The sequence below is a fragment of the Streptomyces sp. NPDC001858 genome (genome assembly GCF_053594615.1).
In genome coordinates, this window is the sequence record NZ_JBSFEV010000031.1 from 1 (window position 1) to 114,379 (window position 114,379).

At 71.6% G+C, this 114,379-nt stretch carries 93 protein-coding genes, 11 tRNA genes, 1 other RNA gene, 1 pseudogene and 1 riboswitch (1 of these 107 cut by a window edge); of the genes and pseudogenes, 54 read left to right on the plus strand and 52 right to left on the minus strand.

Annotated elements, in window-relative coordinates; translation table 11 throughout:
- A partial coding sequence (locus tag ACWCPF_RS32920; RefSeq protein ID WP_451048764.1) for a catalase occupies positions 1-353 on the minus strand: 353 nt, incomplete at its 3' end.
- A 228-nt stretch (positions 354-581) separates the two neighbouring features.
- On the opposite strand from ACWCPF_RS32920, the gene ACWCPF_RS32925 reads away from it, so the two are divergent.
- Positions 582-1,100, plus strand: a complete 519-nt coding sequence (locus ACWCPF_RS32925; protein ID WP_451048844.1) for a hypothetical protein — start codon at positions 582-584, stop codon at positions 1,098-1,100.
- A gap of 199 nt (positions 1,101-1,299) precedes the next feature.
- Here the strand turns inward: ACWCPF_RS32925 and ACWCPF_RS32930 are convergent, their stop codons facing one another.
- Genes ACWCPF_RS32930 through ACWCPF_RS32940 form a run of 3 tightly spaced genes read right to left on the minus strand, consistent with a single transcriptional unit; the run spans position 1,300 to position 2,983 of the window.
- The gene (locus ACWCPF_RS32930) at positions 1,300-1,722 is read right to left on the minus strand and encodes an arsenate reductase ArsC (protein WP_451048765.1); all 423 of its coding nucleotides are present in this window, start codon (positions 1,720-1,722) and stop codon (positions 1,300-1,302) included.
- The gene (locus ACWCPF_RS32935; protein WP_451048766.1) at positions 1,719-2,585 is read right to left on the minus strand and encodes an aquaporin; all 867 of its coding nucleotides are present in this window, start codon (positions 2,583-2,585) and stop codon (positions 1,719-1,721) included. Before ACWCPF_RS32935 ends, ACWCPF_RS32930 begins: the two co-directional genes overlap by 4 nt.
- Positions 2,582-2,983, minus strand: a complete 402-nt coding sequence (locus ACWCPF_RS32940) for an ArsR/SmtB family transcription factor (protein WP_451048767.1) — start codon at positions 2,981-2,983, stop codon at positions 2,582-2,584. The genes ACWCPF_RS32935 and ACWCPF_RS32940 overlap by 4 nt, the downstream gene beginning before the upstream one ends.
- A gap of 107 nt (positions 2,984-3,090) precedes the next feature.
- Here ACWCPF_RS32940 and arsM point away from each other — a divergent pair, with 107 nt between their 5' ends.
- The 4 genes from arsM to ACWCPF_RS32960 all read left to right on the plus strand — a co-directional run bounded on the left by arsM (position 3,091) and on the right by ACWCPF_RS32960 (position 8,785).
- On the plus strand, positions 3,091-3,903 hold the full coding sequence (gene arsM / locus ACWCPF_RS32945; protein WP_451048768.1) for an arsenite methyltransferase: 813 nt from the start codon (positions 3,091-3,093) through the stop codon (positions 3,901-3,903).
- 330 nt (positions 3,904-4,233) lie between these two features.
- Positions 4,234-6,042 (plus strand): serine/threonine-protein kinase, encoded by a 1,809-nt coding sequence (locus ACWCPF_RS32950; RefSeq protein ID WP_451048769.1) that lies wholly within the window; start codon positions 4,234-4,236, stop codon positions 6,040-6,042.
- 106 nt (positions 6,043-6,148) lie between these two features.
- Positions 6,149-8,125: an FHA domain-containing protein gene (locus tag ACWCPF_RS32955; protein WP_451048770.1), complete on the plus strand. Its 1,977-nt coding sequence runs from the start codon at positions 6,149-6,151 to the stop codon at positions 8,123-8,125.
- 54 nt (positions 8,126-8,179) lie between these two features.
- Positions 8,180-8,785, plus strand: a complete 606-nt coding sequence (locus ACWCPF_RS32960; RefSeq protein ID WP_451048771.1) for a YciI family protein — start codon at positions 8,180-8,182, stop codon at positions 8,783-8,785.
- Between the two features lie 44 nt (positions 8,786-8,829).
- Here the strand turns inward: ACWCPF_RS32960 and ACWCPF_RS32965 are convergent, their stop codons facing one another.
- Positions 8,830-9,342 (minus strand): MarR family transcriptional regulator, encoded by a 513-nt coding sequence (locus tag ACWCPF_RS32965; protein WP_451048772.1) that lies wholly within the window; start codon positions 9,340-9,342, stop codon positions 8,830-8,832.
- 114 nt (positions 9,343-9,456) lie between these two features.
- On the opposite strand from ACWCPF_RS32965, the gene ACWCPF_RS32970 reads away from it, so the two are divergent.
- From ACWCPF_RS32970 to ACWCPF_RS33005, 8 genes are all read left to right on the plus strand, one after another.
- A complete protein-coding gene (locus ACWCPF_RS32970; protein ID WP_451048773.1) occupies positions 9,457-9,882 on the plus strand; it encodes an HGxxPAAW family protein in 426 nt (141 codons plus the stop codon).
- Entirely contained in the window at positions 9,803-10,771 is a 969-nt protein-coding gene (locus tag ACWCPF_RS32975) for a DUF2797 domain-containing protein (RefSeq protein WP_451048774.1), read from the plus strand. Before ACWCPF_RS32970 ends, ACWCPF_RS32975 begins: the two co-directional genes overlap by 80 nt.
- A 255-nt stretch (positions 10,772-11,026) precedes the next feature.
- Positions 11,027-11,767, plus strand: a complete 741-nt coding sequence (locus ACWCPF_RS32980) for a response regulator transcription factor (RefSeq protein ID WP_351907830.1) — start codon at positions 11,027-11,029, stop codon at positions 11,765-11,767.
- The gene (locus tag ACWCPF_RS32985) at positions 11,764-13,392 is read left to right on the plus strand and encodes a HAMP domain-containing sensor histidine kinase (protein WP_451048775.1); all 1,629 of its coding nucleotides are present in this window, start codon (positions 11,764-11,766) and stop codon (positions 13,390-13,392) included. Before ACWCPF_RS32980 ends, ACWCPF_RS32985 begins: the two co-directional genes overlap by 4 nt.
- Before the next feature lie 14 nt (positions 13,393-13,406).
- A complete protein-coding gene (locus ACWCPF_RS32990; protein WP_451048776.1) occupies positions 13,407-15,017 on the plus strand; it encodes a glycosyltransferase in 1,611 nt (536 codons plus the stop codon).
- Positions 15,014-17,248, plus strand: coding sequence for a glycosyltransferase family 39 protein (locus ACWCPF_RS32995; RefSeq protein ID WP_451048777.1), 2,235 nt, complete (start codon positions 15,014-15,016; stop codon positions 17,246-17,248). The genes ACWCPF_RS32990 and ACWCPF_RS32995 overlap by 4 nt, the downstream gene beginning before the upstream one ends.
- Before the next feature lie 137 nt (positions 17,249-17,385).
- Positions 17,386-18,795: an MFS transporter gene (locus ACWCPF_RS33000; protein WP_451048778.1), complete on the plus strand. Its 1,410-nt coding sequence runs from the start codon at positions 17,386-17,388 to the stop codon at positions 18,793-18,795.
- Between the two features lie 201 nt (positions 18,796-18,996).
- Positions 18,997-19,755 carry a TetR/AcrR family transcriptional regulator gene (locus ACWCPF_RS33005; protein WP_451048779.1) on the plus strand — a complete coding sequence of 253 codons (759 nt, stop codon included), beginning with the start codon at positions 18,997-18,999 and terminating at the stop codon, positions 19,753-19,755.
- 431 nt (positions 19,756-20,186) lie between these two features.
- Here ACWCPF_RS33005 and ACWCPF_RS33010 read toward each other — a convergent pair whose 3' ends face one another.
- From ACWCPF_RS33010 to ACWCPF_RS33025, 4 genes are all read right to left on the minus strand, one after another.
- Complete coding sequence (locus ACWCPF_RS33010; protein ID WP_451048780.1) at positions 20,187-20,657, minus strand: PPOX class F420-dependent oxidoreductase; 471 nt, start codon at positions 20,655-20,657, stop codon at positions 20,187-20,189.
- A 230-nt stretch (positions 20,658-20,887) separates the two neighbouring features.
- A complete protein-coding gene (locus ACWCPF_RS33015) occupies positions 20,888-21,709 on the minus strand; it encodes a YceI family protein (RefSeq protein ID WP_451048781.1) in 822 nt (273 codons plus the stop codon).
- Positions 21,710-21,813: 104 nt separating this feature from the next.
- Positions 21,814-24,333, minus strand: a complete 2,520-nt coding sequence (locus ACWCPF_RS33020; RefSeq protein ID WP_451048782.1) for an MFS transporter — start codon at positions 24,331-24,333, stop codon at positions 21,814-21,816.
- A 13-nt stretch (positions 24,334-24,346) separates the two neighbouring features.
- Positions 24,347-24,898 (minus strand): MarR family winged helix-turn-helix transcriptional regulator, encoded by a 552-nt coding sequence (locus tag ACWCPF_RS33025; RefSeq protein ID WP_451048783.1) that lies wholly within the window; start codon positions 24,896-24,898, stop codon positions 24,347-24,349.
- A gap of 230 nt (positions 24,899-25,128) precedes the next feature.
- Between ACWCPF_RS33025 and ACWCPF_RS33030 the strand changes: the two genes are divergently transcribed.
- Positions 25,129-25,326: a hypothetical protein gene (locus tag ACWCPF_RS33030; RefSeq protein WP_451048784.1), complete on the plus strand. Its 198-nt coding sequence runs from the start codon at positions 25,129-25,131 to the stop codon at positions 25,324-25,326.
- Positions 25,327-25,376: 50 nt separating this feature from the next.
- Here the strand turns inward: ACWCPF_RS33030 and ACWCPF_RS33035 are convergent, their stop codons facing one another.
- The 5 genes from ACWCPF_RS33035 to ACWCPF_RS33055 all read right to left on the minus strand — a co-directional run bounded on the left by ACWCPF_RS33035 (position 25,377) and on the right by ACWCPF_RS33055 (position 28,976).
- On the minus strand, positions 25,377-26,147 hold the full coding sequence (locus tag ACWCPF_RS33035; RefSeq protein ID WP_451048785.1) for a hypothetical protein: 771 nt from the start codon (positions 26,145-26,147) through the stop codon (positions 25,377-25,379).
- Between the two features lie 61 nt (positions 26,148-26,208).
- Positions 26,209-27,111 carry an RNA polymerase sigma factor SigF gene (locus ACWCPF_RS33040; protein WP_351907853.1) on the minus strand — a complete coding sequence of 301 codons (903 nt, stop codon included), beginning with the start codon at positions 27,109-27,111 and terminating at the stop codon, positions 26,209-26,211.
- Between the two features lie 301 nt (positions 27,112-27,412).
- Entirely contained in the window at positions 27,413-28,297 is an 885-nt protein-coding gene (locus ACWCPF_RS33045) for an RNA polymerase sigma factor SigF (RefSeq protein WP_451048786.1), read from the minus strand.
- Positions 28,298-28,494: 197 nt separating this feature from the next.
- Complete coding sequence (locus ACWCPF_RS33050) at positions 28,495-28,788, minus strand: Dabb family protein (protein ID WP_451048787.1); 294 nt, start codon at positions 28,786-28,788, stop codon at positions 28,495-28,497.
- A gap of 17 nt (positions 28,789-28,805) precedes the next feature.
- On the minus strand, positions 28,806-28,976 hold the full coding sequence (locus ACWCPF_RS33055) for a hypothetical protein (RefSeq protein WP_351907891.1): 171 nt from the start codon (positions 28,974-28,976) through the stop codon (positions 28,806-28,808).
- Between the two features lie 238 nt (positions 28,977-29,214).
- On the opposite strand from ACWCPF_RS33055, the gene ACWCPF_RS33060 reads away from it, so the two are divergent.
- Positions 29,215-29,469, plus strand: a complete 255-nt coding sequence (locus ACWCPF_RS33060) for a PLDc N-terminal domain-containing protein (protein WP_451048788.1) — start codon at positions 29,215-29,217, stop codon at positions 29,467-29,469.
- Here ACWCPF_RS33060 and ACWCPF_RS33065 read toward each other — a convergent pair.
- From ACWCPF_RS33065 to ACWCPF_RS33080, 4 genes are all read right to left on the minus strand, one after another.
- Positions 29,464-29,548: transfer RNA gene (locus ACWCPF_RS33065), tRNA-Ser, on the minus strand. The two genes, ACWCPF_RS33060 and ACWCPF_RS33065, sit on opposite strands and share 6 nt — an antisense overlap.
- A 67-nt stretch (positions 29,549-29,615) precedes the next feature.
- Entirely contained in the window at positions 29,616-30,047 is a 432-nt protein-coding gene (gene tadA / locus ACWCPF_RS33070) for a tRNA adenosine(34) deaminase TadA (RefSeq protein WP_451048789.1), read from the minus strand.
- A 56-nt stretch (positions 30,048-30,103) separates the two neighbouring features.
- Positions 30,104-30,649, minus strand: a complete 546-nt coding sequence (locus tag ACWCPF_RS33075; RefSeq protein WP_351907889.1) for a tRNA adenosine deaminase-associated protein — start codon at positions 30,647-30,649, stop codon at positions 30,104-30,106.
- A 325-nt stretch (positions 30,650-30,974) separates the two neighbouring features.
- Positions 30,975-31,169, minus strand: a complete 195-nt coding sequence (locus tag ACWCPF_RS33080; protein ID WP_451048790.1) for a hypothetical protein — start codon at positions 31,167-31,169, stop codon at positions 30,975-30,977.
- A gap of 136 nt (positions 31,170-31,305) precedes the next feature.
- Between ACWCPF_RS33080 and upp the strand changes: the two genes are divergently transcribed.
- The gene (gene upp, locus ACWCPF_RS33085) at positions 31,306-31,941 is read left to right on the plus strand and encodes a uracil phosphoribosyltransferase (protein ID WP_451048791.1); all 636 of its coding nucleotides are present in this window, start codon (positions 31,306-31,308) and stop codon (positions 31,939-31,941) included.
- 107 nt (positions 31,942-32,048) lie between these two features.
- Here the strand turns inward: upp and ACWCPF_RS33090 are convergent, their stop codons facing one another.
- Together ACWCPF_RS33090 and ACWCPF_RS33095 are read right to left on the minus strand one after the other, a co-directional pair.
- Entirely contained in the window at positions 32,049-32,699 is a 651-nt protein-coding gene (locus ACWCPF_RS33090; protein ID WP_451048845.1) for a LytR C-terminal domain-containing protein, read from the minus strand.
- A 226-nt stretch (positions 32,700-32,925) separates the two neighbouring features.
- On the minus strand, positions 32,926-33,222 hold the full coding sequence (locus tag ACWCPF_RS33095) for a type II toxin-antitoxin system VapB family antitoxin (protein ID WP_004943146.1): 297 nt from the start codon (positions 33,220-33,222) through the stop codon (positions 32,926-32,928).
- 105 nt (positions 33,223-33,327) lie between these two features.
- On the opposite strand from ACWCPF_RS33095, the gene ACWCPF_RS33100 reads away from it, so the two are divergent.
- On the plus strand, positions 33,328-34,890 hold the full coding sequence (locus tag ACWCPF_RS33100; RefSeq protein ID WP_451048792.1) for a helicase HerA-like domain-containing protein: 1,563 nt from the start codon (positions 33,328-33,330) through the stop codon (positions 34,888-34,890).
- A gap of 18 nt (positions 34,891-34,908) precedes the next feature.
- On the opposite strand, the gene ACWCPF_RS33105 is transcribed toward ACWCPF_RS33100, so the two are convergent.
- From ACWCPF_RS33105 to ACWCPF_RS33120, 4 genes and pseudogenes are all read right to left on the minus strand, one after another.
- Complete coding sequence (locus tag ACWCPF_RS33105) at positions 34,909-35,031, minus strand: hypothetical protein (RefSeq protein WP_451048793.1); 123 nt, start codon at positions 35,029-35,031, stop codon at positions 34,909-34,911.
- A gap of 68 nt (positions 35,032-35,099) precedes the next feature.
- Positions 35,100-35,417: a hypothetical protein gene (locus ACWCPF_RS33110; protein ID WP_451048794.1), complete on the minus strand. Its 318-nt coding sequence runs from the start codon at positions 35,415-35,417 to the stop codon at positions 35,100-35,102.
- A 99-nt stretch (positions 35,418-35,516) separates the two neighbouring features.
- Complete coding sequence (locus tag ACWCPF_RS33115) at positions 35,517-36,110, minus strand: HhH-GPD-type base excision DNA repair protein (protein WP_451048795.1); 594 nt, start codon at positions 36,108-36,110, stop codon at positions 35,517-35,519.
- A 118-nt stretch (positions 36,111-36,228) separates the two neighbouring features.
- Positions 36,229-36,739 (minus strand): annotated as a pseudogene (locus ACWCPF_RS33120) (SIP domain-containing protein).
- Between the two features lie 77 nt (positions 36,740-36,816).
- On the opposite strand from ACWCPF_RS33120, the gene ACWCPF_RS33125 reads away from it, so the two are divergent.
- The 5 genes from ACWCPF_RS33125 (at position 36,817) to ACWCPF_RS33145 (ending at position 42,925) form a co-directional block, all read left to right on the plus strand.
- Positions 36,817-38,892, plus strand: coding sequence for a penicillin acylase family protein (locus ACWCPF_RS33125; RefSeq protein WP_451048796.1), 2,076 nt, complete (start codon positions 36,817-36,819; stop codon positions 38,890-38,892).
- Positions 38,885-39,487, plus strand: a complete 603-nt coding sequence (locus ACWCPF_RS33130) for a GNAT family N-acetyltransferase (RefSeq protein ID WP_451048797.1) — start codon at positions 38,885-38,887, stop codon at positions 39,485-39,487. The genes ACWCPF_RS33125 and ACWCPF_RS33130 overlap by 8 nt, the downstream gene beginning before the upstream one ends.
- A complete protein-coding gene (locus tag ACWCPF_RS33135; RefSeq protein WP_451048798.1) occupies positions 39,484-39,969 on the plus strand; it encodes a cupin domain-containing protein in 486 nt (161 codons plus the stop codon). Before ACWCPF_RS33130 ends, ACWCPF_RS33135 begins: the two co-directional genes overlap by 4 nt.
- Positions 39,966-40,718 (plus strand): SDR family NAD(P)-dependent oxidoreductase, encoded by a 753-nt coding sequence (locus ACWCPF_RS33140; RefSeq protein ID WP_451048799.1) that lies wholly within the window; start codon positions 39,966-39,968, stop codon positions 40,716-40,718. The genes ACWCPF_RS33135 and ACWCPF_RS33140 overlap by 4 nt, the downstream gene beginning before the upstream one ends.
- A gap of 203 nt (positions 40,719-40,921) precedes the next feature.
- The gene (locus tag ACWCPF_RS33145; RefSeq protein ID WP_451048846.1) at positions 40,922-42,925 is read left to right on the plus strand and encodes a copper resistance CopC/CopD family protein; all 2,004 of its coding nucleotides are present in this window, start codon (positions 40,922-40,924) and stop codon (positions 42,923-42,925) included.
- Positions 42,926-42,932: 7 nt separating this feature from the next.
- Here ACWCPF_RS33145 and ACWCPF_RS33150 read toward each other — a convergent pair whose 3' ends face one another.
- Both ACWCPF_RS33150 and ACWCPF_RS33155 read right to left on the minus strand, forming a co-directional pair.
- The gene (locus ACWCPF_RS33150; RefSeq protein ID WP_451048800.1) at positions 42,933-43,421 is read right to left on the minus strand and encodes an acyl-CoA thioesterase; all 489 of its coding nucleotides are present in this window, start codon (positions 43,419-43,421) and stop codon (positions 42,933-42,935) included.
- Between the two features lie 87 nt (positions 43,422-43,508).
- Complete coding sequence (locus ACWCPF_RS33155) at positions 43,509-44,732, minus strand: macrolide family glycosyltransferase (protein ID WP_451048801.1); 1,224 nt, start codon at positions 44,730-44,732, stop codon at positions 43,509-43,511.
- 258 nt (positions 44,733-44,990) lie between these two features.
- On the opposite strand from ACWCPF_RS33155, the gene ACWCPF_RS33160 reads away from it, so the two are divergent.
- Positions 44,991-46,256 (plus strand): wax ester/triacylglycerol synthase domain-containing protein, encoded by a 1,266-nt coding sequence (locus ACWCPF_RS33160; RefSeq protein WP_451048802.1) that lies wholly within the window; start codon positions 44,991-44,993, stop codon positions 46,254-46,256.
- Between the two features lie 247 nt (positions 46,257-46,503).
- Complete coding sequence (locus ACWCPF_RS33165) at positions 46,504-47,217, plus strand: hypothetical protein (RefSeq protein ID WP_451048803.1); 714 nt, start codon at positions 46,504-46,506, stop codon at positions 47,215-47,217.
- Between the two features lie 1,080 nt (positions 47,218-48,297).
- On the opposite strand, the gene ACWCPF_RS33170 is transcribed toward ACWCPF_RS33165, so the two are convergent.
- Positions 48,298-48,385, minus strand: a tRNA-Ser gene (locus ACWCPF_RS33170).
- A 71-nt stretch (positions 48,386-48,456) separates the two neighbouring features.
- On the opposite strand from ACWCPF_RS33170, the gene ffs reads away from it, so the two are divergent.
- The 6 genes from ffs to ACWCPF_RS33200 all read left to right on the plus strand — a co-directional run bounded on the left by ffs (position 48,457) and on the right by ACWCPF_RS33200 (position 57,620).
- Positions 48,457-48,555: signal recognition particle sRNA small type (gene ffs, locus ACWCPF_RS33175), an RNA gene on the plus strand.
- A 57-nt stretch (positions 48,556-48,612) separates the two neighbouring features.
- Positions 48,613-50,973: a DNA polymerase III subunit gamma and tau gene (locus tag ACWCPF_RS33180; protein WP_451048804.1), complete on the plus strand. Its 2,361-nt coding sequence runs from the start codon at positions 48,613-48,615 to the stop codon at positions 50,971-50,973.
- 169 nt (positions 50,974-51,142) lie between these two features.
- Positions 51,143-52,405, plus strand: a complete 1,263-nt coding sequence (purD, locus tag ACWCPF_RS33185; RefSeq protein ID WP_451048805.1) for a phosphoribosylamine--glycine ligase — start codon at positions 51,143-51,145, stop codon at positions 52,403-52,405.
- 336 nt (positions 52,406-52,741) lie between these two features.
- A complete protein-coding gene (locus ACWCPF_RS33190) occupies positions 52,742-54,778 on the plus strand; it encodes a hypothetical protein (protein ID WP_451048847.1) in 2,037 nt (678 codons plus the stop codon).
- 326 nt (positions 54,779-55,104) lie between these two features.
- Positions 55,105-56,652, plus strand: coding sequence for a N,N-dimethylformamidase beta subunit family domain-containing protein (locus ACWCPF_RS33195; protein ID WP_451048806.1), 1,548 nt, complete (start codon positions 55,105-55,107; stop codon positions 56,650-56,652).
- Positions 56,653-56,720: 68 nt separating this feature from the next.
- Positions 56,721-57,620: a phosphoribosylaminoimidazolesuccinocarboxamide synthase gene (locus ACWCPF_RS33200; RefSeq protein ID WP_451048807.1), complete on the plus strand. Its 900-nt coding sequence runs from the start codon at positions 56,721-56,723 to the stop codon at positions 57,618-57,620.
- A gap of 56 nt (positions 57,621-57,676) precedes the next feature.
- Here ACWCPF_RS33200 and ACWCPF_RS33205 read toward each other — a convergent pair.
- From ACWCPF_RS33205 to ACWCPF_RS33240, 8 genes are all read right to left on the minus strand, one after another.
- Positions 57,677-57,749 (minus strand) — tRNA-Gly (locus ACWCPF_RS33205).
- A 40-nt stretch (positions 57,750-57,789) separates the two neighbouring features.
- On the minus strand, positions 57,790-58,404 hold the full coding sequence (locus tag ACWCPF_RS33210) for a response regulator (RefSeq protein ID WP_451048808.1): 615 nt from the start codon (positions 58,402-58,404) through the stop codon (positions 57,790-57,792).
- Positions 58,401-59,699, minus strand: coding sequence for a sensor histidine kinase (locus ACWCPF_RS33215; RefSeq protein WP_451048809.1), 1,299 nt, complete (start codon positions 59,697-59,699; stop codon positions 58,401-58,403). Before ACWCPF_RS33215 ends, ACWCPF_RS33210 begins: the two co-directional genes overlap by 4 nt.
- Positions 59,700-59,718: 19 nt before the next feature.
- Entirely contained in the window at positions 59,719-60,534 is an 816-nt protein-coding gene (locus ACWCPF_RS33220; RefSeq protein ID WP_451048810.1) for an ABC transporter permease, read from the minus strand.
- A complete protein-coding gene (locus ACWCPF_RS33225; RefSeq protein WP_451048811.1) occupies positions 60,531-61,538 on the minus strand; it encodes an ABC transporter ATP-binding protein in 1,008 nt (335 codons plus the stop codon). The genes ACWCPF_RS33220 and ACWCPF_RS33225 overlap by 4 nt, the downstream gene beginning before the upstream one ends.
- Before the next feature lie 161 nt (positions 61,539-61,699).
- A tRNA-Gly gene (locus ACWCPF_RS33230) sits at positions 61,700-61,772 on the minus strand.
- 80 nt (positions 61,773-61,852) lie between these two features.
- Positions 61,853-61,924 (minus strand) — tRNA-Gly (locus ACWCPF_RS33235).
- A gap of 176 nt (positions 61,925-62,100) precedes the next feature.
- On the minus strand, positions 62,101-62,418 hold the full coding sequence (locus tag ACWCPF_RS33240; RefSeq protein ID WP_451048812.1) for a histone-like nucleoid-structuring protein Lsr2: 318 nt from the start codon (positions 62,416-62,418) through the stop codon (positions 62,101-62,103).
- 389 nt (positions 62,419-62,807) lie between these two features.
- On the opposite strand from ACWCPF_RS33240, the gene purS reads away from it, so the two are divergent.
- The 7 genes from purS (at position 62,808) to purM (ending at position 70,488) form a co-directional block, all read left to right on the plus strand.
- Positions 62,808-63,080, plus strand: a complete 273-nt coding sequence (purS, locus tag ACWCPF_RS33245; RefSeq protein ID WP_020131278.1) for a phosphoribosylformylglycinamidine synthase subunit PurS — start codon at positions 62,808-62,810, stop codon at positions 63,078-63,080.
- A complete protein-coding gene (gene purQ / locus ACWCPF_RS33250) occupies positions 63,077-63,757 on the plus strand; it encodes a phosphoribosylformylglycinamidine synthase subunit PurQ (protein ID WP_451048813.1) in 681 nt (226 codons plus the stop codon). The genes purS and purQ overlap by 4 nt, the downstream gene beginning before the upstream one ends.
- Entirely contained in the window at positions 63,754-66,012 is a 2,259-nt protein-coding gene (gene purL, locus ACWCPF_RS33255) for a phosphoribosylformylglycinamidine synthase subunit PurL (protein ID WP_451048814.1), read from the plus strand. The genes purQ and purL overlap by 4 nt, the downstream gene beginning before the upstream one ends.
- A gap of 164 nt (positions 66,013-66,176) precedes the next feature.
- A complete protein-coding gene (locus tag ACWCPF_RS33260) occupies positions 66,177-66,974 on the plus strand; it encodes a sterol carrier family protein (protein ID WP_451048815.1) in 798 nt (265 codons plus the stop codon).
- A gap of 171 nt (positions 66,975-67,145) precedes the next feature.
- Positions 67,146-67,592 carry an META domain-containing protein gene (locus ACWCPF_RS33265; protein ID WP_451048816.1) on the plus strand — a complete coding sequence of 149 codons (447 nt, stop codon included), beginning with the start codon at positions 67,146-67,148 and terminating at the stop codon, positions 67,590-67,592.
- Between the two features lie 240 nt (positions 67,593-67,832).
- A complete protein-coding gene (gene purF, locus ACWCPF_RS33270) occupies positions 67,833-69,359 on the plus strand; it encodes an amidophosphoribosyltransferase (protein ID WP_451048817.1) in 1,527 nt (508 codons plus the stop codon).
- 61 nt (positions 69,360-69,420) lie between these two features.
- Entirely contained in the window at positions 69,421-70,488 is a 1,068-nt protein-coding gene (gene purM / locus ACWCPF_RS33275; RefSeq protein ID WP_451048818.1) for a phosphoribosylformylglycinamidine cyclo-ligase, read from the plus strand.
- Positions 70,489-70,617: 129 nt separating this feature from the next.
- Here the strand turns inward: purM and ACWCPF_RS33280 are convergent, their stop codons facing one another.
- Both ACWCPF_RS33280 and ACWCPF_RS33285 read right to left on the minus strand, forming a co-directional pair.
- Positions 70,618-70,878: a DUF3073 domain-containing protein gene (locus tag ACWCPF_RS33280; RefSeq protein WP_307164157.1), complete on the minus strand. Its 261-nt coding sequence runs from the start codon at positions 70,876-70,878 to the stop codon at positions 70,618-70,620.
- A gap of 309 nt (positions 70,879-71,187) precedes the next feature.
- Positions 71,188-72,291 carry a Leu/Phe/Val dehydrogenase gene (locus ACWCPF_RS33285; RefSeq protein WP_451048819.1) on the minus strand — a complete coding sequence of 368 codons (1,104 nt, stop codon included), beginning with the start codon at positions 72,289-72,291 and terminating at the stop codon, positions 71,188-71,190.
- Between the two features lie 187 nt (positions 72,292-72,478).
- On the opposite strand from ACWCPF_RS33285, the gene ACWCPF_RS33290 reads away from it, so the two are divergent.
- Both ACWCPF_RS33290 and bldC read left to right on the plus strand, forming a co-directional pair.
- Positions 72,479-73,321: a hypothetical protein gene (locus tag ACWCPF_RS33290; RefSeq protein WP_451048820.1), complete on the plus strand. Its 843-nt coding sequence runs from the start codon at positions 72,479-72,481 to the stop codon at positions 73,319-73,321.
- 689 nt (positions 73,322-74,010) lie between these two features.
- Positions 74,011-74,217, plus strand: coding sequence for a developmental transcriptional regulator BldC (gene bldC, locus ACWCPF_RS33295; RefSeq protein WP_003949541.1), 207 nt, complete (start codon positions 74,011-74,013; stop codon positions 74,215-74,217).
- Between the two features lie 435 nt (positions 74,218-74,652).
- Here the strand turns inward: bldC and ACWCPF_RS33300 are convergent, their stop codons facing one another.
- The 7 genes from ACWCPF_RS33300 to ACWCPF_RS33330 all read right to left on the minus strand — a co-directional run bounded on the left by ACWCPF_RS33300 (position 74,653) and on the right by ACWCPF_RS33330 (position 81,402).
- Positions 74,653-74,844, minus strand: coding sequence for a DUF6274 family protein (locus tag ACWCPF_RS33300; protein ID WP_451048821.1), 192 nt, complete (start codon positions 74,842-74,844; stop codon positions 74,653-74,655).
- A gap of 303 nt (positions 74,845-75,147) precedes the next feature.
- A tRNA-Asp gene (locus ACWCPF_RS33305) sits at positions 75,148-75,222 on the minus strand.
- A 94-nt stretch (positions 75,223-75,316) separates the two neighbouring features.
- Entirely contained in the window at positions 75,317-79,285 is a 3,969-nt protein-coding gene (gene hrpA / locus ACWCPF_RS33310) for an ATP-dependent RNA helicase HrpA (RefSeq protein WP_451048822.1), read from the minus strand.
- A 103-nt stretch (positions 79,286-79,388) separates the two neighbouring features.
- Positions 79,389-79,465: transfer RNA gene (locus ACWCPF_RS33315), tRNA-Phe, on the minus strand.
- Between the two features lie 24 nt (positions 79,466-79,489).
- A tRNA-Asp gene (locus tag ACWCPF_RS33320) sits at positions 79,490-79,564 on the minus strand.
- Between the two features lie 38 nt (positions 79,565-79,602).
- Positions 79,603-79,675 (minus strand) — tRNA-Glu (locus tag ACWCPF_RS33325).
- Positions 79,676-79,755: 80 nt separating this feature from the next.
- Entirely contained in the window at positions 79,756-81,402 is a 1,647-nt protein-coding gene (locus tag ACWCPF_RS33330) for a metallophosphoesterase family protein (protein ID WP_451048823.1), read from the minus strand.
- A gap of 83 nt (positions 81,403-81,485) precedes the next feature.
- Between ACWCPF_RS33330 and ACWCPF_RS33335 the strand changes: the two genes are divergently transcribed.
- From ACWCPF_RS33335 to ACWCPF_RS33365, 7 genes are all read left to right on the plus strand, one after another.
- Positions 81,486-81,836 carry a metallopeptidase family protein gene (locus ACWCPF_RS33335; protein ID WP_109004752.1) on the plus strand — a complete coding sequence of 117 codons (351 nt, stop codon included), beginning with the start codon at positions 81,486-81,488 and terminating at the stop codon, positions 81,834-81,836.
- Between the two features lie 118 nt (positions 81,837-81,954).
- Positions 81,955-82,509 carry a hypothetical protein gene (locus tag ACWCPF_RS33340; RefSeq protein ID WP_451048824.1) on the plus strand — a complete coding sequence of 185 codons (555 nt, stop codon included), beginning with the start codon at positions 81,955-81,957 and terminating at the stop codon, positions 82,507-82,509.
- A gap of 234 nt (positions 82,510-82,743) precedes the next feature.
- Positions 82,744-84,999 (plus strand): DEAD/DEAH box helicase, encoded by a 2,256-nt coding sequence (locus tag ACWCPF_RS33345; protein ID WP_451048825.1) that lies wholly within the window; start codon positions 82,744-82,746, stop codon positions 84,997-84,999.
- Between the two features lie 282 nt (positions 85,000-85,281).
- Positions 85,282-87,396, plus strand: coding sequence for an FG-GAP-like repeat-containing protein (locus tag ACWCPF_RS33350; RefSeq protein WP_451048826.1), 2,115 nt, complete (start codon positions 85,282-85,284; stop codon positions 87,394-87,396).
- A gap of 48 nt (positions 87,397-87,444) precedes the next feature.
- A complete protein-coding gene (locus ACWCPF_RS33355) occupies positions 87,445-89,037 on the plus strand; it encodes an amino acid permease (RefSeq protein ID WP_451048827.1) in 1,593 nt (530 codons plus the stop codon).
- Positions 89,038-89,129: 92 nt separating this feature from the next.
- Positions 89,130-89,202 (plus strand) — tRNA-Lys (locus ACWCPF_RS33360).
- Between the two features lie 65 nt (positions 89,203-89,267).
- Positions 89,268-89,945, plus strand: a complete 678-nt coding sequence (locus tag ACWCPF_RS33365; protein WP_451048828.1) for an NUDIX domain-containing protein — start codon at positions 89,268-89,270, stop codon at positions 89,943-89,945.
- Here the strand turns inward: ACWCPF_RS33365 and ACWCPF_RS33370 are convergent.
- Positions 89,932-90,594, minus strand: a complete 663-nt coding sequence (locus tag ACWCPF_RS33370; RefSeq protein WP_451048829.1) for a GTP cyclohydrolase II — start codon at positions 90,592-90,594, stop codon at positions 89,932-89,934. The two genes, ACWCPF_RS33365 and ACWCPF_RS33370, sit on opposite strands and share 14 nt — an antisense overlap.
- A gap of 188 nt (positions 90,595-90,782) precedes the next feature.
- The gene (locus ACWCPF_RS33375; RefSeq protein ID WP_451048830.1) at positions 90,783-91,298 is read right to left on the minus strand and encodes a MarR family winged helix-turn-helix transcriptional regulator; all 516 of its coding nucleotides are present in this window, start codon (positions 91,296-91,298) and stop codon (positions 90,783-90,785) included.
- Between the two features lie 96 nt (positions 91,299-91,394).
- On the opposite strand from ACWCPF_RS33375, the gene ACWCPF_RS33380 reads away from it, so the two are divergent.
- From ACWCPF_RS33380 to ACWCPF_RS33395, 4 genes are all read left to right on the plus strand, one after another.
- Complete coding sequence (locus tag ACWCPF_RS33380) at positions 91,395-92,522, plus strand: dihydrofolate reductase family protein (RefSeq protein ID WP_451048831.1); 1,128 nt, start codon at positions 91,395-91,397, stop codon at positions 92,520-92,522.
- A gap of 72 nt (positions 92,523-92,594) precedes the next feature.
- A tRNA-Met gene (locus ACWCPF_RS33385) sits at positions 92,595-92,668 on the plus strand.
- Between the two features lie 305 nt (positions 92,669-92,973).
- Positions 92,974-93,140: riboswitch (cyclic di-AMP (ydaO/yuaA leader) on the plus strand.
- Positions 93,141-93,149: 9 nt separating this feature from the next.
- The gene (locus ACWCPF_RS33390) at positions 93,150-94,184 is read left to right on the plus strand and encodes a M23 family metallopeptidase (RefSeq protein ID WP_451048832.1); all 1,035 of its coding nucleotides are present in this window, start codon (positions 93,150-93,152) and stop codon (positions 94,182-94,184) included.
- Between the two features lie 200 nt (positions 94,185-94,384).
- Positions 94,385-95,329 carry an aldo/keto reductase gene (locus ACWCPF_RS33395; RefSeq protein WP_451048833.1) on the plus strand — a complete coding sequence of 315 codons (945 nt, stop codon included), beginning with the start codon at positions 94,385-94,387 and terminating at the stop codon, positions 95,327-95,329.
- 34 nt (positions 95,330-95,363) lie between these two features.
- Here ACWCPF_RS33395 and ACWCPF_RS33400 read toward each other — a convergent pair whose 3' ends face one another.
- From ACWCPF_RS33400 to ACWCPF_RS33415, 4 genes are all read right to left on the minus strand, one after another.
- Positions 95,364-96,704 (minus strand): PrsW family intramembrane metalloprotease, encoded by a 1,341-nt coding sequence (locus tag ACWCPF_RS33400; protein ID WP_451048848.1) that lies wholly within the window; start codon positions 96,702-96,704, stop codon positions 95,364-95,366.
- A 160-nt stretch (positions 96,705-96,864) separates the two neighbouring features.
- Positions 96,865-97,767, minus strand: a complete 903-nt coding sequence (gene trmB / locus ACWCPF_RS33405; protein WP_451048834.1) for a tRNA (guanosine(46)-N7)-methyltransferase TrmB — start codon at positions 97,765-97,767, stop codon at positions 96,865-96,867.
- A gap of 190 nt (positions 97,768-97,957) precedes the next feature.
- Complete coding sequence (gene lhgO / locus ACWCPF_RS33410) at positions 97,958-99,166, minus strand: L-2-hydroxyglutarate oxidase (protein WP_451048849.1); 1,209 nt, start codon at positions 99,164-99,166, stop codon at positions 97,958-97,960.
- Between the two features lie 93 nt (positions 99,167-99,259).
- A complete protein-coding gene (locus ACWCPF_RS33415) occupies positions 99,260-100,684 on the minus strand; it encodes an MFS transporter (RefSeq protein WP_451048835.1) in 1,425 nt (474 codons plus the stop codon).
- Between the two features lie 704 nt (positions 100,685-101,388).
- Here ACWCPF_RS33415 and ACWCPF_RS33420 point away from each other — a divergent pair.
- The gene (locus ACWCPF_RS33420) at positions 101,389-103,536 is read left to right on the plus strand and encodes an asparagine synthase-related protein (RefSeq protein WP_451048836.1); all 2,148 of its coding nucleotides are present in this window, start codon (positions 101,389-101,391) and stop codon (positions 103,534-103,536) included.
- 1,003 nt (positions 103,537-104,539) lie between these two features.
- Positions 104,540-108,022, plus strand: coding sequence for an ATP-binding protein (locus ACWCPF_RS33425; protein ID WP_451048837.1), 3,483 nt, complete (start codon positions 104,540-104,542; stop codon positions 108,020-108,022).
- On the opposite strand, the gene ACWCPF_RS33430 is transcribed toward ACWCPF_RS33425, so the two are convergent.
- Both ACWCPF_RS33430 and ACWCPF_RS33435 read right to left on the minus strand, forming a co-directional pair.
- Entirely contained in the window at positions 108,009-109,991 is a 1,983-nt protein-coding gene (locus ACWCPF_RS33430) for a sigma-70 family RNA polymerase sigma factor (RefSeq protein WP_451048838.1), read from the minus strand. The two genes, ACWCPF_RS33425 and ACWCPF_RS33430, sit on opposite strands and share 14 nt — an antisense overlap.
- 319 nt (positions 109,992-110,310) lie before the next feature.
- A complete protein-coding gene (locus ACWCPF_RS33435) occupies positions 110,311-111,087 on the minus strand; it encodes a TetR/AcrR family transcriptional regulator (RefSeq protein WP_451048839.1) in 777 nt (258 codons plus the stop codon).
- A gap of 386 nt (positions 111,088-111,473) precedes the next feature.
- On the opposite strand from ACWCPF_RS33435, the gene ACWCPF_RS33440 reads away from it, so the two are divergent.
- Both ACWCPF_RS33440 and ACWCPF_RS33445 read left to right on the plus strand, forming a co-directional pair.
- The gene (locus ACWCPF_RS33440) at positions 111,474-112,850 is read left to right on the plus strand and encodes an NAD(P)/FAD-dependent oxidoreductase (protein ID WP_451048840.1); all 1,377 of its coding nucleotides are present in this window, start codon (positions 111,474-111,476) and stop codon (positions 112,848-112,850) included.
- Positions 112,851-113,148: 298 nt separating this feature from the next.
- Positions 113,149-114,379: the 5' portion of an ATP-binding SpoIIE family protein phosphatase gene (locus ACWCPF_RS33445; protein ID WP_451048841.1), read on the plus strand. Its footprint extends 446 nt past the window's final position; 1,231 of the gene's 1,677 nt are visible here — the first part of the coding sequence; the start codon lies at positions 113,149-113,151; its stop codon lies beyond the right edge, outside the window.

Genomic DNA, 114,379 nt, shown 5'->3' on the forward strand with positions numbered 1-114,379 from the left:
AAACCGCGCGGGTCCCGCCAGGTGTCCGGGCTGCCACGCTCCCCCGCCACCGTCGAGAACCGGATGACCAGGTCGGTGCGCGCGCCCGGCCGAAACACCGCCGCCTTGGTGTACGCGCTCACGTCGTGGGTCACCTCGAAGCGACCGAAAGCACCGCTCCCCTTCGCATGCGGCTGACGCTCGGGAATTCGCTCCCGGTTGAACTGCGCCATCTGCTCGATCAGATAGGCGTCCTGCAGAAGAACCGGACCCCCAGGCCCAACGGTCAGCGAGTGTTCGTCGCTCTCCACCGGAGCGCCCGAATCAGTCGTGGTGGCGGTTTGGGTTTGGGGTTGGGTGTGGATCTCTGTCATGACACTCCTCCGGTTCTCGCCGCTTCTCTCCGGTCCTGTTCTCCCTCGGTTCTCTCCGGTATCTCCGGTTCTTTCAAAGCGCGTGACCCCGAGCGGCCGTGTCAAACGTCGTCCGGGCGGCGGATCCTCAGGAGTCGTGGGAGCCACGGGCGCCGATCTAACGCCCACCGGACCCCGGACATCAGGGCCCCTCGCGGCCCCCGCTGCCTTTAGCCTGGGCCTGTGGCGATGGATCGAGGGTCAGCCGGTGCCCTGCAGCTGAAGTGGGAACTCGTGGGCCATGGTTGGGCGGAATGCCACCTGGCCGATGGCTCTCGGACGGCGTCGGTGACCGCCAGTTACTGCACGGATGCGTTGGCGGACCTGGTGGCGGGCACAGGCGAGCTGTACGGGCAGCGGCGCTCGGCCAGGTTCTTCTTCGACGCCGAGCCGCAGGAGCTTCGGTGGGTGCTCCGCACGACGGATGACGTGATCAAGGTGACTGTCTACACGTTTCCCGACATCGCCGTCAGCCCTGACCGTCCGGACTCCGACGGCACGGTGGTCTGGCAGTCGGCCTGTTCGCGTCCGGTGTTCGCGCACGCTGTTCTGGAAGCGGCCCGCACGGTGCTCTCGGAGCATGGCGAGGCCGGCTATCGCGCCAAGTGGGCGGAACATCCCTATCCCGTCGGACTGGTCCAGGATCTCCGCAGGCTGCACCTGCGGGACGACGTCTGCGCCCTGCCCCACGACCTGCGCTGCCCGTAGAGCGCTGCCTGTAGTGCGCGCTGCCCGTGGACGGCGGCGCGTTCGGCACGGTGACCGGTCCTGCTCGGTATGCGCGCCCTGTGCGGTGTACGTGCCCGGCTTTCAGCTGTCCGGGCCTGGGGGGGGGTGACTCCGGCGAGCTGTCCTATTCGTGATCATCAAGGCGGCCCGCATGGCGGTGAGGAGGCGTGGCGTTGCGTCATGCCGCCGTTCGGATGCCGAGCTCGGTGAGCAGGCCGCGTACGCGGTGCTCGATCTCGTCCCGGATGGGGCGGACGGCTTCGACGCCTTGGCCCGCCGGGTCGTCCAGCTGCCAGTCCAAGTACCGCTTGCCGGGGAAGACGGGGCAGGCGTCCCCGCAGCCCATCGTGATCACCACGTCCGAGGACCGCATCGCCTCGGTGGTGAGGACCTTCGGGACCTCGGCGGAGAGGTCGACGCCCACCTCGGCCATGGCTTCGACGACGGCTGGATTGACCGCGTCGGCGGGCGCGGAGCCGGCCGAACGCACCTCGACCCGGCCGCCGGCGAGGCGGGTGAGGAAGGCGGCGGCCATCTGGGAGCGGCCGGCGTTGTGAACGCACACGAACAGGACGGACGGCTGCGGAGCGGGAGCGTTCATGGGCGGTGTCCTTCGGAGGAGCGGCGGAGTGGGACGGCGGCAACGTCGGGTGCGGCGGGTGCGTCGCATGTGGCGGGTGTGGCGGGTGCGGCGGGTGCGTCGCATGTGGCGGGTGTGGCGGGTGCGTCGCATGTGGCGGGTGTGGCGGGTGTGGCGGGTGTGGCGGGTGTGGCGGGTGTGTCGCGTGTGGGGCGGCCGTACACCGCGGCGACGGCGCCCAGCCCGACCGCCGCGCCGGCCAGCTGGGCGGCGATGAAGGGGGCGACGGAGGCGGGCGCGATTCCGGCGAAGGTGTCGGTGAAGGCCCGGCCGATGGTCACGGCGGGGTTCGCGAAGGAGGTGGAGGAGGTGAACCAGTAGGCGGCCCCGATGTAGGAGGCCACGGCAACGGGAGCCAGAGCGGCGCGGCCGACGCGGTCGAGGCCGAGGACCAGCAGGATCAGCCCGGCGGTGGCGACCAGCTCGCCGAGCCACAGGTGAGCGGCGGACCGGTCGTGCGTGGACCACTCCACCAGGGGCTCGGCGAACATCGCGTCCGCCAGGACCGTCCCGCCGACCGCCCCGGCGATCTGGGCGGGGACGTACGCGGCGACGTCCCGCAGGGTGAGGCCGTCGGCGGTGCGGCTGCCGGTGAACCAGGCGGCGAGGGTGACGGCAGGATTGAGATGCGCGCCGGAGACCGGCCCGAGGAGCGCGATGAGCACGCCGAGGCCGAAGACGGTGGCGAGCGAGTTCGCGAGCAGCTGCACGCCGACGTCGTGCGACAGCTCGGCGGCCTGGATGCCGGAGCCGACGACGACCGCGACCAGCAGCCCGGTTCCGAGGGCCTCCGCGGCGACGCGGCGACCGAGCGAGGCGGTCACGCGGTGACTTTCGCAGTGGCTTTCGCAGTGGCTTTCGCGGTCTGCGGCGTGGCCAGGAACGAGGCGACCCGGTCCAGCGCGTCGGGCAGGACCCAGTAGTACACCCACGTCCCGCGCCGTTCGCAGTCGATGAGACCGGCCTGCCGCAGCAGCTTGAGGTGGTGGGAGATCGTCGGCTGGGACAGCTCGAAGGCGGGCGTCATCTCGCACACGCAGACCTCACCGCCCTCCCGCGAGGCGATCATCGACAGCAGCCGCAGTCGGACCGGGTCCCCGAGGGCTTTGAACACCTTCGCCAGCTCCGCCGCGCGCTCTTCGGCCAGCGGCGCGGACGCCAGTTCGGCGCAGCACCCGCCGCTGACGTCCTGGCCGAGCACCTTGAGCTCTTGTTTCGACATGCTTCTATGTTGACGTTTTTCGATTCAAGGCGCAAGCTTGCATCAAAGAATATCGATACAAGCAGTCCCGTGCCCGTTTCCCTACCGCTTCACCCAGGAGTGCAGTCATGAGTCAGCAGTCCGATGACCTGCGCGAAACCGTCCGCCGGCGCTATGCCGCAGCAGCCGTGAGCGTCACCGAGGGCGGCAGCGCCGCCTGTTGCGAGCCCACGCCCCAGCTTCAGGCCCAGCCCCAGCCCGTCGAGCTCGACGAGAACTTCGGCTCCACCCTCTACCCCGCCGACGAGCGCGACGTCCTGCCCGCCGAGGCTGTCGCCGCCTCCCTCGGCTGCGGCAATCCGACCGCCGTCGCCGAACTGCGTGAGGGCGAGCGCGTCCTCGACCTGGGCTCCGGCGGCGGCATCGACGTCCTTCTCTCCGCTCGCCGCGTCGGTCCCACCGGCAAGGCGTACGGGCTGGACATGACCGAAGAGATGCTGGCCCTGGCCCTGGCCAACGCCGAGAAGGCGGGCGCGACGAACGTCGAGTTCCTCAAGGGCGACATGGAGTCCATCCCGCTGCCCGCGAACACCGTCGACGTGGTGATCTCGAACTGCGTGATCAACCTGTCCGTCGACAAGCCCGCCGTGTTCGCCGAGACGTTCCGTGTGCTGAAGCCCGGCGGCAGGATCGGCGTCTCCGACGTCGTCGCCGACGACGCCCTTGCCCCCGAGCAGCGAGCCGAGCGCGGGGACTACGTCGGCTGCATCGCCGGTGCCCTGTCCTTCGCCGAGTACCGCCGGGGGCTGGAGGCGGCCGGCTTCACGGACGTCGAGATCACTCCCACCCACCCGGTCGCCGACGGCATGCACTCCGCGATCGTCCGAGCCGTCAAGCCCGTCGAGCCCGTCGAGCCCGTCGAGCCCGTCCAGCCCGTCTAGCCCGTCGAGGTCAGGGTCGCGCGCCCTCGGGCAGCCGCAGGAGATGCCCTCTGGCCAACTGGCCGACAGTTGGGGCAAGTTATCTGTCTGGGGGTGAACCAATAGTGTTGGCTTCTGCGTGTATCTGATAGCGACTCTTGCACCATCTGGAAGCGGCGGGCCGCACGTCAGCGCGTCGTCTCCGCACGAGGAACTCCCAGAGGGACGGCGTCGGCGCGCGGGCTCGCCGTCGAGCGCTGTGTGCGTGGGTATGGGGATACGGGACTGCTGCTCGGGGGCACCATCGGTGATGGCCCCTGCCGCCGCACGAAGAGAGGGAGAGCCGCGCGGATGCGTGACAAGGAGGCCGTACAGGTGCCAGTGCCACCGGACCAGGAGCGGAGGGTCGCGGGCCGCTATCGGCTGCTGGCGCGTCTCGGCGAGGGCGGCATGGGAACGGTGTGGAGCGCACGCGACGAGACGCTGCACCGCGATGTCGCCGTCAAGGAGGTGCGTGCCCCGGCCGGGCTGCCCGCCGCGCACATCGAGCGGATGTACACGCGGCTCGAACGCGAGGCCTGGGCCGCCGCCCGCATCCCCAGCCGCAACGTCGTGACCGTCTACGACGTGGCCTGGGACGACGACCGCCCCTGGATCGTCATGGAACTCGTGCGCGGACGTTCACTGGCGGACCTGCTGAGCGCCGAGGGGCCGCTGGCCCCGGAGCGGGCGGCGCGGATCGGCGCCGAGGTCCTGTCCGCGCTGCGCGCCGCGCACGCCGAGGGGGTGCTGCACCGCGATGTGAAGCCCGCCAACGTGCTGCTCGGCGCGGACGGCAGCGTCGTGCTCACCGACTTCGGCATCGCCATGGTCGAGGGCGACTCCTCACTGACGATGACCGGCGAGGTCGTGGGCTCCCCCGAGTACCTCCCGCCGGAGCGGGCCCTCGGCCGCACTCCGGGTCCCGAGTCCGACCTCTGGTCGCTCGGCGTGCTGCTGTACGCGGCCGTGGAGGGCCTCTCCCCCTTCCGCCAGAACACACCGCTCAGCACCCTGCGCGCGATCGTCGACAATGAACTCCCGGCGCCGCGCCGGTGCGGCCCGCTCGCCCAGGTCATCGAGGGGCTCCTGCGCAAGGAGCCCAGCGAGCGCATGAGCGCGGAGCAGGCCGAGCGGCACCTGCGATCGATCGCGGCGGGCGAGACGGCCGGTGCTGCCGGTACCGCCGGTGCTGCCCGTACTGTCGTTGCTGCCGACACGGCTGACACGGCTGACACGGCTGAGACGGCTGAGACGGCCCCGGCTGCCACGGTCGTCTCGAGGGCCAGGGCCGCCGCCGAGGACGCGCCCACGAGCGCCGCCCTGGATGCGCCCACGGCCGTCGACGCCTTGGACGCCCCGACGATCGGTGACGCTCCCACGGCCGGTGACGCACCGACCGCCGCCGTAGCCGTGGCACCGACCGTCGCCGTCACGCCGCCCGCCGTCGGCGACGCACCGACCGCGACCGCGACGGCGCACGCCCCCGCCGTGCCGCCCCCACCCGCGCCGTCCGTCGCCGGGGCCGCCGTCGCCGCGCCGCTCGGGGTGTTCGGGCCACCCGCCGGCTTCGAACCGCCGGTTGCGGACGTCCCGCGCCGAGGCCGGCGCACCGCCGCCGTCATGGCGGGCGCGGTCGTCTGCGCTCTGCTCATCGCCGGGCTGAGCTATGTGCTGGTCAGTCGCGGCCAGGACGACAAGGGGGACAAGGCGGACGACAAGGCCGCGAGCACGGGGAGTCCGGCGCCGAGCCAGTCCGCGCAGGACACCGCGCAGGACACCACGCAGAAGGTCAGGGTGACGGTCACAGGTGTGAACACGGCCTATGTCGGCACCTGTTCGCCGCCCGTCGACCGGGCCCCCACCTTCACGGCGACGTTCGCCGTGGACGAGGCACCGGCCAAGATCACCTATCGTTGGTTCTCCACGGACGGTTCGGTGGTCGACCACGAGTGGCGCTCCGTCACCTTCCCGAGTGGCGGGGACCGTACGGGCCAGGACAGCGTACGGCTGACGGCGTACTCCAAGGCCGGGACCTTCACCAGCGAGATCGGCGTCGAGGTCAAGGGCGCCCTGGGGACGACCTCGAACACCGTGCCCTTCTCGGTGACGTGCGAGTAGCCCGGACGACACCACGGGCGCGGCGGCCGGATGCCCGCCGCGCCGCTCCCGCTCCCGCTCGCTGAACCAAGCCTGATTTCAATTGCCATTGCAAAGGAGTGCGAAGGTGTCGTCGGTCATCGTAGGACGTACGGGTCCCTTCACCGGGCAGAGCGTGGTGCTGGACGGCACACCGCTGACGTTCGGCCGCAAGGGCGACAACGGCATCGTGCTCGTGAGCGCCAACGCGTCCCGCCTGCACGCCGAGATCGTCACGGAGGACGCCGGCTTCGTCCTGTACGACCGGGACAGCCGCAACGGCACCTACGTCAACGAGGAACGCGTCACGCGGCACGTGCTGCGCCCCAACGACTGCATCCGCATAGGCGACGAGACCTTCCTCTACGAGGCGCAGGAAGCGATGGAGACGGTCATGGACCTCTCCCTGCTCAATTCGCCGCGCGCCGACGCGAACGCCGACAGCGGCACCCTGCGCGTCACGGTCACCGGCGGCGGGCCGGTCGGCCTCGCCTTCGCCCTGGCGCTGGAGGAGCAGCTCCCGGGACGGGTGCAGATCACCGTGTACGAGTCCCGGTGGCGCAAGGAAGGCTCCGCCGTCGTCTGGAAGGACGAGCGGCACGGCAACGTGCGGCGTCAGCAGGTCGTGACCGTGCAGAGCCGGCAGTACCTGGCGCTGTCCGAGGAGGTCCGCTCGGCGCTGTTCGACGACGCGGCCGGCTACTCGGAGATGTGGCCCGTCGGGCCGGACTCCGTGGACGGCCGTCCGCCGCGCAACATCCGCATCGCCCGCGTCGAGGACCAGTTGCTGGAACTGGCCAACAAGCGCGCGGCCATCAGGCTGGTCCCGAAGCGTTTCGACGTCGAGGAGCAGCAGAGCCGGATGGCTCAGGACCATGTCCTCGTCATCGCGGAGGGCGGACGCTCCCGAACCCGCGAGCACTACGCCGACCGCTTCGGCGCGGCCGACGCCTCGATCTACTCCCTCGACGGCGAGCATCTGCGGGACGTCGTCCTGGGGCTGCGGGTGAAGTCGACGCTGTCGGACCCGATGAGCGTCCTGCTCACCGTGTCCCAGAACCGTTTCCTGCTCAACTCGCTGCGCGGCGAGGGCTTTTTGAACATGCGGCTGACCCGCGAGGAGGCCGAGGACGTCGTCGGCATCGATCCGGTCCGCAAGGTCTTCGAGGAGTGCATCGCGGCCCGCCCGTGTGTCATGAGCCGGGGTGAGCACAACGAGTTCACCTGCCCCACGCACGGCACGCTGTTCCTGCCCGCCCTGTTGCAGGGCTCGCCGCTGTGGAGGCGGATCCAGGAGGGGCTGAAGCTGTTCGGGGTGCCCGAGGAGGACCTGTCGGCGGTCACCTCGTTCCGGCTGGACATGGTGCAGCGCCCGCGCTTCTCGGCCCAGCTCAGCCGGCCCACCGCGAAGACCCCGGGGACCTTCGGGTTCCTGCTGGGCGACGCGGCCAACGCCATCCACTTCTGGCCCGGCCGGGGCCTCAACAGCGGGCTGGCGTCGGCCACTTCGCTCGCCCGCTCGCTCAGCCGCGTCTGGCAGGGCCGACCGCTGCGCGACGCCGACTTCATCCGGCACGAGGCGGCGATGTCGATGCTTCAGTACCGGCACAAGTCCCGGGCCTGGAACGCGATGGTGGCCACCGACGAGGACGGGATCACCCGCGCCATCAGGGACATCGTCGCCCGCAGCATGCAGCCGGACGGCGATGGCTCCGCGGCCCGCCGCTCCGATCTCGACCTGCTGCTCGACCGGATGATCGCCATCCGCGAGCGCCTGTCGTCCCGCCTCCCGGGCATGCCGACCGACGACGAACTGCGCGCCCAACTCGCCACCCTCGCACCGGAGACGCTGCGCACGCTTCAGGAGAGCGGGGCGTGGGACACCCTGATCGTCAGCGGTGAGGAGGCCGACATCGACATCTTCTACCAGTCGGAAGTCCCCGTCTTCGTGCCCCGCCCTCCCGACCCCCGTCCCGACCCGCGCACCGACCTTCCGCCGCACGTGCCCGCGGAGGCCAGGTTCCTCAACCCCCACAACGCGGGCCCGGCCGTCCCGTCGCCATGAGTCCCGCTCGCCAATCCCCGGGTCTGCGCGGCGGCCTTGCTGAAGACTGCCGACATGGAGTTCTTCTGCTTTCACCGTGACCGGGCCGGCGCCCTGGCGCTGCGGCACGAGTTGTCGGAGGCGCACTGGGCCTATATGGACCGGTACGCGACGGAGTTGATCGCCCGGGGGCCGACGTTCGGCGCGGACACCGAGGCGGACGCGGACCCCGACGCGGACGCCGACGTGCCCTCCGGCAGTGTGCACATCGTCGAGCTGCCGGACGCCGCCGCGGCCCGGGCGTTCGCCTTCGACGAGCCCAACTACCAGGCCGGCGTGTACCGGGACGTGCTGCTGCGCCGGTGGCGCAATCTGCTGGGGCGCACCATGTGGGAGTTTCCCGGCGGGCGTGGCGAGGGGAGCCGGGACCGGTATCTCGTGCTCGGGCTGGGCGGCGGCCCGGGCGAGGCCTCCGGCGAAGTCGACCTTGCCGTGCCCGCGAGGTGGGACGACGACCGGCTCATCGCGTACGGGCCCCTGCTGTCCGACGACGGGACCGTCTGGGTGGGGACGGCCGCCCTGGTGCGGGCCGACGGCCCGGATGCGGCTCGGGAGGTGCTGACCCCCGGCCGGTATGCCGACATCGAGGTCCACGCGTGGGAGTTCGGCGGACGACGCTGAGCTCCCCGCCCGCCCCCGCCTGGCCCCGCCTGCCCCTCCCCGGCTCACTCGGCTGACTCGGCTGCATCGTCCCGCGACCGGAGTTCCTCGCGGTAGGCGTTCGCGAGTGTCGTCGCCCGGGTGAACCAGTCCGTGAGCACGGCGATCTCGTCCGGGGAGTAGTCGGCGAAGAGGGCGTCGAGGCGGGCGTAGTGCGGCTGGTAGAGGGCGTAGACCCTGGCCACCGCGGAGGGGACCGCCGCCACGCGGACCCGGCGGCGGTCCTGGGGGTCGGGGCGGCGAGTGACGTAGTCGGCGCGCTCCAGACGGTTGAGGATGCCGGTCACCGCGCCGGTCGTGACATGGACGCGGGACGCGAGGTCGCCGGCGGTGAGGAGGTTCTCGCCGGCCTGGATCACGTAGCCGAAGCAGGTCAGGTCGGTGACGTTCAGGCCCAGGCGCTGGGCCATCTCCTGCTGGCCGACCATGCTCGCCGCGATGAGGTCGTCCATCGCCGAGAGCGCTTGGGCCGGGGTGGCGGCGGGGCGGGGCGGGAAGGGGGGTGGGGCGGGGGTCATCGCGGGGCCGGGTCCTCTCCGGTGCGTCGGTGCTGGGTCCTTGTTATCTGCTTTCTGTTTGTCTTACCTTGTAAGAGGTTTCCATCTCCAACTTCTTAGGTGGTGAGATATTCGGTGGCTGGGCATCTGTACGACGAAGGGCACACGATCGCCGGATGGAGCGGGGTGGCCGTCGCGACCGTCGGCGTCTCGGTGATGGGCGTGGGGGTGTGCGCCGTCTCCGTGGCCGCGCTGGTCGGCGGGGGCGTCGTCGCCGCGCTGGGCGCGCTGCTCACCTGGTGGCTGCATCTCGCCGGGTGGGGCAAACCGCCGGGGGCGCGGCCTCGCGCGCAGTGGGGCATGCGGGTCCGGGATCCCGGGGCCCGCGCGGGGCATCCCGGGTGCGTGGGGTGCCGGCTCGCCGGGCGCGGGCGGACGGTCGGGACCGCGTTGTCAGTGCCGGGGCCTACCGTTGCGGGTGATGGCACAGGCATGGAAGTGCACGGGGCTGCGCTGGTCGGCGGAGAGCCCCGTGCTGATGTGGGACGGGGGGCGTCGTAGTCCGCTGTCCTGGGGGAAGCAGGTCTCCTTCCAGGTGGCGGTGGGGGGTGTGCGGCGGTGCATCGGGGCTCGCGGGCATGCCTGTCCCCGGGGGACGGGGGTCTCCGGGAGGAGCACCGGGGCCCGGTGCGAGGAGTGCGCGCGGCTGGACCGGGCGCACTCGGTCGCGGCGGACCGGATCGCCGACGATCCGCGGCCGTACCACGTGTATCTCGCCTGGTTCGGCCCCGGCCTCGTCAAGGTCGGGATCACGGCGGTCGAGCGGGGGCCGGTGCGGCTGCTGGAGCAGGGCGCGGTCTGTTTCAGCTGGCTCGGCGCGGGGCCGCTGATGGCCGCCCGCCGCACCGAGGAACTGCTGCGGGCCGCGCTGCGGGTCCCGGACCGGATTCCGTACGCCGAGAAGCGGGCGGTGCGGGCCGCGTTGCCGGGAACGGAGGAGGAACGGGCCGGTGAGATACGGGAGGTGTACGGGCGGGCCGTGGAACTGGGCGGCTGGCCCGAGTCGTTGGCACGGGCTCCCTTTCAACCCGTCGATCATGTACGGGCGTTCGGGCTCACGGCAGCCCCGGCCGCGCTCGGGGAGGTGCGCGAGCTGGTCCCCGGCGGTTCGTTGAGCGGGCGGTTGGTCGCGGCCGCCGGCCCGGATCTCCATCTGGCCACCCCGGAAGGGGTGATCGTGCTGGACACGCGGCTGATGCGGGGGTGGGAGCTGGGCCCGGCGGCGGACACCACCGAAGTGACCGAAGCGACCGAAGCCGCAGATCTCGCAGGTGCGGCAGGTGCCGCAGCGCCCGCCGGTCGACCCGCGAGCCGTCGCGCGTCCCCTCACCCGCCGTTCCCCGTCCGCCGTTTCAAAGCCGACGACCATCGGCAGGACGGCCTGTTCTGAACGGTCGGGCGGGCCCTGCTTCCTGTGGATCGCCCAGGTGGATCACAGGCGCCGTTCGAGCGGTCGGCCCATGTGGTTTTCAGACAGGGCCGTCCGCGAGGGCGCAGAAGGGGAGATCTTCGGGCATGTCGCCCGGAGCTGTCGGAGCGGCGCAAGGAGTACCCAGGCGTTGCCTGAGAGGCGCCTGTGCGTTTCTTAGGGAAATCACAGATTAGGGAAAGGGTGTTCTCAGGGGACCCCGACAAGGTGTCCACCATGACCACGACCTCGCCCCAGGGGCGCACCGAACTGCTGAGGCCGGACGGGAGCCCCGTCCGAGTGCTTGTGGTGGACGACGAGCTGTCGATCACCGAACTGCTGTCCATGGCCCTGCGTTATGAGGGATGGCAGATCCGCAGTGCCGGAGACGGCACCGGCGCCATCCAGACAGCGCGGGAGTTCCGTCCCGACGCCGTCGTGCTCGACATGATGCTGCCGGACATGGACGGGCTGACCGTCCTGGGGCGGATGCGCCGTGAACTGCCGGACGTGCCGGTGCTGTTCCTGACGGCCAAGGACGCGGTCGAGGACCGTATCGCCGGACTCACCGCCGGCGGCGACGACTACGTCACCAAGCCGTTCAGCCTCGAAGAGGTCGTGGCCCGGCTGCGTGGGCTCATCCGGCGCTCCGGCGCCGCCGACCGACGCTCCGACTCCGTGCTCGTCGTCGGGGACCTCACCCTCGACGAGGACAGCCACGAGGTCTCGCGGGCCGGGGACAACATCCACCTGACCGCCACCGAGTTCGAGCTGCTGCGCTTCCTGATGCGCAATCCGCGGCGCGTGCTGAGCAAGGCGCAGATACTCGACCGCGTGTGGTCGTACGACTTCGGCGGCCAGGCCAACGTCGTCGAGCTCTACATCTCCTATCTGCGCCGGAAGATCGACGCCGGTCGTGAGCCGATGATCCACACCCGGCGTGGCGCCGGGTACCTGATCAAGCCCGCCGCGTCATGAGCGGACGACGACGGCCGCGTCCGCAGAAGCGACGAGCGGGACAGCCGCGCACCCTGCGGACGCGACTCGTCGTCGTGTCCGTGACCCTGATCGCCGTGGTCTGCGCGGTGATCGGCACGGTGACGACCCTGGTACTGCGGGATCACCTGTACGGGCAGCTGAACGGTTCCCTGAAGGAGGTCGCCGCGCGTGCCTCGGGTGGGCCCGTCGGAGGCCCCGGTGGCAAGAACGACAGCAACCCCAAGAACGACGGACTCGATCAGCAGACGACCGAGATCGACAAGTTCGTCACCCAGGGGCCGCAGCCCGGCGGCAGCACCCTCGCGGCGAAGGTCGAGAACGGCTCCATCACCAGCGCCGTGGTCGGCGAGAAGAAGAACGACGACAACAACATCCCGCAGATGAACGCGGACCCCCTCTCCGAGTCCGCGATCAGGGCGCTCGGCTCGGTTGCGCAGGACGGGAAGCAGCACACCGTCAACATCCCGGGTCTCGGCACGTACCGAGTCCAGTACGTCGACGGCAACAAGGGCACCTACTACGTAGGGCTCCCCACCTCCGACGTCGACGGCACCATCAGCACCTTGATCCTGGTCGAGGTCAGCCTTACCGTCTCCGGCCTGATCGCCGCCTCTCTCGCTGGCACCGTCATGGTCGGCGTAGCCACCCGCCCCCTGCGCAGGGTTGCCACCACCGCGACGCGGGTCTCCGAGCTTCCGCTGCACACCGGTGAGGTCAACCTCAGCGAGCGGGTGCCGGAGTCGGAGACCGATCCGCACACCGAGGTCGGACAGGTCGGCGCCGCGCTCAACCGGATGCTGAACCACGTCCACGGCGCCCTGCACGCCCGCCAGGAGAGCGAGATGCGGGTCCGCCAGTTCGTCGCGGACGCCAGTCACGAGCTCCGCACCCCCCTCGCCTCCATCCGCGGCTACGCCGAGCTGACCCGGCGCGGACGCGAGGAGGTCGGGCCCGACACCAAGCACGCGCTGGGCCGGATCGAGTCCGAGGCCAGCCGGATGACCCTCCTCGTCGAGGATCTCCTGCTGCTCGCCCGCCTCGACGCCGGACGTCCGCTGCAGTTCGAGCAGACCGACCTCGTCCCGCTCGTCATCGACACCATCAGCGACGCCCGCGCCGCCGGACGTGAACACGTCTGGCGCCTCGAACTTCCCGACGAGCCGGCCCTGGTGTCGGCGGACGCGGCCCGGCTGCAGCAGGTGCTGGTCAACCTCCTGGCCAACGCCCGTACGCACACCCCGCCCGGCACGACCGTCACCGCGCGCGTGCAGCGCCGCGGGCCGTGGCTGTGCGTGGACGTCCAGGACAACGGTCAGGGCATTCCGTCCGATCTGCTCCCGCATGTCTTCGAACGGTTCGCGCGAGGCGACTCCGCGCGCTCCCGCGCCACCGGATCCACCGGGCTCGGCCTCGCCATCGTGCAGGCCGTCGCGACCGCGCACGGCGGCGCCGTGACCGTCGACAGCGTGCCCGGACACACCGTGTTCACCGTGCATCTGCCCGCACTCGGCCCCGTCGTGCCCCAGCCGGCTCCCGAAACGAACTGGCAACTGGACTCACAGGTCGAGCACAGTGCCACCACATGGGTGCAACAGGGCGCCTGAGGAAAGTAGGTGGCATGCGAACCGACTCTTCTCCCGGCACCCTGCCGGCGCGGGAGCACCTCCCGGCCGACACCGCCGGTACGCCTGTCCTGGACGTAGTGATCCCCGTCTACAACGAGGAGAAGGACCTCCAGCCCTGTGTCCAGAGACTGCACGACCATCTGACCCGGACGTTCCCGTACTCGTTCCGCATCACCATCGCGGACAACGCGTCGACGGACTCCACCCCGCAGGTGGCGCAGCGGCTGGAGGCGCGGATCCCGGAGGTGAAGAACTTCCGGCTCGAGCAGAAGGGCCGCGGCCGTGCGCTGCGGACCGTCTGGTCCGCCTCGGACGCCCCGATCCTCGCGTACATGGACGTGGACCTGTCCACGGATCTCAACGCGCTGCTGCCGCTGGTGGCGCCGCTGATCTCCGGTCACTCCGACCTGGCGATCGGCTCCCGGCTGGCCCGCAGCTCCCGGGTGGTGCGCGGGCCGAAGCGCGAGTTCATCAGCCGCGCCTACAACCTGATCCTGCGCGGCTCGCTCCAGGCGCGTTTCTCGGACGCGCAGTGCGGGTTCAAGGCGATCCGGCGTGACGTCGCACAAGTTCTGCTCCCCCTGGTGGAAGACACCGGCTGGTTCTTCGACACTGAGATGCTGGTGCTCGCCGAACGTGCCGGGCTCCGTATCCACGAGGTGCCGGTCGACTGGGTCGACGACCCGAACTCCACGGTGCACATCGTGAAGACGGCGACCGACGACCTGAAGGGGGTGTGGCGTGTGGGCAAGGCCCTGGCCACCGGTTCGCTGTCGTTGGACCGGCTCACCCGACCGTTCGGGGACGACCCGCGCGACCGGGACATCCAGGACGTGCCCAAGGGCCTGGCCCGTCAGCTCGTCGGCTTCTGCGTCGTGGGCGGCCTCTCCACCCTCTTCTACCTCCTTCTCTACAGCGGTTTCCGCCAGTTCAGCGGCTCGCAGGTGGCCAACGCGCTCGCCCTGCTGGTGTCCGCCGTCGCCAACACCGCGGCCAACCGGCGCCTGACCTTCGGGGTGCGGGGCCGCGGCGGGGCCATCAAGCACCAGGCCCAGGGCCTGGTCGTCTTCGGCATCGGCCTCACGCTGACCAGCGGCTCGCTCGTCGCGCTGAACGCCGCGTCCGCCGACCCCGCGCACTCCACCGAGCTGGCGGTGCTGATAGCCGCCAACCTCGCGGCGACGGTCCTGCGCTTCCTCCTCTTCCGCGTCTGGGTGTTCGCCGACCGACGGGACGACGACGGCGAGGACCCGGCGACGACGCCGGCCGCGCTCGCCGCTCACGCCCCGGGCCACCTCCCGGTCCACGCCCCGGTTCACCCCGCGGGCCCGTCCCCGGCGCCGTACCCGACCGCGTCCTCGCAGGCCGGCGGCCCCTTCGTGCCGCTGCCGCAGCGCCAGGTCTCCCACCACCCACAACACGCGCATCACCCGAACCATCCGCATCACCCCAACCACCCGCACAGCGCCACCCACGCACACGGCGCCACCGACACGACGACTCAGTTCCGCGCCGGCGAAGCCGCGGACGGCACCTGGAGGGACGCCACCATGCAGCTGCAGCCGGTGCGCCCCCACGACACCGACCCGGGGGACGCCCGATGACCACGCACATCGACCAGCCGACGGCCGATCAGCCGACGGCCCACTGGGAGCCGTCGTCCGCCGCGCCCCCGCAGGAACCGCTCGTCCCGGCCCCCGACTCGGGCGAGCCGAAGCAGCCGCTGCACCGCAGACTGTGGCGCGGCCGCCCCGAGGACCCCCGCTGGGCGCGCCCGGCCTTCCTCGGCCTGCTGGCCGCCACCCTTCTCCTCTACCTCTACAACCTCAGCGCCTCCGGCTACGCCAACTCCTTCTACTCCGCGGCCGTCCAGGCCGGCAGCCAGTCCTGGAAGGCCTTCTTCTTCGGCTCGCTGGACGCGGGCAACGCCATCACCGTCGACAAGCCCCCGGCCTCGCTGTGGCCGATGGCGCTGTCGGTGCGGATCTTCGGCCTGAACTCCTGGGCGATCCTCGCCCCCGAGGTGCTGATGGGCGTCGGCACGGTCGCCGTCGTCTACGCCTCCGTGCGCCGCCGGTTCAGCGCCCCCGCCGGTCTGATCGCCGGCGCGGTGCTGGCGCTGACCCCGGTCGCCGCGCTGATGTTCCGGTTCAACAACCCGGACGCGATGCTGGCCCTGCTGATGGCCGTGGCCTGCTACTTCGTGGCCCGCGCGGTGGAGGACGGCCGGACGAAGTGGCTGGTGTGGGCCGGGGTCGCGATCGGCTTCGCGTTCCTCGCCAAGACCCTCCAGGCCTTCCTGATCCTGCCGCCGCTCGCGATCGTCTACGCGGTCTGCGCGCCGGTGAGCGTCAAGAAGCGGTTCGGCCAGCTGGCCGTCGCCACCGGCGCGCTCATCGTGTCCGGCGGCTGGTGGGTCGCGATCGTCGAGCTGTGGCCCGCCTCCTCCCGCCCGTACATCGGCGGCTCGCAGAACAACTCCTTCCTGGAGCTGACCTTCGGCTACAACGGTCTCGGCCGCCTCAACGGCGAGGAGACCGGCAGCGTCGGCGGCGGCGGTGGGGGCGGCGGCACCGGCCAGTGGGGCGAGACCGGCTGGGACCGGATGTTCAACTCCGAGATCGGCGGCCAGATCTCCTGGCTGCTGCCGGCCGCGCTCATCCTGCTCGTCGGCGGCCTGGTCGCGACGCGCAAGCTCAAGCGGACGTCTACCACCCGCGCGCTGTTCCTAGTCTGGGGCGGCTCGCTGCTGATCACCATGGTCGTCTTCAGCTACATGGCGGGCATCTTCCACCAGTACTACACGATCGCCCTCGCCCCCTACATGGCGGCCGTGATCGGCATGGGCGCCGGGCTCCTGTGGGAGAAGCGGTCCGAGATGTGGGCCTCGCTCACCCTCGCGGCCTCGGTCGTCGCGGCGGCGGGCTGGTCGTACGTCCTGCTCAACCGCACCTCCGACTATCTGCCCTGGCTGAAGTGGCTGGTCCTCGTCGGCGGCCTGGCCGCCGCGCTCGGCCTGGTCTTCGCGGGCCGGATCAACCGTCAGCTCGCCCTCGCGGCGGCTTCCGTGGGCCTGGTGGCCGCGCTGGCCGGTCCGACGGCGTACACCATCAGCACGCTGCAGGAGGGCCACACCGGCTCCATCGTGACCGCCGGCCCGTCCGGCGCGAGCATGATGGGCGGCGGCGGCCCGGGCGGCGGCGGTGGCGGTGGCGGTGGCCGAGGCGGCTTCGGCGGCGGCCAGAACCAGCAGAACGGCAACGGCAACACGCAGAACCAGCAGGGCGGCGGCATGGGCGGCTTCCCCGGCGGCGGCATGCCCGGCCAGAACCAGGGGCAGGGCCAAGGTCAGGGCCAGGGCCAGGGTCAGGGTCAGAACCAGCAGGGCGGCATGCCCGGCGGTCAGACCGGTCAGACCGGTGAGGGCGGCGGCATGGGCGGCGGTGGCGGCGGTGGCGTCGGCGGTCTGCTGAACGGCGCCTCGGTCACCGACGAGGCCAAGAAGCTGCTGGAGGCCGACTCCGGCAAGTACACCTGGGCCGCGGCCGCGATCGGCGCCCAGAACGCCGCGAGCTACCAGCTCGCCACGGGTGACGCGGTGATGGCGATCGGCGGCTTCAACGGCACCGACCCGTCGCCGACGCTGGCGCAGTTCAAGCAGTACGTGACCGACGGCAAGATCCACTACTTCATCAGCAGTGGCTCCGGCGGCGGCATGGGCGGCAGCAGCAGCGGTACGTCCTCCCAGATCAGCACTTGGGTCGAGGCCAACTTCAAGAAGGTGACGGTCGGTTCGGCCACCTTCTACGACCTGACACAGAAGACGAGCAGCTGACGGCAGCGCTCTGAGCGAAGTGCTCTGAGCGAAGTGCTCTGAGTAAGGGGCGGTGGCCATGGGCCACCGCCCCTTACTTCTGTCTCCACCTTTATCTCCGTTGTACGGCGTATAGGAACTCTTCTACGGTGTACAACATGTCTACGCCCTCCTCCTCCCAAGGCCACCCCCGACGCTGGCTGGTCCTCGCCGTGATCTGCCTCGCGCAGCTCACCGTGCTGCTCGACAACACGATCCTGAACGTCGCGATCCCCTCGCTCACCCGTGAGTTGGGGGCGACCACCGCCGACATCCAGTGGATGATCAACGCGTACTCGCTCGTCCAGTCCGGCCTGCTGCTCACCGCGGGCAGCGCCGCCGACCGGTACGGCCGGAAGAAGATGCTGGTCACCGGCCTGGCGCTGTTCGGCATCGGATCGGTGGCGGCCGGACTGGCCACCACCTCCACCGAACTGATCGTGGCGCGCGCGGGCATGGGAGTCGGCGGTGCGCTGCTGCTCACCACCACCCTCGCCGTGCTGATGCAGATCTTCACGCCCGAGGAGCAGCCGAGCGCGATCGGCGTCTGGGCCGCGGTGAGCGCGCTCGGCTTCGCCACCGGCCCGCTGATCGGCGGGTTCATGCTGAACCACTTCTGGTGGGGCGCGATCTTCCTGATCAACGTGCCGGTCGCGGCCCTCGCCCTGGCGGCGGTGGTGGCCCTGGTCCCCGAGTCCAAAAACCCGCAGGGCGACCGCCCGGACCTGCTCGGCGCGGTCCTGTCCACCGTCGGCATGGCCGCGCTCGTCTTCGCGATCATCTCCGGCCCGGCGCACGGCTGGACGTCGTCGCGGGTGCTGGTGAGCGCGGCGGTGGCGGTCGTCGTCCTGGCGCTGTTCGCCCACTGGGAGAGCAGGATCCCGTACCCCATGCTCGACCTGGACTTCTTCCGCGACCGCGGGTTCACCGGCGCGGTCGCCGGGGCGGTCCTGATCACCTTCGGGATGAGCGGCGCGCTCTTCCTGCTCACCCAGCAGCTCCAGTTCGTCCTCGGCTACGGCCCCCTGGAGGCGGGCCTGCGGACCGCGCCGCTGGCGCTGACCGTCGTCCTGCTCAACTTCAGCGGAGTGGCGGCGCGGCTGACAGTGAAGCTGGGGGCGCCGAGGGCGGTCCTGGCGAGCATGGTCGTGATGGCGGGCGGGCTGGTGTCCATCGCGACGACCGGCGAGGCGTACGCCGGGACCGCGGCCGGACTGGTCCTCATCGGCGTCGGCTGTGCGGTCGCCAACCCGGCGATGGCCCACGCGATCATGAGGGCGATACCGCCGGCGAAGGCGGGCGTGGGCGCGGGCATCAACGGAACGCTCGCGGAGTTCGGCAACGGGTTGGGAGTGGCCGTTCTGGGAGCGGTGCTCAGCTCGTCCGTCGCGTCCGGCAAGTCGCTGTCGACCGGACTCGGGCTCGGACAGGCGGTGGGCGCGGTGGCCGTCCTGCTGGGCGGCGCGGTCGCGGCCCGGCTGCTACGGCGAGCGGCCGAGACAGAGCAGAAGCCGGTGCCGGCGGCGTAAGCGGGCCGGTCGAAGCCGGCAGCGCCCCGGAAAGGGCGCGGGGAACTGCGCGACCAGCCACGACGGCGCCGCAGCGGGACGACGGCACATCGCGGCACTTCCAGCCGGAAACCGCAGATCGGAGCGGTCCCGCGCGCTGCGCCGGCGGGGCGCCGCATAGCATCTTCCTCAGTGACCAGTAGTTCAGGAAGGTGCCCCGCCATGGCCGAGACCGCCCGGGAAACCGCGCACCACAGCGTGTGGGTGGAGGGCAGCACCCGTCGGCGGGGGCGGGGCGGGGGGCAGGTGTCCGGTCTCGACCGGGACCGCATCACCGAGGTCACCGTGCGGCTGCTGGACGCCGAGGGGCTGGCCAGGTTCTCCATGCGGCGGCTGGCGGCCGAGCTGAACGTGACGGCGATGTCCGTGTACTGGTACGTCGACACCAAGGACGACCTCCTCGAACTCGCCCTGGACGCGGTCTTCGGCGAGCTGAGTCTGCCCGACCCGGACTCCGGTGAGGACTGGCGCGGCCAACTGCGCACGCTGGCCCGGGAGTACCGCGGCCTGCTGGTCCGTCACCCCTGGGTGTCGCCGCTGGCGGGCACCTTCCTCAACCTGGGGCCGAACAACCTGGCCTTCTCCCGGGTCGTCCAGAGCCTCATGCGCCGCACCGGGCTGCCCGTCCACGGACTGGCGGCGGCCACGTCCTCCGTCTTCCAGTTCGTGTACGGCTTCGGCACGATCGAGGGCCACTTCATCGCCCGCGCCAGGGCCGGGGGCATGACCCCGGACGAGTACTTCCGGCACGCCATGAGCACGGTGACGCAGGCCCCGCAGGCCGCCGACATCGTCAAGGAGTCGGCGGACATCATGGCGGCCCGCGGCGGCGCCTCGGTCGAGGAGATGTGGGAGCGGGACTTCGACTTCTCCCTGGACCTGGTGATCGCAGGCATCGAGGCAATGGTCGAACGCGGCTAACCGCCGAACCGCCGGAACCGGCCGAACGGGCCGGACCACTGAACCGGCCGGACCGCCGGACCGCCGGACCGCCGGACCGCCGGACCGCTGAACCGGCTGAACCGCCGGACCGGCCGAACGGGCCGGACCACTGAACCGGCTGAACCGGCGAACTGCCGGACCGCCGCACCGGCGGACAGGCGGGCGGGGCGGACCGGCGGGCCGGGCGCACCGGCCGGATTGCCGCACCGGCCCAACTGCCGATCGGGCCCAGCCGGCGCACCGGCCCAACTGCCGAAGCGGCCGGATTGCCGAACCGGCCGAACCGGCGAGCGGGCCAACCGCCCGCACCGGCCCAACTGCCGCACCGGCCGAACCGCCGAACCGGCCGAACCGCCGAACCGCCGAACCAGCGGAACCGGCGAACGGGCCCAACCGCCGCACCGGCCGGACTACTCGTCCGCGACGAGACGTGCTGGGAAGCCGCCCGTTGCGACCGGGCCCCAGCGCTGTGGGGTGATCCGGATGATCGACTTGCCCTGCTTGAGCATGGCCTGCCGATACTCGTCCCAGTCCGGGTGCTCGCCCGCGATGTTGCGGTAGTACTCCACCAGCGGCTCGACGGAGTCGGGCGCGTCGACGACCTCGGCCGTGCCGTCGATCTGGACCCACGGCCCGTTCCAGTCGTCGCTCAGCACGACGACGCCGACCCGGTCGTCCCGCTTGGCGTTGCGCGTCTTGGCCCGCTCGGGGTAGGTGGAGACGACGATCCGCCCGGAGTCGTCGACCCCGCAGGTCAGCGGCGAGGCCTGGGAGCTGCCGTCGGTGCGCCGGGTCAGCAGGATCGCGCGGTGCCGGGGGCGGACGAAGTCCAGCAGCTCGTCCAGGGAGACCTTGGTGTTCGTCGCGATGTTCGGTGCCATGGGGCCAGCCTAAGCAGGACGGGCAAAGTCGGCTGCGCTTCGGCAGCACCCCGAAGGGGCGCGGGGAACTGCGCGACCGGCCACGACGGCGCCGCAGCGCCACGACGGCGCCGCAGCGCCACGACGGCGCCGCAGCGCCACGACGGCGCCGCAGCGCCACGACGGCGCCGCAGCGCCACGACGGCGCCGCAGCGCCACGACGGCACATCGCGGCACCCCCAGCGGAGCGCTTACGCCTGCGGCAGCGCGTCCCCCTGCACCGCCTGCACGTCGAGCTCCACCTTCAGGGTCGTGCCGATGGCCGCGATGCCCGCCTGGACGACCTGGTTGTAGTTCATGGCGAAGTCCTCGCGCAGCAGCTCCGTCGTGGCCCGGAAGGCCGCACGGGTACCGCCCCAGGGGTCGGCGCCGGTGCCGAGATAGGCGAGGTCGAGGTCGACGGGCCGGACGACACCGCGCAGGGCGAGCTCGCCGTGGACGGTCCAGCGGTCCTGGCCGGCCACCGTCAGACCGGTCGAGCGGTAGACGATCTCCGGGTGGCGCTCGACGTCCAGGAAGTCCGCCGAGCGCAGGTGGGTGTCGCGCAGCGCGTTCCCGGTGTCGATGGACGCTGCCCGGATCACCGCCTCCACCCGCGACTTGCCGACGTCGTCCGGGGCGACCTCGATCGCCGCGGAGAACTCCGTGAACCGGCCGCGCACGCTGGAGATGCCCAGGTGCTGGGCGACCGCGCCGACGGTCGAGTGCGCCGGGTCCACGGTCCAGGGACCGGGCGGGGGCAGTTCCGTGCCGCCCTGCCGGGCCAGCGTGACCGTCCCGATCTCGGCCCCTCCGCTCGCCGTCACGATCGCGCTGGACGCCGTCGGCGCGTACCCGACCGCCGTGACGATCACCGTGTACGCCCCCGGGGCGAGCTCGGTCGCGTCCCGCACGGCGCCTTCCGCGTCGGCCTCGGCGCGCAGCACCTGGCCGCCCGTCATATCGGTCACCGTGACGACCGCGTGCGACACGGCCCACCCGTCCCGGGTGCGGATCCTCGCGGTCAGTCCCATCCCATGTACTCCTCTACTCCTCTACTCCTAGACTCAACTGGACGGGCCCGGCGCGGGGGGCGAACCCCGCACCGGGCCGGAGCCACAACTGGTGGACCTATGAACTACTCGCCGGGGTGGCCGAGTTCGATGTCGTGCCCGTCGACGTCGACGCCGGCGCCCGCGACGGTCAGCGCGGTGGCCACCGGCGGGTAGCCGGTCGCGATGACCGTGTACTCGCCGCCGTCCAGGTCGGCGAAGGCGTACGCCCCGTCCGTGCCGGTGGTCGCCGTGCCGATCACGTTGCCCGCCGCGTCCACGAGCGTCACCCGCGCGTCGGCCAGCGGACCGTACGGCGCCCGGACGACACCCCGGAGCTGTGCACCCGCGTCGAGGACGACCTCCACCCGGGTCACGCCCGTGGCGCCGACCTCGACGGGCAGGGCGCGCGGCCGGAACCCGACGGCGTTCACCGCGACGGTCACGGCGCCCGGCACCAGCTCGGTCAGGGCGAACTCGCCCTGCGCCCCGGTCGCCGCGGTGGCCAGCAGATCGCCGCGCACATCGGTGACGATCACCATCGCGTCCTTGACGCCGTCGCCCGACTCGGCGGCCCGCACGACACCGCTGAGCCCACTGGTCCCGCTGAGCAGGATGTCGTACGCGACCGGCTCGCCGTTCACGACGACCGTGGAGGCCTGCGGCTGGAACCCGTCCGCGGCGGCGATCAGCACATACGAACCCGTACCCGGCGCGTCCAGCCCGTAGGAACCGTCGGCCTGCGCGACCGACCGGCCGAGCTGCCGTCCGGCGAGCGAGATCAGAGTGACTGCGGCCTGCGGGACGGGCGCACTCTCCGCGCCGCGCACGAAGCCGTGCACCGGGATGCCGCCCGAGTCCGCGGCGACCTGCGGCGCTTCGACGGTGGCGACGGCGGCGACGGCGGCCCAGCTGGGCACCTTCTCCTCGGCGGCAGCGGCAGCGGCAGTGGCAGTGGCAGCGACCTCGGCCGAGGTCGTCGAAGCCGGGGTCTCCGAAGCCGGGGTCTCCGTCTCGGCCGGTGCGCCCTTCGACCGCAGCGGGACCTCCTTGATGAACAGGGTGATCAGGAAGGCGAGCAGCGCCAGACCGGCCGCGATCAGGAAGACGTCCGCGATGCCGTGGCCGTACGCGCTCTCCATGACCGTGCGCAGCGGCGCGGGCAGCTTGTCCATGTCCGGGATCGCGCCGGAGGAGCTCGAACCGGAGGCGAGGGAGGCGTACTTGGGGCCGAGGTCGGCGAAGCCGTCCTTGGCGTAGTCGGCGATGCGGTTGGCCATGACGGCGCCCAGCGCCGAGACGCCCATCGCACCGCCGAGCGACCGGAAGAAGGTGACGGTGGAGCTGGCCGCGCCGAGGTCCCTGGCGTCGACCTGGTTCTGCGTGGACAGGACCAGGTTCTGCATCATCATGCCGACGCCGAGACCCAGCAGCGCCATGAAGACCGCGGTCTTCCAGTAGTCCGTGTCATAGCGGATCGTGCCGAGCAGTCCGAGGCCGGCCGTGATGAGCACACCACCGCTGACCAGCCAGGCCTTCCACTTGCCGGTGCGGGTGATGAACTGCCCGGAGACGGTGGAGGAGACGAACAGGCCGCCGATCATCGGGATCGTCATGACGCCCGACATCGTCGGCGACTCGTTGCGGGCCAGCTGGAAGTACTGGGCGAAGAACACCGTGCCGGAGAACATCGCCACGCCGACGAACAGCGAGGCGAGGGAGGAGAGGGCGATGGTCCGGTTGCGGAACAGCCGCAGCGGGATGATCGGCTCGGCCGCCCGCGACTCCACGAACACGAAGACGAGCCCGAGCAGGATCGAACCGGCGATCAACGCGCCCGTCTGCCACGACAGCCAGTCGTACTTGTCACCGGCGAAGGTGACCCAGACCAGCAGCAGCGACACGGCCGCCGAGATGAAGAACGCGCCGGCCCAGTCGACCTTGACGTCCCGCTTCACGACCGGCAGGTGCAGGGTCTTCTGCAGCACGATCAGCGCGAGGACGGCGAACGGCACGCCGACGTAGAAGCACCAGCGCCAGCCGAGCCAGCTGGTGTCCGTGATGACACCGCCGAGCAGCGGACCGCCGACGGTGGCGACGGCGAACGTCGCGCCGAGGTAGCCGGAGTAACGGCCGCGCTCACGCGGCGAGATCATCGCCGCCATGACGATCTGGGCGAGCGCGGACAGACCGCCGACGCCGACGCCCTGCACGACCCGGCAGGCGATCAGCATCCCGGAGTTCTGCGCCAGCCCGGCCGCCGCCGAACCGAGCACATAGATGACGAGCGCTATCTGGACGAGCGCCTTCTTGTCGTAGAGGTCGGCGAGCTTGCCCCAGAGCGGGGTGGTCGCCGTCATCGCCAGCAGGGTGGCGGTCACGACCCAGGTGTAGGCGGACTGTCCGCCGCCGAGGTCGCCGATGATCTCCGGAAGGGCGTTCGAGACGATCGTGGACGACAGGATCGCCACGAACATCCCGAGCAGCAGCCCGGAGAGCGCCTCCATGATCTGCCGGTGGGTCATCGGAGCGGCCTCGGCGGAGCCGTGGGACCCTCCGCCGTGCTTCGCGTGTGCCCGCACACCGGCTGGTGTGGTCGTTGCCATGAGCTTCCTTCTCTTACGTTGCTTCCGCGGGTGTACGGGTGGTCGCTGTTCGTTCGCTTACGGGAACAGGGGGCGGAGGCTCGGGCGGCGGCACCGGCTCGGGTGCGGGCTCGCGCGGCGGTCGGTGCGCGATCGTCCGGCACTCGCCGAAGCTGGTGCGCAGCCGGGTCAGCAGCCCGATGAGCAGGCCGACCTCGGCGTCCGTCCAGTCGTCCAGCCGCTCCGCCAGCAGCTCGACGCTGCGCCGGGACAGCTCGGCGAGCATCACGTGGCCCGCCGGGGTGATGCGCAGGATGCGGGAGCGTTTGTCCGCCGGGTCCGGGGAGCGCTCCAGCCAGCCCCGCTCGGCGAGATGCGCGACATGCCTGCTGGTCACCGACATGTCGACGGCGAGCAGCTCGGAGAGGTTGCTCATGCGCATGTCCCCGTGGCGGCCGAGCAGCGCCAGTACGGCGGCCGAGCCCGCGGAGCAGTCCTGCGGCAGGTTCCGCCCGAGGTCCCGCTTGACGGCGCCGACGGCGCTGAGCTGTCGTGCCAGTTCCTCGTACTGGGCCTGCGCGGCCATCACGCCTCCCGGCATCTCCCTGTTTCGTTGCTTAGGGCAACCATAGAAGCAGTTGGTTGCTGCAGGCAAATAAAAATGGTGCAAGCGCCGCAAAAAGTTGGCAAAGGCAAGTATTGCGAGGGTAAATGTGCAGGTCGGCTCGGCCGGACGGGCCGACCGCGCGGAGGCTGCGGAGGCTGTGGCGACCCCCACTTGGGCCGCACCCACCGTTTTCGCTAGTGTCTCGGCCCATGGCTAACACGCAGGGCCCCCAGGGCAATCACGACCCCGCCGGCAGCACCCAGATGTTCCGCGCGTTCGTCGACGAGGGCGCCCCTCGGGCCGCCCAGCCGGCTCCCGCGCCGGCCGGCCCCCGCATCGGCCTGATCGTCGGCGTCGTCGCCGCGGTCCTGATCGTCGCGGCGGTCGCTTGGCTGGCGCTGAAGTAGGCAGTCCTCGAAGTACGCGGTTCTACGCAGCCCTCCTAGGTAAGTCCTCCTCACTCCCACCGCACGGAGACGTCCCGCGTCTCGACATGCATGCCCAGCGGGACGCGCCATACGTCGACGCACACCCGCCAAGTCCGCTCGCCGCGCGCACCGGCGGCGATCGGCGTCGGAAGCGGGGCCGTCGACTCACGGGTGGCCCAGTCGATGCCGAGCGCGTCGACGACGTGCGTCCCGAAGGTGACCGTGCCGGAACCCACCGCCGTGCCGCCGGAGTTGTGGAAGGCGAGGGTCACGTCCTCGCACCACCGCTGATCCGTGCCCGCACGCACCGGCTCGCTCACGGAGAGGGCGGCCGGCCCGGCGGGCACGCCGCCCGAGGGGGCCGGGGACGGGGCCGTGGGCGTCGGCGCGGGGGAGTTCGGTGGCGCAGGTCCGCCCCCGCCTCCGTGGTCGCCCTGGCCGCTTCCGCTGCCCTGGCCGCTCTCGCTGGTCGAGGCCTGCGGCAAACCGGAACGGGGATCGGTGCGGCGCGAGGCGTCGTCCCCCGCCTCTTTTTCCGCGGTCGCCCCTGGGTCGGGTTTCCCGTCCGTGGAGCCGCCGTCCAGCGGAACGAGCCGCACGCCGCCCGTCGGGCCCGCAGAGCCGCCCGTATGAGTGCCCGGCGGCGCCGGGTCGCCCGCCGCGCCGATGGCGACGTAGTCGCCGCCCTGGCCGCCGCCACCGCAGCCGGCCAGCAGTCCCGCCGCTCCCACCACGACGGCGGCCGCCGACGCGCCCCATAAGGCGCCCCGGCCGCCACGTGCCCGTGTCGGACTTCGCATCGCGACAGTCTGGCTGACACTCCGTCAGGAAGGAAGTCCCCGTCCCCTGCCCTGAGGCAGGTCAGTCGGAGATCAGGCCCTCGCGCAGCTGGGCCAGGGTCCGCGTGAGGAGGCGGGAGACGTGCATCTGGGAGATGCCGACCTCCTCGCCGATCTGGGACTGGGTCATGTTGGCGAAGAAGCGCAGCATGATGATCCGGCGCTCCCGAGGCGGCAGCTTGGCCAGCAGCGGCTTCAGCGACTCGCGGTACTCCACGCCCTCCAGGGCCGTGTCCTCGTAGCCGAGGCGGTCGGCCAGGGAGCCCTCGCCGCCGTCGTCCTCCGGGGCCGGGGAGTCCAGCGAGGAGGCCGTGTAGGCGTTGCCGACCGCGAGGCCGTCGACGACGTCCTCCTCGGACACGCCCAGCACCGCGGCGAGTTCGGCGACCGTCGGGGAGCGGTCCAGCTTCTGGGAGAGCTCGTCGCTGGCCTTGGTGAGGGCCAGGCGCAGCTCCTGGAGGCGGCGCGGGACGCGCACCGACCACGACGTGTCGCGGAAGAAGCGCTTGATCTCGCCCACGACCGTCGGCATCGCGAACGTGGGGAACTCCACGCCCCGTTCGCAGTCGAAGCGGTCGATCGCCTTGATCAGGCCGATGGTGCCGACCTGGACGATGTCCTCCATCGGCTCGTTGCGCGAGCGGAAGCGGGCCGCCGCGTACCGCACCAGCGGGAGGTTGAGCTCGATGAGGGTGTCCCGGACGTACACGCGCTCGGGGCTGTCCTCGGCGAGCGTGGCCAGTCGCAGGAACAGGGAGCGGGACAGGGTGCGGGTGTCGATGGCCCCCGTGGCCGTGAGGGCCGGGGCTTCGGGGGCCTCGGGGGCCATGACGTCGTCGAGCACGTCGGGCTCGACAGGCACGACGGGCGCGGATTCGCTCTTCGTGAGCGTGAGCACCTTCGAGCTGCCCTGGTCTGCGGACATGCCACCCCCTTTGGGTCGCGGGACGGTCGCGGCGAACGCTCTTGCTTGAGGAACGTCAGCCTTCACCTGAATACCGGAGCCGAGGCCTCGGCAAACGCGCTTCCGGCAGAATGTCACATGTCGGCAACACGCTGTAGTGACATGTCGACATGTGAGTGACGAAACAGCCCTGGAAACAGGGGGTGTGACGGTTTTTCAGCCCAGATCGGCCGGGAATTGCCGTGTTGACGGATTCGCTCCCAGCGGTGATGACTCGCTCGTGCTTGCGATCCCCGATCGAGCTACGTGTCCGGGCCCCGGATCAGGCTTCGATGCGGTTGGCCGAGCGCAGTCGCTGGAAGCTGCGCGCGAGCAGCCGGGAGACGTGCATCTGGGACACCCCGAGCTCCGCGCTGATCTGGGACTGCGTCAGATTGCTGTAGTAGCGCAGGAGGAGGATGCGCTGCTCGCGCTCCGGGAGCTGGACCAGGAGGTGGCGGACGAGGTCGCGGTGCTCCACGCCGTCCAGGGCCGGGTCCTCGTAGCCGAGGCGGTCCAGCAGGCCCGGCAGGCCGTCGCCCTCCTGGGCCGCCTCCAGCGAGGTGGCGTGGTACGAGCGGCCCGCCTCGATGCAGGAGAGCACCTCGTCTTCGGCGATGCGCAGCCGCTCGGCGATCTCGGCCGTCGTCGGCGTGCGGCCGAAGGCGGTGGTGAGGTCCTCGGTCGCGCCGTTGACCTGCACCCACAACTCGTGCAGCCGGCGCGGCACGTGGACCGTGCGGACGTTGTCCCGGAAGTACCGCTTGATCTCGCCGACGACCGTGGGCATGGCGAACGTCGGGAACTGCACGCCCCGGTCCGGGTCGAAGCGGTCGATGGCGTTGATGAGGCCGATGGTGCCGACCTGGACGACGTCCTCCATCGGCTCGTTGCGGGAGCGGAAGCGGGCGGCCGCGTAGCGCACGAGCGGGAGGTTGGCCTCGATGAGCGCCCCGCGCACCCGGTTGTGCTCCGGCGTGCCCGGCTGCAGCTCCTTGAGTTCGGCGAACAGCACCTGGGTCAGCGCCCGGGTGTCGGCGCCGCGCCGCCGCTCGGGCGTCAGGACGGCTTCGGGGGCGGGCGTCGGCACGGTGTCCGGGGCGGGTGCTGGCGCGGGTGCCGGGGGTGCCTCTTCCTGGGGCGGCGCAGTACTGGCCGACACGGTCAACGCCACCTCTTCGTCAGGTCAACATCGGTCAACTCATCCGTCAAAAGCGGTCATAGCATCACAAGACATGTGCACTGTGTGCAAGCACCCCATAACCCCGTGTTGAGGGAGAAGTTGGGCAATTACTCGCCGTTCGGACGCGCAAAAGCCCCCCGCCGTTCCGGCGGAGGGCTCTGTACCGGCGAAGTGCCGACGGCTCAGAACTCGTAGTCGGCGACCACCCAGGTGGCGAACTCCCGCCACAGCGCGACGCCCGCCTGATGGGCCGGGTGCTCGAGGTACCGCTTCAGCGCGTCCGCGTCCTCGACGGCCGAGTTGATGGCGAAGTCGTAGGCGATGGGGCGGTCGCTGAGGTTCCAGCCCAGCTCCCAGAACCGCAGTTCGCCGATCTGCCCGTCCAGGGCCCGGAAGGCCGCTTCGCCCCGCACGACCCGGGGATCGTCGCGCTCGACACCGTCGTTGAGCTTGAAAAGGACCAGGTGGCGGATCATGGGCACTCCCGTACGTGCTACTTCGCCCCGTCGGCGAGCCAGGTGAAGAAGTCCCCGATGGCCTTGGCGGCGTCCGATATGCCCTCGAAGCCTATCTGGACGTAGTCCGCCGCCTTGGACGGGTCCGTGATGATCACGTAGAGCACGAAGACCACGAGTACGTAGACGGCGATCTTTTTGGCGTTCACCGCCACCTGGCCTCCCCTGTAAGCGCCCACTCGGGCCCCTGTTGACGGCGGCGAGTGTAACCGTAAGTGCGCTTTTCACACCGCTTTTTGAGCGCGTGCGGCGAGTTCCTGAGCGACACGCGAGCCGAAGCGTGAACCGAGGCGTGAACCGATCGGGGCCCCTCGTCCGATGAGGGGGGAGAGCGCACCCGACGCGAAGGACGCGGGGCGCGAAGGGACCGAACGAGAGGGAAGAAGAATGCTGGGACTGATGGACCTGCCGCTCGCCGCTCTGATGCTGCTCGCCGCTTTGCTGGTCCTGTCGGCGCTCGTCGACTGCGCCCGCACCCCCGCCGAGCGCGTCCGGTACCTGCCGAAGCTGCTGTGGCTGCTCTTCCTGCTGCACGCCCCGGTCGTCGGCGGCCTCGTCTGGCTGTACCTGGGCAAGAAGCCGATACCGAACACGGCGAAGGGCCCGACCCCTGGGGTCGAGCCCTTCGCTCAAGCGCGGTAGCGGAGGGATTTGAACCCTCGGTGACTTGCGCCACACTCGCTTTCGAGGCGAGCTCCTTCGGCCGCTCGGACACGCTACCGAGAGAGACCTTACAGCACGGTGAGCCCCGGTTTGAAATCGGTATTCGGAGGAGGTCGGGCGAGGGCTCAGCGGTCGCGGAAGAACTCCGTGAGGAGCTCCGCGCAGCTCTCCGCGAGGACGCCCTCGACGACCTCCGGGCGGTGGTTGAGCCGCCGGTCGCGGACGACGTCCCACAGGGAGCCGACCGCGCCCGCCTTGTCGTCACGGGCGCCGTAGACGACCCGGTCCACCCGGGACTGCACGAGGGCGCCCGCGCACATCGTGCAGGGTTCGAGGGTCACCACCAGCGTGCAGCCGGACAGCCGCCACTTGCCGAGCGCGGCGGCCGCCCGCCGGACGGCGAGCACCTCCGCGTGGGCGGTCGGATCGCCGCCGGCCTCACGTTCGTTGTGGCCGGCCGCGAGGACCGTCGTGCCGTCCGGACCCAGCACGACGGCGCCGACCGGGACGTCTCCGCCGTCACCGGCCAGCCTGGCCTCTTCCAGGGCGAGCCGCATCGCGGCCCGCCAGCGGTCACGGACGGGGTCGGGCGTCCGACCCCGGTCGGGTGCGGTCAGCGGACGGTCTCCAGGACCTCCGAGGCGCCCAGGGCCTCGGCGATCTCGGTGACGGCGTCCTCGGACAGCGACCTCAGTTCCTTCTCGCCGACGCCGAGGTCGTCGAGGATGCGGGCGTCGCCGACCGGACCGTGCGGCACGGCTTCGGCGGAGCCGGCGGCCTCGGCGCCACCGGAGTCCTCATCGTCGTTGTCGTTGTCGTTCTCACCGTCCTCGGTGCCGTCGAGGTCGAGGGCGTCCAGGTCGTCGTCGTCACCCGGATCCCTTCCGAGCAGTTCGTCGGTGAGCAGGATCTCGCCGTACGAGCTGCGGGCGGCGGCTGCGGCGTCGGAGACGAAGATGCGAGGGTCCTCCTCGCCGTCGATACGGACGACTCCGAACCAGGAGTCCTCCTGCTCGATCAGCACGAGCACCGTGTCGTCGTCGGGAGAGGCTTCCCGGGCCAGGTCGGCCAGATCCGACAGGGTCTCCACATCGTCGAGCTCTGTGTCGCTCGCTTCCCACCCGTCTTCGGTGCGCGCGAGCAGTGCGGCGAAGTACACCGTGACTCTCCCACTGGTCATAGGCGTGCCGGTTGGGGGTCCCCCCGGCGGAGGTTACGGGCGGAGAGAGAGCTCAGGCTCCGAGCCCCACCCACTCGGAATCGTGGCAGAAACAAGGCGTTCAGGGGACGTCTTCGGCTCCCTGTGTCCGGTGGTTTTGATCGCACGTCCTTGGTGACGTCCGTGCGCGACTCACCAGCACACTCGTTGCGGCCACGAGCGGATCGTACGCGGCTTTCCCGTGCGCCCACGCACGCCCACCCCCTGCGACACCCGGGATGGTGGCGATCTTCCCCGTATGCCCCAAAGTCCCGTACGGCCGCGGTCACCAGCGGAAGGCGCGCATGCGCATCGCGTGGCGCAGGCGAGCGGTCTTCGCGCGGCGCGGCGAGACCCGGTCGCGCAGTGCGCGGGCCTCGGCCGGCTCGCGCAGGAACCGGGCGCGGCGCCGACGGCGCTCGGCGTCGGTCCCGGCGGGCTCCGCCCCTCGCGGCCCTTCGTCGTCGGACAGGTCGGACATCAGCACATCACCCCGGGCACCCCGGTCCCTCTGCACACCTTTCCCCCACTTTCCCTCCGACGGGCGGTTTGATGCGAGCGAACGGAGCAGGCCCGGGGGACGGCGGGGCGGGTGCGGCCCGGTTACTGTTGTGGCCATGCGTCTCCACGTCGTCGACCACCCCCTGGTCGCCCACAAGCTCACCACGCTGCGCGACCAGCGCACGGACTCCGCGACCTTCCGCCGGCTGGCCGACGAGCTGGTCACCCTGCTCGCCTACGAGGCCACGCGTGACGTGCGCACCGAGCAGGTCGACATCAAGACGCCGGTCGCCTCGACCACCGGCGTGAAGCTGTCCTACCCGCGCCCGCTGGTCGTGCCGATCCTGCGCGCGGGCCTCGGCATGCTGGACGGCATGATGCGGCTGCTGCCGACCGCCGAGGTGGGCTTCCTGGGCATGATCCGCAACGAGGAGACGCTGGAGGCGTCCACGTACGCCACGCGCATGCCGGAGGACCTCTCCGGCCGCCAGGTGTACGTCCTGGACCCGATGCTGGCCACCGGCGGCACGCTGGTCGCCGCGATCCGCGAGCTGATCCGGCGCGGCGCCGACGACGTCACGGCCGTGGTGCTGCTCGCCGCCCCCGAGGGCGTACAGATCATGGAGCGCGAGCTCGCGGGCACCCCGGTCACGGTCGTCACGGCGGCCGTCGACGACCATCTGAACGAGCACGGCTACATCGTCCCGGGCCTCGGAGACGCGGGCGACCGCCTGTACGGCGCAGCCGAGTAACCGTCGCGCAGGCGGCGCGCCCCTTTAGGGGCGCGGGGAACTGCGCGACCAGCCACGACGGCGCCGCAGCCAAACGACGGCACATCGCGGCACTGACAGTGGAGCGCTCAGCAGCTTCGCTTCGTGGACGCCGTCGGCTGAGGTTCGGACAGGGCCGTCAGGGCCTTGGCCGCGGCCACCTGCGGGGTCAGGCTCTTGAAGCCGTTGCCGATGATCAGGTCGACGGCCGTGCCCGTGCGGGCGGCGTCGGTGCGGCGCTCGGCGGTGCCGAGCTGCGTGGCGAGGACCGGCAGCGAGCTGTTCAGCGAGGCCGCGGGGCCGAGCAGTATCCCGGTGCCGGTGACCTTCTTGTCGTACTGCTTGCTCGCGTTGCCCACCTCGCCGATCTTGAAGCCGCGTTTCTTCAGCTCGTCCGCGGTGGTCTTGGCGAGACCGCTGCGGGTCGTGGCGTTGAAGACGTTCACGGTGATCTGGGCGGGCTTGGGCACCGCGCCCGTGGCCGAGGCGGCGCCCGCGGCAGCGGAGGCGGAAGCGGAGGGTGCGGCGCCTGCCTTCGTCGAGTTCTTCACGCAGGAGGCGCCGGCCGCCGAGGCCGTCCCGCCGCCGCCCGTGAAGACGTCGATGAGCTGCAGAGTGCCCGAGCCGGCCACGCCGAGCACAGCACCGCAGCCGACGACCACGACGGCCAGCCTGCCGCGTCGTCGGTGGGGGCGCATGCGGGGGTATTTGTCCCCCGTGATCCGGTATTTGCCGCCCATGCCGGGGGGAGTCAGCATGCTCATGGGCGCAGCGTAGTGCGCCCGGGCGGCCGTGACTAATAAAGGATCATCCGACACCGCATGCGGGCACGAGAAAGAACCCGAACGGGTCAACCCCGGGGTTCATCAGGGGCCTTCGACGGGCTTGCGACCGGCTCGCGGCAGGCCTCGCTACGGGCTTGCGACCGGCTCGCGCGACCGGCTTGCGACAGGCTCGCTACCGAGCTCAGTCCAGCTCGAGCACACGCGCGTGCAGCACCTGTCGCTGCTGGAGCGCCGCCCGCACCGCGCGGTGCAGCCCGTCCTCCAGATACAGGTCGCCCTGCCACTTCACGACGTGCGCGAAGAGGTCGCCGTAGAACGTGGAGTCCTCCGCGAGCAGGGTTTCCAGGTCGAGCTGCTGCTTGGTGGTCACCAGCTGATCGAGGCGGACCGGGCGCGGCGCGACGTCCGCCCACTGCCGGGTGCTTTCCCGGCCGTGGTCGGGGTACGGCCGGCCGTTTCCGATGCGCTTGAAGATCACACGGAAAGCCTACCGGTCCTGACGTTCCGGGCGCAGCCATGGAGACGGAGTGCGACGCTGGAAAAGACGTGATGAACGGGGGTAAAACGGAATGAGGGGCTGCCGATGAGCGAGTCGACGGGCGCCGCGGACATCGCCGCCGGGTACGCCTTCACCGGCCCCGCCCTCGACCTGGGCGCGCTCTTGTGGGACGGCGCGTGCCTGCCCGACGCCCCGGTCCGCATCCCCCTCCCCATGCTGAACAGGCACGGCCTGGTCGCGGGCGCGACCGGCACCGGAAAGACCAAGACGCTCCAGCTGATCGCCGAGCAGCTCTCGGCGCAGGGCGTCCCGGTCTTCCTCGCGGACGTCAAGGGCGATCTGTCCGGGGTGTCGGCTCCCGGGGCGGCGAACGACAGGGTCCGGGGACGGGCCGCGGAAGTCGGCCAGAAATGGACGGCGACGGGCTTCCCGGCCGAGTTCTACGCGCTCGGCGGCCTCGGTCACGGCATTCCGCTGCGGGCCACGATCACCAGCTTCGGCCCCGTGCTCCTCGCCAAGGTGCTCCAGCTCAACCGGACCCAGGAACAGTCCCTCGGCCTGGTCTTCCACTACGCGGACACCAAGGGCCTGGAGCTGGTCGACCTCAAGGACCTGAGGTCCGTCGTCGCTTTCCTCACCTCCGACGAGGGCAAGGCGGAGCTGAAGAGCATCGGCGGGCTGTCGACGGCCACCGCCGGGGTGATCCTGCGCTCCCTCACCGCGTTCGAGGCCCAGGGCATGGCGAGCTTCTTCGGCGAGCCGGAGTTCGACACGGCCGACCTCCTGCGCACGGCGGCCGACGGCCGCGGGATCGTCTCGGTGCTCGAACTGCCCGCCGTCCAGGACAAGCCGCAGCTCTTCTCGACGTTCCTGATGTGGCTGCTGGCCGACCTTTTCCACGACCTCCCGGAGGTCGGCGACGCGGACAAGCCGGGGCTCGTCTTCTTCTTCGACGAGGCGCATCTGCTCTTCAGCGACGCGTCCAAGGCGTTCCTCGACTCCATCACGCAGACCGTCCGGCTGATTCGCTCGAAAGGGGTCGGCGTGTTCTTCGTCACGCAGACCCCGAAGGATGTACCCGGCGACGTCCTCGCCCAGCTCGGCAACCGGGTCCAGCACGCGCTGCGGGCCTTCACCCCGGACGACCAGAAGGCCCTCAAAGCCACGGTGAAGACGTTTCCCGACTCCGCCTACGACCTGGAGGAGCTGCTCACCGGGCTCGGCACCGGGGAGGCCGTCGTCACCGTCCTCAGCGAGAAGGGGGCACCGACCCCGGTCGCCGCGACCCGGCTGCGCGCTCCCGAGTCGCTGATGGGCCCGGTGGACGGCCCGGAGCTCGACCGGGCGGTGCGGGCGTCCCCGCTCCACGAGCGGTATGCACAGGCTGTGGACAGAGAATCGGCGTTCGAGAAACTGGCGGCCCGGGAAGCGAGCGAGGCCGCCCGTCCGGAGCCGAAGGAGACCAAGGGAGCCAAAGGGGCCACGGCCAAGGAGCCCAGGGAGCCCAGGGAACCCAAGGCGGAGCCCTCCGTGGTCGAGCAGGTCGTCGGCAGCGGCATGTTCAAGTCGCTGGCCCGGTCCGTCGGCACGCAGATCGGCCGCGAGATCACCCGTTCGCTCTTCGGCACGGCCCGGCGGAGGCGGTAGTCCGCCTCCGCCGATCGGTCAGCGGTCCCGATTCTCCCGGGGCTGCTGCGGACGCTCCTCCTTCACCGGCGGCTTGGGTGCGCTGCGGGCGGCCTCCGCGCGCAACAGGGCGCGCAGGACGGCGTACGGGTCTACGGGCATGACACTTTCCCTCGCATGTTCCTCTGGTCCTTGCGTGCGTGCTGACGGGCCTGGGGGGACGGCCTCGGTCAGCAGCGCAGGACCACGGTGCGCAGGGTGTGCAGGGCGTACGGGGTGCGCGGCGGCGCGGGGCGCGGCCGGTCCGCGGGGACGCCGGGCGCGGGGGCCGGGAGCGGCGCGGGGCGCAGGGGCGCGGCGGGACGATGGGCGCGGGCGCCGGAGGCGGGTCGCAGCGCCGTGTCGAGGACGTCGTACTCGGTGATCTCGGCGGCGGCGACCGGCGCCGCGGAGAGCTCGCCGGGCGGGCCCGGCGTCAGCAGGGCGAGGAGCACGGCGAGCACCCGCAGCCAGGCGCGGCTGCGGGAGCGACTGCGTGCGGTGCTCATGGGAGGTGATCTCCCCGCGACACGCCCGGCGTTCAGCACGCCGGACGGGAGAATCACCTGTACGGGGGAGGGGCGTACGGCGGCCGCCCCGGGCCGGATCTAGTTCTCTGCCGTCTTGGCGGCCTTCGCCGCCGCCTTCATCTCCTGCTTGTGCGCGCGGACCTTCGCCAGCGATTCCGGGCCGGTGATGTCGGCGATGGACCGGAAGGACTTCGCCTCGCCGTACGCGCCGGCCGCCTCCCGCCAGCCCGTGGGCCGTACGCCGAGCTGCTTGCCCAGCAGGGCGAGGAAGATCTGCGCCTTCTGCTTGCCGAAGCCGGGCAGTTCCTCGAGCCGCTTCAGCAGCTCCTTGCCGCTGCCGGCGTCCTTCCAGACGGCCCCGGCGTCACCGTCGTAGTGCTCGACGAGGTACTGGCAGAGCTGTTGGATGCGCTTGGCCATGGAGCCGGGGTAGCGGTGCACGGCGGGCTTGTCGGAGAGCAGCGCGACGAAGGCCTCCGGGTCCTGGGCGGCGATGTCGTGCGCGTCCAGGTCGTCGGCGCCGAGCCGGTCGGCGATGGTCCGGGGGCCCTTGAACGCCCACTCCATCGGAACCTGCTGGTCCAGCAGCATCCCGACCAGCGCGGCGAGCGGGGACCGCCCGAGGAGCTCGTCGGCCTCGGGGTCCTGGGAGAGGTGAAGGGTGACGTCCATGCGTAGATGATCCCGCCTGCGCCCCGAAGGGGCGCGGGGAACTGCGCGACCAGCCACGATGGCGCCGCAGCGGAACGACTGCACAGCTCGGCACATCGCGGCACCCCCAGCGGAGCGCTCAGCTCGCGCGCCAGTACCCCAGTGCGTGCAGCCGGTCCTTCGGTACGCCGAGTTCCTTGCGGACGTACGCCGACAGCGTCCGGGTGGTGCGGGTGTCGCAGGCGATCCAGACGTACGGGTCGGGGGTGGACCGCAGCAGCTCGGGCAGCTCGGCCTTCACCCGTTCGACGAGGTGGGCGCCGGAGTCCTGCCGGGGCACGCGCCGTATTCCTCGTGGTCGGCGACCCGGCCTCGACGCGGGCGCGCTCGGCGGCGCACCGGCGACCGTCTGGTGCCGGGTCGGGGGCGACCAGGGTGTAGGCCCGCTGGTGCGGCCGGCCGGCGTTCTCGAACCAGAGCCGGACCCATATCGTCGGGTGGACGCCGGTGGCGGCGAGCAGTCCGCCGTCCGAGAGGTGCAGTCGGCGGTAGTGCCCGGTGACCTCCTCCACCCCCGTGACGGTGAGGGTGAAGTCTTTCGCGCGCATCAATGTGAGGACCGCGCCCTCCCAGCCCCGCCCCTGCGCCATGACGTCTTCACCCCTCGCGTACGATTCCGGGACGACCAACTTAGGCAAGCCTAACCTAAAGAAAAGCGGGGCCACAGGTGACTGCCAAGATCTACCGTGACGCCTGGGGCGTCCCACATCTGCGCGCCGACAGCGCCCACGCGCTCGCCCGCCTCCAGGGGCTGGTCACCGCCCGCGACCGCGCCTGGCAGCTGGAGGTCGAACGGCACCGCGCGCGGGGCACCTCGGCCGCCTTCCTCGGCCCCGAGGCCCTCTCCTGGGACAGATTCGTGCGCCGCGCCCGCCTCGACGACACGGCGAGACGCTGCTTCGACCAGCTGGTGCGACAGGACCCGGAGACGGCCGACTGGCTTCGGGCCTACGTCGACGGCGTCAACGAGGGGCTGACCGCCGGCGCAGCCGTCGCGACCGCCCCCGAGTTCGCCCGGGTCGGCCTCGCCCCCGGCCGCTGGGAGCCCTGGACCCCGCTCGCCGTCTGGCTGGCCACGCACATCCTGTTCGCCGGGTTCCCCGCCAAGCTGTGGCGCGAGGAGGCCGCCCGGCACCTCGGCCCCGAGGCGATCGGACTGTTCGCCACCGACGGACCCGGCACCTCCGGCAGCAACGGCTGGCTGGTCGGCGGCGACCGCACGGTCACCGGACAGGCCGTCATCGCCGGCGACCCGCACCGCTTCATCGAGGACCCCGGCGTCTACCAGCAGATCCGCCTCGCCTGTGACGAGTTCGACGTCGTCGGCCTCGCCGTCCCCGGAGTCCCCGGCATCGCGCACTTCGGCCACACCGGCACCGTCGCCTGGGCCATCACCAACGCCATGGCCGACTACCAGGACCTCTACCGCGAACGGCTGCGCCGCACCGGCGCGGGCGTCGAGGCCCTGGGCCCGGACGGCGTCTGGCGGCGCGTCGCCCGGCACACCGAACTCGTGCGCGTGGCGGGGGAGGAGACCGTCGAGGTCGAGGTCCTGGAGACCGAGCGCGGACCGGTGATCGCCGGGGGACCCGAGGGCCTCGACGACGGCTCCCCGCTCGCGCTGAGCCTGCGCTACCCGCCCCGCGTCACCGCCGACCTGGGCTTCTCCGCGCTCCTCCCGTTGTTGCGGGCCCGCCGGGTCGCCGACGTGGACCGCGCCTTCGACCGCTGGGCCGAGCCGGTCAACGTCGTGCAGGCCGCCGACACCTCGGGCGGGCTGCTGCACCGGGTCGCCGGCCGGGTGCCGCTGCGCGCCGAGGCCAACGGCACCCGGCTGGTCGCCGCCTGGGAACCCGGCCACGAGTGGACCGGCTGGCACGAGATGCCCCACACGGGACTGGCCGACGGCGTCGCCGTGATGGCCAACCAGCGCGGCCCGGCGACGGAGTTGGGCGTCGAGTTCGCCGCGCCGCACCGCGCCGACCGGATCCGGGAGCTGCTCGCGGAACGCCGGCGGTGGTCCGCCGCCGACATGCCGGCGATCCACACGGACACGTATCTGGCCTCCGCGGCACCCCTGTTGGAACAGATCGCGGCCCTGGACGCACTGACCGGCCCGGCCGCCGAACTCCGCGACCGCCTGCTGCGCTGGAACCGCCGGATGGAGGCCGACAGCGAGGCGGCGGCCGGGTTCGCGGCCCTGCGCAGCGCGTTGGTCCGCCGCCTCGCCGCGCAGCCGGCCTTCGCGGGCCTCACCGGCCCGCCCGCCTACCCGGAGGTCTTCCTCCCCTGGCTCGCCCTCGTCCCGCGCATCGGTTTCGCCCTGCAACACCTCCTGCGCGCCGAGGAGCTGTACGGGATCGACCGGCCGGCCCTCGTGCGGGAGGCCCTGGAGGAGGTCGCCGGGCAGCCGGCCGCCCCCTGGGGCGACACCCACCGCCTCGCCGCCTGGCGGGCGCTTCCCGACCTCGAGGACAAGCCCCCGGCCCTCGCCGGCGATCACGACTGCGTGCTCTGCACCTCGGCCGTGCCCGGCTGGACCGACCTCGCCGCCCGCGGACCGGCCGCCCGTTACGTGTGGGACCTGGCCCGCCGCGAGGACAGCCTGTGGGTCGTCCCGTACGGCGCGTCGGGCGTCCCGGACCACCCCCACCACCAGGACCAGCTGCCCCTGTGGCTCAAGGGCGAACTGGCCCCGGTCGTCACCGACTGGGCGCAGCTGACGAAGGAGAGCGATGTCTGACCGTCATGTCGGGTATGTCCACGAAGGGCGGGTCGACGGGTTCGGCACCGTCCGCCTGCGACCCCTGGACGCCGAGGCCGACGCGGACGTCGTCCACTCCTGGGTGAGCGAGGAGCGGGCCGTGTTCTGGGGCATGAACGGTCTGACGCGGGACCAGGTCGCCGAGATCTACGCCCACCTGGCCGGCCTCGACACCCATCACGCCTTCCTGGCCGAGCTGGACGGCGTCCCGGTCGCCCTGCTCCAGACCTACGAGCCGGACGCGGACCGGGTCGGCGAGGTCTACCGGGTCGAGCCCGGAGACATCGGCATCCACCTGCTCATCGCGCCGACCGGCGAACACGGCATCCGGCCCGGCTGGTCGGCGGCGCTGATGGGCGAGTTCGCCGCGTACGTGCTCGTCGGCCTGGACCGACGCCGGGTCGTGGTGGACCCCGATGTCGGCAACGAGAGGGCGATCGCCCGCTTCCTGCGGCAGGGCTTCGAGGAGGGGCCGGCCGTCACCCTGCCGGAGATCGTCCTGCCGGACGTGCACCTGCCGGAGAAGAAGGCGCAACTGGCCTTCCTGCGTCGGGAGGTAGCGTTCCCCGGGTGACCTCACCGCTCACCCCCGAAGACCTCGTCGCGCACTACAAGCTGGAGCCGCTACCGCGAGAGGGCGGTCTGTTCCGCCGCACCTGGGCGGGGCCCGAGGGACCGGACGGCCGCCCCGCCGGCTCCGCGATCGTCGCGCTGCTCACCGCCGGCGACCACTCGGCCCTGCACCGCCTGCCCACCGACGAGGTCTGGCACTTCTACCTCGGCGACCCGCTGGAGCTGCTCCTCCTCTCCCCCGACGGCACCTCCCGCACGGCGGTGCTCGGCCCGGACGTCCTCGGCGGACACCAGCCGCAGCTCACCGTGCCCGCCCGCACCTGGATGGGCGCGCGGGTGGCCGCCGGGGCCGCCTGGAGCTTCCTCGGCTGCACGATGGCCCCCGGCTTCACCTACGCGGACTACGAACACGGGGACGCGGCCCGGCTCACGGCGCGTTACCCGGACCGGGCGCCCCTGATCAGGGAACTGTGCCGTCCATGACGTTGCTGGCGGGCCGGGTGGCCCTGATCACGGGGGCGAGCGGCGGCATCGGCCGCGGCATCGCGCTGCGGTTCGCCCAGGAGGGCGCGGCGGTGGCGCTGCACTGCCGCACGGGCGAGGCGGCGGCCCGGGCGCTCGCGCGGGAGATCGGCGAGCGGGCCGTCGTCCTGCCGGGCGCGGACCTCACCGTCGAGGACGACTGCCGCAGCGTGGTGACGCAGGCCGCCGAATGGGGCGGCGGACGGCTCGACGCCCTGGTCAACAACGCGGGCGTCCAGCCGGTCCAGCCGCTGCCCCAGATGACCGCGGCGGACTGGCGGGCGGTCGTGGACACCAACCTGACCAGCGTGTTCGCCTGCACCCAGGCGGCGGCGCAGGCGATGCGGGAGCACGGCGGGACCATCACCCACATCGCCTGCGTCGAGGCGGGCGGCCCGGCGCCGGGCCACGCCCACTACGCCGCCGCCAAGGCCGCCGTCGTGCTGCACGCGCGGGCGGCGGCACAGGAGTACGGGCCGTTCGGCATCCGCGTCAACACGGTCTCGCCCGGTCTCATCGACCGGGAGGGCCTGGCCGAGGCCTGGCCCGAGGGCGTACGGCGCTGGCGGGCGGCGGCCGCCGTGGGCCGACTCGGCCGCCCGGAGGACGTCGGCGACGCCTGCGTCTTCCTCGCCTCGCCGCTCGCGTCCTGGATCACCGGGCACGACCTGGTGGTGGACGGCGGGGTGTCCGCCCGGCCGACCTGGTGAACCGGATGCCCGATGCATGCGTACGTATCTCCGAGCACGGCAGTCTCGAGTCTCAGGCAAGACGGAGCGGTGACGTGGGCGAAGGGCGCGATGACGGACGACACGGCAGTGAGCGGCACAGCGGCGGCGCGACCGGCGGTGAGCGCCACGTCGGTCGGGGATCCGGTCGACCCGGCGGCCGGCGGCGACGACTTCAAGGGCTGGTGCTGCTGGGCACCGTGCTGGTCCTGCTCCTCCTCGGCGGCGGACCGGCCTCGGCGCACGCGGCCCTCCGCAGCTCCGACCCCGCCGACGGAAGCATCGTCAAGACCGCACCCGACTCCATCACCCTCACCTTCACCGAGTCGGTAGGCCTGCTCGACGACTCCTTCCGCGTCTTCGACCCCGACAACCAGCGGGTGAAGACGGGCAAGGCCGGGCACGCGGACGGCCGCGCCGACACCGCGAGCGTCACCCTCCCCGGCAAGCTCGCCACCGGCACCTTCACCGTCGCCTGGCGGGTCGTGTCGGAGGACAGCCACCCCATCGCCGGCGCCTTCACCTTCTCCGTGGGCGAAGCGTCCGCGACCCCGCCGACGCTGCCCGACACCTCCGTGGAGAACCCCGCCACCAGCGGCCTGTTCAACATCGGCCGCTATGTGGCGTACATCGCCGCGGCCCTGCTCATCGGCACGGCCGTCTTCATCGCCGTCTGCGGACCGCCGGACGTCCGGCCGCTGCGCAGGCTGCTGAAGGCCGGCTGGTGGGCGCTCGCCGGCTCGACGGTGTTCCTGCTGCTGCTCCGCGCCCCCTACGAGACCGGCACCGGCCCGGCCGACGCCCTCGACCCCACGGCGCTGACCCGCACCCTGGGCACCCGCCCGGGCCTCGCCCTGCTGGCGCGCCTCGCGCTGCTGGCGGCGGTCGCGGTCCTCCTCCTGCGGCAGCGGGGGCCGGTCGAGCGGCGGGAGCGGCCGTCCCGCGCGACCCTCCTGACCGGCGCCGCGCTGGCGGTGGGCCTGACCCTGACCTGGGCGTCCGCCGAGCACGCGTCGGCCGGCATCCAGGTGCCGGCGGCGATGACGTCCTCGGTGCTGCATCTGCTCGCGATGGCGGCCTGGCTGGGCGGCCTGGCGGCCCTGCTCACCCTGATGTACCGCGCGTCCCTCCCGTCCCGCGTGGTCCGCCGCTTCTCCCGACTGGCGGGCTGGTCGGTGACCGTCCTGGTGGTGACGGGCGTCTACCAGTCCTGGCGCGGCCTCGGCTCCGCGTCCGCGCTCACGGACACCACATACGGCCGGGTCCTGCTCGCCAAGCTGGCCGCGGTGACGCTGCTGCTGCTTGCGGGCGCGTGGTCCCGGCGGACGGTGACAACGGAAAGGACGGCGAGGAACGTGACGGCTGAGGCGATCGAGAGGCCCGCGACGACCGAGACGGCCGCGAAGGCCGAGACGACCGAGACGGCCGCGGAGCAGGACATGCGCGTCCCGGAGCCGGTGAGCGCGCTGGCGAGCGGTTCGGCGGGCGACTCGGCGGGCGACTCGGTGGGCGCCTCGGTGGGCGGCTCGGCGAGCACTTCGGTCGCCGAGAAGTCTCCCGACAAGTCACCCGAGAAGTCGTCATCGGAGAAGCCGTCATCGGAGAAGCCGTCGGGCGAGCCGTCTTCCGCGCGGCCGACGGCCGGGAAGGCCGCGGCCTCGCCCGCGCTCACCCCCGCCGAGGACGCCCGACGCCGCGCGCTGCGCCGTTCCGTGCTGGTCGAGGTCGTCGTCTCGGTCGTCGTGCTCGTCCTGACGACCGTGCTGACGAGCACCCTGCCCGGCAGGGCGGCGGCCGAGGCGGCGACGGCGGAGGAGTCCGCCGGGCTGCCGGTGGCCTCCGTGACCGACGTCCCCTTCACCATCCCCGCCCCCGGCGGCAGGGCCGGCAGCTACAGCGGCAAGGTGCAGGTCACCCTCGACCCGGGCCGGGTCGGCGACAACAGCCTGCAAGCCGTGGTCTACGGCGCCGACGGCGGTTTCGTCAGCATCCCCGAACTGCGCGTCTCCTTCAGCCTCCCGGCACAGGACGTAGGCCCCCTCGACGCCAAGGTCACCAACCGGGGCGGCTACTTCGCCTCCGACGCGGTCAACCTGCCCATGCCCGGCGAGTGGCAGATGAAGGTGACCGTGCGGGTGACGGACATCGACCAGGTGAGCGTGGAGCGGCCGGTGCGGATCGAGGACTGACGCCGCCTCAGCGTCCTGTCGGCTCGGGAGTGGCGTGGCGCGCCGCCAGCGCGCGCTCCGCCTCCTCCAGCCGGCGTGAGCACCGGGCGTCCGGATCGTAGGCGACGGCCGTGCTCACACAGGTGCAGAACACCTGGGCGTCGAGGGTGACGCGGCTGGTGACCCGGAAGGACGAGCGGCGCACGTCGCCGATGGTGGTCGTGATGGTGACGGGCTCGGGCTGCACGGCGAGCGGCTGCGTGTAGTCGAGCTCGTGGCGGGCGTAGACGAACCGGGGGCGGATCTGCTGCCCGGGAAGGCCCGGGCGCAGATAGAACATGTCGAAGTGGGCGTCCTGGATCATCTCCAGCAGCCGGACGTTGTTCACATGGTTCATGGCGTCCAGGTCGCTCATGCGTACCTGGCGCAGATAGAGGTGCGGTCGGCTCTCCGGCCGGTCATGGGGCGTGCGCCCGGTGCTCGTGCGGCGGATGTCGGTCGCCAGGGCCTGGGTCAAGACGGTCACTCCTCGGATGTGCCGCGGGGGCGGCGGGGCGGCGGGGGCAATGGGGACTGCGGGGCCGGGTCGTGTCCGTGGCGAGCCCTAGAGGGCCTGCTCGATCAGGTCGGCCGCCGCGCCCGCCCCTCCCGCCTGCGCGATCTCGCCGCGCACGGCGGACACGCCCGCGCGGATGTCCCGGTCGGACGACACCCGCAGCACGGCCTCGCGCAGCGCTTCGGGCGTGAGCGTCTCGCGCGGCAGCCGGACACCGAGCCGCAGCCGTTCGATCTGCGCCGCGTTGACCCGCTGCTCGGCCATCTGCGGGACCGCCACCATCGGGACGCCGTAGTGCAGCGCCTCCATCGTGCCGCCCATGCCGGCGTGGGTGACGAACGCGTCCGCGTGGGCGAGCACCGCCAGTTGGGGCACGTGTGCATGCACCTCGACGGTGTCGGGGAGCGGCCCCAGCTCGTCCCGCGCGACCGCGTGGCCGACGGACATCACCACCTGCCAGGGCAGCTCCGCGAAGGCCTGCACACAGGACCGGTAGAACTCCGGCCGCCGGGTGAACTGCGAGCCCAGCGACACCAGCAGGACCGGCAGATCCGGGCGCACGGGCTGCCAGGACCCCTGGTAGGAGCGGTCCCCCAGCACCGGCCCGACATACGCGACGCGCTGTGCCGCGACGGTGTCCGCCCGGCGCTGGAAGGAGCGCGGGAAGAACGCGACGGCGTGCTGCGGCGCCACCAGCTCATGGATCCGCGCGCTGTCGACCCCGTGGTCCGCGAAGGCCGCCACCAGCTCCCCGAAGCCCGGGATCTGCGGCAGCCCGGGCACGTCGAAGAACTCGGGGACGATGCCGTCGTAGGCGAGATGCGTGGGCGACGCCACGACGATCGGCACCTCCCAGCGCGCCGCCAGCAGCAGCCCCGCGAAGGCGTAGACGTCGCACAGCACCAGGTCCGGACGGTCCTTGCCGTACGCCCTGCTCAGGGCGGGCAGCGCGGCCAGCGCCCCCTGGACGACCCGGGCGAACCCCTCGCCCATCTCCTCGGGCGCCTCCGAGTCGTCCCCCGTGTCCGGGTAGAGCACGGGCTCCGCGCCGGCCGCCTTCACCTGGTGCACGAAGGCTTCGGGGACGGCGTAGGTGACCCGGTGACCCCGCCGTACGAGTTCCTCGACGACGCCCAGCGTCGGATTCACGTGCCCGTGCATCGGAACGTTGAACACGGCGATGTGCGCGGGATTGCGCGCGGGGCGGTGGGCGGGGCGGTGGGCGGGGCGGTGCGCGGGACTGTGCGCGGGATTCGGATGAGTACCAGGCACGACACGCAACTCCTGTCCGGCGCGGAGCCGGGGCCGGGGGACTGATGGCGGGGGCGTCCGAGCGTGGACGCGGAGTCCCGATTAAAGGCGCTCCGACACCGTTCGGAACCGTAAACCTGCGGCAGTGTCACCCCATCAGGGAGCCTCTACGGCCGTGCGTTGACACCCGCGGGGGCTCCTGGACGTGACTGCCGGTGCGATCGGCCGTTGGGGGTACAGGACGTCGTCCTCCAGCAGGCCCACGACAGGAGCAGTCTCATGCCCGGATCGCATCTTCCGTTGCTGGAAGAGGGGATGGCCCGCTGGCCGTTCGGCCCGCCCAACGCCGGGATCGCCCTGGACTTCACCGGCGACCCGCCCGCGCTCGAGGAACTGCGGGCCCTGGTGGACGAGCGCTGGAAGGCGCTGCCCAGGCTCACCCAGACCCTCGTCGCCCCCGGCGGCCCCCGCACCGGCCTGGCCTGGTTGGCCGGCCGGCACCGCTGGGCGCACGGCGACGGCCACGACCTCGCGCGACAGGTCGACAGCGCGGACAGCACCCTGCGGGACGCGGTGCGCCACTGGTTCCACACCCCGTTCCCGGCCGACCGCCCGCCCTGGAGCCTGCACCTCCTGCGGGGCGCGACGGAGGGCGAGTTCTCCCTTCTCTTCCGGATGCACCACAGCCTGCTCGACGGCCGCTCCCTGACGACCCTGCTGCGCGCCCTCTTCGACGACGGCCGGCCGCTGGACGGCGCCGCCTCCCTGGCCGTGCCCGGCCCCCGGCGCCGGACGGCCCGCCCCGCCCCGACGGCCGGCGACCCGCCCGGACTGCTCACCGCGGGACGTGCCGTGCCCCTGCCGCACCAGGGCCCCCGGGAGCCCGCCTACACCGTGGTGCCGCTGCGCGCCGATGTCCTGCGGGCCGCGCGGGAAGCCGTCGACGCCCGGACGGCGACCACCAACGAGGTGTTCCTGGCGACGGTCTCCGGAGTCCTGCGCTCCTGCCTCGCGGCCTCCGCCGGTGACCGGGATCCCGACGGGAGGCAGGTGTGGCTGTCGGTGCCGGTCGACGAACGCCCCGAGGACTGCGGCGAGTTCCTCGGCAACGCGTTCGCCAACGTTCGGGTCCCCGCGCCGGTGACCCTGTCCGACCCCGCGGCCCGGCTGACCGCGTGCACCGGACTGCTGACCACCGTCACCCGGCCCCGGAGCACCTCCGAGAAGCTCATCGAGGGCACGCTCGGCGCGGTCCCCGGCGCGACCATGGCGCTGGCCGGCGGAAAGATCTTCGCGCCCGCCTACGCGCCGGCCGCCTGCTCCTACGTCCATCTGCGCGAGCAGGGCCGGACCCTCGCCGGACGACCGCTGCGCCGGCTGACCATCGTCCCCATGGTGCCCCCGGCCGACACGGCCACCTTCGGGCTGGGCGGCTGCGCGCAGGGCCACACGCTGAGCGTCGCCACCAACTCGGGCACCCGAGACGCCGCCTTGCTGGCGGAGACCTTCCTGAACGAACTGACCCTGCTCGCGGAGGGCCCGTAGTAAGCACGCACGCCCGCGCGTGTTGCTACTCCGGTCGCACGCCGTCGGCCAGGCCCTCGGGCTTCCGCATCGCGACAACCGCAGGTCAACCCATGAGCCTTCCCGCACAGGATCGCGAGCTCATGCCGCGTCACTCGGTCATCGCATGCCGTTCACTCTTACCGGCGCATGCACTGTCGGATGCGGATGGCTGCCCTTCGTGGCGGCGAGTCTCCTGCCGTTGACGGAACGATCAGGAGGAGTGTCCATGTCCTTGCTGCCTTCGGCAGACGTCTTCAGATCGGTTGAGCTGAAGGTTTCGCAGTTGCTCAGTGGACAGTTGGTCTGTCCACACGGGCCCGGCGAAAGATGTTCGGTGGGTGAGCACCTCACGCTCTCAGAAGCGAAGGAAGCGGCGGCACGCGATGCCGCTGACATCGCTCTGCGGGATGCCCTGTGGCGGCATGTGGGGCGAGAGGCCCGCAGCGACGTCCCGAATTTGGCTCAGCGCAGCCAGCTGCTCGCTCTGTATTTCGTCACCCCCTACCTGAGGAAGTCGGCCGCGAGAGTGTCGAGGCGGCTCTGCGTCGACGTTGCGGAGGTGAGGTCGGCCATGGTGTTCGGCGCGTTGTACGGGCTGGCTCTGGCCGCCGAAGGTGACGACGTCCGTGACGAGGTCGTCCGAGCCGCCAATGCCGCCAGCTGGGCGGTGGAGCGCGCTGATCCGGCCGAGCGCACGACGGATCCGCACAGGCTTGTCGACCGCGCGAGCCGATGTGACGACGACTACTCGCCCATCCGCAACGAGTCGGACATCCAGGCGGTCGACGAGACGGACCCGTTGTTGTGGGAGCGCATCAGCGGTGAACGTATGGGTGCTGCCTTGCACCGCCTCGGGCTGTTGGGCGAGTTCCTCGCCTCGGGGCAGGTACCCGAGGGTGAGTCCGACGAACTCGACGGACCGCAGAAGGAAACCGAGTGAGCCCAAGCGCAAGGCGGCTGTTGCAGTGGCTGGCCGAGCCCATGCCTCTACGCAAGGTGGCAGATCTCCTCGGAGTCGACGCATCGAGGGCGTCTGGACTGGTGAGGGCGGACCGTTTCCCCTGCCGTGTCACGAAGGTGAAGGGAAAGTACGTCGCCTATCCCGTCGATGTGATGGCGGCCATGGGGATCGATGATCCGATCGTGCGGACCGACGACCTGCTGGCCGGAGCGGAGTTCGCGAGACGATGGGACTGAGCACAACGTCAGAGGGCCGGCGGCCGCTTTGGAACGGGTTGGTGGGGGTGTGATGACTAGCGGCCTCGCCTGAACGTCGGTGAACGGCGGTAAATGAGACGAGCACTGCCCTCCGGCCGGTACGGGTGTTCTCGGGCCAGAGGCCGCGAAGTGCCTCGTACACGTCGCCGGCGGCGCTCCAGCAGGTGACGGCTGCCGTCGTCGCTCAGGCGGCCCACGCCTTCCTGCCTCCGAGTCAAGGAAGGTGGCGGAGGGTGGAGATTTTCCATCCGTACGACAGGGCGAGCACGACGCATCTGGCATCCCGACGGTCGTAGCCTGTCGCCTCCCTGATCTCGGCGATCGCTTCCTGCCGCTTCCCCTGCTGGATCAGCCGCCGTGCCCGATCCTGCGTGAGCCTGGGGACGGCGATCCCAAGGCCGCGGATGACGTCTGCGTCCCAGTACTGACGGCGCGCACGCCGGACTCGTATCCACGTTCCGATCGACCACTTCACTGCTTCCCCCGGGTAGTCCGCACGGTCGCCTCAGAGGCGCGTCCACGCCCCTGGGTCTCGGCTCAGATGTTCGCGAAGATCAGGATCAGGCTCAAGGCCAGCAGGGCAAGTCCTGCCACGGCTATGACGCCGCCCAGCAGCTTGAAGAAGCCTTGAAGACCCACCTTGCTCCGAGGTCGTGGCGCTCATGAGCAGGACGCGCAGCATCGCAGGCGGCCGAACCGGATGCCACCGCATCGGCGAACTGAGACGGAAAGTGAGACGGACAACGACGAAGGGCCCCGCTGCAAGCAGCGGGGCCCTTCGACATCGTGCCCGGTGAGGCACTGGCGGAGGATACGAGATTCGAACTCGTGAGGGGTTGCCCCCAACACGCTTTCCAAGCGTGCGCCCTAGGCCACTAGGCGAATCCTCCGCGGCAAACAATACAAGACGTTGAGGAGTGCTCGCGAACTCGTTCCCCCCGCTCAGATCCTGTACCCTGTGCGAAGCCCCTCACGCGGCGCTATCTGACTGAACTCCCCCAGGGCCGGAAGGCAGCAAGGGTAGGTTGGCTCTGGCGGGTGCGTGGGGGGCGCTTGCATGCCCGGCCGGGTCCGAGCGTGGGGCTCGATGTCAGTGGTCGCCTATAACCTCGTATGCGTGTCGTCTCTCGCGCTGTACCGCCGCTATCGCCCGGAGTCGTTCGCCGAGGTCATCGGGCAGGAGCATGTCACCGACCCGCTGCAGCAGGCGCTGCGCAACAACCGGGTCAATCACGCGTACCTGTTCAGCGGGCCGCGTGGGTGCGGGAAGACCACCAGCGCGCGGATCCTGGCCCGCTGCCTGAACTGCGAGCAAGGGCCCACGCCGACCCCCTGCGGGGAGTGCGAGTCGTGCAAGGACCTGGCCAGGAACGGGCCGGGTTCCATCGACGTCATCGAGATCGACGCCGCGTCGCACGGTGGTGTGGACGACGCCCGTGACCTGCGTGAGAAGGCCTTCTTCGGCCCCGCGCGCAGCCGCTACAAGATCTACATCATCGACGAGGCCCACATGGTCACGTCAGCCGGTTTCAACGCGCTCCTCAAGGTCGTCGAAGAGCCGCCGGAGCATCTGAAGTTCATCTTCGCGACCACGGAGCCCGAGAAGGTCATCGGGACCATCCGGTCGCGGACGCATCACTACCCCTTCCGGCTCGTACCGCCGGGAACGCTGCGGGACTACCTCGGCGAGGTGTGCGGCCAGGAGGGCATTCCCGTCGAGGACGGCGTGCTGCCCCTCGTCGTGCGCTCCGGCGCGGGCTCCGTGCGTGACTCCATGTCCGTCATGGACCAGCTGCTCGCCGGCGCGACCGACGTCGGTGTGACGTACGCCATGGCCACCTCGCTGCTCGGCTACACGGAGAGCTCGCTGCTCGACTCCGTCGTCGAGGCCTTCGCCACCGGTGACGGCGCCGCCGCCTTCGAGGTCGTCGACCGGATCATCGAGGGGGGCAACGACCCGCGCCGCTTCGTCGCCGACCTGCTGGAGCGGCTGCGGGACCTAGTCATCCTCGCCGCCGTGCCGGACGCCGCGGAGAAGGGGCTCATCGACGCCCCGTCGGACGTCATCGAGCGCATGCAGGCCCAGGCCGGCGTCTTCGGCGCCGCCGAGCTGAGCCGCGCCGCCGACCTCGTCAACGAGGGCCTCACCGAGATGCGCGGCGCCACCTCGCCCCGTCTCCAGCTCGAGCTGATCTGCGCGCGCGTGATGCTGCCCGCCGCCTATGGGGACGAACGGTCGGTCATGGCCAGGCTCGACCGCATCGAGCGCGGCGTGAACTTCTCCGCCGGCCCCGGCATGCAGGGGGCCGCGGTTCAGGGGGCACCCGCCATGCCCATGCCGGCGATGGGCTACGTGCCCGGGCCCGAGGCGCACGGCGGTGCCGCCATGGGCGGGGGCGAGCCGGTTCCGCACGGCAGCGGGGCTGCCGCGGCCCGCGCGGCGGTTCGCGGGCAGGGGGGGCAGGGCGGTCAGTCGGTGCAGCCGAGTCAGCCGCATGCCGCGCCTGCTCCGCCGGCTCCTGCTCAGCCACCGGCCGCCGCACCCGCCATGCCCGCCCCACCCGCAGCTCCCGCGCCGCCGGCCCCCGCTCCCGTCGCGGCCCAAGCCGTCCCGCCCGTGGACGAGGGCTCTGCCGCGCCCGCCCCTGGCGCCTGGCCCACCGCCACCGCGGCGGGCAGCGGGCGCCGACCCGGCGGCTGGCCCACAGCGACGCCCGCAGGCGGCGGACGTCCCTCCGAGGCCCCCGCGGCGCCCACCCCCGCCCCGCCCCACACCCCCGCGTCGACCGCACCGCCCGCGTCGACCGCCGCCTACGCGCCCCCCTCCGGCGGCCTCGACCCCCGCATGCTCTGGCCGAACATCCTGGAAGCCGTCAAGAACCGACGCCGCTTCACCTGGATCCTGCTCAGTCAGAACGCCCACGTCGCCGCTTTCGACGGCACGACCCTGCAGATCGGCTTCGTCAACGCTGGCGCCCGCGACAACTTCGCGAGCAGCGGCAGCGAGGAAGTGCTGCGGCAGGCGCTGTCCGAGCAGTTCAGCGTCCAGTGGAAGATCGACGCGATCGTCGATCCGTCCGGTGGCTCCGCGCCCCCGGCGGGCGGCGGCTTCGGCGGCGGAGGCGGCGGCGCGGCCCCCGGCGGCTACGGAAACCCCGGCAACACGGGCGGCTACGGCGGTGGCTACGGCGGCAGTGGCGGGACGACCCCGTCGGCGCCGTCGGCCATGTCCGCGCCCCCGCCCATGTCTACGCCGCCGCCCACGGCACCGGCCACCCCCACGCCCCCAGCGCAGCACGCACCCCAGTCGACCTCGGCTCCCGCCCCGCCCCGTCCCCCGGCCCCGGAACCGGTGGCCCCCGAAGACGACACCCCTGAGGACGACGACCCCGACCTCAACGAGTCGGCCCTCTCCGGCTACGAACTGATCGTCCGCGAGCTGGGCGCGACCGTGGTCGAGGAGTTCACCAACGAGTAGCCCCTGCCCCGGCCCGGCCTCAGTCCGTCCCCGCCCCGGCCCCAGTCCGTCCCCACCTCCGCCCCCGCCCGTCAGCGGGCTGGTTTGGAGGAACGTACGACGTCGTCACCCCTCCGCCCTCGGAAGCCCGCACAAAACACCGCGGCCGCAGCCGGTTAGGCTGACCCCCGTGAACGTCCTCGTCATCGGCAGCGGCGCCCGCGAACACGCCCTGTGCCGCTCACTGTCCCTCGACCCCGCCGTCACCGCGCTGCACTGCGCGCCCGGCAACGCCGGCATCGCCGAGGTCGCCGAGCTGCACCAGGTCGACGCCCTGGACGGCAAGGCCGTATCCGCGCTGGCCGTCGAGCTCGGCGCCGAGCTGGTCGTCGTCGGCCCGGAGGCGCCCCTGGTCGCCGGGGTTGCCGACGCCGTGCGCGAGGCGGGCATCCCGGTCTTCGGCCCCTCGAAGGAGGCCGCGGAGCTGGAAGGCTCCAAGGCGTTCGCCAAGGACGTGATGGCCGCGGCCGGCGTGCCGACCGCCCGCTCATACGTCTGCACCACCCCCGAGGAGGTCGCCGAGGCCCTCGACGCCTTCGGCGCGCCGTACGTCGTCAAGGACGACGGTCTGGCCGCCGGCAAGGGCGTCGTCGTCACCGACGACCTGGCCGCCGCCGCGGCGCACGCGGCCGGCTGCGAGCGCGTCGTCATCGAGGAGTTCCTCGACGGCCCGGAGGTCTCCCTCTTCGCGATCACCGACGGCGAGACCGTCGTCCCGCTCCAGCCCGCGCAGGACTTCAAGCGCGCGCTCGACGGCGACGAGGGCCCGAACACGGGCGGCATGGGCGCGTACTCGCCGCTGCCCTGGGCCGACCCGGAGCTGGTGCAGGAGGTCCTGGAGACAGTTCTCCAGCCGACCGTCGACGAGATGCACCGCCGCGGCACCCCGTTCTCCGGTCTGCTCTACGCCGGCCTCGCGATCACCCGCCGCGGCATCCGGGTCATCGAGTTCAACGCCCGCTTCGGCGACCCCGAGACGCAGGTCGTCCTGGCCCGGCTGCAGACCCCGCTGGCGGGCGTCCTGATGGCCGCCGCCACCGGCGAGCTCGCCGACCTGCCGGCCCTGCGCTGGAAGGACGACGCGGCCGTCACCGTCGTCATCGCCTCGCACAACTACCCCGAGACCCCGCGCACCGGCGACCCGATCACCGGCCTCGCCGAGGTGGCCGCCGAGGACGCCCCGCACGCGTACGTCCTGCACGCCGGGACGAAGTACGACGGCGACGGCAGCGGCACGGTCGTCAGCGCCGGCGGCCGCGTGCTGTCCGTCACTGCGACCGGCGCGGACCTCACCGAGGCCCGCGAGCGCGCGTACAAGGCCGTCGCGCGCATCGGTCTGGACGGCTCCCAGCACCGGACGGACATCGCCGCGAAGGCGGCGGCCGAGGCGTAGGCACCTCGCCCACCAGGTATCTCCCAGGTTTTTCCCAGGCCCCGGGCCGCCATGGAACTCCTCATCGAGGACCCATGGAACCCGGGGCCTGATCGTTGCCCAACGTCATACACCTTTCCCCAAGGCCATTCCATCGAGTGAGCGCTGAGCTATCCGGCTGACGGGGGCCGGAGCGCCAACTAGGGTGCGGCGCAAGCCATCCGGTACTCGTTCCGGCACTTGGCCCACCGGCATTGCGATGTCAGTGGCGGGTGCCACAGTGGGGGAGTGACAACTGCGAAGACAGCCGGGGGAAACAGGACTGCAGGGAGGGGGTGAGGTCCGGTCGTGACCGGTATGGGTGTGGAGGTGGGCGCGCAGGCCGCGCGGGCCCGGGCGCTGGCGGTGCTGCGCATCCGCAGCCGGGCGCTCGCCGTCGCGCTGCTGCCCGCGGCCGCCGCCGTGATCCTGCTCGCGGGCGGTTCCACCGGCCAGTTCGTGGGCCCGGGTTGGGACGCGGCGCGCTGGACCGTGTCCGTCGTCGCGATCGTCGTGCTGCTCGCCGCGGGCGTGATCGCCCTGGTCGTCGCCCGCGCGCGCCCGGCCGTCAGCCCCACGGTCGCCGTCGCCGAGGAGGCGGCCCCCGATCTGTACCGCCTGGTCCGTGACCTCGCCGACCGGCTCGACGTCCCCGTGCCCTCCGCGATAGCGCTCACCCCGGACTGCGACAGCTGGCTGGAGGACCGCACCCACCCGGCCCACGGCCCGCCCCCGCCCCGCGACGCGGACGAGATAGCCGGCGCGGGCGGCTCCAACGGCGCTCACCACCGCCGTGCGACAGCGGCGCCCGTGCTCGTCATAGGCTCCCCGTTCCTGTGGTGGATGCGGGTCGGCGAACTGCGCGCCGTCCTCGCCCCGGTGGTCGCCGGTACGGGCCCCTCGGCGCACCCGGACATAGCCGCGGCCCGGCGCTTCGTGCGCGGGCTGGACGCGGCGGTGGCCGGCTGTGCCGACCGAGGCAGCCGGTATCCCGTTCTGCGGCCGTTCTGCTCGGGCATCGGCTGGGTCGCCCGGCTGATGCTGCGCGGCTGCCAGGTGCACGCCGGCGAGATGGAGCGGGGCGTGGCCGCCGCGGCCGCCGAGCGCGCACAGGCTGTGGACTACGGACTGCGGATCGTCGCGCAGGAACAGGTGGGCCTGGCGTACGCGGGCTGGGACCGGCTGCTCACCCGGGTCGCGCTGCCCGCCTGGCGGATGGGCCGCTGGCCCTCCCGGCTGGACGCGGGAGTCGTCGCCGCCCTGACCGAGCTGTCCCGGCGCGACCGGCTGGCCGAGGGCTTCGCCTCCCGGCTCGGCGAGCGCCCCGCCTGTGACCTGCTCGAAGAGCCCGGCGCCGTCGACGAGGCCGCCTCGCTGCTCGCCGCCCGCCTCTTCCACGGCGGCCCGGCGGAACCCGGCCCGGACTGGTCGCCGGTGGCCTGGGAGGACTACCCGGACGAGGTCGTGGACCGCAAGTGGCGCACCGACGCGGCCCGCCTCCACCGAGTCCTGGACGCCCTCGGCGTCCGCCGCACCCCCGACCCCACAGACCACCTCGGTCCCACAGACCACCTCGGTCCCACGGGCAGCCTCCGCCCCACAAGCCACCTCGACCTCACGAGCTCCGCCCACCCCGCGAGCATCGCCCACCCCGGGGGCCCCACCCTGGCCCGAGTCCTGGACCACCTCGCGGACCGTCCCGACGCCGGAGAAGAGGGCCACGGCGCGGAGGGCCCCCACGCCGACACGCCTTACCCAACGGACACGCCCTACCCGACGGACACGGCCGCCCCGCGACCCGCACCCCCCACAGCCGACTCGGACTCGCACTCTGGCTCGGACTCGGGCTCGGGCTCGGACTCGGACTCGGATCCCAGCCTCACACCCACCCTCACGCCCAGCCCCACCCCCGAAGCCCTCGACGCCGACGACTTCCTGCCCCCCAACCCCCGCAGCGCCGCCCTCGCCGCACGGCTCGGTTTCGAGGTCGGCCGGGAGGAGGCGGCGGCCGCGCCCACGGCTCCCGTCGGTCCCCCGGCTCCCGGTCAAGGCCCCGACACGGCGCTCTGGGACGCCGACGCGCTCCCCCTTTTCCCCCTCCAGCCCCCGCGCACCGACCGCGAACTCCTCGCCGATCACGTCACGGCGATGGTCTGCTGCGCCGCGATGGACACGGTCGGCGCGACCCCGGGCCTCGACTGGCTCGACGGCCCGACGCTCATGGTCGACGGCGTGCGCGTCGCCGATCTGACCCCCCGGATCCTCAGCCTCGTCGAGGACGGCGACGCGGTCCCGCTGCGCACCTGGCTCGTGGAGCTGGGCATACGTCCGGAGAAGCCGGTACGGCTCGGCTGACCGCGGCGAAGCCGAAGCACCGTCCCCGCAATGCCTGACCGGAGCCCGACCCGGAGCCCGACCGGAGCACCTCCTTCCACTTTCGGCCAATTCGCAACGAATAGTGACTGTCTGCGCGCGTTATGTGATGTGCTGGGACCGATAGAGCCCATGGCAAGGGCTCGCGACATAAGACAAAACGCGAGACACGCGAGAGACGCGAGACACACGCGAGGCACGCGGGGCGAACGCCGCACACGCGGGACGAACACCGGACACGCGGGACCAACGCGCACGGCGGTCACGTACGCACGAACCACCACGGGGGCACGAGGGAGGGGAGAACCATGGCACCCGGACCAGGACCAGGACCCGAGCGCATCCGCCGATGGGAGTCGGGAGCGCTGGCCCACGCCGTGACCGATCCCTTCGGACAGGGCCCCCTCCCCTGGCTGCGCGGCAGCGAGACGTACTTCGACGACACCGGCCAGGTCGTCCCCTGGTACGTGGACCCGGCCCCCGCCTCCGCCCCCGCGCAGAGCGCCCCCCGCGGCCCCCGCGCCCCCCGCCTCCCCGCCCCCCGCACCGCCCCCGGAGCCGGGGCCGGCGCTCCCCGCTCCGCTGACGACGTCCGCCGTCAGATCAAGGGCTTCGTCTCCACCGGCGCGGTCGCCCCCGGCGACGCCGTCGACTTCCACATCACCGTCGACCCGCCCCAGGAATTCAGCGTCGACATCTACCGCATCGGCCACTACGACGGCGACGGCGCCGCCAAGATCACCACCAGCCCGCGTCTCTCCGGCATCGTCCAGCCCCCGCCCCTGACCGCCGACCGCACGGTCTCCTGTCACCACTGGTGGCTCTCCTGGCGCCTCCAGGTCCCGTCGTACTGGAACGTCGGCGCGTACGTCGCCGTCCTCACCACCGCCGACGGCTACCGCTCCCACGTGCCCTTCACGGTCCGCGACCACCACCCCGCCGACCTGCTCCTGGTCCTCCCCGACATCACCTGGCAGGCCTACAACCTCTACCCCGAGGACGGTCGCACCGGCGCCAGCCTCTACCACGCGTGGGACGACAGCGGCCGTCTCCTCGGCGAGGCCGACGCGGCGACGACGGTCTCCTTCGACCGCCCGTACGCCGGCGCCGGCCTCCCCCTCCACGTCGGCCACGCCTACGACTTCATCCGCTGGGCCGAGCGCTACGGCTACGACCTCGCCTACGCCGACGCCCGCGACCTGCACACCGGTCACATCGACCCCACCCGTTACCGAGGCCTGGTCTTCCCCGGCCATGACGAGTACTGGTCGGCGAACATGCGCCGCACCGTGGAACTCGCCCGCGACGGGGGCACGTCGCTCGTGTTCCTGTCCGCCAACTCCCTCTACTGGCAGGTGGAGTTGGGGCCGTCCCCGTTCGGCGTGCCCGGCCGGCTGCTCACCTGCCGTAAACGCAGGGGCCCCGGCAAACCCGTCCTGTGGCGGGAGATCGACCGCGCCGAGCAGCAGTTGATCGGCATCCAGTACGCGGGCCGGGTGCCCGAGCCGCACCCGCTGATCGTCCGCAACGCCGAGCACTGGCTGTGGGAGGCGACCGGAGCGGGCGAGGGCGACGACATCGAGGACCTGGTCGCGGGCGAGGCCGACCGCTACTTCCCGCGCACCCCGCTGCCGCCCCATGAGAACCGCATCCTCCTCGCCCACTCCCCGTACACCGACGGCGACAGCGTCCTGCGGCACCAGGAGACCTCTCTCTACCGCGCCCCCTCCGGCGCCCTGGTCTTCGCCTCCGGCACCTTCGCCTGGTCCCCGGCCCTGGACCGGCCCGGCCACGTCGACCCCCGCGTCCAACGCGCCACGGCCAACCTCCTGGACCGCATCTGCAAACGCGACTGACCCGCTGCCGCGAGCCGCGTAGTCATACGGGACAATCGAGTCGTTGGTCAGAACCACGGGGAGGAACCGTGTCCGGATTCGTAGAAAAGCCCGAGCCCCTTCAGGTGCCGGGCCTGGTGCATCTGCACACCGGCAAGGTGCGCGAGCTGTACCAGAACGAGGCGGGCGACCTCGTGATGGTCGCCAGCGACCGCACCTCTGCCTTCGACTGGGTGCTGCCGACCGAGATCCCCGACAAGGGCCGCGTCCTCACCCAGCTCTCCCTGTGGTGGTTCGACCAGCTCGCCGACCTGGTCCCGCACCACGTCCTCAGCACGGAACTGCCCGCCGGCGCCCCCGCCGACTGGGCCGGCCGCACCCTGACCTGCAAGTCGCTGCAGATGGTCCCCGTCGAGTGCGTGGCCCGCGGCTACCTCACCGGCTCGGGCCTGCTCGAGTACCGGGAGTCCCGCACGGTCTGCGGCCTCGCCCTGCCCGAGGGCCTGGTCGACGGCAGCGAGCTGCCCGCCCCGATCTTCACCCCGGCCACCAAGGCCGCCGTCGGCGAGCACGACGAGAACGTCTCCTACGAGGAGGTCGCCCGTCAGGTCGGCGCCGACACCGCGGCCCAGCTCCGGCAGGCGACCCTCGCCGTCTACGGCCGGGCCCGCGACATCGCCCGTGACCGGGGCATCATCCTCGCCGACACCAAGTTCGAGTTCGGCTTCGACGGGGACACGCTGGTCATCGCCGATGAGGTCCTCACCCCGGACTCCTCCCGCTTCTGGCCGGCCGACCAGTGGCAGCCCGGCCGCGCGCAGCCCTCGTACGACAAGCAGTTCGTGCGCGACTGGCTGACCTCGGCCGAGTCCGGCTGGGACCGCGCGAGCGAGCAGCCCCCGCCGCCCCTGCCCCAGCACATCGTGGACGCGACCCGCGCCAAGTACGTCGAGGCCTACGAGCGCCTGACGGGCACCAGCTGGGCGTGACGCCCGACACACAACGCGAAAGGCCCCCGGAGAACCGGGGGCCTTTCGCGATACCGAGCGGACGACCAGGTTCGAACTGGCGACCTCAACCTTGGCAAGGTTGCGCTCTACCAACTGAGCTACGTCCGCATCGCGCCGTGGTCACCGTGGTGCCGTGGCGCGAGAGCAACTATACCCAACCTCGCTCCCGGGCGAGCCGCACCGCCGCGTGCCGGTTCTCCGCCCCGAGCTTGGAGACGGCCGACGACAGATAGTTCCGCACGGTCCCCTGCGACAGCGCGGCCCGCTCGGCGATCTCCGCGACGGGCGCTCCGTCGGCGGCGAGTTCGAGGACCTCCGCCTCACGCGAGGTCAGCGGGGAGTCCCCGGCGGCGATCGCGTCGGCGGCCAACTCCGGGTCGACGTAACGGTTCCCGGCGTGCACCGTGCGGATGATCTCCGCGAGCCGCTGAGCGCTGACCGTCTTCGGGACGAACCCGCGCACACCCGCCGCAAGCGCCCGCTTGAGATGCCCCGGCCGGCCATGACTGGTCACGATCATGGCCTGGCAGCCGGGCAGTTCGGCCCGTAGGGATGTGGCGACCTTCACACCGTCCGCGCCCGGCATCTGAAGATCCAGGACGGCCACATCGGGCCGGTGCGCCCGCGCCATGGCCAGCGCCTCCGGTCCGGTGGCCGCCTCGGCGACGATCACCAGGTCGTCCTCCAGGGAGAGCAGCGCGGCCAGCGCGCCCCGGATGAGGTGCTCGTCGTCGGCGAGCAGCACCCGCACCGGCGCCGTCATGAAGTGACCTCGCTCACAACAGCCTGGGTGGGCACGGAAGTCCGCGGATTCTGTGGAGCCGCGGAAGCCGCAGGAGCTGGGGAAGTCAGGGGCACCTCGGCCACCACCCGGAACACGCCCGCGCCGACGAACCCGGCCTCCAGCGTCCCCTCGACCGCCTGCAGCCGCTCCCGCAGCCCGACCAGCCCCGACCCGCCCCCGGAACCGTCCCCGGAGTCGAGGCTCTCCTCGGCCCCGTCGTTCTCCACCGTCAGCACCGCACGTCCCTCCGTCACCCGCAGGGCCACCGAGCACCGGCCGGCGTCCCCGTGCCGCAGCACATTGGTGGTCGTCTCCCGCACCACCCAGCCGAGCGCCGACTGCACCTCGGCGGGCAGCCCTTCGGTCTCGCCGTGCACCTCGCACGCGATCCCCGCCGCCGTCAACACGCCTTGCGCACCCGCGAGTTCGACCCCGAGGTCGGCCTCCCGATAGCCCCGCACGACCGCGCGCACCTCCCGCTGCGACTCCTGGGCTATCCGCTGGACCTCGATCATCTGCTCCACGGCCTCCGGTCGCCCGCGCCGGGCCAGTTGCACGGCCAGCTCGCTCTTCAGGGCGATCACCGCCAGATTCCTCCCCATCACATCGTGCAGATCCCGCCCGAACCGCAGCCGCTCCTCCGCGACGGCGAGCCGGGCCCGGGTCTCGCGGGCCTCGTCGAGCGCGTAGACGGCGTCGAGCAGCCAGAGGGAGAAGGCGGCCGTGAAGGCGAGGAACGAGCAGCCGACGAGTACGCCCCCCATGGTGATCAGGACATCGGCGGGGTGCCCGCCCAGCGCCAACGCGAGCCCTCCCGCGCCGAAGGCGAAGCCGCCCACGATGGCGTAGACGCGGCGCCGATCCCGCACCCCGAGCACGATGACCCCCGCACCGACGATCAGGACGACCCCGAAGAGCCCGCCCACGGCGGTGTCCACGTCGTCGCCTTTCGGACCGTGCTTGGCGATCACCATCGCCGCGACGACGATCACGGCGGTGACCGAGGCGAGCGTCCACAGCAGTCGCACCGGCTGCGGGCGCCGCCCGCGGGTCCAGTCGACCGCCCGGGACACCGTCAGCATGCAGACCCCGCCGTGCAGGGCTACCGCGGTGAGCAGCCCCGCACTCAGCAGCCCCGGCCCGAACATGCCGAGGGCCGGCAGGCCGATGCCCAGGACCTCGGTCAGCCAGAAGAAGTGGAACGACCATCGCGTGTACGTCTCGAACTTCGCCGGTGTGCTCTTCTGCCGCCACCAGCCCGCTGGCCCTCGCATCCCCCGTAGCCCCCCGTCCTCAGCGCCGCGGCTCCCACCGGAACCACCGCCGTACAGCAAACACCGCCAGCACGGTCCAGGCCAGTGCGGTCGCCAGGGCGCCCAGGGCCTCGTACACCGACAGATCGCCGGTCCAGCCGCCGCGTATCAGGATGATCACCGGGGACAGCGGCAGCAGTTCGAAGACCGAGGCGAGCCGGTCGGGCAGCAGTTCCAGGGGGACCGTGATCCCGGAGCCGAGCATCGACACGAGCACCAGCGGCATGGTGGTGACCTGCGCGCTCTCCACGGTCCGGGTCACCGCCGCCGTGACCGCCGCGAGCGTCGCACACATCGCCAGGCCCAACAGCAGCCCCAGAACGGCGAGATGCGCGGCCTCGGGCGCCGGTATGTCGAGCAGGACAGTCGAGCCGGCCACCAGCACCAGGGACTGCACCAGCCCGGTGACGAGGACCGGCAGCGCGGCCCCGCCGAGGATCTCCGCGTCCCGCAGCTCGCCGGTGCGCAACCGCTTCAGCACCAGCTCCTCGCGCCGGGCGGTGTAGATGGCGGCCAGCGCCGAGTACACCCCGAACAGCAGCGAGAAGCCGATGGCGGCGGGCAGCAGCACCAGGCCGACGCTGAGCCCGGCGTCCTCCACCTCCATGTCCTCGACCACCGTGATCAGGCTGACCGGCAGCACGAGCGGCACCAGCACGGCCGTGATGAGCGTGCTCTTGCTGCGTCCGAGCAGGGTCAGCTCGGCACGCGCGAGGGCGGCCATCCGGCTCATCGGCGTGGTGACCGCGCGCATGGCCGCCCGGCCGGTCGAGTTCTTCACCGTCGCCCCGCTCATGCCGCGACCTCCTCGGCCGTGTCGTCTCCGGCTGTGTCGTCTCCGGTCGTGTCGCCTCCGACCGTGCTGCCGTGGTCCCTGTTCGACGCCTGCCGGGCGATTCCCAGGAACGCCTCCTCCAGCGAGGCCGACCGCACGTCCAGCCTGCGCAGCTCGACCCCGGCCCGCTCCGCCCACACCAGCAGCCCCGTTGCCGCCCGCTGCAACTCCCGGGTGCGCAGCCGTACGACGCGCCCCTCGACCTCGTGGTCGCACACGCCCAGTTCGCCCAGCGGCGGCAGGTCGCCCACGAAGTACCCCTCGGGCAGCTCGAAGGCGATTCGGGACGGCTGGGTGCCGGTGACCTCGCCGGGCGTCCCGGCGGCCGCTATACGGCCCTCGTGCAGGATGGCCAGCCGGTCGGCGAGGTGCTCCGCCTCCTCCAGGTAGTGCGTGGTCAGCAGCACCGTCGTACCGGCGTCGCGCAGGGCGCGCACCAGGTCCCAGGTGTCCCGGCGGCCCTCCGCGTCCAGGCCGGTCGTCGGCTCGTCCAGAAACAGCACCTCGGGTTCGCCGAGCACCGCGAGCGCGAGGTCGAGGCGGCGCCGCTCGCCCCCGGAGAGCTGTTTGACCCGGACGCGGGCGCGCCCGGCGAGCCCGACCAGCGCCAGCGCCTCCTCGACGGGGCGGGCGCCGCTCACACAGCCCGCCCACATCCGCGCGGTCTCGGCGACGGTCAGCTCGGAGGGGAACCCGCCCTCCTGGAGCATCACGCCGGTGCGCGGCCGCACGGCGGCCCGCTCGGCGTACGGGTCGTGGCCGAGGACGTCTATGCGCCCGCCGTCCGGCCGTGCGAGCCCCTCCAGCAATTCGACCGTCGATGTCTTGCCGGCTCCGTTGGTGCCGAGCAGCGCGAAGATCTCGCCGCGGTCGACGTGGAAGGAGATCCCACGGACCGCTTCGAACCCGCCCCCGTACACACGCCGGAGGTCGGTGACCTCAATCACGTGTTCATTCGTGTCCATGCCTCCAGCCTCCCCGCGGACGAGGGCCGGCAGCAGTGCGAGGTGTCACCACTCCGTATGACAAATGTCAGACCCGGGCGGCCGCGTGGGCGAGTGGTGGGATGGGTGGATGGGTACGCACGAAAAAGCCCCCCGGCAACAGCCGGGGGGCTTGATACAAGAGCGGACGACGAGGCTCGAACTCGCGACCTCAACCTTGGCAAGGTTGCGCTCTACCAACTGAGCTACGTCCGCATTGCCTCCGACCAGCTTTCACCGGTCGGCGCGAGCACCAGCCTACCTGATCCAGAAGACTGGTCAGACCGGCGATGCAGAGCGGGTGACAGGAATTGCACACTGCGCCTTCCCCCTGGAAGGGGGATGTTCTGCTACTGAACTACACCCGCATGTACTCCGTGAGCTGGGCTTTTCGGGCCCCGCCCGTCGGCGTGCTCCAGACTCTAGCCGACCCGGAGGGGTGCAGCGCAAGTCGGTTCGTTCGAGGGGCGGGTGACCGGCCGTCGGCCAGGTGCTCACCGAGCCGGGTTCAGCGGCCCGGCGAGCACCTAGGGCCTGTCCGGACTCACTGCGCGTCGGCGAACGCCTCGTAGATCTTCTTGGGGATGCGGCCGCGGGCCGGCACCTCCATCTTGTTGGCCTGGGCCCAGGCGCGGACCGCCGACGGGTCGGGAGCGACCTCGGTCTGCTTGTAGGCCTTGCCGGACTTCGACCGCTTGCGGCCGGCGTCCACGTAGGGCGCGAGAGCCTTACGCAGTTTCTTGGCATTGGCTTCATTCAGGTCGATCTCGTACGACCTGCCATCGAGTCCGAAGGCGATCGTTTCCGCCGCTTCCGAGCCGTCGATGTCGTCAGAGAGAGTGACCACGACCTTCTGCGCCACGAATATCGGTCCCTTCGTGCGACAGCTCTGCGATGACGTCCCAAGACGTCACGGAGATGTCGACTGTTCGCCTGTTATGGGGCAAAGTATCGGCTATTACCAATTCATTTGTACAGTGCCCGGCATTGCAATGTGAAGCCCGACTAAATCTGCCCGCGTGTCCCGGGGCAATAGGGAACGCGGGTGCACCCCGGATCTTTCCCTGAAATTTCCGCGAAGGCACAGGTCCGATACCTGATCGTGATGGCGCTCACGTACTTTCCTACAACTCTACCCGCGTAGAAATTTTGTACGGGTAGTCTGAAGACACCGAAGACACCTGCTGGAAGTACTCCGCTTGGAAGCACTCCGGCAGGAGCCTGCTCAGCACCACACCACCGGGAGTGCCAGTGGCACGCGTCGTAGTCGACGTCATGCTCAAGCCGGAGATCCTCGACCCCCAGGGCCAGGCGGTGCAGCGCGCACTGCCGCGGCTGGGTTTCGAAGGCATCTCCGACGTACGTCAGGGAAAGCGATTCGAACTGGAAGTTGACGGACCCGTCGACGAGGCCGCCCTCGCCCGCATCCACGATCTTGCGGAATCCTTCCTCGCCAACACCGTGATCGAGGACTTCACCGTCAAGGTCGAGTCGGAAGAAGCAGTCGCGGGGGCCGCGAAGTGACCGCTCGTATTGGCGTCGTCACTTTTCCCGGCAGCCTCGACGACCGGGACACCCAGCGTGCGATCCGCCTCGCGGGCGCCGAACCCGTCGCTCTCTGGCACAAGGACAAGAACCTCCACCAGGTCGACGCCGTCGTCCTTCCCGGTGGTTTCTCCTACGGCGACTATCTGCGCGCCGGAGCCATCTCCCGCTTCTCGCCGGTCATGGAGACCGTCATCGAGCAGGCCAAGGCCGGCCTTCCGGTCCTCGGCATCTGCAACGGCTTCCAGATCCTCACCGAGGCCCATCTGCTGCCCGGCGGGATGCTCGGCAACGACCACCTCCACTTCATCTGCCGCGACCAGAAACTGCGGGTGGAGAACGCGGACACCGCTTGGACGGCCGACTACGAGGCGGGCCAGGAGATCCATATCCCGCTGAAGAACATGGACGGCCGGTACGTCGCCGACGAGTACACCCTCGACCAGCTCGAGGCCGAGGGCCGCGTCGCCTTCCGGTACGTCGACTTCAACCCGAACGGCTCGCTCCGCGACATCGCCGGCATCACCAACGAGGTCGGCAACGTCGTAGGCCTCATGCCGCACCCGGAGCACGCCGTCGAGCCGCTCGTCGGCTCCGGCCGCACCGACGGTCTGCCGTTCTTCACCTCGATCCTCAAGAAGCTGGTCAACGCATGAGCCGGACGCCTCTGGACACGGTCGAGCACGCGGCCGAGACCCCCGACGTCGAGCTGCCCTGGGCCGAACTCGGTCTGAAGAAGGACGAGTACGAGCGGGTCGTGGAGATCCTCGGCCGCCGCCCGACCGGCGCCGAGCTCGCCATGTACTCGGTCATGTGGTCCGAGCACTGCAGCTACAAGTCCTCCAAGGTCCACCTCCGCCAGTTCGGCGAGAAGGCCCCCCAGTCCGACGCGCTGCTCGTGGGCATCGGCGAGAACGCGGGCGTCGTGGACGTCGGCCAGGGCTACGCGGTCACCTTCAAGGTCGAGTCGCACAACCACCCCTCCTACGTCGAGCCCTACCAGGGCGCGGCCACGGGCGTCGGCGGCATCGTCCGCGACATCATCGCGATGGGCGCGCGCCCGGTCGCGGTCGTGGACCCGCTGCGCTTCGGCGCGGCCGACCACCCCGACACCAAGCGCGTCCTGCCGGGCGTCGTCGCCGGCATCGGCGGCTACGGCAACTGCCTGGGTCTGCCCAACATCGGCGGCGAGGTCGTCTTCGACGCCTGCTACCAGGGCAACCCGCTGGTCAACGCCGGCGCCATCGGCGTGATGCGGCACGAGGACATCCACCTCGCGAAGGCGTCCGGCGCGGGCAACAAGGTCATCCTGTACGGGGCTCGTACGGGTGGTGACGGCATCGGCGGCGCGTCCATCCTCGCCTCCGAGACCTTCGACGACGCCAAGCCGTCGAAGCGCCCGGCCGTGCAGGTCGGCGACCCCTTCCAGGAGAAGCTGCTCATCGAGTGCACCCTGGAGGCCTTCGCCGAGAAGCTGGTCGTCGGCATCCAGGACCTCGGCGCGGCGGGCCTGTCCTGCGCGACGTCCGAGCTCGCCTCCAACGGCTCCGGCGGCATGCGCGTGACGCTGGACGACGTCCCGCTGCGCGACTCCACGCTCTCGCCCGAGGAAATCCTCATGAGCGAGTCGCAGGAACGCATGTGCGCGGTCGTCGAGCCGGCGAAGGTCGACCGGTTCCTGGAGATCTGCGACAAGTGGGACGTCATCGCCACCGTCATCGGTGAGGTCACGGACGGCGACCGCCTGGAGATCTTCTGGCACGGCGGCAAGATCGTCGACGTCGACCCGCGGACCGTGGCCCACGACGGCCCGGTCTACGAGCGCCCCTACGCCCGCCCGGAGTGGCAGGACGCCCTCCAGGCGGACGACGCGAACAAGCTGCCCCGGCCGACGACCTCGGACGAGCTGAAGGACCAGGTCCTGAAGCTGGTGGCCTCGCCCAACCAGGCGTCGAAGAAGTGGATCACGTCCCAGTACGACCACTTCGTGCAGGGCAACACCGTCCTCGCCCAGCCCGAGGACTCCGGCATGATCCGGATCGACGAGGAGACCGGCCTCGGCGTCGCCATCGCGACCGACGGCAACGGCCGGTACGCCAAGCTCGACCCGTACGCGGGCGCGCAGCTGGCCCTCTCCGAGGCCTACCGGAACGTGGCCACGACCGGCGCCAAGCCGCTCGCCGTCTCCGACTGCCTGAACTTCGGCTCGCCCGAGGACCCGGCGGTGATGTGGCAGTTCGCGGAGGCCATCCGCGGCCTGGCCGACGCCTGCCAGCAGCTGGGCACCCCGGTGACCGGCGGCAACGTCTCCCTCTACAACCAGACGGGCGAGGTGGCCATCCACCCCACCCCGGTGGTGGCCGTGCTGGGCGTCATCGACGACGTCGCCCGCCGCACGCCGGTCGCCTTCCAGGAGGACGGGCAGCTGCTCTACCTCCTCGGCGACACGCGTGAGGAGCTCGGCGGCTCGGCCTGGTCCCAGGTCGTCCACGACCACCTGGGCGGACTGCCCCCGAAGGTCGACCTGGAGCGGGAGCGGCTGCTCGCCGAGATCCTGATCTCCGCCTCCCGCGACGGCATGATCGACTCCGCCCACGACCTGTCCGACGGCGGGCTGATCCAGGCGGTCGTCGAGTCGGCGCTGCTCGGCGGCAAGGGCGCGCGGCTGGTCGTACCGGACGGGCTCGACGCGTTCACCCTCCTCTTCTCCGAGTCGGCGGGGCGTGCCGTGGTGGCCGTCCCGCGCTCCGAGGAGCTCCGCTTCAACGACATGTGCGGGGCGCGCGGTCTGCCCGTCACCCGCATCGGTGTCGTCGACGGCGACACGGTCGAGCTCCAGGGCGAGTTCGAGCTGTCCCTCGAGGAACTGCGCAAGGCGCACGAGGAGACCATCCCGGCGCTGCTCGCATAGCCGGGATTCCCACCAGCAACACACCGAAGGCCCCGCCCGTCCGCCGGGCGGGGCCTTCGCGCGCCCCAAAGGGGCGCGCGGAATTGCGCGGCCGGCCACGACGGCGCCGCAGCGAAACGACGGCACATCGCGGCACTCCCAGCGGAGCGCTTACGCTCGGCTTCATGCCCCCGGCCAAGAAGCGCACGCGCGCGTACGACCCCGTCAAGACCCGCGCGGCCGTCCTCGCCCAGTTCGGGAACGTCCGCGCGGCAGTCGCCGGCCTCACGCCCGAGCAGTTGGCGCGGCCGACGCGGCTCGCGGGCTGGACCGTGCGGGACCTGGCCGCGCACGTGACCATGGCGGTGGAGACCGTCAGCCGCAACCTCGACCGGGACGAGCCCCCGAAGGCGGAACTCACGCTCCTGGACTGGCCGTTCGCCACCGCCGCCCGGGCCGCCGGCATCTCCGACGACACCCTGGACCTCGCGGCGGCCCACCCCGACCTGAACGCCCTCTACGCCCGCACCGGCGAGCGCATCGCCGCAGCGCTCGCCGCCGCTCCCGGCGACCGGATCCTCGCCGCCCGCACCGGCGCCATCACCCTCGCCGACTACCTCGTCACCCGCACCGTGGAACTCACCGTCCACACCGACGACCTCAACGCCGCCGTCCCCGGCCTGGACATCCCGCACGACCGTCAGGCGCTCGCCGCCGCCACCCGGCTGCTCGCCGACGCCCTCGCCGTCAAGGCGCCCGGCGGCGCGACCGAGGTGCGGATCCCGCCGTACGCCGTCGTGCAGTGCGTCGAGGGCCCCCGGCACACCCGCGGCACCCCGCCCAACGTCGTCGAGACCGATCCGCTGACCTGGATCCGGCTGGCCACCGGCCGGGTGACGTGGCAGGACGCCGTGGAGTCGGCGAAGGTCGGCGCGAGCGGGGAACGGGCCGACCTCGCGGCCCTGCTGCCCCTCATGTCCTGAAACCGACGCCGGGGCCGAGCCAGTGCGGAACCCGCGCCGAGCCCGCGCCGAGCCCGTGCGGAACCCGGGTGGAACCGACCAGCCCACCCGTCCCGTCCAACCGGCATGTACAGGCAGAGGCACAGCCCTACGCACACGTACAACGGCGCTACGCGCGCGTACACGCGGCGCATGTCACTGACCGCCGCCGCCCTGCTCCTCCCGCTGCTCCCGCTCGTCGCGGCCTGCGGCGCGGAGCAGACGGACGACGAGCGGCCCGGCAGCGGGTCGGTGAGCGCGGAGCAGCCCGTCACCGGCGTCCGGTGGAACGTCGACAGCGTCATCGTGGACGGCGCCACCCACCAGGCCCCGGACGGCGCGCATCTGAAGATCGCGGACGGCAAGGCGGCGGGCAGCTACGGCTGCAACAACTTCACCGCCAAGGCCGTCGTCGAGGGCGACAGCGTCACGTTCAGCGAGGCCAGGGCGACCAGGATGGCCTGTCAGGGCCAGCCGATGGTCTTCGAGCGCACCCTGTCCGCCGCCCTCACCGAAGGCGCCCTCACCACCGAGGTCAAGGACGGCACGCTGACGCTCGGCACGGCCGACGGCGACCAGATCCGGCTGACCAGGGCATGAGCTCCCGCCCTCCGCCGGTCCCCAAAGATGGGCGACAAGGTGTGCGACACCTCACTCGGATCCAGGGGACAGCCCGCGCGGTCACCACCGCAGCCCGACCGACCGACTACCGGGACCCCCTGTACCACGTCTGACCTGCAAAAATGAGTCGATCATGGATAACGTCGCCGACAAGTGATCCGGTTACCGGCAGGTATCCCCAATTCGGACCAGTGGTCGATCTCGCCTACACTCGGTGGCGTGCCACGTGGTGACGGTCGACTCAGTCATGATCTGCTCCCCGGCGAGAAAGGCCCCCAGGACGCTTGCGGCGTCTTCGGAGTCTGGGCTCCCGGTGAAGAGGTCGCCAAGCTCACTTACTTCGGGCTCTACGCCCTCCAGCATCGGGGTCAGGAATCCGCGGGAATCGCGGTCAGCAACGGCTCCCAGATCCTCGTCTTCAAGGACATGGGGCTCGTTTCCCAGGTCTTCGACGAGACCTCGCTCGGTTCGCTCCAGGGTCATATCGCGGTCGGACACGCCCGCTACTCGACCACCGGTGCCTCCACCTGGGAGAACGCCCAGCCGACGTTCCGTGCCACCGCGCACGGCTCGATCGCGCTCGGTCACAACGGCAACCTGGTCAACACGGCTCAGCTCGCCGAGATGGTCGCCGACCTGCCCAAGCAGGAGGGCCGCGTCCCGCGCGTCGCGGCGACCAACGACACCGACCTGCTCACCGCGCTGCTCGCGGCCCAGGTCGACCAGGACGGCAAGCCGCTGACCATCGAAGAGGCCGCCCACCAGATCCTTCCGCAGGTACGGGGCGCCTTCTCGCTCGTCTTCATGGACGAGCACACCCTCTACGCGGCCCGCGACCCGCAGGGCATCCGCCCGCTGGTCCTCGGCCGGCTGGAGCGCGGCTGGGTGGTCGCCTCCGAGTCCGCCGCCCTCGACATCTGCGGCGCGGCCTACGTCCGGGAGATAGAGCCGGGCGAGTTCATCGCCATCGACGAGAACGGCCTGCGCACCTCCCGATTCGCGGACGCGAAGCCGAAGGGCTGTGTCTTCGAGTATGTGTACCTGGCCCGCCCGGACACCGACATCGCCGGCCGGAACGTGTACCTCTCCCGGGTGGAGATGGGCCGCAAGCTCGCCAAGGAAGCCCCGGTCGACGCCGACCTGGTCATAGCGACTCCGGAGTCCGGCACCCCGGCCGCCATCGGCTACGCGGAGGCCTCCGGCATCCCCTTCGGCGCGGGTCTCGTGAAGAACGCGTACGTCGGCCGGACGTTCATCCAGCCCTCGCAGACGATCCGCCAGCTCGGCATCCGCCTGAAGCTGAACCCGCTGAAGGAAGTCATCAAGGGCAAGCGGCTGGTCGTCGTCGACGACTCGATCGTGCGCGGCAACACCCAGCGCGCCCTGGTCCGCATGCTCCGCGAGGCGGGCGCCGCCGAGGTCCACATCCGGATCTCCTCGCCGCCCGTGAAGTGGCCCTGCTTCTTCGGCATCGACTTCGCCACGCGCGCGGAGCTCATCGCCAACGGCATGACCATCGAGGAGATCGGCACCTCGCTCGGCGCCGACTCGCTGTCCTACATCTCCATCGACGGCATGATCGAGGCCACGACCATCGACAAGCCGAACCTCTGCCGCGCCTGCTTCGACGGCGAGTACCCGATGGAGCTCCCGGACCCCGAGCTGCTCGGCAAGCAGCTCCTGGAGACCGAGCTGGCGGCCGGTCCGGCAGCCACGGCCGCGGCCGACGCGATCCGTCGCCCGTAGGCAGCCCGTGCTGTGCTTTTTTTGAATACGTCTGCAGTACGACACGAAAGTTCTCACCGTCATGTCTGAGACAACTGGTGCCAGCTACGCAGCCGCGGGCGTCGACATCGAAGCGGGCGACCGCGCCGTGGAGCTGATGAAGGAGTGGGTGAAGAAGACGCAGCGCCCCGAGGTCCTCGGCGGCCTCGGCGGCTTCGCCGGCCTCTTCGACGCCTCCGCCCTCAAGCGCTACGAGCGCCCGCTCCTCGCCTCCGCCACGGACGGCGTGGGCACCAAGGTCGACATCGCGCGCCAGCTCGGCGTGTACGACACGATCGGCCATGACCTGGTCGCCATGGTGATGGACGACATCGTGGTGTGCGGCGCCGAACCGCTGTTCATGACCGACTACATCTGCGTCGGCAAGGTCCACCCCGAGCGGGTCGCCGCCATCGTCAAGGGCATCGCCGAGGGCTGTGTGCTCGCCGGCTGCGCCCTGGTCGGCGGCGAGACCGCGGAACACCCGGGCCTGCTCGGCGCGGACGACTTCGACGTCGCCGGCGCCGGTACGGGCGTCGTGGAGGCCGACCGGCTGCTCGGCCCGGATCGTATCCGCACGGGTGACACGGTGATCGCCATGGCGGCCTCCGGCCTTCACTCGAACGGGTACTCCCTGGTCCGGCACGTCCTGCTGAAGCAGGCGGGCCTCGCCCTGGAGGCGCGGATCGACGACCTCGGCCGCACGCTCGGCGAGGAGCTCCTGGAGCCCACCAAGATCTACTCGCTGGACTGTCTGGCGCTCACCCGCACCACGGACGTGCACGCCTTCTCGCACATCACCGGCGGCGGCCTCGCGGCCAACCTGGCCCGGGTGATCCCGGACGGGCTGCACGCGATCGTGGACCGCTCCACCTGGACCCCGGCCCCGATCTTCGACCTGGTCGGCAGGACCGGATCGGTCGAGCGCCTGGAGCTGGAGAAGACCCTGAACATGGGCGTCGGCATGATGGCGATCGTGCCCGAGGAGTCGACGGACGTGGCCCTGGCGACGCTGGCCGACCGAGGCCTGGAGGCCTGGGTCGCCGGCGAGATCACCGAGCGCGGCGAACACCCGACGGGCGCGGAGCTGGTCGGGGACTACGCGGTCTAGGACACACCGGAAAACCGGTCCTGGACACGGCCAGGACCGGGTAACCGGGCAGCAGCGGTCGACCGTGCAGGCAGCACAAGACCCGGTCGGTGACCGAAGTCACCGACCGGGTGGGTGCTCAGTACAAGGTCAAGCGCCGCGACGGTGTTGCGAGGAGTCCTCGCCGTCATCCTCGTCGTCGTCCCCGTACAGCTCGGCGTACCGTGCGTACGGGTCGTCGTCTTGCTCATCGTCATCGTCATCGTCCTCGAATGGCTCAGCATTCGGCGGAATATTTGATGGCGATGCGCCCAGCTCTTCGGCCAGGCGTGAGAGATCTGTCCCGCCGCTGTTGTACTTCAGCTGGCGGGCGACCTTCGCTTGCTTGGCCTTGGCCCGGCCGCGCCCCATGGCTCGACCCCCTCAACGACGGGGCTCGACGGCCCCAGGTTGACACGCGTTCATGATCCAGGACGGCCTCTCCATGGAGAGCCCGTCGTAGGGCTCCCACGGTACCTGAGCCCACGCCCGTACGGTACGTCGCCCGTACCACGCGCGTGTGCACAGCACCTTTCGAGCGCCCTGTCCTTGCTGGTCAGTGGCGATTTTAACCACTTATCGGCGGGCAACCCGCCGGGAAGAGTGAGAGTTCTCTCTAACTTTCCACCGGCCGGTACCGACGAAACCCCAGGACCGGGCGCTCGGAGCCCCGGACGGACCTCACCAGCCGCGCGCCTGGGCCGCCTCGTGCATCCGCTGTTCGGCGATCCGGTCGGCCGCCGCGGCCGGCGGAATCCCGTCAGCCTTCGCACGTGCGAAGATTCCGAGGGTGGTGTCGAAAATCTTCGCCGCCTTCGCCTTGCACCGCTCGAAGTCGAACCCGTGCAGCTCGTCGGCGACCTGGATGACCCCGCCGGCGTTCACCACGTAGTCCGGCGCGTAGAGGATCCCGCGATCGGCGAGGTCCTTCTCCACCCCCGGGTGGGCGAGCTGGTTGTTGGCCGCGCCGCACACGACCTTCGCCGTCAGCACCGGCACCGAGTCGTCGCTCAGCGCACCCCCGAGCGCACAGGGCGCGTAGACGTCGAGCCCGTCCACGCGGATCAGCGCCTCCGTGTCGGCGACCGCCGTCACACCCTCCGGGTAGCGGTCGAGGATCCGGCGCACGGCGTCCTCGCGCACGTCCGTGACGACGACCTCGGCGCCCTCGCCGCGCAGATGCCCCACCAGGTGGTGGCCGACCTTGCCGACGCCGGCGATGCCGACCCTGCGGCCCCGCAGCGACGGGTCGCCCCACAGGTACTGCGCCGAGGCCCGCATGCCCTGGTAGACGCCGAAGGCGGTCAGCACGGACGAGTCGCCGGCCCCGCCGTTCTCCGGGGAGCGGCCGGTCGTCCAGCGGCACTCGCGCGCCACGACGTCCATGTCGGCGACATAGGTGCCGACGTCGCAGGCGGTCACGTACCGCCCGCCGAGGGAGGCCACGAAACGGCCGTACGCGAGCAGCAGCTCCTCGGTCTTGATCACATCGGGATCGCCGATGATCACAGCCTTGCCGCCGCCGTGGTCCAGCCCGGCCATGGCGTTCTTGTACGACATCCCGCGCGCGAGGTTCAGGGCGTCGGCGACGGCCGCCGCCTCGGTCGCGTACGGGTAGAAGCGGGTACCGCCGAGGCCGGGGCCCAGAGCGGTGGAGTGGAGGGCGATGACGGCCTTGAGGCCGCTGGCGCGGTCCTGGCAGAGCACGACTTGCTCATGACCGCCCTGGTCCGAGTGGAACAGGGTGTGCAGTACATCAGCAGGTGCGCCGGATACGTCGGTCACTGTGGTGACTCCCGGGTAACTAGCGGCGGTCGGGACGCAGGCACCGTAAGGGTGGCGGGGCCTGTGGTCCGAGCGTAGACCCGCATGCCCCGCCGATCTCGCAGTGTTGCGGATCACCTTCTCCCGAAGTGCCGCCGTGGGACGATTCGCAGGGTTTCCCGGTCGGCGGAAGGGGGAGGGAGCAGGCGTGCCCAAGGTGTCCTCGTTGATCGTTCCGTACACGGTGTATCTGCGCGTGTACGAACCGCTGGCCGCCTTCCCCGAACCCGAGCGCACCCACTGGGCGCGCTACGCCGGCCGCCCCGAGCTGCCCTCCTACCAGGACGAGCTGCGCCGCTCGCTGGCCGACCTGCTGGCCACCCCGCCGGTCGCCGTACGGGTGCACGAGAGCGGCGACGCTTTCGTGGCGGACGTGGACGGCGTGCTCTGCGTCTGCCCCTGGCGGACCCGGCTGCGCGGCTGGCTGGCCCTGGCGGAGCTGGACGAGGAGCTGCCCCGGCCGGTGCTGGAGGCGGCGCTGCCCGAGGTCGTGCGGCTGGAGGCGGCCAAGGACCACGAGCGGTGGCTGGAGCGCAACCCCGACGCCCGGCCGTGGATCCGCACGGCGGTCTGGCAGGTGCCGCTCAACTGGTTCGTGCTGGTCTCCGACGAGGAGCGGGAGTACGAGAAGGGGACGGCGGAGCTGGCCCCCGTGCTGCGCTACCGCACACCGATGGTCCAGGCGCGCCGCCGGGTGGCCCGGTCGCTGCGCACGCTGCGCGACGCGACGGACGAGGGTCCGCTCATCGACGGCCTGGTGGACGTCGGCCGCTGGCTCGAGGAATTCCACCCGCGTTCGCTGGTGGAACTGGATTACGGCGGCCTGGTGCACCTGCTGCCGGCCGGTGATCTGGAGGACGACCACTCGGCGAAGGACGTGGCCGACGGCATCCAGGCGCTGCGCGTCGGGGACGGCGCGGCGGCGGGCGAGGCGTACGGGCGGCTGGTGGAGCGGTGGCGTTCGATCCGGGACCGGCGCTCGGCGAACTGATCAGCGCGCTGATCCTCGAACCGGTCCTTGAACCGATCCACGAACTTGTCTCATCTGTGAACCGGTCCGCGGACTCATCCGTGAACTGTTGTGTGGGTCCACCGCCGAGTTGATCTACCTTTGATCTGACGATGTAACAGATGTGACAGCGCTTACTTTAGTGACCTAGGTCACGGCCGTGGAGCGCTCGAACAGCGTACGGTCAACGGGACTTCACGGAACTGACGGGACGTAGGTCCACGTAGGTCCCGATCCGGGCTTATGTCGCAAGGGTGACGGACCGCACGTACAGGGCCCTTGCGCCGCTTGCCCCTCCTCGTGCCAAAATAGGACAAGGAGTCCGGGGAGGGCTCCTCCGCCTACTTATGCTCCACTGTGGGGGGAAAACTCAGCATTGCACGCTTTGGGGGGTCTGGTGACTCCTGATCGCCCCTGTGACTGATCGTCACAGTGGCGTGACTGTCCGCTATGGCATGGTCCATCGGCTTCCGTCGCCGATGAACACCTGGGGGGCAATTCCATCGGTTTGGCCGACGCGGCTGGACGGATGGTGTAGTTGTAGTGCCGAGGACAAGCCGTTCGTCCTATAACCGACTCGACTCGCGTCCGCCATTTCGGGCAACGCGGGTCAAGGTGCAGAATTTAGAGGAAAGAACCGAGAAGGTTCGGTTCTCCCGAGGAGGCCGCTCATGACCGCTCGCACCCCTGATGCTGAGCCGCTGCTGACCCCGGCTGAGGTCGCCACCATGTTCCGCGTCGACCCTAAGACGGTCACGCGGTGGGCGAAGGCCGGCAAGCTCACGTCGATTCGTACGCTCGGCGGACACCGCCGTTATCGCGAGGCTGAGGTCCGCGCACTGCTTGCGGGCATCCCGCAGCAGCGCAGCGAGGCCTGACAACTGAATAACCGGGCAACACGGCAGGTCCCCCAATCTGCACGGACGCCCGGAACCTGGCTACAAGCGACGTGGGTCCTGCCCCAACAGGCCCCTCGCCCACGGGAACGTCGTTGATCGCGCTGGACTCCGCCGAGTCCAGCGCGATCTTTTTTGTGCGCTTGAGTCGGTCTGAGGGGCCGTATCAGGTCGCTCTGTGAGCAAGCTTGTCGGAGTCTGGGGAGGCTCTGGGAGGGTTCCTGGGGGCATCCTCCGCAGTGGTGCAATTGCACATATAAAATTGACCAGTTGTAGGAGGCCGGTAAGAACCTGGGTTTTCAAAAGATATGCCGTGACACCCGTCACATGCCAGAGGTCTTGTCGCCGGTCACTCGCCTGCGCTAATAGGGGCACTGATGCTCCATCACCCCACGCGGGTACGGCCGTTGACGGCGATCACTCGGGCGAGGGGCCGTCGCCCTCCACGGTCCCCTCGGGGGTCTCTGTACCCGCTGGGGCGCCGTCCATCGCCAACCGCTGCAGGCGGATGCAGATCGGGCAGTGGCGGGTCAGATGCCGGTAGGGCGACGCGGCCGACAGATGCGCGCGGAGCAGCGCCCGCGTCTCGTGCCTGACCGATGCCGCCATACCCCACCTCCACCTGGGCTCCGCGAGGCGCGGGCCCTGAGTTCTGGAGTACCGGCGGAATGTGACGCCGTCAAGAGACGGGCGGGCAAGCGGCGGAGAAGCGGCCGACAAGCAGCGGGCAAGCAGAAGAGCCCGGATCCGAAGATCCGGGCTGCGGTCCTGACGGGATTTGCTGTACCCGATTGCGGCTGCGCCGCGGGCGCGGCCTCCACCTTGACAGGGCGGCGAGCGGAAGTCGGAGCTGGTCGCGACGCTCAGAAGGCCCGCTTCCCTGGCCGGGATGCGGGCCTTCCGTGTTCACTGCGGTCCTGACGGGATTTGAACCCGCGGCCTCCACCTTGACAGGGTGGCGAGCACTCCAAACTGCTCCACAGGACCTTGCTCTGCGGCACTTGATGTTGCGCTGTGCTGCGAGAAGGACTGTACAGGAGGGTGCGCCCGCTGGTCGAACTCACCCTCTGTACCGGTGCCGTTACGGCGCGGCCGCGTCGATCGCCTTCACGATCCGCTTGTCGGAGACCGGGTACGCCGTGCCCAGCGCGTGGGCGAAATAGCTGACCCGGAGCTCCTCGAGCATCCAGCGGATGTCCAGGACCTGCTGCGGAACCGGCCGGCCCGGCGGCAGTTGTTCCAGCAGCCACGCGTACTCGTCCTGCATCTCGTGGACCTTCTCCATGCGGCTGGTGTCCCGCTGCACGCCCGTCGGCATCTGCTGGAGCCGGCGGTCCGCGGCCACCAGGTAGCGCATCAGGTCGGGGAGGCGGCGGATCCCCGCCCAGGTCACGAAGCCGGGCTTCACCAGGGCGTCCAGCTGGCCGCGGACGTCCGTCAGGTTCGCGAGCAGCACGGGGCTGCGTACGCCCTTCAGGCGGCGCTCACAGGCCTGCCAGGCCGCCAGCACCTGCTGGACCGCCCCGACCGTCCGCACGGTCGTGTCGACGATCTCCGCGCGCACCTTGTCGTAGAGCTTCCGGTAGGACTCCTCGTCCCACGCCGGACCGCCGAAGTCGGCGATCAGCCGGTCCGCCGCCGCCATCGCGCAGTCGTCGAACAGAGCCTGGATCGAACCGTGCGGATTCGCGGACAGCGCGAGCTTCTGAGGGTTCGTCAACTTCTCGGATGCGAACTTTGCCGGGTTCACCGGGATGTTGCGCAGGATGAGCCGGCGCGTGCCCTTCCACATGGCCTCGGCCTGCTCCGCCTCCGTGTCGAAGAGGCGTACGGAGACCGTGTCGCCGTCGTCCACGAGCGCCGGGTACGCCTTCACCGGCTGGCCGGCGCGGCGGGTCTCGAAGACGCGGGTGAGCGTGCCGATCGTCCAGTCCGTCAGGCCCGAACGTTCCAGGGACTCGCCGCCCTGGCGCTCGGCGATGGCCGCGGCGGCCTGCGAGATGGCCTGTCTCGCCTTCGGCTTCAGCCGGAGCTTGAGGGCCTCCAGGTCCTTGTCCTCGGCGAGATTGCGGCGCCGCTCGTCCACGATCCGGAAAGTGATCTTCAGATGGTCGGGGAGCCGCGACCAGTCGAAGTCGTCGGCCTCGAACGGGACGCCGACCATTCGTTTCAGGTCGCGCGCCATGGCCGTCGTCAGCGGTTCCTGGAGCGGCACCGCCTGGTCCAGGAAGCGCTGCGCGAAGTTGGGCGCCGGCACGTAGTTGCGGCGGATCGGCTTCGGCAGGGAGCGGATCAGCTCCGTGACGACCTCCGCCCGCAGGCCCGGGATCTGCCAGTCGAAGCCCTCGTCCGTGACCTGGTTGAGGACCTGGAGCGGGATGTGGACGGTCACGCCGTCCGCGTCCGCGCCGGGCTCGAACTGGTACGTGACGCGGAACTTCAGCGGGCCCTGCCGCCAGGAGTCCGGGTAGTCGGCCTTCGTGACCGCCTCCGCCGACTCCCGGATGAGCATCTCCCGCTCGAAGTCGAGGAAGTCGGGCTGCTCGTGCCGCTTGTGCTTCCACCAGGAGTCGAAGTGCGCGCCGGACACCACGTGTTCGGGCACCCGCTGGTCGTAGAAGTCGAACAGCGTCTCGTCGTCGACGACGATGTCCCGGCGCCGGGCCCGGTTCTCCAGCTCCTCGACCTCGCTGAGCAGCCGGCGGTTGTCCGAGAAGAACTTGTGGTGCGTGCGCCAGTCGCCCTCGACCAGCGCGTTGCGGATGAACAGGGCGCGGGAGGTCTCCGGGTCGATCCGGCCGTAGTTGACCTTCCGCTGGGCGATGATCGGCACGCCGTAGAGCGTGACCTTCTCGTCTGCCATCACGGCGGCCTGGTCCTTCTCCCAGTGCGGCTCGCTGTACGTCCGCTTCAGGAGGTGCCCGGCGAGCGGCTCGACCCACTCCGGCTCGATCTTCGCGTTGACGCGCGCCCAGAGCCGGGAGGTCTCGACCAGCTCGGCGGACATCACGAAGCGCGGCTGCTTCTTGAAGAGGGAGGAGCCCGGGAAGATCGCGAACTTGGCGCTCCGCGCGCCCAGGTACTCGTTCTTGTTGCCGTCCTTCACATCCTTCATGCCGATGTGCGACAGCAGCCCGGCGAGGAGCGAGACATGCACACTCTGCTCGGGCGCGTCCTCCTCGTTCAGATGGATGCCCATCTGCTTGGCGACCGTGCGCAGCTGGGCGTAGATGTCCTGCCACTCGCGGATCCGCAGGAAGTTCAGGTACTCCTGCTTGCACATCCGGCGGAAGGACGACGAGCCGCGCTCCCGCTGCTGCTCGCGGATGTACCGCCACAGGTTGAGATACGCGAGGAAGTCGCTGGTCTCGTCCTTGAAGCGGGCGTGCTGCTGGTCGGCCTGCGTCTGCTTGTCGGCGGGGCGCTCGCGCGGGTCCTGGATGGACAGCGCGGCCGCTATGACCATGACCTCGCGTACGCAGCCGTTCTTGTCGGCCTCCAGGACCATCCGGGCCAGCCGCGGGTCCACGGGCAGCTGGGCCAGCTTGCGACCGGTCTGGGTGAGCCGCTTGCGGGGGTCCTTCTCGGTCGGGTCCAGCGCGTTCAGCTCCTGGAGCAGCTGCACGCCGTCGCGGATGTTGCGGTGGTCCGGGGGATCGATGAACGGGAACTTCTCGATCTCGCCGAGGCCGGCCGCGGTCATCTGCAGGATGACGCTCGCCAGGTTCGTCCGCAGGATCTCCGCGTCCGTGAACTCCGGGCGGGCGACGAAGTCGTCCTCGTCGTAGAGCCGGATGCAGATGCCGTCGCTGGTGCGGCCGCAGCGGCCCTTGCGCTGGTTGGCGCTGGCCTGCGAGATCGGTTCGATGGGCAGGCGCTGCACCTTGGTGCGGTGGCTGTAGCGGCTGATGCGGGCGAAGCCGGGGTCGATGACGTACTTGATGCCCGGGACGGTCAGGGAGGTCTCGGCCACGTTGGTCGCCAGAACGATCCTGCGACCCGTGTGCGCCTGGAACACCCGGTGCTGCTCGGCGTGCGAGAGCCGGGCATAGAGGGGCAGGACCTCGGTGAACCGGTACTTCTTCTTGTCCAGCGCGTCCGCCGTGTCGCGGATCTCCCGCTCGCCGGAGAGGAAGACCAGGATGTCGCCCGGCCCCTCGGCCATCAGCTCCTCGGCGGCATCGCAGATCGCGGTGATCTGGTCGCGGTCGGTGTCCTCGGAGTCCTCTTCGAGGAGCGGCCGGTAGCGGACCTCCACCGGGTACGTCCGCCCGCTGACCTCGACGATCGGCGCTTCGCCGAAGTGCCGGGAGAAACGCTCCGGGTCGATCGTGGCGGAGGTGATGACGACCTTGAGATCGGGGCGGCGCGGCAGCAGTTGGGCGAGGTAGCCCAGCAGGAAGTCGATGTTGAGGGACCGCTCGTGGGCCTCGTCGATGATGATCGTGTCGTAGGCGCGCAGCTCGCGGTCGGTCTGGATCTCCGCGAGGAGGATGCCGTCCGTCATCAGCTTCACGAAGGTGGCGTCCGGGTTCACCTGGTCGGTGAACCGCACCTTCCAGCCGACGGCCTCGCCGAGCGGCGTCCGCAGCTCCTCCGCGACCCGCTCGGCGACGGTGCGCGCGGCGATACGACGGGGCTGGGTGTGCCCGATCATGCCGCGGACGCCACGCCCCAGTTCGAGACAGATCTTGGGAATCTGGGTGGTCTTGCCGGACCCGGTCTCACCGGCGACGATGACGACCTGGTGATCACGGATGGCGGCCGCGATCTCGTCCTTCTTCTGGCTGACCGGGAGCTGCTCCGGGTACGAGACGACGGGCAGGCGGCCGCGGCGCAGCGTCATCCGCTCCTCGACCTGCGCGACCTCCGCCTCGATCTCGGCGAGGACGGCGGCGCGGGCCTCCGGCTTGCGGATCCTGCGCGCACCTTCGAGCCTGCGCCCGAGCCGGTGCGCGTCGCGCAGGGACAGCTCGGCCAGGCGTGGGGCGAGGGCGCCGAGGGCGGGGGTGCCCGGAGCAGAGGCGCCGGGGGCGGGGTGCGTAGACATACGCGATCCAGGATCTCATCCCGGCGAATTTCATGGCGAACCCTTTTGTCCGCCGGCTGCCCACGAGCGCAAAAAGGCCCCGATCCGAAGATCGGGGCCTTGGTGGTGGCTGGGGCCGGGGTCGAACCGGCGACCTATCGCTTTTCAGGCGATCGCTCGTACCAACTGAGCTACCCAGCCACGAGGTTTCACGTGAAACCTCAGCGGTCCTGACGGGATTTGAACCCGCGGCCTCCACCTTGACAGGGTGGCGAGCACTCCAAACTGCTCCACAGGACCTTGCTGTTGCGTACGACAGTGTCGCACACGGTGTTGCGTGCCCCCAACGGGATTCGAACCCGTGCTACCGCCTTGAAAGGGCGGCGTCCTAGGCCGCTAGACGATGAGGGCTATCGGCCCGCCTGGGCGCTTCGCAGCGCGTCGGGGACGTCATGAGCATATGGGATGGCGGGGGGTATCGCCAAAACGGTTTACGAGGCAGTCCCGGAAGGGGTTCGGGCGGGCGTCCCGGAGGGGCTGACGGGCGTGCCGGAGGGCGGGCCGGGGGAGGGGCTCGGGGTGGGAGTCGGGGTAGGGCTCGGGGACGGGGCGGCGCCCGGTTGGTTCTCCTTCGGGAGGTGGCGGCTGACCTCGGCCGTCGTCAGGCCGAGACCGCCGAGTTTGATCTCGTCCCAGGCCTGGAGTCGGTGCGTGTCGCTGTCGAAGTAGAGGATCGACGCCTCGATGGGGTCCGGGTACTTGCCCTCGACGGCGCGCAGACCGCTGCCGCCCGTCGAGCCCTCGACGCGCAGCCGGGTGCCCTTCTTCATGACCTGCATCTCCTCGTGGTGGAGATGACCGGCCAGGACGAGGGGCACCTCGCCGTCGGTGCCGCGGGCGGCGGAGGGCTCGTGGGCGACGGCCACGTCGACCGGGGTGCCGGCGGACCTCTGGGCGCGCAGCGCCTGGGCCAGGCGGGCGCCCGCCGCCTCCTGGGTCTCGGCCGCGCCGGGTTCGGTGGAGCGGTCGGGGGTGAACTGGGGGTCGCCGATGCCCGCGAAGCGCAGCCCGGCGACGGTGACCGCGCGGCCGTCGTCGAGGACGTGCACGTTCTTCATGCCCTCCAGGTAGCGCTGGGTGACGCGGGAGTCGTGGTTGCCCCTGACCCAGACGTACGGCGCGCCCAGGGTGGCGACCGGGTCCAGGAAGCCGTTCTCGGCGGCCGTCCCGTGGTCCATCGTGTCGCCGGAGTCGACGATCACGTCGACCTTGTACTGCTCGACGAGCGAGGCGATGATCTTCCAGCTCGCGGGGTTCAGATGGATGTCGGAGACATGCAGGACGCGGACGGTCGTCGGGTCCGGCTGGTAGGTGGGGAGGGTGGAGGTGGCGTCGTAGAGCTTGGTCACGTTGGTGACCAGGCGGGCGAGTTCCTGCTGGTAGACGTCGAACTCGGTGACGATGCTGCGTGCGTTGCCCACCAGGGAGGGCGCCGAGGACAGCAGGCCGGAGAACCGCGGTTCCAGCACCGAGTTGGGGTTCCAGGTGGCGTACGCGGTCGCGCCCGAGGCGGTCAGCAGGGCGAGGGCGAGGCCGCCGGCGGCGAGGGCGCGGCGGGGGCGGCGGTAGACGGCGAGGCCGAGGGCGGTGGCGCCGGAGACGACGGCGACGCAGGAGCGCAGCGCGAGGTCGAGGGTGCCGTGCTCGACGTCGCGGGCGACCTCGTCCTGGAGGCCGGAGAGGCGCTCGGGGTGGTTGACGAGGGCCTCGGCGCGGACCGGGTCGAGCTGGTCGACGTTCACGTCGAGGCGGACCGGGGCGATGTGGCTGTCCAGGGTGAGCGCGCCGAGCGGGGAGACGTTGATCTTCGTGCCGCCGGTGACGGAGGGGCGCAGGGTCATCGTCGTGTCCATGGGGCCGACGGAGACCCGGACGTTCCCGACGACCAGCAGGCCGAGCCAGGCGCCGGCGAGGACCACGGCGGTCAGGCCGAGGGCGCGCACCCAGGGGTTGGGCCGGGCGGCGAGTTCGGGGGTGGTGTGTCGGCGGGTGGAGCGAGGGATGGAGCGGTGGGTGGAGCGAGGGATGGAGTGCCTGAGGCGCTCCAGGACTGCGGCGGGGACGCGGGCGCGGGCCATTGGTGCCGTATGCCCCGGTGTGCGTGCGGGTATGCGGACGGTTCACACCTTCACGCGGGGGCGTCGTACCCGACAATGGGCCTGTGCTGGAGATGACGCGCGAGGAGTTCGAGGAACTGGTCGCCGAGGCGCTGGACCGGATTCCGCCGGAGCTGACGCGGCTGATGGACAACGTCGCGGTGTTCGTCGAGGACGAGCCGCCGGCGGACGATCCCGAGCTGCTCGGGCTCTACGAGGGGACCCCGCTGACGGATCGCGGCGAGTGGTACGCGGGGGTGCTGCCGGACCGGATCACGATCTACCGGGGGCCGACGCTGCGGATGTGCGCGTCCCGGGAGGAAGTGGTCGCCGAGACGGAGGTCACGGTGGTGCACGAGATCGCCCATCACTTCGGCATCGACGACGCGCGGCTGCACGCCCTCGGCTACGGCTGAGCCGACGGGCGGCGCCGCGGCAGGGGGCGCGTGTTGGCGCGTGCCCCCGCGCGTGTCTTCTTGCGGGCGGCGGGAGTTGGACACGTCGACTCCTTGCGTCTGCCCCGGAGGTGGCCCCGTGCGCCCCTTGTACGTACCCGTTCGTCTGGCCGTGACGGCTCTGGCCGTCGCCGCTGCCGCCGGCTGTATGAGCGTGGGGGACGGAGAGGGCGGCCGGGCCAAACCCTCGCACTCGGCGGGCCGGCACGCCGGTGAGGCGCCGGAGGGGGGTTCGGCGGGCGCCGGCGGCGGGTCCGGGATGGACGCGGCGGGCGGGGACGGCAAGCGCGGACACGGCAAGGGCGGCAAGGGCAGGGCCAGCGCGTCGGCGTCCGGCTCGGCCTCGCCCTCGGCGGGCCGGAGCGCGCCGGCCTCGCCGGGGGTCGTGCAGCCCGGGCGGAGCGATCAGCCGGGGGCGCCGACGCCGACCAGGGCGCAGCCGTCCGCGCCGGCGCATTCACCGGACCCGGAGCCGCCCGAGCCCACGCCCGAGCCGCCGTCGGTCACTCCGGAGCCGCCGGTCGCCGAGCCGTCGTCCTCGGCGCATGAGTCGGGCGGGGGTTCGGGTGGGGGGACGGTGCCCCAGCTGGCGGAGCGGGAGCCGGCTCCCGAGGCCGGTTCGCCGGCCTTCTAGACGGCGGGCGGATGGCCGCTGAGCTGCGGTGATGGGGCTCGGTTTGCCTTCGGTGGCCAGGGTGCGTATCTTGGTAGATCGTTTGATCCCATTTGCCCGGCGCCACCGCAGAGCGCGCCGTGTGGCGCGTTCTCTCCCTTACCGTGGCTGACCGCATAGAGGCGGTCGTAGTGCAATGCGAACACGGAGTTGACGGGCGCGTGCCGAAGAGACTCCGGAAGGTTTCGCATCAGCATGTCCATTTCCAGTACTGATCACGCCGTCGTGCCCGAGAACAACGACGAGGCGATCGAGCTCGTGCAGAACGACGAGACCGTCGAGGTGATCGAGGTCGTCGAGGCCGAGTCCGCCGAGGCCGCCGAGCCGACCGTGACGTTCGCCGACCTCGGGCTGCCCGAGGGCGTGGTGCGCAAGCTCACGCAGAACGGCGTGACCTCCCCCTTCCCGATCCAGGCGGCGACCATCCCGGACGCCCTGGCCGGCAAGGACATCCTCGGCCGTGGCCGCACCGGCTCCGGCAAGACCCTCTCCTTCGGTCTGCCGACCCTGACCCGGCTCTCCGGCGGCCACACCGAGAAGAAGAAGCCCCGCGCGGTCATCCTGACCCCGACCCGTGAGCTCGCGATGCAGGTCGCGGACGCCCTTCAGCCGTACGGCGACGTGCTCGGCCTGAAGATCAAGGTCGTCTGCGGCGGTACGTCCATGAGCAACCAGATGTACGCCCTGGAGCGCGGTGTCGACGTCCTCGTCGCCACCCCGGGCCGACTGCGCGACATCATCAACCGCGGCGCCTGCTCCCTGGAGAACGTCGAGGTCGCCGTCCTCGACGAGGCCGACCAGATGTCCGACCTGGGCTTCCTGCCCGAGGTCACCGAGCTGCTCGACCAGGTCCCCGAGGGCGGCCAGCGCATGCTCTTCTCCGCCACCATGGAGAACGAGATCGGCACGCTGGTCAAGCGTTACCTGAAGAACCCGGTCAGCCACGAGGTCGACAGCGCCCAGGGCAACGTCACGACCATGACGCACCACGTCCTCGTCGTGAAGCCGAAGGACAAGGCGCCGGTCACGGCCGCCATCGCCGCCCGCAAGGGCCGCACGATCATCTTCGTCCGCACCCAGCTGGGCGCCGACCGCATCGCCGAGCAGCTCGTCGAGGCCGGCGTGAAGGCCGACGCGCTGCACGGCGGCATGACGCAGGGCGCCCGTACCCGCGTGCTCGCCGACTTCAAGGACGGCTACGTCAACGCGCTGGTCGCCACCGACGTCGCCGCCCGCGGCATCCACGTCGACGGCATCGACCTGGTCCTGAACGTGGACCCGGCCGGCGACCACAAGGACTACCTGCACCGCTCGGGCCGTACCGCCCGCGCCGGTCGCTCGGGCGTCGTGGTCTCCCTGGCGCTGCCGCACCAGCGCCGCCAGATCTTCCGTCTGATGGAGGACGCGGGCGTCGACGCCTCGCGTCACATCGTGGGCGGCGCGGGCGTGTTCGAGCCGGAGGTCGCCGAGATCACCGGTGCGCGTTCGCTGACCGAGGTCCAGGCCGACTCCGCGAACAACGCCGCCAAGCAGGCCGAGCGTGAGGTCGCCGACCTCACCAAGCAGCTGGAGCGTCTGACGCGCCGCGCCACCGAGCTGCGCGAGGAGGCCGACCGTCTGGTCGCCCGTTCCGCGCGCGAGCGGGGCGAGGACCCGGAGGCCGCGGTCGCCGAGGTGACGGAGGCCGCTGTGGCCGAGGTCGCGGAGGCCGTGGTGGCGTCCGAGCCGGTGGTCCAGGAGCGCCGCGAGGAGCGCCCGGCGTACCGCGACGAGCGGGGCAACTACGAGCGCCGTGACCGTGGCGGCGACCGCGGGGACCGCGGCGACCGTGGCGGCTTCCGCCGCGACGACCGTCGGGACGACCGCGGTGGCCGTTCCTTCGAGCGTCGTGACAACGACCGTCCGTCGTCCGGTGGCTTCCGCCGTGACAACGACCGTCCGTCGGGCGGTTTCCGCCGTGACAACGACCGTCCCTCCGGCGGTTTCCGTCGTGACGACCGTCCGTCGGGTGGCTTCAACCGCGACGACCGCGGTGGCCGTTCCTTCGAGCGTCGTGACAACGACCGTCCGTCGTCCGGTGGCTTCCGCCGCGACAACGACCGTCGGGACAACGACCGCGGCGGCTTCCGTCGTGACGACCGCCCCTCGGGTGGCTTCAACCGCGACGACCGTGGCGGCCGTTCCTTCGAGCGTCGTGACAACGACCGTCCGTCCTCCGGCGGCTTCCGCCGCGACGACCGCCCGTCCGGCGGCCACCGCGGCAGCGACCGTCCGTTCAACCGCGACCGCCGCGACGACCGCCCCGCGGGCGGCTTCCGCTCGGGTGGCGGCGACCGCCCGTACGGCCGTCGTGACGACCACCGCGGCGGCGACCACCGCGGCACCGGCTCCACCGGCGGCTCCTCCTTCGGCCGCCGCGACGACAAGCCCCGCTGGAAGCGCAACGGCTGACGTCTCCCGCTGACAGCCCCGAGGGCCCGCACGATTCCGGTCGTGCGGGCCCTCGGGCGTTTCAACCGAGCTCTTCCGCGCTTCGGTTGACGGCTTTTCACTACGGCTGACCGTGTGACGCTTGTTAGCATCCTTTGGCTCTGACTTCGACTTTTACTTTGACCTTGCGTGGACGCTTGGCGGTGTGCGGCCGAGGGGGATCTCGGCACAGCCGCGCGCCAGGAGCGAGGAGGGTCCGACCTCCCGTCGCCGAGCGGTTCTTGTTTCCCTGGGGAGGGACCCTTGGCCCGGCGTGCCCGGATCGCACTCACTCTGACGACCTTGGCCGCCCTCGGCGCCGGCTCGTTGACCACCGCGGGCCCGGCGGCCGCGGACACCACTCCCATGCCTCTGAACACCAGCGGGGTGTGGGGCGTCGACTACGCCGGCGGTGTCCTCACCACGGTGGAACGGGTCCCGAACGGCGAACTGTTCGTGATCAACCGCACGGTCTCGGCCGACGGCGCCACCGCCGGCGAGCGGGGTCTTCGCGGGTACGCGGGCACCTACGGGCACGGGGCGCACATGCAACGGGTACCGTGCGACGCGGGCGACTGCACCGCGCTGCGGGGGGCCGGCAACGGCAACGTAGGCGTTTTCTTCGGAAACGCGGAGGGTAGCGAGGGCAAGGAACGCGCGGAGATCCGGACGAGCGAAAACGGTGTCTACGCCCCTGACGAACCCGTCGTCAGTGGCGGCAGGTTCGTCGACGTCACCGGCCGATACTTCGTCTACAACGCGGCGTCGACCGGCAAGCAGTACGTCGATGCCGAGCAGCATTATCTGGTGCACAAGGTGCGCCTGACCCGTGCCGTCACCGCCGCCTCCGTGTGGGGCTCGCGGCTGTACGCGCCGGGGGCGGGCGACGGCACCGTCACCGCGTACGACCTGGAGCAGAAGAAGACGGTCGAGACGCTGGCCACCGGGGCGCCGTGCACGGTCCAGGAATTGCAGGCCGTGGGCCGCTGGGTCTACTGGAACTGTGGGCCCACGGGCGCGGCGGGCGTATACGACCGTACGGCGAAGAAGAACATCACCGTGCCGTCCGGGCCCGTCCTCGTCGGCGACGGCTACCTCGTCCGGCACGACCGGACGGCCGGGAAGCTGACGCTGACCGATTTCCACGCCGGTACCGCCACGGCCGCGCGCGACGTGGCGGACCTGCCGGCCGGGAACACCGTCGACCAGCGGCGGCTGACCTGGTCCGTGGACAAGTTCGGCGGGGACATCGCGTACGTGGACGCGGCGCACACCGTGCACGTGGTGCAGAGCGGGGTGCCGTCGCAGCCGCTGGCGCTGATCGAGTCCGAGGTCGACGACGGTTCCGTCGACGTCACGGACGACTCGTGGAACAGCACCTGGCAGTTCAACAAACCGGCCATGTGGACGTTCACCGTGAAGGATCCCCAGGGCCGGGTCGTGCACACCCAGAGCGGCACCGGCACGGCCCCCGAGGCCGGCTGGAACGGGCGTTCAGACGCGGGCGCATATCTGTACAACGGCGCTTACACCTGGACCCTGACCGCGACGGCGGCCGAGGGCGCCGGTACGTACACGTCCGGCGGTGGCATCGGGCTCTCCGGGAGTCTTCAGGGCCATCACGATCAGGGCGGCTACAGCTACGGCGAACTGGTCACGCTCGACTCCTCCGGTGTCCTGACGCTGCGCTACACCAAGGGCGCGGGCTCCTTCGACTGGAAGCAGTCGGCTTCCGGCTGGCCCGCCAGGACCGTCGCGGTGCCCTTCGGCGACCTGACGGGCGACCGGTGCGCCGAGATGCTGACCCGGATGCCCAACGGCGAGCTGCGCCGCTACACGGGCCTGTGCGGCATGTCGTACGCCCCTTCGGACAGCCATGTGTCGCTCGGCACCGGCTGGAACCAGTTCGACGTTCTGACCTCGACCGGTGATGTCAGCGGGGACGGTCGGCCCGATCTGGTCGCCCGTAACGCGGCGACGGGCGCGGTGTATCTGTACAAGGGCACGAGTGCGGGGCGGCTGGCGGCCGGGGTGAAGCTGTACGCCAACTGGAAGACGTACAAGAAGGTCGTCGGGGCCGGGGATCTCAACGGGGACGGGATCGGGGACCTGCTCGCGCAGGACAAGGCGAACAACCTGTACCGGTTCTACGGCACCGGCAAGGGCACCTTCGGCCCCGGCGTGAAGCTGTACGCGAACTGGGGTGCTCCGTACGACGTGGTCGTGGGCGTCGGCGACATCACCGGGGACGGCAAGGCGGATCTGGTCGCCCGGGACACCGCGGGGGTGCTGTACCGCGTTCCGGGGAACGGGACGGGGTCCTTCAGTCCGCGGGTGAAGATCGGCGTCGGCTGGCAGGGCTACAAGGGTATTTTCTAGCCAAGTTGTGATGCATGTCACGCCCCCGGTGAGGGAATTGCTGGGGGCATGACAGATGACGCCATAGCGAGTGGGCGGTCTCCCGAGAAGCACTCGGATCTCTCGGATCCCTCGGAGCGTTCGGGTCTCTCGGAGCGTTCGGGGCTCTCGGACGAAGAGCGGCTGGCCCAGCTCGGTTACACGCAGGTTCTCGCCCGCCGCATGTCGGCGTTCTCCAACTACGCGGTTTCCTTCACGATCATCTCGGTCCTGTCGGGCTGTCTGACGCTGTACCTGTTCGGCATGAACACGGGCGGCCCGGCGGTGATCATGTGGGGCTGGGTGGCCGTCGGCCTGATGACGCTCTTCGTGGGCCTGGCGATGGCCGAGATCTGCTCGGCGTACCCGACGTCGGCGGGCCTGTACTTCTGGGCGCACCGGCTCGCGCCCCCGCGATCGGCGGCGGCCTGGGCCTGGTTCACGGGCTGGTTCAACGTGCTGGGGCAGGTCGCGGTGACCGCCGGCATCGACTTCGGGGCCGCGTCCTTCCTCGGCGCGTATCTGAACCTCCAGTTCGACTTCGAGGTGACACCGGAGCGGACGGTCCTGCTCTTCGCCGGGATCCTGGTGCTGCACGGCCTGCTGAACACCTTCGGGGTGCGGATCGTCGCCCTGCTCAACAGCGTGAGCGTGTGGTGGCACGTGCTTGGCGTGGGCGTCATCGTCGGGGCGCTGGCCTTCGTCCCCGACAAGCACCAGTCGACGTCCTTCGTGTTCGGCGAGTTCGTCAACAACACGGGCTGGGGCAGCGGCGTGTACGTCGTCGCGCTCGGCCTGCTCATGGCCCAGTACACCTTCACCGGCTACGACGCCTCCGCCCACATGACGGAGGAGACGCACGACGCGTCCACGGCCGGCCCGAAGGGCATCGTGCGGTCCATCTGGACCTCCTGGATCGCCGGCTTCGTCCTGCTGCTCGGCTTCACGTACGCCATCCAGTCGTACAAGGGCGCCCTAGAGTCCCCGACCGGCGCGCCGCCCGCCCAGATCCTGCTCGACGCGCTCGGCGCGACCGCCGGCAAGCTGCTGCTGCTCGTGGTGATCGGGGCCCAGCTGTTCTGCGGGATGGCGTCGGTGACGGCGAACAGCCGCATGATCTACGCGTTCTCGCGCGACGGCGCGCTCCCCTACTCGCACCTCTGGCACACGGTCAGCCCGCGCACCCGCACACCCGTCGCCGCGGTCTGGCTCGCGGCGGGCGGCGCGCTGGTGCTCGGCCTGCCCTACCTGATCAACGTGACCGCGTACGCGGCCGTCACCTCCATCGCCGTCATCGGCCTCTACATCGCCTACGTCATCCCGACGCTGCTGCGGATCCGCAAGGGCGAGGCCTTCGAACGCGGGCCCTGGCACCTGGGCCGCTGGTCCAAGGCGATCGGCGTGGTGTCGGTGGCGTGGGTGGCCGTCATCACGGTCCTGTTCATGCTGCCCCAGGTGTCCCCGGTGACCTGGGAGACCTTCAACTACGCCCCGGTCGCGGTCCTCGTCGTCCTGGGCTTCGCGGGGCTGTGGTGGCAGGTCTCGGCCCGGGAGTGGTTCCTCAACCCGCTGCACGAACGGACGCTCGCCCGGGAGGCGGCGAGATCCCACAAGACCCGGTAACCGACTCCGGCGCGGCCGTGTCTTCGATACCCGATCGGAGACACGGCCAGCTCCGGCTATGCTCGGGGAGGCAACATCACGCAACACCGCGTGGGCCCTTAGCTCAATTGGCAGAGCAGTGGACTTTTAATCCATTGGTTGTGGGTTCGAGTCCCACAGGGCCTACCGAAACGCCCCCAGCTCACAGGCACTTCGAGCTGGGGGCGTAACCGTTTGGCAGGGAGTCCCGTATGACCGTCGGCATCGATATCCCCGACCCCCGTGGCCGTACCGGGCTCGACCGGCAGGGGCGGGATCTCACCGGCAACGACCGGGTGCGCATTCTCGACGTGGAGGTCCTCGCCTGCGACTGGTCGGTGCTGCGCCGCACCACCTTCGACTACCGGCACAGCGACGGCCATGTCAGCCGTGAGCGGCGCGAGACCTACGACCGGGGCGACGGCGCGACGATCCTGCTCTACGACGCCGACCGGCGGACGGTCCTGCTGACCCGTCAGTTCCGGCTGCCCGCGTACGTCAACGGACACCCCGACGGCATGCTGCTGGAGACCGCCGCAGGGCTGCTGGACGGCGACGATCCGCAGGAGGCGATCCGGCGCGAGGCGACCGAGGAGACTGGACGTACCGTCCATGACGTCGAGCATGTGTTCGACGCTTTTATGAGCCCCGGCTCGGTAACGGAGCGGCTCAGCTTCTTCGCCGCCCCCTACGACGCCTCCGCCTCCGGCGTCGAGACGGCGGGCGTAGCGGCCGAGGGCGAGGACATCGCCGTCGTGGAGCTGCCCTTCGCCGAGGCCCTCGACCTCGTCCGCAGCGGTGCCATCGCGGACGCCAAGACCATCATGCTGCTCCAGTGGGCGGCGCTGGACGGGCCGTTCCGGCCGTCCGGCGCCGTCAGCCCACGTTGAGCCCGGTCAGCCCGTTGACGCCGTTGAGATCCGCGAGCGGCAGCGTGTGCTGGGTCTGCAGGACCTTCGCGCGCAGGTAGCGGACGTTGTGCGGGGTCGTGAACACGCCCGTCGGGACACGGTCCTGGACGTCGATGCCGAGACCGCGCAGCTGGTCGGCCTTGTCGGGGTTGTTGGACAGCAGGTCCAGGCTCGTGATGCCGAGGGCGCGCAGCATCTGAGCGGCGGCGGTGTAGTCACGGCCGTCCTCGGGCAGGCCGAGCGCCGCGTTCGCCTCGTAGGTGTCCAGGCCCTGGTCCTGGAGGGCGTACGCGTCGAGCTTGTTGTAGAGGCCGATGCCACGGCCCTCCTGGCGGAGGTAGAGCAGGATGCCGCCCGTCCCGGCTATGCGCTCGACGGCCTCGCGCAGCTGCGGCCCGCAGTCGCAGCGGGCGGAGCCGAAGACGTCGCCGGTGAGGCACTCGGAGTGCAGCCGGACCAGCGGGGTGGCGCCGGGCGCCGGCTCGCCGAGGACGACGGCGACGTGCTCCTGGCCGTCGGTCAGACCGTGGAAGGTGACCAGTTCGGCGTCGACGGAGTAGCCGTCGTGGAAGCGCAGCGGTACCCGGACGCGGGCGCGCGGAGTGGCGGCGGCGGGGGTGTCAGGCATGCGGGTCTCCCGGTGCGAGTGGGGTCTGTGCGGGCAGCCGCGTCCACCTGTTTCAGATTTGAAGCAGCGTGCCGAGAGCGACCCTACCTCATGCTTTAAATTTGAAGCAACGGGATTGTGACCCGCACCTCACGCGTCCGCGGCCATCAGGTGCCGGCCGTCAGGTGCAGGTCATCAGGCGCAGGTCATCAGGTTTCCGAGCACGGGGAGGAGCGGCGGCGCCACGGCAGTTCCTGCGGTGCGGCCTCGTCGCCGTCCTGGAACCCCAGCACGACCTGCGTGAAGATCTCCTCCAGCTGTCCCACCTGCTCCGGGGTGAGCCGGTCGAAGAGCGCCGAGCGGACCGTCTCGACATGGCCGGGGGCCAGGCGCTCCAGGGCCGCCATGCCCTCGTCCGTCAGGATCGCGACGGTCCCGCGCTTGTCCCAGCGGCACTCCTCGCGCCGCAGCAGCCCGTCCTTCTCCAGCCGCGTCACCGCGTACGTCAGCCTGCTGCGGGTGATCTTCAGCTGCTCCGCGAGGTCGGTCATCCGCAGCCGTCGCTCCGGTGTCTCGGAGAGGTTGGCGAGGATGGAGTAGTACAGATGGGGCAGCCCGGCCTCCTGCTGGAGCTGCCGGTCGATCGCGTCCTCCAGCAGGAGGTAGCCGGCAACGTACGCGCGCCAGGCGCGTTGCTCCTCGGGGGACAGCCAGCGAGTCGTCATACGGCCAGTGTAGGTTTGTTTCAAACTTGAACCAAGGCCCGGTTCGGCCGGAATCGCCGCCGGACTGCCGTCGGACCCATCCCCGGGAGTGCGTCGATGTCGTACCCGTACGTCCTGCTGTCCGCCGCCGTCTCCCTCGACGGCTACCTGGACGACACCACGCCCGAGCGCCTGCTCCTCTCCAGCCCCGCCGACTTCGACCGCGTCGACGACGTACGGGCCTCCGTGGACGCCATCCTCATCGGGGCCGGCACGATCCGCGCCGACAACCCGCGGCTCCTCGTGAACTCCGCCGAGCGCCGCGCCGCCCGGGTCGCCGCCGGACGCCCCGAGTACCCCCTCAAGGTCACCGTCAGCGGCTCCGGCGACCTCGACCCGGCTGCGAACTTCTGGCACACGGGCGGCGAGAAGGTCGTCTACACGACGGAGAAGGGCGCCGAGCGGGCCCGCGCGCTCGGCATCGCCGCGGACGTCGTGGCGCTCGGCCCCGAACTGGACTGGCGCCGACTTCTCGAACACCTGCACGACGTGCGGGGTGTGCGGCGGCTCATGGTCGAGGGCGGCGGCACCGTCCACACCCAGCTGCTCCAGCAGGGCCTCGCCGACGAACTCCAGCTCGTCCTCGCCCCGCTCTTCGTGGGCGACGCGGGCGCGCCCCGCCTCTTCGGGCCGGGCGGCTACCAGGGCGGCCGCCTGCGCCTGCTGGAGACCCGGCGCATCGAGGACGTCGTCCTGCACCGCTACGAGCCCACCGCGCCCGGCGTCGGACCGCTGCCCGCCGCCGCCGACCGGCACTGGCTGGCCCTCGCCTGCGAGCTCGCGGAGCAGTGCCCGCCGTCGCGGACCGCGTTCAGCGTCGGTGCGGTGATCGTCGCCGCCGACGGCACGGAACTCGCGCGCGGCCACTCCCGCGAGGCCGGCGACCCGGTCGTGCACGCCGAGGAGGCGGCCCTCGCCAAGCTCGACCCCGCCGACCCCCGGCTGCCCACGGCCACCGTCTACAGCAGCCTCGAACCGTGCGCCCGCCGCTCCTCGCGCCCGGCGCCCTGCGCCCGCCTCATCCTCGACGCGGGCGTGCGCCGGGTGGTCACGGCCTGGCGCGAGCCGGACACCTTCGTCACGGAGGCGGACGGAACCGGACTGCTGACGGCCGCGGGCGTCGACGTCCTCGTCCTCCCGGAGTGCGAGGAGCGGGCGAAGGCCCCGAATCGCCACCTCCTCTGACCGCCCCGTCTGGCTGCGTGAGTAACCGTGGTGATTGGGGCCCCGTAGATGGCGTACAGTTGTGTTCATCGCCGCGGGGTGGAGCAGCTCGGTAGCTCGCTGGGCTCATAACCCAGAGGTCGCAGGTTCAAATCCTGTCCCCGCTACTGAAGGCCGAGGGCCGAAATCCAGAACTTGGATTTCGGCCCTCGGTTTTTTCCCGTGCTCTCCATGCGCCCGCCCGCCGTCACTGCAGGTGAGCGAGTGATCCCCCTCCGCGTAATGGCTGACGTCCTGTCAATGCCTGTGGGATTGCTGAGCCTGGTCAACTCGCCCGTTTTTCACCGGTCATGGGCCGAAAGTCCAGGCTGTAAATGTTGTTGATCAAGCGGAAGAGCTTGGAAACCTGACCCCGGGTCTATTAACGTTCGATAACGCAGCGCGGTCGTCCCAGCCGACACAAGCGTCGGCTCCGTGCGCACTGCCGAATCCCGCAAGGGAACCGGGGAACCACCACCTTGGGGTGAATCTCGCGGAAGCCGTCGTGAACTCGCAGAGTCCACGACCGGTTTACGCGCGTAGGAGACCTTCCCGCTCCGAACCCGTCAGCTAACCCGGTAGGCGACGGAAGGAAAGGAGTACGCCCGCGTGGCGTCCAACCGGCCGGTCCCAGAAGCCCCGTTCGTGCCGAGCCAGCGGTCCGCAGAGACCTTGGCCTACGGCAGCGTCCGCACCGACGAGGGCCCCTGGGAGGAGTGGAACCCCACCGCGGAGTCCATTCGCCCGGTTCGCGGCAAGCACCGCGTCGCCAAGCAGCGCGGCGGCGGGTTCGCCCGCAGCTCCACCGTCCTCGGCGTCGGCGTCATAGCCGCCGTCAGCGCGGGCGGCATGGCCAGCGCCAACACCGGCAAGGCCCCGGTCTCCATCTCCATGCCGGACCTGCCCAACGTGGGCTCCCTCATCTCCGACGAAGAGCCCGTCGAGGAACCCGCGCCCGCCCTCTCCGGCTTCGGCTCCGAGGCCGCCGTGGAGACCGGCGAGAGCGCCACCGACGCCGGCGAGGCCCTGCGCAGCCGGATCATGGCGCAGGCCGAGTCGCAGCAGACCCAGCTCGAGGCCAAGGCCCAGGCCGACGCCGCGGCCGCCGCGGCCAAGGCCCAGGCCGACGCCGTCGCCAAGGCCGAGAAGGAGGCGGAGGCCAAGGCCGCCGCCGCGAAGAAGAAGGCCGCCGACGAGGCCGCCGAGAAGGCCGAGGCCAAGCGCCTGGCCGAGCTGGCCACGCAGTACACGCTGCCGACCTCCTCGTACACCATCACCTCGACCTTCGGTCAGGCCGGTTCGCTCTGGTCCTCCGGCTACCACACCGGTCTGGACTTCGCCGCGCCCACGGGCACGCTCATCAAGGCCGTCCACAGCGGCACCATCACCGAGGCGGGCTGGGCCGGTTCCTACGGCTACCGCACCATCCTCACGCTGGACGACGGCACCGAGGTCTGGTTCGCCCACCAGTCGTCGATCAGCGTCAGTGTCGGCCAGAAGGTCGGCACCGGTGATGTGATCGGCCGCGTGGGCGCCACCGGCAACGTCACCGGAGCCCACCTCCACCTCGAGGTCCACTCCGGCGGCAGCTCCGACGGCATCGACCCGGCGGCCTGGCTGCGCAGCAAGGGCCTCAACCCCTGAGACGTGCCTCGCCGGGACCCCTGGTCCTTCTCCGGGACCCCTGAGAGGGACGTCTCAGGGACCGGACGACCGGACCTGATCGATTCCCTGCAGCCCTGACGGCCGGCCCCTGGGCCCCCCGGCGTCAGGGCCGCAGTGCGTTCACGTGTTCTTCGCGTCGCGCGTGGAATCGGCGCGCCGTCGGTGCCCGTTGACAGAGCATGACTACTCTTCGCAAGCTCGGCTCCTCCGACCTCGAGGTCTTCCCGCTCGCCCTCGGCGGCAACGTCTTCGGCTGGACCGTCGACGAGCCCGCCGCCTTCGCCGTACTCGACGCCTACGCCGCCGCGGGCGGCAACTTCCTCGACACCGCCGACTCCTACTCGGCGTGGATCGAGGGCAACAGCGGGGGCGAGTCCGAGACGATCATCGGCCGCTGGATCAAGGCCCGCGGCAACCGCGACGACATCGTGATCGCCACCAAGGTCAGCCAGCACCCCGACTTCCCGGGCCTGTCCGCCGCGAACATCAGGGCCGCCGCCGACGCCTCCCTGCGCCGCCTGGACACCGACCACATCGACCTCTACTTCACGCACTTCGACAAGACCGAGGTGCCGGTCGAGGAGATCGTCGGCGCGCTCGACGAGCTGGTGAAGGCGGGGAAGGTACGGCACATCGCCGCCTCCAACATCTCGCCCGAGCGCCTCCAGGAGTCCGTGGAGTTCTCCGATCGCGAGGGCCTGGCCCGGTACGTCGCCCTCCAGCCCCACTACAACCTGGTCTCGCGCGACACCTACGAGGGCGGCCTCCAGGACCTCGCCGCCCGCTTCGGCCTCGCCGCCGTCCCGTACTTCGCACTGGCCTCCGGCTTCCTGACCGGCAAGTACCGGCCCGGTACGACGGTGGAGAGCGCCCGCGCTCCGCGAGCCGCCCAGCACCTCGACACGGAGCGGGGCCGACGGGTCCTCGTCGCCCTGGACGAGATCGCGCAGGCCCACGACACCCAGGTGGCGACGGTCGCGCTGGCGTGGCTCGCCGCACAGCCGACCGTGGCCGCGCCGATCGCGTCCGCGCGGACGGTCGAGCAGCTGCCGGCGCTGGTGGGGGTGGCGGACCTGGAACTGACGGAGCCGGAGATCACGAGCCTGACCCGGGCCTCGGCCTGAGGCGGGCCTTGGCCCGACCTGCCGCCCGTATTCGCTATTGGTAGGGGTTGGGGGCAGGGGCAGGGGCAGGGCCATGGACGGGGGCGGGGTACGGCCCTCCGGGATACCCGTAGACCTGCCCCTGGGGGTACCCGTAGGCCCCGTGAGGCCCGTGGGGCCCGTAGCCTCCGTACGGCGACCCGTAGTTCCCGTACATCGGCCAAGGCGGCGCAGCCATCGGTACGGGTACGGGTACGGGTGCCGGAGGGGCCGTCATCCGGGCCGCATGGTCCAGCGCGGGCCGGGCGACGTCCTTGCGGCGCCACAGCTCGTTCAGCAGCTCCCGTTCCCGGACGACGAAGTCGGCGTTCGCCCGCCCCAGCCGGCCTCGATGCCGCAGGAACGCGAGGGACGTCGCGTACGCCTCGTACCGCGCCACCTCCCGGGCGGCCGGCCGGCCCAGGTGGCGGCCTGCGTACACCCGGGCCAGCCGCCGGGCCCGCATCGAGCCGAGCGCGAACGGCTCGGCCGGGGTGAGCCAGCCGGCCGCCGCGTAGGTGGGCAGTTCCTCGCGGACGGTGCGCAGCTCACGTTGGCGGGTCCACACCACCAGCCAGGTGAGCACCCCGAACGCGGGCACCATGATCGCGAGGTACACCGCGAAGAAGCCGAAGTCGCCGAACGTCGAGGAGCCGTTCCACAGGGCGTGCATGCCCATGGCGAGCAGCAGTCCGGCGAGCGGGAGCAGCGTGCGCCGCAGTCGTCGACGGTCCCCGGAGAGCGCGGCGATGCCGAAGCCGATGCCGGTCAGGACGGTGAACAGGGGGTGCGCGAACGGCGACATGACGACCCGCACGAAGAAGGTCGCGGCGGTGACGGAGGCGATGCCGCTGTCGCCGGTGAGCTGGTCGGTGCCGAAGGCGGTGCCGAGGTAGAGGATGTTCTCGGTGAACGCGAAGCCGGTGGCGGTGATCCCGGCGATGACCACGCCGTCGACGATGCCGGTGAAGTCCCGCCTGCGGAAGAGGAAGACGAGCAGGACGGCGGCGGCCTTGGCGGACTCCTCCACGACCGGCGCTATGACGGTCGCCCCCAGGGTGTCCGCGCTGGACGGGTCCGCGGTCGCCATCGCTATCCATCTCGTCGCGAAGCTGTTGGCGACGATGGCTATCAGCGCCGCCGCGCACGCACCCCAGGCGAAGGCGAAGACCAGGTTCCGCCAGGGGCCGGGCTCGACCCGGTCGAGCCACCGGAACGCGGCGACGAGCAACGGCACCGGCAGCACGGCGAGCCCGAGCCCGACCAGGAAGCCCTCCGTGCCGGTCTGTTCGCGCACCAGCGCCAGGATGACCAGGCCGGACAACGCCAGCAGCGTGATCAGCGCTCCGTACCGCACCCATCTGCGCTGCCACCAGTGCGCGTGCCGGAGGACGCCGTCCTCGGGCGCCCCGCCGCCGGGATACGGCGGCTGCGGCGGATGGGGCGGGAACGGGGGACTGATGGCCACGGCATCGACCCTAACGAGGGAGGGGACTGTGGTGGACGGAGTCGGAAGGTCAGTGATCCCCGCGCCGGACGTCCTGCGGGGTCCCCTGGGGGCTTCTCTGCAGGCCTCCCTGCGGGCTTCCCTGCGGGACGCGATGCTGTACGCGCCGGAAGAGCAGATCGTTCACCACATGACCCTTGTCCAGCCCCTGCCCCTCGAAACGGGTCAGCGGCCGGAACTCGGGCCGGGGCGCGAAGCCGCCGTCGGCCTGGGTGTTCTCGAAGTCGGGGTGCGCGGTGAGCACCTCCAGCATCTGCTCCGCGTACGGCTCCCAGTCCGTGGCGCAGTGCACGATCGCGCCGGGCTTGAGCCGGGTCGCGGCCAGGTCGAGGAACTCCGGCTGGATGAGGCGCCGCTTGTGGTGCCGCTTCTTGGGCCAGGGGTCGGGGAAATAGACGCGCAGTCCGTCGAGCGAGTCCGCCGGCAGCATCTCGCGCAGCAGGATGATCGCGTCGCCGTTGGCGACCCGGACGTTGGTCAGGCCGTGGTGATCCGCGAGGTTGAGCAGGTTGCCCTGCCCGGGCGTGTGCACGTCCACCGCGAGGATGTCGGTGTCCGGGTCGGCCGCCGCCATCTGCGCGGTCGCCTCGCCCATGCCGAAGCCGATCTCCAGCACGACGGCACGGTCGTCGCCGAACAACTCGGCGAGGTCGACGGCATGCCCGTCGATGTCGAGCCCCCACTTGGCCCACAGCCGCTGCAAGGCGTCCGCCTGCCCGGCCGTCACCCGACTGCGCCGGGGCTGGAAACTCCGGATCCGCCGCTCGAAGTGCGACCCGGCGGGATCGGCCCTGGGCCCGTCGGGGAACCGGGGCTCCCCCTTCGCGCGCGTATGCCGAACGGACTCACCCGGATGGTGCTCACCGCCGGGAGAGGCCTGGGGGACTTCGGGGGTATTCACGGAATCAGACACAGTGCGAACGATTTTACGGCGACAGCACAAGTACCTACGGCACCCCCACAGCCCCGGGCACGCGACCGGTGGTCATCCCGATAGCCCCGTAACCGTTACCCATACGCCTGGCGGTCACGGCCGCCGAGCGAGCGGGAGGCTTGCTCAGCCGCCGGGGGCTGCCGCCGCGGGCTGGGGGGGGGCGGGCCGTTCACAGTGCGTTCAGCGCCCTGCCCGCCACCTCCCGTCCGATAGGGAGGGAGGCTGTTGCCGCCGGGGAGGGGGCGTTCAGGACGTGGACCGCGCGGGGGCCCTCGCGGATGAGGAAGTCGTCCACCAGGCTGCCGTCCCGCAGGACCGCCTGCGCGCGTACTCCGGCCGCCGCCCGGACCAGATCACCCTCCTCCACCGCCGGAAGCAGCCGGCGCACCGCGTCCAGGAACGCCCCCTTCGACACCGACCGCCGCAGCTCCCCGATGCCGTACCGCCAGTGCCGCCGCCCCAGCCGCCACACCCCGGGCCACGCCGCCGTGGACACGGCCTCCCGGGGCCGTACGACGCCCCACCCGTACCCCTCGCGGGCCAGCGCCGGCACGGCATTGGGGCCGATGTGCACGCCCCCGTCGATCCCCCTGGTCAGATGCACGCCGAGGAACGGGAACGCCGGATCGGGCACCGGATACACCAGCCCGCGCACCAGCTCCGGCCGCGCCAGCTCGTAGTACTCGCCCCGGAACGGCACGATCCGCACCCCGGGCTCGTCCCCCGTGAGCCGGGCGACCTCGTCGCAGTACAGCCCGGCGCAGTTCACCAGCACCCGCCCCCGTACGACGTCCCCGCGCGCGGTGCGCACGGCGACTCCGTGTTCCGGTCGCCGGTCGACCTGCACGACCCGCGCCCCGTACCGGATCTCCGCCCCGGACGCCTCCCCGAGCCGCCGCGCGACGGCCGTGTAGTCGCAGATCCCGGTCGTCCGCACGCGTATGGCGGCGAGCCCGCGCACCTCGGGCTCGTACTCCGCGATCTGGGCGGCGCCCAGCTCCCGCACCGGAATCCCGTTCTCCCGGCCGCGCTGCACGAGCGCGTGCAGCCGGGGCAGCTCGGCCCGCGCCGTGGCGACGATCAGCTTGCCGGTGACGGAGTGCGGGATGCCGTACTCCGCACAGAACTTCGTCATCTCGGCGGCGCCCCGCACCGCGTACCGCGCCTTCAGCGACCCCGGGCGGTAGTAGATCCCGCTGTGGATGACCCCGCTGTTGCGTCCCGTCTGATGCCGGGCGACGCCGGGCTCCTTCTCCAGCACCGTGACCCGGGTGCCCGGGGCGGCACGCGTGATCGCATACGCCGTCGACAGCCCGACGATGCCCCCGCCGACCACGAGCACATCACAGTCGTAAGCGATCTTCGGCACGTGCACCACCTCCCGGCTTCGATAGTGCACTGCGCCACTGACAACGCCTTCAAACCCGGGTGACGCCGGCACCCCGAGGGGCACCGGCGCCGAAGGGAGTGCCTACGCCGGAGTCATCAGCAGGGGCCGCGCCCGCTCGCGCAGCTCCACCACGCGCGGTTCGTCGCCGTACGGCTCCAGCCGGTGGAGCAGATCCTTGACGTACTCCGTGGTGCGCGCGGAGGAGATGCGCCCGGCGACCTCCACCGCCCGCACCCCCTGCTCGCAGGCCGCGTCGAGGTTCCCCGACTCCAGTTCGGCGACCGCCGAGACGACGAGCCGCAGCCCGTGCGACCGCACGAACTCCTCCGTCGGCTGCGACAGCGCCTGCTCGGTGAACCTCCGCACCTGACGCGGCGCCTTCAGATCGCGGTAGCACTCGGCGGCGTCGGCGGCGAAGCGGTCGTAGGAGTAGAAGCCGAGCCAGGACGGGTCGTGATCGCCGTCACGGGACCGCTCCAGCCACCCCTCGGCGGCCTTCAGCGCCGCTCCGGCGGCATGCGCGTCCCCCGCGCGGGCATGCGCGCGTGCCTCGACGAGCCGGAAGAAGCTCATCGTGCGGGCCGTGGCCAGCCCCCGGTTGCGCTCCAGGGCGGCCTGCGCGAGATCGACGCCCTCGTCGCCGAACCCGCGGTAGGTGGCCTGCAGCGACATGGAGGCCAGGACGTAGCCCCCGAGAGGGACGTCCGCCGCGGCACGCGCGAGCCGCAGCGCCTGGATGTAGTACCGCTGCGCGGCCTCCTGCTGACCGGTGTCGAAGGCCATCCAGCCCGCCAGCCGGGTGAGCTCGGCACTCGCCCCGAACAGCGCGCGCCCCACTTCGTCGGAGTACGAGCCGAGCAGCAGCGGCGCCGCCTCGACCCGCAGGCACTCCGGGACCATGGAGGAACGCCAGTCGCCGCCTCCGTACTTGGAGTCCCAGCGCCTGGCGTCCTCGGCGGCCTCCCGCAGCTTCTGCACATCGCTGTGGCCGACTTTGAGCGGTGCGCCGGACCCCTCCAGGAGGTGTACGTCGCGCGCCACCGAACCGTCGGCCGGGGTTATCAGCCACCGTGAGGCGGGCGTTGCGTACGCGCTTACTGCGAACGATCCGGCCAGCGACTGCCAGATGCCCCCCGAGCCGGCCCGGCGGCCCGCGAGATCGAGGCGGTAGAGGTCGGTGGCCGAGCGCACGGCCTGGCCGACGTCTCTGGGGAAGGCGAGGCCCACTTCGGGTGCGGGATCCGCGTCCGCCAGGCCGATCTCATGGAGCGGCACCGGGCGGCCGAGCTTCTGCCCGATGGCGGCCGCGATGAGGTGCGGCGCGGCGCCCTGCGGCACCATGCCTTTCGACACCCAGCGCGCCACGGACGTCTTGTCGTAGCGAAGAGTCAACCCGCGTTGAGCGCCAAGATCGTTGACACGTCGCGCGAGTCCTGCGTTGCTGATTCCCGCGAGGGCGAGAACGGCGCCGAGTTTTTCGTTCGGCCCGCGTTGCTCCCTGGACATTGCGCCACCCCTCGACACAGACGGCTGCCGCGCTGGCATAACCATGCGGCATTCGTAAACCCAGCGTAGTTCGCCGCATCCCAAGCGTTAAGGGGCATTCTTCCGGTTGGCGGGATTGTGGTCCGTACGAATGTGACGGCTCAGGTACGGACCGTTGCGGTGTGCTCCCGCTGTGTGGCCGTGCGCCCGGCCGTGCGCTCTTCTCCGGCCACCACGGGAGCGGTTCCATGGGCCGTGCGTGGGTCGGCCCGCTGTACTGGATCCAGTGGGCTGGGGGACACCGCCGCCTTCATCCCCGCGGGCGGCGGAACGGTCCGGGGGGCGAACTCCGCCTCCCGGACCGGCGCGCGCCTTCGAGGCACGCGCGTGTGTACGGAGCGTGTGCGGAGCCTGCTCGGCGCGCTCTCAACGTCGGACGTACGCCGGGGATTTGGCCGAAAAGCGACCCTGTGTTCCATGGGTGACAACGCCTCCCACCATGGAAATCGACGGCGCGCAGGGCGTCTTGGGGGAGCGTACCGGGGGCGCATTCAGGTCGCGGACACCGGGGTGCGCAGGAGCGTCCCAGCCGGCGTCGACGCGTTCACCCGGGCGGACTCCCCGGATCACAAGCGGTGCCGCCTCCTTCTACGGCGCGTTCTTCGTGGCAGCATGTGAACCGTTCGTACGGTGCACTCGGTTGTCCACAGCCTGTGGAGGCGTCGATGCGGTGGTTGGTGGGTTGGAGCAGCACCGCCGCGGGCGCGTTGGGCGGGTCCGTCGGCTACGACGGCCGGCACGACGGCGGCGCGGCGTACGGGGGCCAGGAGCGCCGAGAGGCGCAGGGCGGCCAAGTCGGCTACGAGGGCGAGACCTTGCAGCCGGTCGGCTCCCAACTCCTGTGGGGAGACCCCGATCCGCTGTGGGCGGTCGGCGACTGGCGCCCCGACGAGGTGCGGGTGGTGAAGGCCGACGCCCAGACCCGGATCGCGGTCCTCGGCACCTGCGGGGCGACCGACGAACAGCTGCGCGTCGGACTGTTCGCCGCGCGCGGAGGGGCACTTCGGCATCTGACGGCCTGGCCGGGCAGCTACACGGCGATCGCCCAGGTCGGCCGGCGCATCACCGTCTGCGGCGATCTGGCGGGCGCGCGCCCGGTGTTCCACACCCCCTGGGCGGGCGGCACGGCGTACGCGACGGCCGCGCTGCCGCTGGCCGACCTCGTCGAGGCCAACCTCGACTTCGGCCATCTGGCGGCCCTTCTCGCCGCCCCGGACGTCCCGGCCGCGCTGCACGACTCCACCCCGTACGACGGCGTGCGCCGCATTCCACCGGGGCATGCACTGATCCTTCGCGCCGGGGCGCGCGAGGTCGCCGGGTACGAGCCGGTCGCCTCGCTCGCCGTCGCGGCGCCCCCGGCCGACCCGGACAGCGCGGTCGACGCCGTGCGCGACGCGCTGATCGAGGCGGTACGCGCGCGTCTGTCCGCGCCCCGGCACGTCCCCGACATCGACCCCGGCCCGGTGCCCGGCATGGGACCCGCCGAACGGCGCGCCGCGCGCGGGATGCCCGTTCCCGGCATCGGCGCCGACCTCTCCGGCGGCCCCGCCTCCGGCACGCTGGCGCTGCTCGCCGCGGGCCTGCCCGGCATGCCGGGCACCCTGCTCGGCCACGGCACGGGCGCGGGGGAGCGGCTGGTGGCCGTCACCTTCAACGACCTGGCCGTCGGCGGCCGCGAGGCCGAACTGGAACGGGCCGGCGCCCTCGCGGCCAACCCGCGCCTGCACCACGTCGTCGTGGCCGGCGGCGAGGAGACGCTGCCGTACGCCGACCTGGACGGCCCGCTGACCGACGAACCCGGCCCCAGCCTGGTCCTGGCCGCCCGCGACCGCGCGCGTCTCGCGGCGGGCAGCGCGGACCACTTCACGGGCTACGGCGCCCGCCAGGTCCTGGACGCCCACCCGGCCCGCCTGGCGGACCTGCTGATGGACCGCAAGCGCCGCCACCTCGTGCGCCCTGTCGCCGCGCTGACGAAGGCGGACGGCTCCGTGCTCGTCCCCGCGCGCGTGTACGGCGCCGCCCGCCGGCTGGCCCGTACGCCGTACCGCGCGGGTTTGGAGGGTCTCGCCGAACGACTCCTGCACCGCAGCTTCAGTTTCGACGACCCCTCAGGCGCCGTAGGGGCGTCCCTCGCGGCCCTGACCTGGGGCGGAGCGGGCCCGGCCGCGCGCTGGCTCACGGGGGAGGCGCTGGCTGAAGTATCGGTTCGCCTACAAGGGGCCACGCATCGCGCCGGCGTGGGACCGGGCCAGCGTCCGGGCGACTATCGCGCGCGTGCGGCGCTCACCCGGCACGCCATGGATCTCCGCGTCCTGGAGCAGGCCGCCGAGATCCGCTCCCAGCGACTGCACGCCCCGTTCCTCGACAACCAGGTCGTCCGCGCGTGCCGTGCGCTCCCCGAGACCCTGCGTGTGCAACCGGGGGCGCGTGCGGCGATCCTGCGCACCGTCCTCAAGGGCGCGGGCGTCACCGACCTCCCGCACGGCTGGGGCGCCCCTTCCCAGGCCTCCGCCGACGCGGCCGCCCGGGCCGGCCTGCGCATGGCCATGGACCCCCTCCTCACGCTCTTCGAAGCGCCGCTCCTCGCGGAGGCGGGCCTGATCGAGGCGAGAGTCGTCCGCAAGGCCCTCAGAGCCGCGGCGGCGGGCGAACCCCTCCCCCTGGACGGCCTCGCCGACCTGATCTCCCTGGAACTCTGGCTCCGCCGCCTCCTCTCCCGCAGAGGCACCTGCTGGACAGGCACCCCGGCCCGAGCCCGCGCGGTACCGGCCGGCATCGCCCCACAAAGACGCGCGGTGTCCTCCGGAGGGTGAGGACGGGACCGTCGACGCCCTGGTGCGCTGTGAGGCCCGGCGAGCCTGCCGGCCGGGCTTGTGTGACGGCTGGGCCTGTGACGGGCGGGGCCGCCTGTGACGGGCGGGGCCCTGGAGGAGCGGGGTTTCGGAGGGGCGGGGTTTCGGAGGGGCGGAGTTTTGGAGGGGTGAGACCCGACGGCAGGCCGGGCCGACGGCGGGCGCGATCCTCGGCGGGCCGGGCCTTCGGCGGGCGGGGTGGTTGTCGGGCGGACGGGGCCTTCGCCGGCGGGGCCCGCGGCTGGCGGGGTCTTGGAGGGGGGACCGACGGCAGGCCGGGCCGACGGCGAGTGCAACCCTCGGCGGGCCGGGCATCGGCGGGCCGGCGCTCGGCGGGCGAGGCGGTTGTCGGGCGAGGCGGTTGTCGGGCGGACGGGGCCTTCGCCGGCGGGGCCCTCGGCGGGCGGGGTCTTGGAGGGGGGACCGACGGCAGGCCGGGCCGACGGCGGGCGCGATCCTCGGCGGATCGGGCATCGGCGGGTCGGGCATCGGCGGGTCGGGCATCGGCGGGCCGGCGCTCGGCGGGCGGGGCGGTTGCCGGGAGGACGGGGCCTTCGCCGGCGGGGCCCTCGGCGGGCGGGGCCTTGGAGGGGCGACCGACGGCAGGCCGGGCGGACTGCCAGCGCGACCCTCGGCGGGCCAAGCCTTCGGCGGGCCGTCGCCGGGCGGGCCGGGCGCCGGGCGGGCCGGGCGCCGGGCGGGCCGGGCGCCGAGCGGGCCGGGCGCCGAGCGGGCCGTCGAAGGGCGGGCCCTCGCCGGGGCGGGGGCGCTGTGGAGCGCGCGCCGCACACCGTTACCCCGCCGCCGACCATCCTGCCCCCGACCATCCTGCCCCCGACCACCCCGCCGCCGACCACCCCGCCGCCGACCACCCCACCCGCGACCACCCCGCCCCCGCACCCCCGCTCGGCAACCCGGTGGCAAATCTGGTGCCCCGTGTCCGTGCCCCGGCGACAATGGCTGGGTGCGGTACAGAATCCTGGGCGTCACCCAGACAGCGGACGACCAGGGCAGCGCCGTATCCATCCCCGGCGCCCGTCTCCGCGCCCTGCTCACCGCTCTGGCGCTGCGCCCGGGACGGCTCACCGCCCCGGGAGACCTCATCGACGAGGTCTGGGCCGCCGACCCGCCCCAGGACGCCCCCGCCGCCCTCCAGGCGCTGATCGGCCGTCTCCGCCGGGCCGTCGGCAAGGACTCCGTCGTCTCCGCGCCGGGGGGTTACCGGCTCGCCGCGACCGAGGACGACGTCGACCTGTTCGTCTTCGAGCGGCTCGTGCGCGAGGGCACGCACGCCCTGCGGCAGGGCGACGCGCCCACCGCCGCGCGCACGCTCGACGACGCCCTCGCCCTCTGGCGCGGCCCCGCCCTCGCCGACCTCCCCGACCGCACCCCGGCCGCCCGCCCCGAAGCCCTCCACCTGGAGGCGGTCCGCGCCCGCGCCGAGGCGGACATCGTCCTCGGCCGCGCCCGCGAAGTTCTGCCGCGCCTGACGGAACTGGCCGCCACGCACCCCTACGACGAACCGCTGCACGCCCTCCTCATCCGCGCCCTGCGCGACACCGGCCGTGACGCCGACGCCCTCGCCGCGTACGAGACCGCCCGCCGCACCCTCTCCGACGGCCTCGGCACCGACCCGGGCCCGGACCTGCGCGCCCTCCACGCCGAGCTCCTGAACCGCCCCGAGAGCCGTCCCCGGACGACCCCCCTCGCCGGTCTCCCTCCGCTCCGACTCCCCCGACGGACCGGCAACATCCGTCCGCGTCTTACCTCTTTCGTGGGCCGGGAACCCGAGCTCGACGCCATCCGTTCCGAATTGCACAGGGCCCGTCTGGTCACGCTCACCGGACCGGGCGGCTCTGGAAAGACCCGTCTCGCCGAGGAAGCCGCCGCCGGGCTCCCGCAGGCGTGGCTGGTCGAGCTGGCGCCGCTCGACCGGCCGGAGGCGGTGCCGGGCGCGGTGGTCAGTGCCCTCGGTCTGCGCGAGACCGCATTGATGACCACCGAGCTGGCACCCCCGCAGGACGACCCGGTCGCCCTGCTCGTCGAGTACTGCGCCCCGCGCAGCCAACTCCTGATCCTTGACAACTGCGAACATGTCATCGGCGCGGCCGCCGCCCTCGCCGAGACGCTCCTCACCCGCTGCCCAGAGCTCACGATCCTCGCCACCAGCCGTGAACCCCTGGGCGTGCCCGGCGAGTCGGTCCGCCCGGTCGAGCCCCTCCTCCCCGACCAGGCGCACCGCCTCTTCACCGAGCGCGCGACCGCCGTCCGCCCCGACGCGGCCGCGCTCCTGCGGGAAGAGGAGGCGATCGCGGAGATCTGCCGACGGCTGGACGGGCTGCCGCTCGCCATCGAACTCGCCGCCGCCCGGCTCCGGCTGCTCACCCCACGTCAGATCGCCGACCGCCTCGACGACCGCTTCCGCCTCCTCACCTCGGGCAGCCGCACGGTCCTGCCCCGCCAGCAGACCCTGCGAGCCGTCGTCGACTGGTCCTGGGACCTGCTCGACGAACCGGAGCGCACGCTGCTGCGCGAGCTGTCCGTGTTCGCGGGCGGCTGGGACCTGGAAGCCGCGGAGGCCGTGTGCTCGGGCCCGGTCGCCGACCTGGTCGGAGCGCTCGTCGACAAGTCCCTCGTCGTGGCGGCCCCGTACCGGAGGCACGGCGGCGGCGCCATGCGCTACCGCATGCTGGAGACGATCCACGAGTACGCCACCGAGCGCGCCGCCGAACTCCCGCACGGCCGCGCGGTGGCCGAACGGCGACACCGCGCGTGGGTGCGCGCGCTCGTCGAGCGGGCCGACCCACTGCTGCGCTCCGCCGAGCAACTCCCCTGGATCTCCCGTCTGGAGACCGAGCTGGACAACATCCGCGTGGGCCTCCAGCGGGCGCTCATGGCCGGCGCGGAGGAGGAGGCCGCCGCCCTCTGCCTGGCCATGGGCTGGTTCTGGTGGCTCCGCAACCACCGCATCGAGGGCGCCGAGTGGACCGACCGCACCCTGCGCCTGGCCGCGGTCCTGGACACACTCCTCCCCACAGACAAACTCCACCTCACGGACAAACTCCAGTCCACGGACTCACTCCACCCCACGCGCGGGGACGCCGCCACCCTTCCCGCCCTCCCTGTCCCCGCCCTCCCCGTCCCCGCCGACCTCGTCGCCCGCATGACCGCCGTCGATCCGATCGACGCCTTCCTCGACGAGCCCACCACGGCGGACGACGACACCCACCCCGAGCAGGGACACCGACCCCCGCCCGGCCACCGCCACCCGCACCGCATGGACCTGCGGATGCAGCACCTGTTCCTGTTGTCCGAGGGGCCGAAGGACGTGGCGGCGAACCCGCGCCGTCGGGAGTACCTCGCCCGGCTGCGCGCCGGCTACGAGCCGGGCGGCCCGCAGTCCGCGCGGATGCCCGGCATGCTCTGGCCGCTGACGTCCTTCCAGCTGCGGGACACGGTGGACGCCCGGGCCGTCCTGGACGCGGCCGTCGCCAACTGCCGTGCCCACGGCGGCGACTGGGAGCTCGGCTGCACCCTGATGTTCCGCACGCACATAGTCGTCGACTCGCCCGGCGGACTGCACGGGGTGGACGACGATCTGGCGGAGCTGCGGGTGCTCAGCCTGCGCGTCGGCGACCGCTGGATGCGGGCCCAGGTGTGCGGCGCGGCGGGCGAGACGGCGATGGCGCGCGGCCGCTACGCGGAGGCGGAGCAGGAGTACCGCGAGGCGCTGCGGCTCGCCCATGAGGTCGGGGCGTACACCGAAGCGCCGTTCCTCATCGCCCGGCTCGGGGAGATTGCCTTCCGGTCGGGCCATGTCGAGGGCGCCATGGAGGCGCTGGACGAGGCGAGCAGCGCCGCCGACCGCCATGGCCTGCCGGACGTCCGGGCGTTCGTCCGGCTGATGCGCGCCTACATCGCGCTGCACCAGGGCGATGCCGCTCACGCGCGCGTGCTGTGCGAAGAGACCCGCGCGGCGATCGGGGAGGGCACCCCGCCGCCCCAGTTCACGGCGGCGCTGGGCATGCTCGACGGCGACCTCACGGCCGTCGAGTCCGGGCCGGAGCACGGTCTGTCGGTGCTCGCCGACACGCTGCGGCAAGCGGTGGCCGACCAGTGCGCCGAGGCGATCACGGCGTCGATCGTGGACACCGCGGCGGACCTGCTGGCCCGGCTCGGCGACTTCCCGCGCGCGGCCCGTCTCCTCGCGGCGGCCGACGCACTGCGCGGCCCCTATCCGCGTCCCGCACCCGAGCACGCCCGCGCCGAGCGAACCGAGGCCGCGGCCCGCGAGGCCCTGGGCGCCGAGCGCTACGCGGGCGAGTGCGCCCTGGGTAAACCCCTGACCGCGACCGACGCCCTGGACGAGCTCACGGAGGCCATGCGCCGCCACCCCTCGGCCGAGCAGCCGCGCACTCCCCGCTCCTCGGCGCCTACGAGCAGGTGAACCGGGACTCCGCCCAGTCCGCGAGCGCCACCGAGTCGTGGTGGCTGTGCGGCTCGACCACCAGGCGCACACTCGTGCGACCGCTGAGGTTCACATGGACGAGCACGGCCGGGTCGCCGCCCTCGATCACCCCGGACGACCAGAGCCGGTTGTCGTCGGCGTAGACGGAGAACGAGACCTTGCCGAACTTCAACGTCAGGTCGTCGACGCCGACGAACCCGTCGTAGGAGGTGCACTTCCGGTTGAGGTCGACGGTGACGGAGGAGCTGCCGTGCACGGTCACCCCGGGCGCGTACCGGCGGTCCGCGATGTAGAGCGCGTTGCGCTGCCACACCCAACTGCTGTCGCGGAGCCGGATCTCGGGCCCGGTGCCGTCGCCGTGGACGTCGAAGGCGAGCTCGCTCAGCTGGAAGACGGCCGGGGCGGGCGGGGGCGTCGGCGTCGGAGTGGGGGTCGGACTGGGCTTCGGAGCCGGGGTGGGCGTCGGGGTGGGCGTGGACGCCGGGGTCGGGGTCGGGGTCGGTGTGGGCGTCGGCCTGGGGGTGGGGGTCGGCGTCGGGGCCGCCACCGGGAGGATCGCCGGCGGTTCCGGCGCGGGTTCCTCGGCCGGCTCAGGCGCAGGCGTCGGCGTGGGAGTCGGCGTCGGCGTCGGCTCCTCGGGCCGCGCGACCGGCGCGGGTGCGGAGGCCGGCGGCCTCGCCTCGGGCGGCTCGGCCGGGCCGTCGTTGCCGACGAGCGCGAGGGCCACCACGGCGGCCGCCACCGACACCACACCTGCCGCGATACCGGCCTTCACGGGCGCGCCCAGCCCCTCGGAGGCCGCCGCCCCGCCTCCGGAACTCGCCCCGCCGGAGGAACCGCTCGCCGCGGCGGCCGCCCCCGCGGCGCCCGCGGCCCCCGCTCCGGTGCCGCCGGCGACGAGCGCGAGCGCCTTGGCGTACCCGGCGGCGCCGAACCAGCCGATGACCGCGATCGGCACGACGGCGGGGATGCTGCCGGCGACCTCCTCGATCTGCAGGGCGGCCAGCCGGCACTGCGCACACTCCTCCAGGTGCTTGCGCAGCCCCCGTTCCGCGCGGGTGCGCAGCCTGCGGCGGGCGTAGGTGCCGAGCTGGTCGGCGTAGCGGGCGCACTCCTCGTCGCTGGTGAGGGTGGCGCTGACATGGGCCTGGAGGTAGGCCTGCTTGAGGCCCTCGCGGGCCCGGCTGGCGAGCACGCGCGTGCCGTTGGCGTCGAGGCCGAACAGCATGGCGACCTCGCTCGGCGACTCGTCCTCGACCTCCGTGTGCCACAGCACCGCCTGCCAGCGCTCGGGCAGCGAGCGGAAGGCCTGCATGGCCATGGACTGCTCGGCCTCGTGCATCGCGCGCACATCCGCGCCCAGGTCCAGCGTGTCGTCGTCGGACACCTCCGCGGGGCGGGCGGACTGCGCCGCGAACACCGCGAAGTCGTCGACGAGCTGCTCCCGCTTCGCCGACTGCGTCCAGCCCGCGGCCACCCGTCGGACGGAGGTGAGGAGATAGGCGCGGACGGCGTACTCGGGTCCCGAGCCCCTGCGCACCGCCTGGAGCATGCGGGCGAAGACCTCGGCGGTGAGGTCGTCGGCGGTGTGGGCGTCCCGGCAGCAGGTGCGGGCGTAGCGGCGCACGGCGTCGGCATGGCGCCGGTACAGCTCCTCGTACGCCGTGTCGTCGCCCGAGCGCATCCGGCCGATCAGATCGGTGTCGCCGGGCGGCACGTCCCGAGGCGGCGGCAGGATCCCTTCGGCACGCCACTCACGCTGCGCCGGAATGGTGCTGTACGCCGCGCTCTCCGCCGTGCCTTCCGGCGGATCGGCGTGCGGACCCTCCCCACCGCTCACGCGTCGGCCCTGGCTCGGTACCTGTGGCGAGGTCGGGCCGTCGGCCGCCGCGTCACCGTCACCGTCACTGGGTGAACCGAGTGACTCGTCCTGACCGTCAACGCTCATCGCGGAAAGCCCCCGCCGCCTGCCCAACAACCAGTCCCGACCACCGGGTCAGAGTGCCATATTGGCTTTTGGTCAGTACCCCGTCGGACGGGCCATCCACTCGTCCGTGGGGACTTGTCGCAGTCCAGTACTAAGGTTCACCCATACGGGCAAGGTTCAACTGTCGTTCTGTGGGCAGGAGTTGAGCCGCCTGCTCGAAATGCCCCGGATGTCCGGCGCTTGTTCGGCACTTGTTCGGCACGTGTCCGGCGCCCGTCCAGTGCGGTGGACGGGAGGTGGGGGCAGTGCGGCGCCCCCACCCACCATCACCGCTTCCGGCTCACGAAGAGGACCGGGACCGCAGGCCCTCCAGCAGGATGTCCAGCAATCGCGCCGAGGCCGCCGCCTGCTGCGCCGGGTCCGGCAGCGAGGGCGCCGCCGTCGCGATCACCAGCAGCACATCCGACACCGACACGTCGACGCGCAGTTCGCCCGCCTCCCGCGCCCGCTCCACGAGCCGGCCCACGACCTCGAGCAGCGCCGCGGCGCCGGTGTCGTCGACAGCGGCCGTCGTACCGTCCTCCGGGACGAGCCGCAGTTCGCCGCCGCCCGGCTGGGTCCGCTGCTGCGGCACCCGCGCCTCGCCGGCCGGCCCGCCCTCGGAGCCGTCCTCCGCGACCCCGACGCGCAGCACCTGCGGCGGCAGCAGCCGCCCGGCGCCGGACGCCACGGACGTCCGCAGGAAGCGCGACAGGGCCGACCACGGTTCGTCCTCCTGGCCGAGCGCCGTCCGCGCCTGGTCGGTCAGCCGAGAGGTCTCCTCCTCGGCTATCCGCCGCACCAGGACGTCCTTGCTCGGGAAGCGCCGGTACACCGTGCCGACCCCGACCCGCGCGCGCCGCGCCACGTCCTCCATCGGCGCGCCGTACCCCAGCTCGCCGAAGACCTCCCGCGCGGCCCGCAGTACGTGTTCCAGATTGCGCTGTGCGTCCACGCGCAGCGGCGCTGTGCGCGCGCCGTCTCCGCGTCCGTTGCCGATGGCCGTGCCGACCGCACCGACCGCGCCGCCGGTTGCGAGCGTCGGCGCGGACGACCAATGCGAGTTCTGAATGTGCATGAATGATCCCCCGGTAATGACGTCTCCCCCCGGAGACTTTCCCCGCCATAGAAATCCGGGGCGTGGAACACAGGGGACAGCAGCCTCCTCGAGTCCGCCCGTCGCAGACCCGTAGAGCGCTTCCCCCTGACACCCCGTCGACATACGAACATAGTTGAGAGGCAGTCAATTCAGAAGGGGCAGGTTCCGCACGGAGCGCCCCCCGATCGGAGTACGGGTCGTATACGTCCCGATTGCGCCCCTTCCCCCACCCCGGCGCACACCCTCTGACCTGCGCTCCTGATCCGTACTCCGGTGTTTCGGCCAACCCGGGGCGCGGCCGACTCGCGGTCACACAAATTGTCGAGGCTGTGGACAAACTCCGGCGGCCGGTGCGTCATGGGAGGGTGAAGGAACGTGCGCGCATTCTCGTTGTCGGCGGTGGCTACGTCGGGATGTACACGGCCCTGCGGCTCCAGCAGAAGCTGCAACAGGAACTCGGCCGGGGCGAGGCCGAGATCACGGTCGTCACACCCGACCCGTATATGACCTACCAACCCTTCCTGCCCGAGGCGGCCGCGGGGTCCATCTCCCCCCGGCACGTCGTCGTGCCCCTGCGCCGCGTCCTGCCGCACTGCCGGGTCGTGGTCGGCGAGGTCACCGCCGTCGACCACGCCAAGCGCACCGCCACCCTCACCACCCTCGCCACCGACGAGGAAGGCACCGGCCCCCAGCAGCTGGCGTACGACGAAATCGTCCTCGCGCCCGGCTCCGTCTCCCGCACGCTCCCCATCCCGGGCCTGGCCGACCACGCCATCGGCTTCAAGACCGTCGAGGAGGCCATCGGGCTGCGCAACCACGTCATCGAACAGATGGACATCGCCTCCTCCACCCGCGACCCCGCCATCCGCGACGCGGCCCTCACCTTCGTCTTCGTCGGCGGCGGCTACGCGGGCGTGGAGGCACTCGGCGAACTGGAGGACATGGCGCGCTACACCACGCGCTACTACCACAACGTCAAGCCCGAGGACATGAAGTGGATCCTGGTCGAGGCCTCCGACCGGATCCTGCCGGAGGTCGGCGCCGACATGGGCCGCTACACGGTCAGCGAACTACGCCGCCGCAACATCGACGTCCGGCTGAACACCCGCCTGGAGTCCTGCGCCGACCGCATCGCCGTCCTCAGCGACGGCGCCCGCTTCCCGACCCGTACGGTCGTGTGGACCGCCGGCGTCAAACCCCACCCGCTGCTCGCCGCCACCGACCTCCCGCTCAATGAACGAGGTCGGCTGAAATGCACCCCCGAGCTGACCGTCGACGGCGTCACGCACGCGTGGGCGGCCGGAGACGCCGCCGCGGTCCCCGACGTGACGGCCGACCGGCCCGGTGCGGAGACCGCGCCCAACGCCCAGCACGCCGTCCGCCAGGCCAAGGTCCTCGCCGACAACATCACGCGCTCCCTGCACGGCGAACCCCTGCGGACGTACTCCCATGAATACGTCGGCTCGGTCGCCTCGCTCGGCCTCCACAAAGGCGTCGCCTTCGTCTACGGACGCAAGCTCAAGGGCTACCCGGCCTGGTTCATGCACCGCGCGTACCACCTCAGCCGCGTGCCCACCTTCAACCGCAAGGCGCGCGTGCTCGCCGAATGGACCCTCGCCGGCCTCTTCAAACGGGAGATCGTCTCCCTGGGATCACTCGAACATCCCCGCGCGGAGTTCGAACTCGCTGCCGGTGGAAAGCCTTCTCGAGAGTCTCCCGACGACCCGAAGGGGTCGTCCTGACGGATCCAGGAACTCCACCGGCCGCCCCCACGTATGACGAATGTCGGCCCGGACGGCGGCCACACTGCCAGACTGCTCCCTGCTCATAAACCCCTCCCGAGCCCTCCCCAGAGCCTTCTCCCGAGCCACCTCTCGAGCCCCACCCGGCGGGCCACCGCCCGCCCCCGCGACCCACGAGGCTGTTTCCCCGTGCTCCACACCCCGGGTGCTGCAACAATGTGCGGCCACCGCCGCGCGGCCCCCGGAGCCCAGGCCGGGCCCGGAGCCGGCCGACGACAACTACACGAGGCAAGGATTCGTGAACTTCACGCGCTGGAGCGCCCGGCTCCCCGGAACGCAGCGCCGCGCCGCCGCGCGAGCCGATCACCCGGTCACCCCCACGGACCGGCGGAGCGAGGGCTCGGTACCCGCGGCCCGCGTCGAACAACTCACCGACGAGCCGCCGCCGGTGCCCGCGGTCGACGAACTCCCGGTCCGTGAGGTCCTCGACCGCGTTCCGGCCCTCGTCGCCCTCGTCCACGGCCCCGACCACCGCCTCGCCTACGTCAACGACGCCTACGCGGCGGCCTTCGGCGTACGCTCCTGCGGCGAACCGGCCGCCGAAGCCCTCCCCGAACTCCGCGACCTCGGACTGCTGCCGCTCCTCGACCAGGCCCTGCGCAGCGGCAAGCCCCGCACCCTGAAGTCCCGCAAGGCGCCCGACGGCCGCTCCTACACGTTCACCTGCACCCCGGCAGCCGAGAACAACGGCAAGAGCGCCGTCCTGATCTTCGCCACCGACGTCACCGACCACGCCGAAGCCGCCGAACGCCTCAGGACCAGCGAACGCCGCCAGCGCGAGACGGCCGTCACCCTCCAGCGCTCCCTCCTCCCCCAGGAGCTCGAAGAGCCCGACGACCTGCGCATCGCCGCCACCTACCAGCCCGGCGGCACCGAGGCCGCCGTCGGCGGCGACTGGTACGACGTCATCACCCTCGGCGGCGGCCGCACCGCCCTCGTCATCGGCGACGTCATGGGCCGAGGCGTGCGCGCGGCGGCCGTCATGGGCCAGCTCCGCACCGCGGTCCGCGCCTACGCCCGCCTCGACCTGCCCCCGCACGAGGTCCTCCAGCTCCTCGACGGCCTCGCCATGGAGATCGACGCCAACCAGATCGCCACGTGCGTGTACGCCATCCACGACCCCAACGAGGGCCGGCTCGTGTACGCCTCCGCAGGCCACCTCCCCATCCTCGTCCGCGACGAGAACGGCACCGTCCTGCGCGCCGCCGAACCCACCGGCCCGCCCCTGGGCACCGGCGGCTGGATGCACGCCTCCGGCTCCATCCCCCTGGGCCCCGGCTCGACGGCCGTCCTCTACACGGACGGCCTCGTGGAGCGCAGGAACGAAGACCTGGACGAAGGCATCGCCGCCCTGGAACGCGCCCTGGCCGGCGCCACCGGCACCCCCCAGGTCGTCTGCGACCGCCTGGTCCGCTCGGCCGGCGTCACCGCCGACCACGACGACGACGTCGCCGTCCTCGTCCTCCAGC

What these genes read in the sequence shown, in the direction of transcription:
- ACWCPF_RS32925 (WP_451048844.1), top strand. Translation starts at nt 582, where the DNA reads ATGGATCGAGGGTCAGCCGGTGCCCTGCAGCTGAAGTGGGAACTCGTG.
- ACWCPF_RS32930 (WP_451048765.1), bottom strand. Translation starts at nt 1,722, where the DNA reads ATGAACGCTCCCGCTCCGCAGCCGTCCGTCCTGTTCGTGTGCGTTCAC.
- ACWCPF_RS32940 (WP_451048767.1), bottom strand. Translation starts at nt 2,983, where the DNA reads ATGTCGAAACAAGAGCTCAAGGTGCTCGGCCAGGACGTCAGCGGCGGG.
- arsM (WP_451048768.1), top strand. Translation starts at nt 3,091, where the DNA reads ATGAGTCAGCAGTCCGATGACCTGCGCGAAACCGTCCGCCGGCGCTAT.
- ACWCPF_RS32950 (WP_451048769.1), top strand. Translation starts at nt 4,234, where the DNA reads ATGCGTGACAAGGAGGCCGTACAGGTGCCAGTGCCACCGGACCAGGAG.
- ACWCPF_RS32960 (WP_451048771.1), top strand. Translation starts at nt 8,180, where the DNA reads ATGGAGTTCTTCTGCTTTCACCGTGACCGGGCCGGCGCCCTGGCGCTG.
- ACWCPF_RS32965 (WP_451048772.1), bottom strand. Translation starts at nt 9,342, where the DNA reads ATGACCCCCGCCCCACCCCCCTTCCCGCCCCGCCCCGCCGCCACCCCG.
- ACWCPF_RS32975 (WP_451048774.1), top strand. Translation starts at nt 9,803, where the DNA reads ATGGCACAGGCATGGAAGTGCACGGGGCTGCGCTGGTCGGCGGAGAGC.
- ACWCPF_RS32980 (WP_351907830.1), top strand. Translation starts at nt 11,027, where the DNA reads ATGACCACGACCTCGCCCCAGGGGCGCACCGAACTGCTGAGGCCGGAC.
- ACWCPF_RS32985 (WP_451048775.1), top strand. Translation starts at nt 11,764, where the DNA reads ATGAGCGGACGACGACGGCCGCGTCCGCAGAAGCGACGAGCGGGACAG.
- ACWCPF_RS32990 (WP_451048776.1), top strand. Translation starts at nt 13,407, where the DNA reads ATGCGAACCGACTCTTCTCCCGGCACCCTGCCGGCGCGGGAGCACCTC.
- ACWCPF_RS32995 (WP_451048777.1), top strand. Translation starts at nt 15,014, where the DNA reads ATGACCACGCACATCGACCAGCCGACGGCCGATCAGCCGACGGCCCAC.
- ACWCPF_RS33000 (WP_451048778.1), top strand. Translation starts at nt 17,386, where the DNA reads ATGTCTACGCCCTCCTCCTCCCAAGGCCACCCCCGACGCTGGCTGGTC.
- ACWCPF_RS33005 (WP_451048779.1), top strand. Translation starts at nt 18,997, where the DNA reads ATGGCCGAGACCGCCCGGGAAACCGCGCACCACAGCGTGTGGGTGGAG.
- ACWCPF_RS33010 (WP_451048780.1), bottom strand. Translation starts at nt 20,657, where the DNA reads ATGGCACCGAACATCGCGACGAACACCAAGGTCTCCCTGGACGAGCTG.
- ACWCPF_RS33015 (WP_451048781.1), bottom strand. Translation starts at nt 21,709, where the DNA reads ATGGGACTGACCGCGAGGATCCGCACCCGGGACGGGTGGGCCGTGTCG.
- ACWCPF_RS33020 (WP_451048782.1), bottom strand. Translation starts at nt 24,333, where the DNA reads ATGGCAACGACCACACCAGCCGGTGTGCGGGCACACGCGAAGCACGGC.
- ACWCPF_RS33025 (WP_451048783.1), bottom strand. Translation starts at nt 24,898, where the DNA reads ATGGCCGCGCAGGCCCAGTACGAGGAACTGGCACGACAGCTCAGCGCC.
- ACWCPF_RS33030 (WP_451048784.1), top strand. Translation starts at nt 25,129, where the DNA reads ATGGCTAACACGCAGGGCCCCCAGGGCAATCACGACCCCGCCGGCAGC.
- ACWCPF_RS33035 (WP_451048785.1), bottom strand. Translation starts at nt 26,147, where the DNA reads ATGCGAAGTCCGACACGGGCACGTGGCGGCCGGGGCGCCTTATGGGGC.
- ACWCPF_RS33040 (WP_351907853.1), bottom strand. Translation starts at nt 27,111, where the DNA reads ATGTCCGCAGACCAGGGCAGCTCGAAGGTGCTCACGCTCACGAAGAGC.
- ACWCPF_RS33050 (WP_451048787.1), bottom strand. Translation starts at nt 28,788, where the DNA reads ATGATCCGCCACCTGGTCCTTTTCAAGCTCAACGACGGTGTCGAGCGC.
- ACWCPF_RS33060 (WP_451048788.1), top strand. Translation starts at nt 29,215, where the DNA reads ATGCTGGGACTGATGGACCTGCCGCTCGCCGCTCTGATGCTGCTCGCC.
- tadA (WP_451048789.1), bottom strand. Translation starts at nt 30,047, where the DNA reads ATGCGGCTCGCCCTGGAAGAGGCCAGGCTGGCCGGTGACGGCGGAGAC.
- ACWCPF_RS33080 (WP_451048790.1), bottom strand. Translation starts at nt 31,169, where the DNA reads ATGTCCGACCTGTCCGACGACGAAGGGCCGCGAGGGGCGGAGCCCGCC.
- upp (WP_451048791.1), top strand. Translation starts at nt 31,306, where the DNA reads ATGCGTCTCCACGTCGTCGACCACCCCCTGGTCGCCCACAAGCTCACC.
- ACWCPF_RS33090 (WP_451048845.1), bottom strand. Translation starts at nt 32,699, where the DNA reads ATGGGCGGCAAATACCGGATCACGGGGGACAAATACCCCCGCATGCGC.
- ACWCPF_RS33100 (WP_451048792.1), top strand. Translation starts at nt 33,328, where the DNA reads ATGAGCGAGTCGACGGGCGCCGCGGACATCGCCGCCGGGTACGCCTTC.
- ACWCPF_RS33105 (WP_451048793.1), bottom strand. Translation starts at nt 35,031, where the DNA reads ATGCCCGTAGACCCGTACGCCGTCCTGCGCGCCCTGTTGCGCGCGGAG.
- ACWCPF_RS33110 (WP_451048794.1), bottom strand. Translation starts at nt 35,417, where the DNA reads ATGAGCACCGCACGCAGTCGCTCCCGCAGCCGCGCCTGGCTGCGGGTG.
- ACWCPF_RS33115 (WP_451048795.1), bottom strand. Translation starts at nt 36,110, where the DNA reads ATGGACGTCACCCTTCACCTCTCCCAGGACCCCGAGGCCGACGAGCTC.
- ACWCPF_RS33130 (WP_451048797.1), top strand. Translation starts at nt 38,885, where the DNA reads ATGTCTGACCGTCATGTCGGGTATGTCCACGAAGGGCGGGTCGACGGG.
- ACWCPF_RS33140 (WP_451048799.1), top strand. Translation starts at nt 39,966, where the DNA reads ATGACGTTGCTGGCGGGCCGGGTGGCCCTGATCACGGGGGCGAGCGGC.
- ACWCPF_RS33160 (WP_451048802.1), top strand. Translation starts at nt 44,991, where the DNA reads ATGCCCGGATCGCATCTTCCGTTGCTGGAAGAGGGGATGGCCCGCTGG.
- ACWCPF_RS33165 (WP_451048803.1), top strand. Translation starts at nt 46,504, where the DNA reads ATGTCCTTGCTGCCTTCGGCAGACGTCTTCAGATCGGTTGAGCTGAAG.
- ACWCPF_RS33190 (WP_451048847.1), top strand. Translation starts at nt 52,742, where the DNA reads ATGGGTGTGGAGGTGGGCGCGCAGGCCGCGCGGGCCCGGGCGCTGGCG.
- ACWCPF_RS33195 (WP_451048806.1), top strand. Translation starts at nt 55,105, where the DNA reads ATGGCACCCGGACCAGGACCAGGACCCGAGCGCATCCGCCGATGGGAG.
- ACWCPF_RS33210 (WP_451048808.1), bottom strand. Translation starts at nt 58,404, where the DNA reads ATGACGGCGCCGGTGCGGGTGCTGCTCGCCGACGACGAGCACCTCATC.
- ACWCPF_RS33215 (WP_451048809.1), bottom strand. Translation starts at nt 59,699, where the DNA reads ATGCGAGGGCCAGCGGGCTGGTGGCGGCAGAAGAGCACACCGGCGAAG.
- ACWCPF_RS33220 (WP_451048810.1), bottom strand. Translation starts at nt 60,534, where the DNA reads ATGAGCGGGGCGACGGTGAAGAACTCGACCGGCCGGGCGGCCATGCGC.
- ACWCPF_RS33225 (WP_451048811.1), bottom strand. Translation starts at nt 61,538, where the DNA reads ATGGACACGAATGAACACGTGATTGAGGTCACCGACCTCCGGCGTGTG.
- purL (WP_451048814.1), top strand. Translation starts at nt 63,754, where the DNA reads ATGAGCCGGACGCCTCTGGACACGGTCGAGCACGCGGCCGAGACCCCC.
- ACWCPF_RS33260 (WP_451048815.1), top strand. Translation starts at nt 66,177, where the DNA reads ATGCCCCCGGCCAAGAAGCGCACGCGCGCGTACGACCCCGTCAAGACC.
- ACWCPF_RS33265 (WP_451048816.1), top strand. Translation starts at nt 67,146, where the DNA reads ATGTCACTGACCGCCGCCGCCCTGCTCCTCCCGCTGCTCCCGCTCGTC.
- purM (WP_451048818.1), top strand. Translation starts at nt 69,421, where the DNA reads ATGTCTGAGACAACTGGTGCCAGCTACGCAGCCGCGGGCGTCGACATC.
- ACWCPF_RS33280 (WP_307164157.1), bottom strand. Translation starts at nt 70,878, where the DNA reads ATGGGGCGCGGCCGGGCCAAGGCCAAGCAAGCGAAGGTCGCCCGCCAG.
- bldC (WP_003949541.1), top strand. Translation starts at nt 74,011, where the DNA reads ATGACCGCTCGCACCCCTGATGCTGAGCCGCTGCTGACCCCGGCTGAG.
- ACWCPF_RS33300 (WP_451048821.1), bottom strand. Translation starts at nt 74,844, where the DNA reads ATGGCGGCATCGGTCAGGCACGAGACGCGGGCGCTGCTCCGCGCGCAT.
- hrpA (WP_451048822.1), bottom strand. Translation starts at nt 79,285, where the DNA reads ATGTCTACGCACCCCGCCCCCGGCGCCTCTGCTCCGGGCACCCCCGCC.
- ACWCPF_RS33330 (WP_451048823.1), bottom strand. Translation starts at nt 81,402, where the DNA reads ATGGCCCGCGCCCGCGTCCCCGCCGCAGTCCTGGAGCGCCTCAGGCAC.
- ACWCPF_RS33345 (WP_451048825.1), top strand. Translation starts at nt 82,744, where the DNA reads ATGTCCATTTCCAGTACTGATCACGCCGTCGTGCCCGAGAACAACGAC.
- ACWCPF_RS33355 (WP_451048827.1), top strand. Translation starts at nt 87,445, where the DNA reads ATGACAGATGACGCCATAGCGAGTGGGCGGTCTCCCGAGAAGCACTCG.
- ACWCPF_RS33365 (WP_451048828.1), top strand. Translation starts at nt 89,268, where the DNA reads ATGACCGTCGGCATCGATATCCCCGACCCCCGTGGCCGTACCGGGCTC.
- ACWCPF_RS33370 (WP_451048829.1), bottom strand. Translation starts at nt 90,594, where the DNA reads ATGCCTGACACCCCCGCCGCCGCCACTCCGCGCGCCCGCGTCCGGGTA.
- ACWCPF_RS33375 (WP_451048830.1), bottom strand. Translation starts at nt 91,298, where the DNA reads ATGACGACTCGCTGGCTGTCCCCCGAGGAGCAACGCGCCTGGCGCGCG.
- ACWCPF_RS33380 (WP_451048831.1), top strand. Translation starts at nt 91,395, where the DNA reads ATGTCGTACCCGTACGTCCTGCTGTCCGCCGCCGTCTCCCTCGACGGC.
- ACWCPF_RS33395 (WP_451048833.1), top strand. Translation starts at nt 94,385, where the DNA reads ATGACTACTCTTCGCAAGCTCGGCTCCTCCGACCTCGAGGTCTTCCCG.
- ACWCPF_RS33415 (WP_451048835.1), bottom strand. Translation starts at nt 100,684, where the DNA reads ATGTCCAGGGAGCAACGCGGGCCGAACGAAAAACTCGGCGCCGTTCTC.
- ACWCPF_RS33420 (WP_451048836.1), top strand. Translation starts at nt 101,389, where the DNA reads ATGCGGTGGTTGGTGGGTTGGAGCAGCACCGCCGCGGGCGCGTTGGGC.
- ACWCPF_RS33430 (WP_451048838.1), bottom strand. Translation starts at nt 109,991, where the DNA reads ATGAGCGTTGACGGTCAGGACGAGTCACTCGGTTCACCCAGTGACGGT.
- ACWCPF_RS33435 (WP_451048839.1), bottom strand. Translation starts at nt 111,087, where the DNA reads ATGCACATTCAGAACTCGCATTGGTCGTCCGCGCCGACGCTCGCAACC.